The organism is Nonomuraea sp. NPDC050680, assembly GCF_040654555.1.
Classification (GTDB): Bacteria; Actinomycetota; Actinomycetes; order Streptosporangiales; family Streptosporangiaceae; genus Nonomuraea.
The window spans coordinates 253369-365951 of sequence record NZ_JBFAIF010000001.1 but is presented as its reverse complement, the minus strand read 5'-3'; the positions used below and the strand labels follow the sequence as shown (position 1 = coordinate 365951).

The window sequence follows — 112583 nt, the reverse complement described above, 5'->3', positions numbered from 1 at the left end:
CCCGCGTCGGTCAGCACGGCCAGCACGCCACGCTCGTCGGACGGGCAGGTGGTCCGCTCGACCAGGCCCGCCTTCTCCAGTTGCCCGATCTGGTAGGTCAGCGCGGACTTCGACACCACGACGCCCTTGGCCAGCTCCGTCATGCGCATCTGGCGGCCTGGGGCGTCGGCCAGGCGGGCCAGCACCTCGTACTGAGGGTGGGTCAGTCCGGCCGCGGCCTTGAGCTGCTCTTCGATGCGCCGCTCCAGCAGGTGGGAGGTGGACAGGAAGGCGCGCCAAGCCGCCATCTCCGTCTCGTTGAGCCACGCGGTGTCCGTCACGGCGTCCAGTGTACTTGTTGTTCAGATTTGAACTTCCGGGTAGAGTGCTGGTTCAAATCTGAACTACTGCCTTTTGGAGAGCGCATGCTTGACCAGTCACGTTCCGTAGCGATCCTGCTCGCCCGCGTGGTCGTCGGCGGGATCTTCCTGGTGCACGGCTACCAGAAGTTCGCCACGATGGGGATCGCCGGGACCACCAAGTTCTTCGAGTCGGCCGGAATCCCGCTGGCCGGGGCCGCCGCGCCGGCGGTGGCGGTGCTGGAGGTCGCGGGCGGCCTGGCGCTGATCCTCGGTGTGGCGCTGCCCGTCGTGGGGACGCTGCTGGCGCTCGACATGGCGGGCGCGATCCTGTTCGTTCACGGGGCCAACGGGTTCGGGGTGGACAAGGGCGGCTTCGAGTTCGTCCTGTCGCTGGCGGCGGGCGCGCTGGCCGTCGGCTTCAGCGGAGGCGGCGCGCTCGCCCTCGACCGCGTGCTGTCCAGCCGCCGCGCCCCTGAGAACGTCGCGGCCTGACCGCCGTCACCTGACCGCCGTCACTTGACCGCCGTCACTTGACCTCCTTGCCAGGCCCCGTTGCCGGGCCTCCGTGGCGCGGTGCTCAGGACACGTGGGCGCGGATCCGCTGGACGTGGCTCAGGACGGATGGGCGCGGATCCGCTGGACGTGACTCAGGACAGGTGGGCGCGGATCTGCTTGATGTGCTCGGGAGTGGTACGGCAGCAGCCGCCGATGAGCGAGGCGCCGGCCCGTTGCCACTCCTCGGCCGCCTGGCCGTACTCCACGGGCTCGGCGGTGCCGCGCCACCGGCCCTGCTCGGAGTCCCAGTATTCGCCGGAGTTCGGGTAGACGATCACCGGCAGGCCACCGGCCAGCGTGGCGATGAGACCGGGGATGTGCCGCGGCGCGGTGCAGTTGACGCCGACGGCCACCACCTGCGAGCTGCCGGCGAACAACGCGGCGGCCTCGGCGATCGGGGTGCCGTCGTTGAGGTGCGCGGCGTCGCGGCAGGAGAAGCTCACCCACGCCTTGACCGACGGAGTCTCGGCGAGCAATCTGGCCAGCGCCCGCGCCTCCGGGTAGGACGGGATGGTCTCGCAGGCGAGCAGGTCGGGCCCGCTCGAGGCGACGATCTCCCAGCGTGGCCGGTGCCACGAGAGCAGGCCCAGCTCGTCGAGGTCGTAGTCGCCGGTGTATTCGGCGCCGTTGGCCAGGTAGGCGCCGTAGGGACCGATCGAGGCGGCCACCAGCCCGCCCCCGGCCTCGTCACGGGCCTGGGCGGCCAGCTCGACCGAGAGCCTGATCAGCCGCTCGGCCTGCGCCTCGTCGAGCCCGCGCCGGACGAATCCCGGGATCGACGCCTGGTAGCTGGCGGTCGTGGCCACGTCGGCGCCGGCGGCGAAGTAGTCGGCGTGCACGCGCCGGATCAGCGCCGGATCCTCCACCAGCAGCCGCGCCGACCACAGCTCGTCGCTCAGGTCGGCGCCGAGCATTTCGAGGCGGGTGGCCAGGCCGCCGTCCAGGACAAGGGTGCTCACCCGTCCAGAGTAGGGTGCCGCGCGTACTCGACAGGACTTTCCGGCCCGGGTGAACGGGCCGAATAAGGCGGGTGAATTTCCGGGCGGGGCTATTGCGTTTGCCGGTTGTCATGGAAAGCGCGGATTATCTCGTCCAGCATGGCCGGGACGTCGGCCGGGCCGGCCACGGTGAAATCCGCCTGCCGGGCCAGTTCGTCGCCTGTTTCGCCGTTCGCCACCGCCACTCTGACCCCGACGAACTCCGGGTCTTCTTCCTCGCGCGTACGCAGGGCCTCGAAGGCGCGGGCGTCGGACAGGTCGTCGCCGAAGTACCAGGCCCTGGCCAGGGCGGCGCTCTCCGCTTCGACGACGGTGCCCTTGTCGCCGGGCACCGGCGGCTTCAGCTCGACCACCATGCGGCCCAGCTGCTCGGCCAGGCCCAGCTCGGCGGCCTTCGCCGACGACCATCTCTCCACCGCGCCACGCAGCGCCGGATCCGCTCTGTAGTGCAGCGCCACCATCAGCGCCTTGTCCTCCACCAGCACCTTGCCCGGCAGGTCGCGAGCGGCGTCGGCGACCAGGCGGCGGATGACCGGCGCCCATGGCTCCGCCTCACCGGCGGTCCTGATCTCGCCGTCGACCACCGTCTGCAGGCCGTACAGGCCGAAGAGCCGCACGCCGGGGGCGCGGGAGAAGCGGTCGCGCAGGAACGCGGCGGGGCGCGCGGAGACGACGGCGACGCGGGCGAACAGCTCCGCCAGCGCGCTCAGCCGCTCCACCGCCCCGGGGACGGGGAGCACCGCGTCCGGATCGTTCATGATGGGCACGACAGAGCCGTCGAAATCGAAGAAGAAACCCGATTCCCGGGCCGCGGAAACGGTGGCGGAGATCGTCTCGGCGAAGCGCAACGGTGCGCGAGAGGTCGCCATGTACGGTGACGATAGAACAGCCCGCCGGACTCCGATAGACGGCTATTCGTATTTCCGATGAACCTGTTTCTCGTGAACCTGTCTCCCGTGAACCTGTCTCCCGTGAACCTTCTTCCGGTCAACCTGACCGGAGTTCGCTCCGCCGCCGGTCGGAATGCCGGCCGGAGTGGTCTTCGCGATGAGGGCGAGCGCTTCGGCGTCCTTCACCGTCACCCCGGGTGATTCGGCGCCGGGCTGCCGCCCAGCGCCGGGTCACCCGACCCCGGCTCTCTGGGGTGTACTGAAATTTCCGGACACTCCACAGAGCCGGTCACGCGGGCGGTGCCGTCAGGTGCGCTTCCAGAACGGGCGGCGGGGCGTACCCGGCGCGGGTGGTCCGCTCGGGGCCGAGGGTGATCCGCTCGTGAGCACGGTGAGCACCTCGATGGCGTGCGCCCTCAGCGCTTCGGCGTCGATGCCCGGCTGCTCCGCCGTCTGCAGCTCGCGGCCCAGGGCGGCCAGCTCCGGATGCCCGCCCAGGAAGGCGGCCAGCGCCGAGAGCCGGGAGCCCAGGTCCGCCAGGTAGAGCGGGTCGGGACCGCCGAGCAGCGCCCGGAGCCGGTCGAGCTCGACGACCAGCTGCGCCCTGACCGACTCCAGGCCCGGCCCGGCCGGACGGGGAGCGGCGGGCGGCGCGAACCGCGGCGACGGGCTCATCCGCCCACCGGCCGAGCTGCCGCCGAAATCGCCGGCCGAGCTGCCGCCGCCGGGGCTGCGGGGCACGGCACCGCCGGGACCCGCTTCCGCCTCCCAGTCGACCCCCCTGGTGCCACGGGACCGGCGGGCCGCGTCTGGGGCGCCGCTCTCCTGGGTGCCCAAGAGGTCGTGACTCTGGCCGGGTGCGAAGCCCGGGTCGGGGATCGACATGGGGCGGGACGGCGCGGCCATCACCGCGGCCTGGGCCATGAAGGGCATCATCGGCGGGTTCTGCGGCATCTCCCAGCCGCTCGGCGGCTCCACGGGCTGGATGACGCGGTGCTCCGGCTCGCCATCGGCCACCTTCCTGGTGTCGACCGCCACGTAGGCGGTGAAGCGGCACAGGACGCCGTTCTCCAGCGAGACCCGGACGATCTCCGCCTCCAGCTCGTGCTCGCCCATGGCGTACCGGTCCTCCAGCTCACGCAGGTGCGCGCGGGCCCAGACGGCGCGGATCGCCGGGTTGTCCACCACGGTGCCCGTCACCTGCTGCTCCCATGGAGCGCCCGACGCCAGCCCGCGTACGGTCACCGAGGAGCCATCCCGATAGCGGCCGTGCACGCGCAGCGGGACGCCGGGGAAGATGGAGCCCAGGTGGGTGACCGTGCCGGGCTCCAGGTCGAGGCCCTTGAGGGACAGGTCGGTCACGAGGGGCGCGCCGATGCGGCGGTGGATCTGCTCCATGGCGGCGTCCAGGCGGTCCTCCGACTCGACCAGCTCGCAGCGGCCCGCGCCCAGACCGGCCAGCCGGCCCAGGAAACCGGCGTTCACCGCCCGGTCGATGCCGACGGTGTGCACCCGCATGGCCGACAGCGCGCCGCCGGTCTGCTCCAGAATCTGGTCCTCGTGTCCTACCTGCCCGTCGGTGACCAGTACCAGGACGCGTTCGCGCCCGTCCTGGTCGTGGAGCAGGGAGATCGCCTGGCGCAGCGGCTCCAGCAGCTCGGTGCCGCCGCGGGCGTCCACGCGCGCGAGATGTTCGACCGCGCGGTAGCGGTTGCGGTCCGAGGCGGTCACGAGCCCCTCGAACGCCTGCTCCACCACCGAGTCGAACGTCAGCACCGCGAACCGGTCCTGCTCCGTCAGCGTGTCGACGATCCGCGCCGCGGCCCGGCGCGCGGCGACCATCTTCCAGCCGCCCATGCTGCCCGACCTGTCCAGCAGCAGTACGAGGTCACGCGGCGTGCGCGGCGACTGCAGCGCAGGGGGCAGCACGGTCAGCGAGAACGCGCCCCGGCCGTCGAGCTGCAGCGCGGTCGAGGTCTCGAACGACAGCCGCAGGATGAAGTCGCGGTCCAGCCGCTCGCCCGGCCGCAGTCGTACGGTATGACCCTCCTCCTCGACGACGTGCAGGCTGGAGGACAGCTCCCGCAGGTCCAGCCCGGCGGGGTCGATCGTCGCCGTCAGCGACAGGCGTACCGGGTCGGGGAAGCCGGGCAGGAGTACAGGCGGCGTGATGCGCGAGGCGTCGGGCACCGCGTCGGTGTCGGGCGCGGTGCCGTCGCCGGAGCCGGGGCCGTCGAGCGGCGTGCCCGGAATGTAGCGGGGGGCGAGGACCAGCGGGAAGCGGAACGTGGCCGCGCCGTCCTCGTACGGCAGCGGCTGGCTCAGCGTGAGCCGGACCGTCACCCGCTCGCCCGGCAGCAGGTTGCCCACCGTGATCGTGAACACGTCGGGCCGGTCCTCCTCGGCGATCGCGGCCCGCTTCCCCTCGCGCAGCGCCCGGTCGTAGTCGGCCCTGGCCTGGCCGCGCTCCTTGAGCACGCCCTCGATCACCCGGTCGTCGGCCTCCATCCTGAACCCCGTCACCGCCGCCCTGTCGGGCAGCGGGAAGACGTAGGTGGCCTCCAGCGTGACGTCGTACGGGTTGCGGAAGCCCTGCGTCACCTCGACCTCGGCCATCAGGCCGGAAATGCCGGCGGACACGTCGACGCTCTCCAGGGGCAGATTCCCGCGCGCGGTCCGCAGCGCGCCGAACCCGGCGTCCGGCACCGGCAGGCACCGGGTGGGCTCGAGCGAAGTGATCTTCATGCTAGCTTCCTCTCTTCGAGCAGCGCCAGCAGCGGTGCCGCCGCGGTGAGTACCGCCTGGATGTCGTCTTCAGCCGGGGTACGGCCGGCGCCGTCGAGCACGAGCGTCACCCCGTCGGCCAGCCTGACCCCGCGCACCAGCGCCGCGTGCCGGCTGGGCAGGGGGACCCGTTCGGGCCGGTCGTCCTCGCCGGGCCAGGAAGGACCGCCGGGCGGGGGATACGAAAGGTCGGAATTGGGGCCGGTGCCATCCGCGGGGCGTTCAGCGCCATCCGCGGGGCGTTCACCGCCATCCGCGGGGCGTTCGGCCCAGAACCGTCCGCGGGAGCGCCCATGTCCGGCCCCCGAGCCGTCGTAGGGAGTCGTCGCCTCGGGTGTCTCGCCCTCCGGGAGGGCCGCCGCATCGTGAGCATCCTGGCTCAGGGGCGCGGTCGCGACGTCCTCGTCCAGGGGCGACCATCCGGGGTGGGCCGTCCGCTCCAAGGTCGTGTCCGTGGCGCCGGTCAGGGCGGTCTGGATCTCCGCGATCGACCGCCCGGCCGCCTGCAGCCGCTTGATGGCCACGAGCTGCAGCAGGTGCCGTCTGCCGTACTGGGCGATCCGGCCACGCCTGGTCAGTGGCGGGTCGACGAGGCCGATCGTGGTGTACCACCTGATCAATCGCTCGCCGGGCACGTCGCGGACCCGGCCGTTGAGCGGCTGCGCGTGCGGCTGGGCGGGCGCGCGCAACGCGTCGGCGGCGCGCTCGGCCAGCTCACGGATGGTCCAGGTCTCGCTCATACCTTCACAATTACACTGTCATTATTGCAGTGTCAACCATGAGAAAGCGGGCAATGGGGGTGGGTCGCATAGAGACCCTGATGTCGAACCACGGGGAGGAACACATCATGGCTACGATCACCGGTCCGCTCTCGGGCGATGCGAAGAAGACGGTCGCGACGGCCCTTCAGGGAGCCCTGGTCGATCTCCTCGATCTCTCGCTGCTCGCCAAGCAGATGCACTGGAACCTGACCGGCCCGCACTTCCGGCAGATCCACCTCCAGCTCGACGAGGTCACCGCCCTGGCCCGTGAGCACGCGGACACCATCGCCGAACGCGCCGTCGCCCTGGGCCTCAACCCGGACGGCCGCGCGGCCACCATCGCCAAGTCCACCAAGCTCTCCCAGCCGGAGAACGGCTGGATCGAGGACGGCAAGGTCGTGGCGACGATGACCGACATCCTGGAGGCCGTCGGCAAGCGGATGCGCGAGCGCGTCGCCGTGACCGACGAGCCGGATCCGGTCAGCCAGGACCTGCTCATCGCGGTGGCTCAGGACATCGACAAGCAGCACTGGATGTTCCAGGCCCAGCGTTGACGCCAGAGATTTCGCGCAGAGTTTGATCTCGGGCCTCCCCGTCATTCATGTCGGCGGGGTCGACTAGCGTGGCACCTAGAGGGAGGCCCCACGATGTCCAGCAAGACTCTCCTCCGCACGGGCCCGCTCTGGCAGGGCGGGATGAGCCCCTACGGCCCGCTGGAGCCGCCCGGCGGCGACGATCTGGCCCTGCCCGGAGGGTTCAGCGGCCGGATCGTGGCCCGCTCGGGCCAGAAGGTGGCCGGGCTGACGTGGCACGCGGCGCCCGACGGTGGCGCCTGCTTCCCTGACGGCACCGGCTGGATCTACGTGTCCAACTCCGAGCTGCCGCTGCTCGGCGGCGCGTCCGCGCTCCGGTTCCGCGCCGACGCTTCGATCGCCGACGCCTACCGCATCCTGTCCGGCACCGACCGCAACCGCGCGGGCGGCGCCACGCCCTGGCACAGCTGGCTCTCCTGCGAGTTCGGTTATCGCGGCCGGGTGTTCGAGTGCGATCCGTACGGCCTGCGGGCCGGGCGTCCCCGCCTGGCCATGGGCCGGTTCAAGCACGAGGCCGCCGCCTGCGACCCCGACCGTCAGGTCGTCTACCTGACGGAGGGGGAGCCTGACGGGTGCTTCTACCGGTTCCGGCCCGGCGACTGGGGCGATCTCACCGAGGGCATCCTGGAGGTGCTCTGCCTAGCCGGTGACTGGAAGCCGGTGCCGTCGCCCGCCGCCCTGCTCAAGGCCACGCGCCACCAGATAGACGACGCCCGCCACTTCGACGGCGGCGAGGGCTGTCACTACGCGGGCGGGGTCTGCTACTTCACCACCGAGGGTGACAGCGGTCTGTGGGCGTACGACGCCGAGACCTCCACGCTGGACCGGATCTGCGACGGCGTACGCGCCATCACCGCCGCTCCCTCCGGCGACCTCTACGTCGCCAGGCGGTCGACGGAGATCGACGTCATCACCCCCGATCGGGCGGTCACGCCGTTCCTCAAGCTCGATGGCCTCGACGGGGCCGAGCTCACGGGGCTGGCGTTCGCGCCCGACGGCGGACGCCTCTACTTCTCGGCCAGACGGGGCCGCGACGACGGCCGCACCTTCGAGGTGGCCGGCCCCTTCCGCGCCTGAGGGACCTCCTCTTCGAGGTGGCCGGCCCCTTCCGCGCCTGAGGGACCTCCTCTTCGCGGTGGTCGGCCTCTCCCGCGCCTGAGGGACCTCCTCGACCGGTGGCTTGTCAGAGGTCGCGGCTCCACTCCTGCTCGGTGACCTCGATCCCGTTCTCCGTCTCCTTGTGCTCCGACTCCAGCTCGAACCCGGCGGCCTGGTAAATGCGCCGCGCGCTCGCCAGGCAGTCGCGGGTCATCAGCGTGATCCGCTTGTAGCCCTCGGCCTTGGCGTGGCGCAGGCACTCGCCGACGAGCCGTCCGCCCAGACCCAGCCCGCGGGCGGACGGCTCGACCAGCAGGAGCCGCAGCCGCGCGGTGGCGTCGTCCTCGCGTACGCAGAACACGCACCCGGCGGGCTCCCCGCCGACCTCGGCGATCCACCCCATGTCGCGCGAGGGGTCATATTCGCCGATGATCCTGGCCACCAGCCGCTCGAAGTCCATGCCCCAGCCGTACTCCCGGCTGTAAAGGATGCCGTGCCGGTAGACGACCCAGCTCAGGTCGCCCGTGCGCAGGGGCCGGATCACGTACGGCTCGCGCTCGCCGACGCCCTCCAGCAGCGTCCTGATCGTGGCCATACTCGTGACCAGGCGTTCCTGCCCCGGCTCGGGCAGCGTGGCCAGCAGTCGCTCCGCCTCCGCGTCCGACCGCGTGTCCAGCAGCCCGAACGACTCGGTGCCCGCCGCGGTGAGCCGGACGACCTGCTTGCGGGCGTCGGTGGCCGCGCGCTCCTTCGAGATCAGTCCGTCGCCCTCGAGGCGGGTCAGGATCCTGCTCAGATAGCCCGCGTCGAGACCGATGAGGGCGCGCAGCTCGCCCGTCTCCAGCTTGCCCGCGTGCCCGAGCTCGAACAGCACCCTGCTCTCGGCCAGCGAATAGGGAGAGTCGAGCATGCCTGCCTGGAGGACGCCGATGACCTTCGTATAGAACCGGTTGAAGGCCCTGATTTCGGAGACCCTTGCTTTCGTCAACGAATTCATTGCTTCAGTCAAGCATGAGAAGATGCCTTCTGTGAAGCACCTGTATATAGGCGGATATGGGCCCGGCATCGTCACCCCCGGCGGAGAGCTGACCCGCCTCACCTCGTCCTCGTTCCTGGCGGCGCACCCGAAGCTGCCGGTGCTGTACGCGGTGGGCGAGCTGGCCCAGGGCTGGCTGAGCGCGTTCAGCACGGAGGCGGCCGTGCTCGCCCCGCTGGACGAGCGGCCCAGCATGGGTGACAGCCCCTGCCACGTGGCGGTCGATCCGGAGGGCGATCTGCTCGCCGTCGCCAACTACGGCGACGGCACGGTCAGCCTGCATCACCTCGACTCCCGCGGCGCCTTCGAGGGACGCCCGATCGTGCTGCGCCACGAGGGCTCCGGGCCGCATCCCGAGCGCCAGCAGGGCCCGCACGCCCACCAGACCGTCTTCCACGACGGCCTGCTGTACGTCTCCGACCTGGGCACCGACCAGATCCGCCGCTACAGCCCCGAGGGCGAGGTGCTGGAGCCGCTGCGCCTGACCCCGGGCACCGGGCCGCGCCACATGGTCTTCTCCGGCTCGCGCCTGTACGTCGTGGGCGAGCTCGACGGCATCGTCACCCTCATCGACGGCGAGAAGACGGCGGGCACCCTCGCCTCGCGCGCCGAGGGCGTCAACCAGCCCTCTCACCTCGACATGGACGGGGACTTCCTGTACGTGGCCAACCGCGGCCCCAACACGATCACCGTGCTGCGGGCCGAGGACCTGACGCCGGTGGCCGAGGTGCCGTCGGGCGGCGAATGGCCCAGGCACTTCGCCATCGACGGCGACCGCCTGTACGTGGCCAACCAGCACTCGGGAGTGGTCACCGAGTTCGCCCTGGAGGACGGCGTACCCGAGCCGACAGGTCAAGTGCTGGAAGTCGACAGCCCCTCTTGCGTACTGCCGGCGTAAGGACTTCCCCAAGTGGCCGGCCCGGTGGGCGGGGAGTCGTGACCATGGTGCGCTGTGCGCAAGTCCTTGATCGTCTTGATCCTGCTGCTGTCCGCGTGCGGCACCATCACCCCCGCCGCCCCAGCCCACCCCGCTCCGGCGCCTGAAGCCGCCGCGCCCGCCCCCGCCGAGGTGCCCGCCGCCCGGCCGGTGCGCTGGCGCATCACCGAGCGCGGCGCGGAGCACGAGATCGAGGGATACGCCGACCGCGTCAGCGTGCTGCCCGGCGAGCGGTTCCGGATGCGCGTCTCCACGACCGCGCCACGCTTCACCGCGCACGCCTTCCGCGTGGGTGCCCACCCGGCGCAGGTGTGGCACTCCGGCCCGCTCCCCGGGGTACGGCAGGCACCGCCCCAGACGGTGGAGGGCATGGTCACGGCCGCTCACTGGAAGCCCTCGCTCACCGTCGACACGACCGGCTGGCAGGAGGGCGCCTACCTGGTACGCCTGGACGCCTCCACCGGCGGCCAGCGCTACGTCCCGATCACCGTACGCTCGGCCTCGACACAGGGGCGGGTGGTGCTGGTCAACGCGGTGACCACCTGGCAGGCGTACAACCTGTGGGGCGGCCGCAGCCTCTATCAGGGTCCGGGTGGGTTCGACGACCGCTCCCGCAAGGTGACCTTCGACCGGCCCTACGACACCTCGGGCGCGCGGCTCTTCCTCGACTTCGAGCTGTCCGCGATCGAGCTGGCCGAGCGGAGCGGGGTGCCGCTGGCCTACCTGACCAGCCTGGACCTGCGGCCCGGCGTGCTCGACGGGGCCAGGGCCGTGGTGTCCCTGGGGCATGACGAGTACTGGTCGCCCGGCATGCGCGCCGCCGTCACCCAGGCCCGCGACGCCGGCACGAACCTGGCCTTCCTGGGCGCCAACGCCGTCTACTGGCGCATCGGGCTGTACGGGCGGATGGTCATGTGCGACAAGGAGAGCCAGTGCCCGCTCTGGCGCGCCTCCGCGCCGGAGAGCGCGCTGGTCGGGCAGGAGTACGACTGTTTCCCCGCCGAGGCGGCCTACGTGCTGCGCAGACCCGGCCACTGGATCTTCGAGGGCACCCGGGGCAGGCGCTTCCCCGGTCTGGCCGGCGTCGAGACCGACAAGGTGTCCGCCGGCTCGCCCGAGAACATCAAGGTGCTGGCCCATTCGCCGGTCGACTGCGGCGGCCGGGCGACATCCTCCGACAGCACCTACTACATCGCCCCGGGAGGGGCCGGGGTGTTCTCCTCCGGCACGATGCGCTGGGTGTGCGGGATGCGGGGAAGGCAGTGCGGCCACGGGGTCACCAAGGCCGCCGCCGCCTTCACCCGCCGCGCGACGCGCAACATCCTGACCAGGTTCGCCGAGGGCCCGGCAGGGGCGCCTTAAGCCTTCCCGCCGCGCCTGAGCAGGATCTCGGCGAGCATCCGCTGGATCTCGGGCTCGGCGCCCTCCTTGGTGACGCCGAGCCCGTCGAGCGCGGTCACGGCCGTCCCCTCGCCGAGTGACAGCACGCCGAGCAGGATGTGCTCGGTGCCGATGAAGTTGTGGCCGAGCCGCAGGGCCTCGCGCAGCGTCAGCTCCAGGGCCTTCTTGCTCTGCGGGGCGTAGGGCGGCTTGTCGGGCGCGCTCTTGCTCGGCGGGGCGAGCAGGGCCTTCATGACCTCCTCGACCCGCTCCAGCGGCGCGCCGAGCGTCACCATGGCCTTGGCCGCCAGCGCCTCCGGCTCGCTCAGCAGCCCGAGCACGAGATGTTCTGGCTCGATGTACTCGCTGCCCGCCCTGATGGCCGCCTGCTCGGACTGCACGATGACCGAGCGCGCCCGGTCGGTGTAGCGGGCGTAGGCGCGGAGCTCTTCGGCCAGCCCTCCCTCCTTGGGGACGAACCGTTTCTGGGCGGCCTGCTTGGTCACGCCCATGCTGCGGCCGATGTCGGTCCAGGAGGCGCCGGAGTGCCGGGCCCGGTCGACGAAGTGGCCGATGAGGTGGTCGGCCACCTCGCCCAGGTGCTCGCCCAGCGTCACAGCGTCGGAGAGCTGGCCCAGGGGGTCGCCGTCAGGGTGACGGCTTTTGATCGCGCTGATGAGGTCGTCGAGACGCACGGTCTGATTCATAGGTCAACCATAGGTTGACGATGGCTAATCGTCAACCTATGGTTGACGATGCGCGGCGGGCGATAAACCCGTGGCGAGGGCGGTGATCATCCCGCGATAATGGCCGACATGGAGGAGATCGAGGTCGTCGTCGCCCATAACGAGCGCGCGACCCTGCGTGCCGGCGACGTGTTCCTGAAGATCGACGCTGATCAGACGCGCATCGACGTCGAGGTCGAGGCGATGGCCATGGCGCCGATCCCGACTCCGGAGGTCCTGTGGCGCAAGCCGCCCGTGCTCGCGCTCGCCGCCCTCCCCGGGACTGCGCTCGGCCGCCTCGGCGAGCCGTCGACCGCGTCGCCGGCGGCGTGGGCCGCGGCGGGCGCCGCCGCACGGACGCTGCACGACGCGCCGCTGCCGCCATGGCCCGGCCAGAGCCTCGACGAGATCGCCTCGCGGCTCGACGGCGAATGCGAGCGGCTCGTCACGACCGGCGTCCTTCCCGCCGACCTGGTCACGCGTAACCGCCGGATTGCCGAGGCCGCGCTCCGGCCGTGGACACCGGTGTTCACGCACGGCGACCTGCAGATCACCCATGTGTTCGCCGACGGTGACGAGATCACCGGCGTGATCGACTGGTCCGAGGCGAGCCAGGGCGATGCCCTGCATGACTTGGCCATCTTGACATTCGGACACGAGGAACGCCTTGGCGACGTCGTCGCCGGCTACGGCACCGACGTCGACCTCGACGTGATCCGCGCGTGGTGGTCGTTGCGAAGCCTGCTGGCGACCCGCTGGCTGGTCGAGCACGGCTTCGACCCGTTCTTGCCAGGCTGCGAGGTCGACGTGCTGAGATCCCGGATGTGAGACCGCGCGAGCCCGAGGGACGCGAGTGCCGTTCTGCCGCATCGAGCGACCTCGCCGCCACCGGGGCCCGTCCAAGTGGACGGCGCCTACTCGCGGAAGGCATGCAAGTGGTCCTCGCCGGCGTCGAGGGCCTGGCGGTCGCGGGCGACCTGCGGCAGAAGAACTCCGCCGCACCGGTCGGCGGGTGTTACTTCTCGGCCGTGCCGGGTTTCCCGCTGATGGACTCCTGATAGATGTCCGCGTAGGTGCGCGAGTCCTTGATCAGGTCGTCGCAGAAGGCGGCGACGTCGTTGCCGATGAGCTCCAGGACTCCCTTGCCGGCCGCGACGCCCTCCTCGAAGAAATCGACGATCCCTGAGAGCAGGGACCCGTCAGGCAAGTCGATCGGTCCGACCGTGAAGAGGTACTTCTGCATCTCCTTGTAGACGATCCGGTAGTCCGGCGGGAGCGCCTTGACCCGCGCCATGTGCGCCCGCCACTGCTTCTTGCCCTCGATGATGTCCTGGATGCCCACGTCAGCCTCCTAGCCGGCCCAGTTTCCTGGCGACGTTCCTGTTCAACTGCTCGCGCCACCGGTTGCGATAGCCCCGGGCCCCTTCTCCGCCGGCCAGTGCCGCGCAGAAGCCCGCGATGTCGTCACCCAGCACCTCGTGAATGCTCTGCCCATCCGCCGCCGTCTCTTCGAGCAGCCCCAGGGCGCCGTCGAGGATCGGCATCAGGTTGCGACCGGTGAAGTCCCCGTAGGGGTAGAGGTGACCCTTGATCTCTTCCCACGCCGCCCGGTGGTCGGCCGGCAACGCCTGGGCCCGGAGTTCGAACGCCTTGAATTCCCTGGTGAGATCGCTGCCTGTCATGCTCTCCCAGAAGTTCATCTCCCGCCCTCCTTGAGCTTGTCGATCCGCGATGTGACGTACTCCCATTTCGCCCAGAACGTTGCGAGCTCTTCGCGACCCGCGTCGTTGAGCGCATAGAACTTGCGCGGTGGCCCCAGCCCGGACGGTCGTTTCGTCACCTGGACGAGCCCGTTCTTCTCCAGCCGCAACAGAATGGTGTAAACCGTCCCCTCGACGACGTCGGCGAAGCCGAGTTCGTTCAGCCGACGCGTGATGGCGTACCCGTAGGTCTCCTCGCTGCCGATGATTTCCAGCACGCAGCCCTCAAGCGTGCCCTTCAGCATCTCCGTCAGGTCGTCCATCGTGGTCCTCTTCGATCTCCTGGTACTTTGTAGCACCGAGTACCACTACACAGTAGCACAAGGTAGCGAACCAATGCCCAGCGAGCGCCGAAGCGATTCGAATCATCGGCCCGCGACTGGATGCTCGACATCGCCACCTGGCCCGGCGATCACATCCGGTTCGTGTGCGGCCGCGACGACGCCCTCGCCCGCGTCAAGCGGGTGGGCCGGTACGGCGGCTTTGAGGAGATGCTCGACGCCGAGGATCCGCGTCGATGGCCCGACACGCTCACGAAATCGCCTCCTGGAAAGGAGTTCCGCTCACTACGCTCGCGTTTGGTCTAGACCACTGCCCGCGTGGACGGGCAGAATTACTGTCCAGGTCGTGAAACCGTTCGGAGAATCTTAGTGATCCTCGTGCCGGCTCCATCGGCATGCGCCTCGATCGCCGGGGACATGCGCCGCCTCACGCTGCCTCGAAGGCGGCCCGGAGCGCGGCCCTGGCCCTGCGGGCGGCCGAGCGCCGGCCGTACAACCGGGCGCACAGCGAGGTGAGGACCTCCGCCATGTCACGCAGCAACTCGTCGTCGACCCGCGCGCCGGCTACGGCGCCGGACTCGGCGGCCTCCGTGTCGTCGGTGGCCACGATCCGGCGGCCGGTGGCCTCCAGCGCGGCCGACAGCTGCTCCAGCCCGAACCGGGCGAGCCGATCGCGGCGCTCGACCACGATCACGCCCACGGACGCGTCGCGCAGCAGGCGGGCCAGCTTCGGCCGGTCGCCGTCCATGCCCGAGCCGACCTCGCCGACGACCTCGGTGACCGTCAGGCCCATCGCGGTCGCCGCGCGGACCACGCGGGCGGCCTGCCGATCGAGCTCGGCCAGCTGGTCGGTGCCCGACACCCTGCAGTACGCGACCGTCCGGCCCGTGACCTCCGCCGTCCGATCGAGGACCATGTACCTACCGGTGGCGGTTTTGACCACCGGGACGGGCATCTTCCCGTCTCGTGCCCACTGCCAGGCGGTCTGGTAATGCACGCCGTTCCGCCGCGCCCACTCCGAGAGCTTCACATATCGACAATCTCAGACGAAGACTGAGAAGAGCTGATGTTTTCACTAACGGCAAGAAACCCATAGGAGGAACCCGTCATGCGAATCGGAGTGCTCACCGGAGGCGGCGACTGCCCCGGACTCAACGCGGTGATCAGGGCTGTTGTGCGGAAGGGGGTGAGCGTCTACGGCCACGAGTTCGTCGGGTTCCGTGACGGCTGGCGCGGCCCGCTCGAAGGCGACACGATGCCGTTGGACATCCAGGCCGTACGGGGCATCCTTCCGCGGGGTGGCACGATTCTCGGCTCCTCGCGTACCAACCCCATCAAGATCGAGGGGGGCGTCGACCGCATCAAGGAGAACCTGGCGGCCACCGGCGTCGACGCGCTGATCGCCATCGGCGGCGAGGACACCCTCGGTGTCGCCAGGCAGCTCTACGAGCGCGAGGTCAAGGTCGTCGGCGTGCCCAAGACGATCGACAACGACCTGTCGGGCACCGACTACACCTTCGGCTTCGACACCGCCGTCAACATCGCGACGGAGGCCATCGACCGCCTGCACACCACGGCCGAGTCCCACCACCGGGCGCTCATCTGCGAGGTCATGGGCCGGCACGCGGGCTGGATCGCGCTGCACGCGGGCATGGCGGGCGGTGCCAACGTCATCCTGATCCCCGAGCGGCCGTTCGACATCGACCGCGTCTGCGAGTACGTCGAGTCGCGCTTCCGCACCCGCTACTCGCCGATCCTCGTGGTCGCCGAGGGCGCGCACCCGATCGAGGGCCAGATCGCGCTGCAGGCCGGCGAACTCGACGCGTTCGGCCACGTACGGCTCGGCGGCATCGGCGAGGTGCTGGCCAAGGAGATCGAGAAGCGCACCGGCAAGGAGGCCCGAACCACCGTGCTCGGCCACATCCAGCGCGGTGGCACCCCGACGGCCTACGACCGGGTCCTGGCCACCAGGTTCGGGCTGCAGGCGATCGACGCGGCGCACGAGGGCGACTACGGCAAGATGGTGGCGCTGCGCGGCACCGACATCGTCCGCGTCGGACTCGACGTGGCGACGGCCGAGCTCAAGACGGTGCCGGTGTCGCGCTACGCGGAGGCCGAGGTGTTCTTCGGCTGATTGAAAGCGGCCTGCAAGCGGGCGGCCGTAGCTTCTGTATCAGCGGGGTTACCGCTACAACCCCCTCAGGGTACGGCTTGCGTCGCGGCGAGTCGGCGGCCCACCACGCGCCGCAAGCCGTACCTATGACATAGCTCAAGAGCGGGGCGTGCCGAAGAGATCCACATCCGGCGCGCCCCCGTTTTGTGCCACCCGAGCACCACCCTGGGGCTGCGGTGCGACGCGTCCCTGCAGCCGGGCGCGGAACTCCGCCTCCCGGTGCAGCTCCTTCTCCGAGGGCGAGAGCATGACGGTGAGCAGCAGGCCCATGGTGATCACGCTGAGTCCCACGATCAGCGGCAGCAGGAAGTCGATGGCCTTCGCGCCGACGACCGGCCCCGCCGGGTTGTGCGCGTACACCGACATCCCGTACATCCCCGTGTAGTGCATGCCGGTCACCGCGACGCCCATGACCAGCGCCGCGCCGCCGATCTTGAGCGCGCCGCGGACTCGCAGGGTGAACCAGAGCGCGACGGTGGCCGCGGCGATCGCGATGAGCACCGACAGCGCCACGAACAGCGGGTCGTAGGTGACATCCGCCGTCATGTTCATCGCGGACATGCCCAGGTAGTGCATGCCGGCCACGCCGATGCCCGTCAGGACGCCGCCGCCGAGCAGGTACGAGGCGCGCTCACCGCCGCGCCAGACCACGAACAGCCCGGCGCCGACCACCACGACCGCGAGCACCGCGGAGGCCGCGGTGCGCGGCATGTCGTAGCGGATCACCGTGCCCTGCACCGCGAAGCCCAGCATGGCGATGAAGTGCATCGTCCAGATGCCGGTGCCGCCGATGGCCACCGCCGCTCCCGCCAGCCAGTATCGGGCCTCCTTGGCGCTGACCAGCCGGGCCCGCGAGGTCAGCAGCAGGCCGAGCATGGACCCGATGCTGGACATGCCGTAGGCGACAAGGAGGGTCAGGGGCCCATGGGAGAAGTGGTCAATTGGCGACATACGCACACACGTCCCTTAGATGTGAATAAGGGAGTATGAGCAGGGCTCAGGTGAATTTGCAACTACCTCCGGCGGGGTGTTTTGGAACGTGGCGATTCTTGCGGGAACCCCTGCTGCTGCGGGGATGTAGGCGCGCCCAAGATCGGTTGCGGCTCGGGGACGGGGGCGCCGAAGACAGGTTGCGGCCGAGCGGGCTGCGGCTGAACGGGCCGTTGCTGGACGGGCTGCTGTTGGCCGTGTCGCGGTTGAACGGGCTGCTGCTGGGCCGGCCGCGGGTGGAGGGGAGTGGGAGCGGGGTAGGGCTGCGGCTGCTGGCTGGCGCGCCGGCGCAGCTCCAGCCGGGCGACCAGCTCGGCGTCCTCATGCAGCTCCTCCTCCGACGGCGACAGGATGACCATGAGCAGCATGGTCAGCGTGATCAGGCTGATCACGGTCATGAGGGGCACGAGGAAGTCGAGGGCGTCGGCGCCCGGCACGGCGCTGGGTTCGGCGTCAACTGTGACCAGCATCGCGTACATGCCGGTGTAGTGCATGCCCGAGACGGCCACGCCCATGACCAGCGCCGCGCCGGCGATCCAGATGGGGCGCTTGACCCGCATCGTGAACCACAGGGCCACGGTCGCGGCGATCACGGCGATCGCGACGGAGGCGGCCACCACCTTGCGGTCATAGGAGACGTGCGCGGACATGTTCATCGCGTACATGCCGAGGTAGTGCATGCTGGCCACGCCGAGACCGGTCAGCAGGCCGCCGCCGAGGAGGGCGAGCAGCCGGCCGCCGCCGTAGGAGACCAGGAAGAGGCCGGTGCCGACGACCACGATGGCCACGATGGCGGAGGCGACCGTCAGCGGCACGTCGTACTTGATCTGGGTGCCCTCGACCTGGAAGCCCATCATGCCGACGAAGTGCATGACCCAGATGCCGGTGCCGCCGATGGAGATGGCCGCCCCGATGAGCCATCGAATCCGCGAGGCGCCTCGCGAGGCGTGCGCTTGGGCGGTCAGCCGCAGTCCGAGCATCGACCCTATGCACGACATCACGTAAGCGAGGAGCGGCGTGAGCGGGCCGTAGGTGAAATGGTTAACAGCGGACATTAAGTCAGTTTCCTTGCATTAGGGGTCACCGGATTGTGCCAGCTGGCCTGTCCGATTCACATAGATACCTCGACTATCTGTCAACCTGTAATGTCGGAACATGAGAAGGGCTCATGGGTATCGAGAGGCCGTTCTGGCGTGCGATCGCGGTCTTCCGCGTCGCTTCGCTGCTCTACGCGGCGGTGTTGATGGCGCAGCACCGCGGCTACGCGGAGCCGCTCACGGGGTGGCTGGTGATCGGCGTCATGGGGCTGTGGACGGCCGCGGCGATCTTCGCGTACTCCGTCGAGGCGTTGCGCCGGTGGCCGCTGCTCGTGCTCGACCTCCTGGTGGCCGTGGCCTGCCTGCTCGCCTCGCCGTACGTGCAGGGCGCCCAGCAGCCCGGCGACGGCACCATGCCGGTCCCGGCCACCTGGATCGCGGGCCCGGTGCTGGCCTGGGCGGTGCACGGCGGACGGCGGCTCGGCACGGTGGCCGCGGCCGTCGTGGCGGCGGCGGACTTATGGCTGCGGATCCACGGGCCCGACGCGCCCGTCCTGATCAACGGCGCGGTGCTGCTGTTCATGACGGGCGTGGTGGTCGGCCACGTGGCGCGGCTGGCCAAGCAGGCGGAGGAACGCATGCAACGGGCCGTCGAGATGGAGGCGGCGCAGCGCGAACGCGATCGGCTGGCGCGGGACGTCCACGACTCGGTCCTGCAGGTCCTGGCGCTGGTCCGGCGCCGCGGCCAGGAGCTGGGCGGCGAGGCGGCGGAGCTGGGCCGGCTCGCCGGACAGCAGGAATCGGCCCTGCGCTCGCTGTTCATCCGGCCCGCGTCCCCGCCGCCCGCCGGGGTGGCGGATCTGCGGACGCTGCTCATGCGGTACGGGTCGGCGTACGTGACGATCTCTACCCCGGCGACGCCCCTGGCGCTGCCGGGGCCGGTGGCGGAGCAGACGGCGGCGGCCGTCGGGGCGGCCCTCGACAACGTGCGCGCGCACTGCGGGTCGTCGGCGCGGGCGTGGGTGTTCGCCGAGTCGGGGGACGGCACGGTGACGGTCAGCGTCCGCGACGAGGGGCCGGGGATTGCGGCCGGGCGTTTGGAGGAGGCGGTCGCGGCCGGCCGGCTGGGTGTCTCGCAGTCCATCCGCGGGCGCATCGAGGGTCTTGGCGGGCAGGTCTCGATCACCAGCGCCCCGGGGGAGGGCACCGAGATCGAGCTGACGGTCCCCGCCGTCATCGGGGAAGCGGAAGAGGACGGACGGACGTCGCGACCTTAGAGTGGCGGCCATGGTGCGGGTGATGGTGGTCGACGACCATCCGATGTGGCGGGACGGGGTCGCCAGGGATCTGGCCGAGGCGGGCTACGAGGTGGTCGCCGCCGTGGGCGAGGGGCGTCAGGCGCTTCGCGTGGCCGGGGCGGTGCTGCCCGAGGTGGTGGTGCTCGATCTGCGGCTGCCCGACATGTCGGGGGCGGAGGTGGCCGTAGGGCTGGCCGGGATGTCGGTGCCGCCGAAGGTGCTGGTGCTGTCGGCCAGTGCCGAGCAGGACGACGTGCTGGACGCGGTCAAGGCAGGCGCTTCCGGATATCTGGTGAAGTCGGCGAGCCGGGAGGAGTTCCTCGACGCCGTCCGGCGGACCGCGGACGGGGACGCGGTGTTCACACCCGGTCTGGCCGGGCTCGTGCTGGGGGAGTACCGGCGGCTCGCCGCCCAGTCCGCGCCAGCCGAGGGACCCCGGCTGACCGAGCGGGAGACCGAGGTGCTGCGGCTGGTCGCCAAGGGCCTGTCCTACCGGCAGATCGCCGACCGGCTCGTGCTCTCGCACCGGACCGTGCAGAACCACGTCCAGAACACGCTCCAGAAGCTCCAGCTCCACAACCGGGTGGAACTGGTGCGATATGCGATCGAGCGGGGGCTCGACGCGGACTAAACTCGGTGGGTCGGGGCGTTGGCCTCGGCGCGTCCCCATCACTCCCGGAGGTTCTGCCATGTCGATGTCCGCCCTGGGCGAGCCATGCGTTCTGCTCAAGCTGGGCGAGATCGTCCTCAAAGGTAAGAACCGCGACATTTTCGAACGCCGCTTGGTCGACAACATCCGCGAAGCCGTCAAGGAGCTCGGTCTCAAGCTCGACGTGCGCAAGCGGCACGGCGTCATCGCGATCTTCCTGCCCGACGGCGCCACGGCCGAGGAGGCGGAGACCGTGGCCAAGCGGGTCGCCGACGTGCCCGGTCTGGTCTGGATCCACTCGGCCTGGCGGGTCGCCAAGGACCCCGACTCCGTGCTCAAGGCGAGCCTGGAGCTGGTGTCCGAGCGCGAGGAGGTCAAACGCGGAGCCACGTTCGCGGTGCGCTCCCGCCGCCGCGACAAGCGCTTCCCGCTGCGCTCCAACGAGCTCGACCGGCTCGTCGGCGGCGCCATCAACGACGAGTACGGCCTGCCCGTCAACCTGAAGAACCCGGAGCTGACGATCTCCATCGAGGTCGACAAGGACGAGGTGTTCGTCTTCACCGGCGGCATCCCCGGCCAGGGCGGCCTGCCGGTCGGGAGCAGCGGCCGGGCACTGGTGCTCATGTCGGGCGGCATCGACTCGCCGGTGGCCGCCTACCGAATGATGCGCCGCGGCCTGCACGTCGACTTCCTGCACTTCTCGGGCATCCCGTTCAGCACGTCCGAGTCGATCTACAAGGCGTACGCGCTGGTCAGGAAGCTCGACCGGTTCCAGGGCCGGTCGCGGCTGTGGGTGGTGCCGTTCGGCAAGGCCCAGCAGTCGATCCGCACGTCCGGACAGGACCGGCTCGCGGTGATCACCCAGCGCCGGCTCATGCTCAAGACGGCCGAGGAGGTCGCGCACCGCATCCGCGCCGCCGCGCTGATCACCGGTGACGCCCTCGGCCAGGTCTCTTCCCAGACCCTGACCAACATCACGGCCCAGGACCACGCGGTCGAGCTGCCGATCCTGCGCCCGCTGGTGGGCTGGGACAAGACGGAGATCATGGCCGAGGCCCGGCGCATCGGCACGCTGGAGATCTCCGAGCTGCCCGACGAGGACTGTTGCACGCTGCTGGCCCCCAAGCGGGCCGAGACGCGCGCGAAGATCGAGGACCTCAAGCAGATCGAGAAGCGGCTGGACGCCGAAGAGCTGGCCGTCCAGCTGGCCGACTCGATCCAGGAATACAAGCTCTGAGCCCGAGCTGAGGCCGGGCCGCCCGTGGAGGACCATTCCGTTGGGCGGCCCGGCCTCAGGCTTGAGAGGGCCACCCAGCCCGCGAGGAAGCGCCGTCGTCTGGAGGAGGAGCCGGTGAGGGAGCGCCGTCGTCTGGAGGAGGAGCGCCGGGAGCGTAGCGACCAGAGCGACGGGGGAAGACGGCGGCATTGGGCGACCGAGCCCGCCGCACGGAGTGCGGCAGATAAGCACGGTGAGGGAGCGCCGTCGTCTGGAGGAGGAGCGCCGGGAGTGTAGCGACCAGAGCGACGGGGGAAGGCGGCGGCATTGGGCGACCGAGCCCGCCGCACGGAGTGCGGCAAATCAGCACACTCAGGACGCGTCCACCCTGAACGGGTCGTGCTCGGCGAGCAGTTTGTCCAGGCGGGCCTGGTCGACGCGGGTGCTGACTCCCGACATCTCCTGACGGTCGCGTATGACCTTGCTGAGCGTGATGGTCGAGGTGATGACGTACAGGACGCCCAGGGCGAGGAAGGCCCTGATCCACCCGGAGGCCGGGAGGTAGACCAGGGCGAGCACCACGGACGACACGGAGACGCCGAACGACAGGATGGCCTGGACGTAGTAGGCGGTGGTCTGAGTGGGTTGGATGGGCTTCGTCATGCCGACCATCCTCATGCTGGGCGACATGCCGGCACATGGGGTTACGTACTCAAGTTACTGATGAGTACGGCCGATCGGGCGCGTGGTGCCGGCCGTACTCATCCCAGGCGGATCAGACCGTCAGCGCGGCGGCGGCGGTCTTGCCGAGCAGCGGCGGGAAGTCCCGCATGACCTGGGCCAGCTCGCCCAGATCGGTGTCGACCAGCGCCTGCGGCCCGTCGACGATCGCCTGCTCGGGATGCGGGTGCACGTCGATGATGACGCCGTCGGCGCCCACGGCGATCGCCGCGCGCGTCAGCGGCAGCACCAGGTCGCGCCGGCCGCCCGAGTGCGACGGGTCGACGATCACCGGCAGGTGCGACAGCCGCTGCGCCACCGGCACGGCCGAGACGTCGAGGGTGTTGCGCGTGGCGGTCTCGAACGTCCTGACACCGCGCTCACACAGCACGATGTCGAGGTTGCCGCGCTGCGCGATGTACTCGGCGGCCATCAGCCACTCCTCGATCGTCGAGCTCATGCCGCGCTTGAGCATGACCGGCCGGCCCGCCGCGCCGACCGCCTGCAGCAGCGCGAAGTTCTGCGCGTTGCGGGTGCCGACCTGCAGCATGTCCGCGTACGAGGCGACCAGGGCGACATCCTGCGCGTCGACCACCTCGGTGACGATCGGCAACCCGGTCTCCTCGCGGACGTCGGCGAGGATGCGCAGGCCCTGCTCGCCCAGCCCCTGGAAGGCGTAGGGCGAGGTGCGGGGCTTGAAGGCGCCGCCGCGCAGCAGGGTCGCGCCCGCCGCCATGGCCATCCTGGCCGCCTCCAGCGTCTGCTGGGGCGTCTCCACCGCGCACGGCCCCGCGATCAGCGTCACGGTGCCGGGGCCGATCGGCACGCCGCCCACGTGGACCGTGGAGCGTTCGGGATGGTTCTCCCTGCTCACCAGCTTGTAGGGGGTGCTCACCCGCATCACCTCGCGCACCCCCGGCATGCCGCGCAGGCTCGCCTCGTCGAGCTGGGCCACATCGCCCACCAGCCCGACGATCGTGCGCCGTACGCCCCTGCTCACGAACGCCTCTACCCCGGCCGCCTGGACGACCGCGACGATCGACGCGATGTCGTCACCGGTTGCCTCCTGGCCCATCACGATCACCATCTGCTGCTCCTTTGATCAAGCGGGAAATAGCCCTGGAAACGCCGAAAGGCCCCGGGTCCATGTGGACCCGGGGCCTTTCGTTCGCCTGTCTGCTAGCGCAGCGTCAGGTGGCGAACGGACACGGGTCCGTCGCCATACCAAAACACGAACGCTTTACGCATAGTCGCCATCGTAGCGCACCGCACCCGCGCGCGAGGCGGACAAGGGCCGATGGCAGGATGGCCCAAGACCACGGAAACCGGCGAGGGGAGTGTACGTGGAGGAATCGCGGCTGCCTCCGGGCCAGTACGTCCCGCGCGGCCGGCCGGTGATCCACTACGGCAGGGTGCCGCAGTTCCGGCCCGAGAGCTGGGACTTCCGTGTCTTCGGAGCCACGGCCTCGGGTGAGGAACACCGCTTCACCTGGCCGGAGTTCGAGAGCCTGCCCCGCACCGGCGTCATCGCGGATTTCCACTGCGTCACCAAGTTCTCGATCATGGGCAACGAGTGGCGGGGCGTCAGCCCGGCGACCATCGTCGCGGCCGCCCCGCCCGACCCGGGCGTGCGGCACGTGATGATCTGGGCCGAGTACGGCTACAGCGCCAATCTCCGGATGTCCGACTTCACCGCCTCGGACACGCTGTTCGCCATGGAGCTGGACGACAAGCCGATCAGTGCCGACCGGGGCTTCCCCGTACGCGCCGTCGTGCCCCACCTGTACGCGTGGAAGAGCGTCAAATGGGTGCGGGCCATCGAGTATCTCCTCGAAGATCGCCGAGGCTTCTGGGAGGAACGCGGCTACCACAACGTGGCCGATCCCTGGCGCGAGCAACGCTACTCCTACCAGGAAGAACCCGGGGAGGGCCCTCCGTAGGGTTTCCGCCCGAACACGGTCCGTTGTTGGCTACGGTTGCCCGCATGTCGACCACCGCGTGCGTGGTGCTGTCCTGCCTGACCTTCGTCCTCGGCTACGCCGTCGCCCTGGTGCCGCGGGGACGTCGGGAGCCGCGCGAGCCGTCCGATCCGGCCGGGCCTCCCCCGGGTGATTGGAAGGACGAGGCGACGTACACGGCGCTGCACATCGCGGCCCTGGCGGCGCCCTCGCTGCGCGCCGGGCTGAACCGCGACTCGGCCCGCAAGGCCGTCCGCCATCTGCACGCCCTGCTCGGCACCTACGCCGTCGCGATCACCTCGACCGAGGCGGCGCTGGCCTGGGACGGTCCGTGCACCGACGAGGTGCTCACCTACGCCCGCACCGCGCTGGCCTCCGGGCGGCCGCAGGTGTTCGCCGGGGAGCCGTACGGCGCGGTCGTGGTGCCGCTGCTCGTCGACGGCAAGCTCGTCGGCACGCTGGCGGCCTTCGACCAGGAGGTGAGCGCGGCCCTGGTGCGTACCGTCACCGAGGTCGGCCGGTGGGTGTCGGGCCAGCTGGAGCTGGCCGAGCTTGACACCTCGCGGCGGCGCGCGCTGGAGGCGGAGATGCGTGCCCTGCGGGCGCAGATCTCGCCGCACTTCATCTACAACGCGCTGACCACGATCGCCTCCTTCGTCCGCACCGATCCGGCCCGGGCCCGGGAGTTGCTGCTGGACTTCGCCGACTTCGCCCGTTACGCGCTGCGCCGGGCGCACGACTTCACCACCCTGGCCGACGAGCTGACCTGCGTCGACCGCTACCTGCTGCTGGAGCGGGCGCGCTTCGGCGACAGGCTCCGCTTCAGCGTGCAGGTGGCGCCGGAGGTGCTGCCGGTGCCGGTGCCGTTCCTGTGCCTGCAACCGCTGGTGGAGAACGCGATCAAGCACGGCATGGGCAGCCGCGGCGGCATCGGCCAGGTCCGCGTCGTGGCCCGCGACGCCGGGCCGGAGGCGCACATCACGGTCGAGGACGACGGCACCGGCATGGATCCCGAGCACGTCAGGCGGGTGCTCGACGACGACCCGAGGCGCGAGGGCAACGGCATCGGCCTGGCCAACGTGGACGTGCGGATGCGCCAGATCTACGGCGACGGCTACGGGCTGGTGGTGGAGACGGCGCTGGGCTCGGGCACCACCGTGCGGCTCCGCGTGCCCAAGACGCGCCTCAGCTCTCTGTAGTCAATTATTCGCGCTGCGTGCTCAAGTGGCTTGTGACCTAGCCGTTATTAAGGCAGCGTGGTGGTCATGCTGCGTGTGCTGGCCGTCGACGATGAGCTGCCCGCTTTGGAAGAACTGGCCTACTTGCTCCGCAAGGACGCCAGAGTGGAGCGGGTCACGACCGCGAGCGACGGCGTCGCGGCCCTGCAGCGGATGGTCCAGATGATCGGGACCGGCGAGCGGCTCGACGGGGCGTTCCTCGACATCCGGATGCCCGGCATCGACGGGCTCGACCTGGCCAAGCTCGTCGGCGGTTTCCCGAGCCCGCCCAGGCTGGTGTTCGTCACGGCGCACGAGGACTGCGCGGTGCGGGCCTTCGAGCTGGAGGCCGTCGACTACCTGCTGAAACCGGTCCGGGCCGAGCGGCTGGCCGAGGCGGTGCGTCGGCTGGAGGTGGCCGTGGCGCCGGTCGCCGAGCCGACCCTCGACGACGTGATCCCGGTTGAGCTGAGCGGGATCACCAGGTTCGTCCCGCAGCAGGCGGTCTGGTACGCCGAGGCGAAGGGCGACTACGTGCGCCTGCACACGGTCGACGGCAGCTACCTCGTACGCATGTCCCTGGCGGCGCTGGAGCGGCGCTGGGCCGACGCCGGGTTCATCCGGGTGCACCGCAGCACCCTCGTCTCCGCCAGGCACGTGAGCGAGCTCAGGTTCGAGGGCGGCAGGGTGATGCTGACCGTCGGCACCCAGACGCTCCAGGTGAGCAGGCGGCACAGCCGCCAGGTGCGCGAACAACTGGTCCGCCAGCATCGCGGCGCCATCTCCTAGCCCGTCGCCGACCCGTTGTGCCGCCCGTTTCCCGAGTGGGGTGGGCGTGAATGCGGGGAGTGTGAACGGCCCCCTGTACGGTTCGCCGCGCCGGGCGTTTTCTCCGTGATGGTGGCGAGTCCCTGGTCACGCCGGGTCGGGTGTCTCTGTGGCGGCCCGGCGGCTGTCGTGTCCGGGGTCGCGGGGCGTTGGAAGCGACCGTTCGTCGTGCCGGAACCGCCGTTCGTCGTATCCGTACGCTCCGTATGGCGATGACTACAGACCGTTCGACGAGCTGTCCGTAAACGGGGGTTCGCCCGCAAGATCGCGACCGTAGTGTTTGCGCATCGGAAGCCACCCGGCGCATCGGGGGGGACGGGCCGAAAGGCTCGCTGATTAGTCTGATGCGTCGGATCCTCCGGTGACCACGCAGGTCACCACGGCTGTCGGGCCCTCTACCGGGGGGCAGGGCCCGCCTGCCGAGCACGTGTGGGACGCCCGCTGTGGCCGCGGAAAGGACCGCGATCCGGCTTACGGGGGTGGCCGGATCGCGAGAGCGGGCGTCCCGACACGTGCACTGAAGACCAGCGAGGCCGGCCTATGTGCACCAAGGCCCAACGGGGCCGGGCGGAGAGTTACGGCTCGTCGCGGAGCTTCTTGAGGGTGGCGATGTCCTCGCGGTGCTTGTCGGCCTTGCCCGGCGTCTCGATGCAGATCGGAACGCCCGCCACGGCCGGGTGCCGCATCAGGTCGGCGAACGGCTGGGCGCCGATGTGCCCCGCGCCGATGTTCTCGTGGCGGTCCTTCTTCGAGCCGCACAGGTCCTTGGAGTCGTTGGCGTGGATCAGCTTCAGCCGCCCGGGCGCGATCGCGTGCAGCGCGTCGAACGTCTCCTTGACCCCGCTCGCCGCGACCAGGTCGTGCCCGGCCGAGAACGCGTGGCAGGTGTCGAGGCAGATGTTGGCCCGCGGGTGCCAGTCGAGCGCCGCCAGGTAGGGCTCCAGATCCTGCACCGTGGCGCAGAGCATCGCCCCCTGGCCCGCCATCGGCTCCAGCAGCAGGTCGGGACCGCCTTCGGGGATCTCGTCGAGCAGCGGCAGCAGGTGCTCACGCAGCTGACGCATCGCGTCGTCGCGCGGCTGCGTCACCGCCGAGCCCGTGTGCACCACGACTCCCTTGGCGCCGACCTCGGCGCCGCGGCGCAGCGTGTAGCGGACGAGCGCGATGGTGCCGGCCACCGTCTCGGGGTTGGGCGAGCCGAAGTTGGCCAGGTAGGGGACGTGCACGAAGGTGTCGACACCCGACGCGGCCAGCGCGGCGTCCTCTTCGGGCTTGCCCGGCGTGAGCGTCCAGGCGCGCGGGTTGGTGACGAACACCTGGATCATCTCGGCGCCGATCTCGGCCATGTACGCGAGACCGCCCGTCGCCAGGCCGCCCGCGACGGAGACGTGCCCGCCGATGAGAGAGGTTGGGGTCATGATGCCTATCAGTTTAGGCGGGTGGCGGAGCGGGCCGACCGGGCGGGATATGCCGCGAACTTGGAGCATGACACGAAAAGTCCTAGCCAACCGCTGGACCACTTGAGAGTTCTTGCGGATGGACCGGGCACCACGCGGGTGTGTCTACTGCTGATATGCCCAACACGCTCACCGGTCTGGCCGGGTTCAACGCCCGGGACGACGCCGAGGCGGAGCTGCTCGCCTGCTGCGCCTCCCGCGCCTTCGCCAGGTCCGTCGCGGCCCGGCGCCCCTACCGTGACCCGGCCCAGCTCGCCGCCGCCGCCGACGCGGCCGTGCGCGGCCTGGCCTGGCCCGACGTCCTCGAAGCGCTCAGCGCCCACCCCAGGATCGGGGAGCGCGCCGAGAGCGCCTGGTCCAGGCAGGAGCAGTCGGGCGTCGAGGACGACACGCGCGCCGAGCTGGCCGAGGGCAACCGGGCGTACGAGGACCGTTTCGGCCACGTCTACCTGATCTGCGCCACCGGTCTGACGGGCGCCGAGATGCTGGCCAGGCTGCGCGAACGCCTGCGCCACGACGAGGAGAGCGAACGCGCCACCGTTCGCGACGAGCTGGCCAAGATCACCGGACTGCGGCTGGTCAAGCTGCTGGAGGGGTCCTGATGAGCTTCTCCACGCACGTCCTGAACGCCGTCACCGGCCGCCCCGCCGCGGGAGTGGCCGTACGGCTGGAGTACGAGGGCGAGGTCGTGGCCGATGGCCGCACCGACGCCGATGGCCGGATCAAGGGCTGGAACCCCGGCGCCGGCGTCCACCGGGTGGTCTTCGACACCGGCGCGTACCTGGCCGACACGTTCTACCCCGAGGTCGTCATCACCTTCACCGTGACGGACCCGGCCGCGCACTATCACGTGCCGCTGCTGCTCAGCCCGTTCGCCTACTCCACCTACCGAGGGAGCTAGAACGTGCCCGACGTCATCCTGGGCCCCAACCGCTATGGCAAGGCGGAGACCAGGCTCGTCCGCGTCGTCCGGGAGGGCGAGGTCCACCACCTCAAGGATCTGAGCGTCAGCTCCGCGCTCTCCGGCGACATGGCGGCCGTCCACCTGACCGGCGACAACGCCACCGTCCTGCCGACCGACTCGCAGAAGAACACCGTCTACGCCTTCGCCAAGAAGCACGGCGTCGACCAGATCGAGGACTTCGCGCTGCTGCTGGCCAGGCACTACGTCGCGGCGCAGCCGTCGATCCACCACGCCAGGGTGGAGATCGAGGAGTACGCCTGGGAGCGGATCGGCGGCGACCGGCCGCACTCCTTCGCGCGCAAGGGCGGCGAGGTGCGCACCTGCGTCGTCCACCACGACCGCGACGGCCGCACCACCGTGGTCTCCGGCCTGAAGGACCTGGTCGTGCTCAACTCGACGGGCTCGGAGTTCCACGGCTACATCCAGGACGAGTACACCACGCTGCCACCGACCACCGACCGCGTCCTCGCCACCGCCGTCGCCGCCCGGTGGCGCCACGCCGCCGAAGGGTCCGCGTACGGCAAGTCGTACGAGGAGGTGCGGCGGTGCCTGCTCGAGGCGTTCGCCGACACGCACAGCCTGTCGTTGCAGCAGACGCTGTACGCGATGGGAAAACGGGTACTGGACAGCCGTGGCGAGGTCTGCGAGATCAGGTTCGCGATGCCGAACAAGCACCACTTCCTGGTGGACCTCTCGCCGTTCGGCCTGGACAACGACAACGAGGTCTACTTCGCGGCCGACCGCCCCTATGGCCTGATCGAGGGCGGCGTGCTGCGCGAGGACGCCCCTGACGCCGCATTCGCCTGGGAGTAGAGCGATGGAATTCCTGCGCCCCACGACATGGGACGAGGCGCTGGCCGCCAAGGCGGACCGGCCCGGGGCCGTGCCCATCCAGGGCGGCACCGACGTGATGGTCGAGATCAACTTCGACGTACGACGGCCGGAGGCGCTGCTGGACCTGACCCGCGTGCCCGAGCTGCGTACCTGGTCCCTGGAGGACGGCCGCTACCGGGTGGGGGCCGCCGTGCCGTACACCACGATCATCGAGGAGCTCGGCGGCCCGCTGCCGGGACTGGCGCAGGCGTCGCGGACGGTCGGCTCGCCGCAGATCCGCAACCGCGGCTCGGTCGGCGGGAACCTCGGCGCGGCCTCGCCCGCCGGGGACAGCCACCCGCCGCTGCTCGCCGCCGGGGCGGTGATCGAGGTGGAGTCGCGCGACGGCGGCGTCAGGATGATCCCCGCGCACGAGTTCTACCTGGGGGTCAAGCGGTCCGCGCTGCGGCCGGACGAGCTGATCAGAGCCGTCCACCTCGAACCCGCCACCGGGCCCCAATACTTCTCCAAGGTCGGCACCCGCAACGCCATGGTCATCGCGGTGTGCTCGTTCGCGGTCGCGCTGCATCCGGGGGAGGGGCGGGTCGGCACCGGCCTCGGATCGGCCGCGCCCACGCCGCGCAGGGCGCTGGAGGCCGAGGAGTTCCTGCGCCGCGAGCTCGACTGGAACGCCCGGCTCGACCCCGCCGTGCTGAAGCGGTTCGGCGAGCTGTGCGCCCAGGCCGCCTCGCCGATCGACGACGTGCGCGGCACCGCCGACTACCGCAGGCACGCCATCGCCGTGATGGCCCGCCGCACGCTGACCTGGGCCTGGAACGACTACCGAGGAAGGAGGGCCGCCTGATGCGCGTCACCTTCACCGTCAACGGCCGCGAGGAGTGCGCCGACGACGTGTGGGAGGGCGAGAGCCTCCTGTACGTGCTGCGTGAGCGGGTCGGCCTGCCCGGCTCCAAGAACGCCTGCGAGCAGGGCGAATGCGGATCGTGCACGGTCTACCTCGACGGTACGCCGGTCTGCGCCTGCCTGGTCGCCGCCGGGCAGGCCGAGGGCCGTCAGGTGCGTACCGTCGAGGGCCTGGCCGACGGCGACCGGCTCGACCCCGTGCAGGAGGCGTTCGTCGAGAGCGGCGCCGTGCAGTGCGGTTTCTGCACGCCAGGTCTGCTCGTGCAGACACACGACCTGCTCGAACGCGTCGACCGGCCGTCCGACGCGGAGATCCGCGAGGCCCTCGCGGGCAACCTGTGCCGCTGCACCGGCTACGAGAAGATCCTGGACGCGGTACGGCTGGCGGCCGAGCGAAAGGCGGCCACCAGGTGACCTCTCCCACGCAACCCAGCCGTGACCGCGCGTCGTCCGGATCCGCGCAGTCGGATTCTGTGCGGGCGGGTTCTGTGCGGGCCGGTTCTGTGCGGGCGGGTTCTGTGCAGATCGACAACGTCTACATCGCGCCTGTTGCCGGGCCGGAGGTTGAGTCCGGATATATCCGTATCGAGGGTGATCTGATCACCGGCCTCGGCCCCATGGCCGGAGCGCCCGCCGCCCCGCCGGCCGCCCGGATCGACGGCACCGGCTGCCTGGCCACGCCCGGCCTGGTCAACACCCACCACCACCTCTACCAGTGGGCCTCGCAGGGCCTGGCCCAGGACGCGACGCTCTTCGAGTGGCTGGTGGCCCTCTACCCGGTGTGGGCCGCCATGGACGCCGAGGTCGTCAAGGGCGCGGCCGGCGCGGGGCTCGGCCACCTGGCCCTGTCCGGCTGCACCACCTCCAGCGACCACCACTATGTCTTCCCCAAGGGCCGCGGCGACCTGCTCGCCGCCGAGATCGAGGCGGCGCGCGAGCTGGGCCTCCGCTTCCACCCGGCGCGCGGCTCCATGGACAGGGGCGAGTCGCAGGGCGGCCTGCCCCCGGACGTCGTCGTCGAGCGGCTCGACGAGATCCTCGCCGCCACCGCCGAGGCCATCGACGTCCACCACGACCCGTCGTTCTCCTCGAAGCTGCGGATCGCGGTGGCGCCCTGTTCGCCGTTCTCGGTGAGCGGCGAGCTGATGACCGAGGCCGCCGCCCTCGCCAGGGACCGGGGAGTGCGCCTGCACACCCACCTGGCCGAGACACTGGAGGAGGAGGAGCACTGCCGCGCCCAGTTCGGCATGCGGCCCGTCGAGTACATGGACAAGCTCGGCTGGCTCGGCCCCGACGTCTGGTTCGCGCACGCGGTGCACCTCAGCGACTCCGACATCGGCAAGCTCGCCGCCACCGGCACCGGCTCCGCGCACTGCCCCTCGTCGAACGGGCGACTGGGAGCCGGGATCGCCAGGGTGTCGGAGATGCTGCGCCGCGGCGCCAACGTCGGCCTCGGCGTGGACGGCAGCGCCTCCTCGGAGCTGACCACGCTGTCCGGCGAGATGCGGCAGGCACTGCTGTTCCAGCGGGCCGTGTACGGTCCGGGCGCGCTGACCGCCCGGCAGGCGCTCGAACTCGCCACGCTCGGCGGGGCCCGCAACCTCGGCCGTGCGGACGAGATGGGCACGCTGGAGGCGGGCAAGCTCGCCGACATCGCGCTGTGGCGGGTGGACGAGCCGTTCGCCTCGGCGGTGACCGACCCGGTCTGCCGCCTGGTCTTCGCCACCCGCCAGCCGCCACTGGCCCGGCTGCTGGTCGGCGGCGAGACGGTCGTCGAGGACGACGAGCTCAGGACCGTCACCCATGACGCGCTCGGCCGCGCGGGCGCCGAGGCCCACCGCCGCCTGACCCGGCTGGCCGAGAAGCATGGCATCACCGCCACCAAGGAGATCCACCGGTGACCACGCCCTTCTGCCGTGAAGCACGCGGTGGGCGCGTCCCGGCCGCCGGCACCGGACGCCAGTTCGAGCCGCCGTCCGTCGAGATGTGATGATGAATCGTCGCGTCTCCCCGGAGGCGGGGCCGTTCGCCGTTCGTCATCGTGTGGGAGTTCGTAGTGGTTGAGCATGTGCTCGTTGCCCCCGACAAGTTCAAGGGGTCGCTGACCGCCGCCGAGGTGGCGGCTCATGTGTCGGCGGGGCTGGGCGTTCCGGCGATAGAGCTGCCGGTGGCCGACGGGGGAGACGGCACCGTGGACGCGGTCGTGGCCTGCGGCTTCACCCGCGTCTCCCACCAGGTCACCGGGCCCACGGGCGAGCCCGTCCAGGCTTCGTACGCGCGGCGCGGAGACACCGCCGTCGTCGAGCTCGCCGAGGCGTCCGGCCTGCGCCGTCTCCCCGGCGGGCTCGAGCCGCTCACCGCCACGAGCTACGGCACCGGCGAGCTCGTCGCCGACGCGATCCGCCAGGGCGCCAAGCGCATCGTGCTGGGCCTGGGCGGCAGCGCCTGCACCGACGGTGGCGCGGGCATGGCGCAGGCGCTCGGCGCCCGCTTCCTCGACGCTCAGGGCGACGAGCTTGAGTACGGCGGAGCCGCCCTGGGCAGGCTCGACCGCATCGACATCACCGGCTTCACGGACATGTCCGGCATCGAGGTGGTGGTGGCCAGCGACGTCGACAACCCGCTCCTCGGCCCGCACGGTGCCGCGGCGATCTACGGTCCGCAGAAGGGCGCGACCCTGGAGGACGTGCCGGTCCTGGACCGCGCGCTCGCCCGCCTCGCCGCCGTGGCCACCCGCACGCACGGTCTCGCGGGCGCCGTCGAGCACGACGACGTGCCCCGCCCGATGGGCGTCGCCGGGGCTCCGGGCGCGGGTGCCGCGGGTGGGGTGGGCTTCGCCGCGCTGGCGTTCCTGCACGCCGAGGTCCAGCCGGGTATCGACTACCTTCTCGACCTGCTGGGATTCGGTGAGCACGTCAAGGGGGCCCGCCTGGTGATCACCGGTGAGGGCTCGCTGGACGAGCAGTCGCTGCGCGGCAAGGCCCCTGTCGGCGTCGCCCAGGCGGCTGCCAGGGCCGGTGTGCCGGTGGTCGCCGTGTGCGGTCGCCGTACCCTGTCCGACTCCGCGCTCCGGGCGGCCGGCATCGAGGCCGCCTACGCCCTCACCGACCTGGAGCCCGACCCGGCCCGCTGCATGGCCGACGCCGCCGCGCTCCTCGAACGCCTGGCGGCCAAGCTCGCCGCCGACCGCCTTTGACCGGACGTACGGGCCACACCCTTTGACCGGACGTACGGGCCTCGGCGTATGGCAAGGAAGGAGTGGATATGACCGGCTATGACCTCGTGGTCCGATCGCGCAGGACCGTCACTCCCGACGGCGAGCGGGCCGCCTCAGTGGCCGTCCGCGATGGCCGGATCGCCGCGATCGGCGCGTACGGCGACGCGATCGAGGCGGCCGAGGACATCGACCTGCGCGACCTCGCGCTGCTGCCCGGCCTGGTCGACACCCACGTGCACGTCAACGAGCCGGGCCGCACCCACTGGGAGGGGTTCGCCTCGGCCACCAGGGCGGCCGCCGCGGGCGGAGTCACCACGATCGTGGACATGCCGCTCAACTCGCTCCCGCCCACCGTCACCGTGGACGCGCTCGACACCAAGCTGCGCGCCGCCGCCGGGCAGTGTCACGTGGACGTCGGCTTCTGGGGCGGCGCGATCCCCGGCAACGTCAAGGACCTGCGCCCGCTGCACGACCGCGGTGTCTACGGCTTCAAGTGCTTCCTGTCGCCGTCGGGCGTGGAGGAGTTCCCGCCGCTCAGCCCTTCGGAGGTAGGCCAGGCGCTCACGGAGCTCGCCGGGTTCGACGCTCTCATGGTCGTCCATGCCGAGGACCCGGCGCTGCTCGCCGAGCCGGCGGGTCCGACGTACCGCGAGTTCGTGGACTCCCGGCCGGGCGCGGCCGAGCGCAGCGCGGTCGAGCAGGTGATCCGGCTGGCCCGGGAGAGCGGCGCCCGGGTGCACATCCTGCACGTCTCCAGCGCCGACTGCCTGGAGCCGCTGGCCGCCGCCCAGGCCGAAGGGGTACGCATCACGGCCGAGACTTGTCCCCACTACCTGACCCTGGCCGCCGAACAGGTGCCCGAGGGCGAGACCGCCTACAAGTGCTGCCCGCCGATCCGTTCCGCCGCCAACCGCGACCGGCTCTGGGACGGGCTGACGAGCGGCGTGCTGAGCTGCGTCGTCTCCGACCACTCGCCCGCACCGGCCGACCTCAAGGTGCCCTCGTTCGCGGCGGCCTGGGGCGGCATCGCCTCGCTCCAGCTCGGCCTGTCCGCCGTGTGGACCGAGGCGTCGCGCCGCGGTCACGGGCTGGCCGACGTGGTGCGCTGGATGTCCACCCAACCAGCGGCAATAGCCCATATTTCCGGAAAAGGCGCAATAAAGGTTGGCAACGACGCTGATCTGGTGGCTTTCGATGCTACGGCCGTCAGCCCGGTCGACGCGGCCCACCTTCACCACAAGAACCCGGTGACGCCCTACCACGGCCACCTCCTCAAGGGCGCCGTCCTTACGACCTGGCTCCGCGGCCGGCCCACTGACGGCCTACCGCACGGAGCCTTCCTGTTGGGAGAGCAGTAGATGCCCGGCTTCACCGCCCTGCCCGATCTCGCGCTGCGTACCCTCGGCGGCTCCGTGGTCGCCGCCAGCGACGAGTCCTTCGCCGAGAAGGAGAGCCTGATCCGGCCGGGGCGACCGGGCTTCCAGGCGGAGACGTTCGGCAACAAGGGCCAGGTCTACGACGGCTGGGAGACCCGGCGCCGACGCGACCCCGGCCACGACTGGGCGATCGTCCGGCTCGGGCTGCCGGGCGTCGTACGCGGCGTGGTGATCGACACGGCCTGGTTCAAGGGCAACTACCCGCCCCACGCCTCGGTCGAGGCCGCGGCCGTGGACGGCTACCCGTCGCCCGCCGAGCTCGCCGACGCCGACTGGGTGGAGATCGTGCCGAGGAGCGACCTCAAGGGGGACGCCGAGCACGCTTTCGAGGTGACCGACGACTCCCGCTACACGCACGTGCGGCTGAACATGTATCCCGACGGCGGGATCGCCCGGCTGCGCGTACACGGCGAGGTCCGGCCGGATCTGTCCCTCTACGACGGGCTCGGCCTCGACCTGGCCGCCCTGGCGAACGGGGGGCGGGTCATCGCCTGCTCCAACGAGTTCTACTCGGCGCCCGACAACGTCCTGGCCCCCGGGCCGGCCCGCCACCAGGCGGAGGGCTGGGAGACCGCGCGGCGGCGCGAGGCCGGGAACGAGTGGCTGGTCATCCGGCTCGCCGCGCGCGGCGTCATCCGGCTGGCCGAGATCGACACCACGAACCTGCTGTTCAACGCGCCCGGATGGGTGTCAATGACCGGCTACGACGGTGACCGTGAGGTGGAACTGCTGGCCAGGACGCGGCTGCAGCCCGACACCCCGCACCGGTTCCGCCTGGAGCACGCCGGGCCGGTCACGCGGGTGCGTGTCGACATCTATCCCGACGGGGGACTTGCCAGGGTCCGGCTGCACGGCAACCTCGCCTGACGGCCGTCGCCCTGCGGCCGTCGCCCTGCGGCCGGGTCACTGCCAGAGGACCACCGTCGCGCCGGGCGGCCGCTCGCTGTTGCCCGCCGGGCGCTGGAACCGGACGACTCCATCGCCCGAGAGCTTGCGGATCTGCACCCTGAAGCCGAGACCCTGTAACTCGTTCCTGGCGTCGCCGGTGTTCTTGCCGACCACCGACGGGACGAGCTGGAACTCCTGGTCGTCACGCGCCTCGTTGTCCTCATTGTCACCGCTGAACCAGTCCCAGAAGTCGGTCTGGCACCGGGCCACCGTGATCATGGCCTGCGCGCCCTTGTCGACCTCGGCCTTGGCCTTGGGCGCCTGCGCGATCACCGTGCACGGCTCGGCCCTGTCGTCGACCTCGTTGACCTGCACCTGGAAGCCCTGGGTGCCGAGGTAGCTGGCCGCCTCGTCCTTGGGCATGCCGCTGACGTCGGGCATCACGAGCCCCGCGCTGACGTAGATGTTGACCTTCGAGTTCTCCTTGACCTTCTCGCCCACGTCGGGCGAGGTGCGGATCACCTTGCCGCGCGCGATCTCCTGGTTGGCCTGCCGGCTGACGCGGTTGACGTCGAGCCCGGCCTTGCCGATCGCGGTGCGGGCCTCGGGCTCGGACATGCCCTCGACGTTGGGCACCAGCACCCGCTTCGGGCCCAGCGAGGGCACCAGCGTGAGGGCCGCCCCCCGCTCGACCTCGACGTTGCGTCCAGGGTCGGTCCTCAGTACGAGGCCCTCGGCCACCTTCTCATCGTGCTGGCCGGGGGCCGTCTTCACCTGGAAGCCCTGGGCGGCGGCGGCCCGCTGGGCGACCGCCAGGTCCTTGCCGACCAGGTCGGGCACCGGCACGTACGTGGTCTGCGAGAAGTACCAGCCCGTCAGCGCCACCGCCACCACCATGACCACGGCGAGCCCGACCAGGAACCAGTTGGGCCGGAAACCGGCGCGCCGCGCGGGCATCTCCTCGCGCGGCTGGATCATCGTGTGGTTCGGCACCACCTGCGTCATCGCGTGCGGCGCGGTGGCGGGCCTGGAGTCAGGCATCGAGTACGGCATGGAGCGTGCCCCGGACGCTCCCGCGTGCAGGGGTGGCGTCGTCGTACGGGGCAGCATGCGGTGCGCGTCCACGGCCGCCACCAGCATCGCGGTCGCGTCGGCGGGCCGGTCGTCGGGGGAGCGGGCCGTGGCGTGTGTCACCAGCGTGTCGATCAGCGGCGGCACCTCCGGCGCCACGGAGGACGGCGGCGGCACGGTGTCGTGGACGTGCCGGTAGGCCACCGACATCGGCGTCTCGCCGTCGTAGGGCTGCTCGCCGGTCACCAGCTCGAACAGCATGATGCCCGCCGCGTAGACGTCGCTGCGCACGTCGGCGCCGCCGGTCATGACCTGCTCGGGTGACATGTAGCCGATCGTGCCGATCATCACGCCGGTGCGGGTCTGGTTGGTCGCCTCGATGGCCCGGGCCAGGCCGAAGTCCACCACCTTGACCCGGCCGTCGTCGGTGAGCAGGACGTTCTCGGGCTTGACGTCGCGGTGCACCATGCCGGCCTGATGGGCCGCGCCCAAGGCCGCGAGCACCGGGATCATGATCTCCAGCGCCTCGCGGGCGGGCAGCCTGCCCCGGTCGCGCAGGGTGTCGCGGAGCGTCCTGCCGGGGACGTACTCCATCGACAGGTAGACCACGTCACCGTCGGTGCCCTGGTCGAAGACGTGCACCACGTTGGGGTGCGAGAGGCTGGCCACAGACTTGGCCTCGCCGATGAACCGCCGCACGAACGCCGGGTCCTCGGCGAGCGAGCGATGCATGACTTTCAGCGCGACCGTGCGGTCAAGCCGCACGTCGAGCGCCAGGTAGACGGTCGCCATACCGCCCCGCGCGATCCGGGACTCGATGCGATAACGCCCATCGAGCAGCCGTCCGACGAGAGGGTCCGCTGTCGTCGTGTCCACCCCGCTGAGTTTACGGGCGTTTTGCCACTGGCAAGGCCTGACCATCCGAAACCGATGCTGAGCCGTGCTCGTTGGAACGCACCTATCTTGAACATATCCGGACATATCCCGTTTCGTCGGCTCCGCGTGGCGTCGGTGGCTACGGACCCGCCCGGGGCCTCCGCGTGGCCACGGGGCCGCCCGGGGCCTCCGCGTGGCTACGGGCCTGTCGGCGAGGAGGCCTCCGCGTAGCGGCGGCGGGGGATGCGGCCCGCCTGGTGCGCGAACCGGCCCGCCTGGACGGCCGCTCTCATGGCCGTCGCCATCAGCTCCGGCCGCTGCGCCCTGGTCACGGCCGTGGCCAGGAGTACGGCGTCGCAGCCCAGCTCCATCGCCAGGGCGGCGTCGCTGGCCGTACCGATGCCCGCGTCGAGGATCACCGGCACCGAGGCCGCCTCCACGATGAGCTCGATGTTGTGCGGGTTGCGGATGCCGAGGCCCGAGCCGATCGGCGCGCCGAGCGGCATCACCGCCGCACATCCGGCCAGCTCCAGGCGACGTGCCAGCGCCGGGTCGTCGCCGATGTACGGCAGCACCACGAACCCGTCGGCCACCAGCCGTTCGGCCGCGTCGAACGTCTCGATCGGGTCCGGCAGCAGCGTCCGCTCGTCGGCGATGACCTCAAGCTTGACCCAGTTCGTGCCGAGCGCCTCCCTGGCCAGCCGGGCGGTCAGCACGGCGTCGCCCGCGGTGAAGCAGCCGGCGGTGTTGGGCAGGACCTTGATGCCGCGTTCGCGCAGCACCTCGAGCACCGAGCCGGGCGCGCCGGGGTCGAGCCGCCGCATGGCGACGGTCGTCAGCTCGGTGCCGGACGCGACCAGCGCCTGGTCGAGCACCTCCAGAGACGGCGCGCCGCCGGTGCCCATGATGAGCCGGGAGGAGAACTTCTCTCCGGCTATGAGTAGATCATCCACCTTGCACCGCCGTCAGCACTTCCATCCGGTCGCTGTCGCCGAGCGCCGTCGTCTCCCAGGCGCTCCGCGTCACCACCTCGTCGTTCACGGCCACGGCCACGCCGGTCGTGGCCGTGGTGAGCGTGAGTACGGCCTGCGCCACGGTGGTGCCGTCGGGCACCTCGTGCGGGGCCCCATTGATGGTCACAATCATGAAATATCCCGATACCTCAGCGGCGAGCACAGCTCCGCGAGCTCGCTCTCCTCGCCCAGCAAGATGGCCGCCGTGAGCGGGGCCAGCAGCACCCCGCCCCGGTGATGCCCGGTGGCCAGCACCAGCCCCGGGGTCCCGCTGGGCCCGATGAGCGGGACGTTGTCCGGTGTGCCCGGACGCAGCCCCGCCACCACGTCGGCGATCTCCAGCTCGGTGACGCCCGGCACCAGTTCGTGGGCGTCCCGCAGCAGCTCGTACAGTCCGCCCGCCGTCACCCTCGTGTCGAACCCCAGCTCTTCCTGGGTCGCCCCGACCACCAGCTCACCGTCACCCCTCGGCACCAGGTACACGGATTTCCCGTGCACCGTTCCGCGTACGCACCTGCCGAGCAAGGGCTGAGGGGAGCTCAGCCGCATGATCTGCCCCTTGACCGGCCGTACCGGGACATCGGCCAGCCCGGCACTCCACGCCCCGGCCGCCAGCACGACACGCTCGCCCCGGATCTCGGCGGGGATGTCCGACTGCGGGAGGTCGTGGTCCGGGATGGCTGTCCCGTCCGGGGTGGCCGTCCGGTCCGGGGTGGCCGTCCGGTCCGGGGGTGCGAGGCGTACGCCCACGACCTGGTCGCCGTCCCGGAGCAGTTCGCTGGCGCGAGCCCGGACGAGTGGGACGCCCAGGCGGTCGAGTGCGGCCAGGAGCGCGGCGGTGACACGGCGCGGGTCCACCCAGGCGTCTCCACGGGCCAGCAGCCCACCGCGTACGGAGGGCGCCAGCATGGGCTCCAGCCGACGGCATTCGCGCCCGGTCAGCCGCTCGACCGGTAGCCCCAGCTTCTCCATGAACGCGGCCAGCTCACCGAGCGCCGCCAGATCGTCGGCCCCGAACGCCACGGCCAGCGTCCCGTCGACCCGGAAGTCCAGCCCGGCCCGCGCGGCCTCGCTGAGCCCGCTCCCGACCGCTTCAGATGCCCCGGCCTCGTCAAGGCGGTTGGCGGCGGGTCCCGCACCAGCATGGAGGCCGATGTCGGAGGCGGCGGGTTCCGCACCAGTATGGAGGCCGATGTCGGAGGCGGCGGGTCCCGCACCAGTATCGAGGCCGCCCCCGTGAGTGCGGTTGGCGGCGGGTCCCGCACCAGCATCGAGGGCGGCGTCGGCGGCGAGTTCGGTGGCGAAGGACGGCCAGCGGCGCAGTGCGGCGAGGCCCAGCCGGAGCAGCGGCTCCTCGGTGTAGGTGACCTCGCTCACCGGCGCCAGCATGCCCGCCGCCGCGTGCGAGGCCCCAGTGGCCGGAGCGGGGTCGACCACGGTGACCGGCCGCCCCGAGCGGGACAGGCGCCAGGCGATGGACAGCCCGACGATCCCGCCGCCTACGACGATGTCCACGTCCGCTCCCTTCGCCGGCATGATCCGGATCAGGTGTCTTGCGGTCGAAGGCCCGGTGCAGCCTTCCTCTCAGCCCGGTAACGGCCGGACTCCCGCGCGTCTTACGTCTCCACCCTACGGCCTCGGCGCGACGCCCAGGCACGGGCCCCGTTATGGTCTTGAACGTGAATCATGTGGTGGTGGCAGGCGCCGGTCTGGCCGGCGTACGGAGTGTCGAGGCGCTGCGCGCGAAAGGGTTCGACGGCAGGATCACGCTGATCGGGCAGGAGCGGCACCGGCCATACGACCGGCCACCCCTGTCGAAGGCGGTCCTGTCGGGCAGCAGTGACTCCAGCTTCGTCGACGCCGACCTCGCCGTGCTGGAGGTGGACTTCTGGCCGGGCGTCTCGGTCAAGGCACTGCGTCCCGGCGTCGTCGAGACCACCGAGGGCGAGCTCGGCTACGACGGCCTGGTGATCGCCACCGGAGCCGAGCCGATCACGCTGCCCGGCGACGGCCGCCAACACGTGCTGCGCACCCTCGACGACGCACTGGAGCTGCGTGCCCGGCTCGTCAAGGGTGCCCAGGTGGTGATCATCGGCGCCGGCTGGATCGGCGCCGAGGTGGCCACCGCCGCCCGCCGGGCCGGCTGCGAGGTGACCGTGATCGAGGCGGGCCCCACCCCGCTCGCCCAGGCGGTCGGTCCCGAGATCGGCGCCCGCACCCAGGGCTGGTACGAGGGCATCGACCTGCGGCTCAACACCCTGGTCGGCTCCGTGGACGACGGCGGCGTCACGCTCGCGGACGGAAGCCTCATCGAGGCGCATGTGGTCGTCACCGGTGTCGGAGTACGCCCGGCCGTCGGCTGGCTCGCGGGCTCCGGCATCGACCTGGACAACGGCGTCGTCACCGACGAGCACCTGCGCACCTCCCTGCCGAACGTCGTGGCCGTGGGCGACTGCGCGGCCTGGTGGTCGCGCCGGTTCGAGACCAGGCTGAGGGTCGAGCACTGGGACGCCGCGCTCAACTCGCCCGAGGTGGCCGCCGCCACGCTGCTGGGCGTGGAGGCCGCCTACGACCCGGTGCCTTATTTCTGGTCCGAGCAGTTCGGCCACATGGTCCAGTACGCGGGCCACCACCCGGCCGGAGACCGCCTCCTCTACCGAGGCGAACTCGGCGGAAAATGGTCGGCCTGCTGGCTCACCTCGGACGACACCCTGGCCGCCGTACTCGCCGTGGACCGGCCCCGAGACCTCGTCCAGGGCCGCAGAATCATCGAAGCCGGACACCGCGTAGACGCCGAACGCCTGGTAGATCCCGACGTCTCCCTACGGGATTGTGTTGTTTGAGCAAGCACGCCATGTGGTAGTTGTGGTTTCGTGACGCTTTCTGTTGCGCAGATCGACCGGGAGACCGACCAACTCGTCGCCGAGTGGCTCACTCTCCCCGAAGTGGCCGCGCGCCTCGACCTCTCGATAGGGCGGGCCAAGCAACTCCTCAAGGATCGGAAACTGCTCGGTGTGCGCCGGGGTGGTGGTGGGCCACAAGTGCCCGCGGTGTTCCTTGACGGAAAGGACGTGATGAAGGGTCTGCCCGGCACACTCTCCGTGCTGCGAGACTCCGGTTACGACGACATCGAGTCGCTTCGCTGGCTCTTCACCCCTGACGACTCCCTGCCCGGCTCGCCCGTCGACGCCATCAGGGCCGGTCGCCATACCGAGGTCAAGCGGCGTGCCCAAGCCCTCGCTTTCTGACGCCCGCCTCTACCTCTGTACGGACGGCCGTCGCGAACGCGGTGACCTGGCCGACTTCCTCGACGCGGTGCTGGCCGCGGGCGTGGACATCGTCCAGTTGCGGGAAAAGGGCCTGGAGGCGCGCGAAGAGCTCGCGCTCCTCGAGGTCTTCCGCGACGCCTGCGACCGGCATGGCCGGCTGCTGGCGGTCAACGACCGGGCCGACATCGCGTACGCCGCCCGGCCCGACGTGCTCCACCTGGGGCAAGATGATCTTCCGGTGAAGGTCGCGCGAGAGATACTCGGCGACGATGTCTTCATCGGACGGTCCACCCACTCCATCGCCGAGGCTTCCGCCGCGGCCGTGGAGGAGGGCGTCGACTACTTCTGCTGCGGTCCCGTCTGGCCGACGCCGACCAAGCCGGGCCGCCACGCGCCGGGGCCGTCGCTGCTCCGGCACGCGGCGTCGCTCGGCAGCGGGCGGCCGTGGTTCGGCATCGGCGGCATCGACCTGGGCAATCTCGACCAGGTGCGGTCGTATGGGGTCGAACGGGTCGTGGTGGTACGCGCCATCACGGACGCCGAGGACCCGGGCGCCGCGGCAGCGGAGTTCGCCAAGCGCCTGGCCCGCTGACGGACGCGCGCGGGCGCCGCCCGGCGCCCGCGCCCTACTCAGCTCGTACGTGCGGCCACTCACCGTGTACGTGCGGCCACTCACCGTGTGCGTGAGGTCGCTCAGGCGTGCGTGAGAGTGACCGGTAGTGCGTGTGGTGGCTCAGGTTGTGCGTGAGGTGGCTCAGGTTGTGCGTGAGGTGGCGGCCACCGCCAGGTCCGACAGGGCCGCGCGGGCGTCCGGTGTGATGGGCGCCTTGCCGAGGAACGTCAGCGCCTCGCCGAGGTAGTCACCGATCATGTCCTCGCACTGGCGCAGCGCCCCGGTGCCCTCGATGATGCCCCGCAGCGCGGCCACTCCGTCCTCGTCGAGTCCGGGGTCGCCGAGCAGCGCGCGCACCGTCTCGGCGTCGCCGGGTGAGGCCGCGGCCAGCGTCCGGGCGACGAGCATCGTCCGCTTGCCCTCGCGCAGATCGTCGCCTGCCGGCTTGCCGGTCTGCGCCGGGTCGCCGAACACGCCCAGGATGTCGTCGCGCAGCTGGAAGGCGATGCCGACCCGCCGGCCGTACTCCATGCAGAGCTCGTCCATCCACGGCTCCAGGCTGCCGGCGGCGAGCGCCAGGCCGAGGCGGAGCGGTTGTTCGACGGAGTATTTGCCGCTCTTGTAGAGGGCGACGCGCAGGGCGGACTCGAAGGTGTTCTCGCCGTGCGCCTGCTCCAGCAGGTCGAGATATTGACCACACATCAGCTCGGTACGCATGTGGTCGTGCACCGGCTGGGCCGCCGACAGGGACTCGGGCGGCAGGCCGCTGCTGCGCCACATCTCGCCGGACCAGATCAGCAGCAGGTTGCCCAGCAGGATCGCCGCGCCCTCCCCGAACTGCTCCGCCGAGCCGTGCCAGCCCGACTTCTCGTGGATGGCCTCGAAGCGGCGGTGCGCGGACGGCATGCCCCTGCGCAGGTCGCTCTTGTCCATCACGTCGTCGTGCACCAGCGCGCTGGCCTGGAGCAGCTCCAGCGAGGCGGCGGCGGTGAAGATCCCGGGCACGTCGGTGCCGCCCGCGCCCCGCCACCCCCAGTAGCAGAAGGCCGGGCGCAGCCGCTTACCGCCGGACAGCAGGTCTTCGGCGGCCGCGCGGAGCGGCTCGAGCTCGGTGTCGCCGAGGGCGGGCAGCTGCCGTTGGACGAACGCCCGCAGCGCGGCGTCCACCTTGGCACGCAGGGCGTCCAGGCTCGCGGCGTCAGTGGTCATGCATCTGAGACTAGTGGCCGGGCGGCCGAGTCGGATCTCCAGGGACGACTTGGCCGCCAAGCTGGATCTCCAGGGACGGGGCTTGTGGCGGTAGCCTGGGTCACATGGCGCTTGGTCGACCCTCCATCCTGCCCGATCGTGTTCCCACCGTCCGTGAGCTTCTCGCGTCCGGTGGCCGGTCGTTCTCCTTCGAATTCTTCCCGCCGAAGACGGACGAGGGGGAACGGCAGCTGTGGCGGGCGATCAGAGAGCTCGAGTCGCTGCGGCCGACGTTCGTGTCCGTGACCTACGGCGCGGGCGGCTCCAACCGCGACCGCACCGTGGACATCGTCGAACGGCTGGCCCACGACACCACGCTCACCCCTGTGGCGCATTTCACCGCGGTCAACCACTCGATCCGCGAGCTGCGTCACCTGATCGGCCGCTTCGCGGACGCGGGGGTGCGCAATATCCTCGCCGTGCGGGGCGACCCTCCCGGTGACCCGACGGGCGAGTGGGTCCAGCATCCGGAAGGCGTCCTCTACGCCGAGGAGCTCGTGCGGCTGATCCGGCAGGTGGGCGACTTCTGCGTGGGCGTGGCGGCGTTCCCGTACAAACACCCGCGCTCGCCGTCGATCGAGTCCGACACCGACTTCTTCGTCCAGAAGTGCCGGGCCGGCGCCGACTACGCGATCACCCAGATGTTCTTCGAGGCCGACGACTACCTGCGGCTGCGCGACCGGGTGGCGGAGCAGGGGTGTGACACGCCGATCATCCCGTGCATCATGCCGGTCACGCAGATGAGCACGATCGCCAGGTCGGAGCAGCTGTCGGGGGCGCCGTTCCCGGCGGAGCTGGCGGCCCGCTTCGAGGCGGTGGCCGACGACCCGGCGGCCGTGCGGCGGCTGGGCATCGACCACGGGGTGGAGCTCTGCCAGCGGCTGCTGAATGAGGGCGCACCGGGGATCCACTTCATCACCTTCAACCGGTCCAGCGCGACTCGCGAGGTGTTCGAGCGGCTTGCTCCGGTCGAGGCGCTGTCCGCGTGACCCGAAGCTCATCTGGCCGTTCGTGCGGGCGTCTGCGCTGATCTGGCCGTTCGTGCGAGTGACAAGCGGTCTTTTGTACGGCCGGCCCGGTGGGCCGCCAGTCGCCGACCGGGGCTGAGGTCTGTCCAGGGTTACGCTTACGGGTTCCCCGGCTTGCCGCCGTTACGACTCCTCCCTGGGCCGTCTAGGTCCTTTGGTGCGGTGACCACAAGGGTGCCCGGGTGGTTCGTCACACGACCGTCTCGATCCCTGTGACGTCCATGGTGGCTGAGGTCCTTAGAGAGGGATAGCCCCTTCGGGGGAGGGGAAGAAGAAGGTCCGTCGTGCTCGGGTCCCTGGAAAGGGATACCTCCATCGGGGGAGAGGAAGAACGGGCCCCCCGGCAAGAGGATCTCGTGCCGGTGCTCCGCCCGCAGGGGGATCGGGCGGATGGCCGGTTGCCCTACGTAGTGAAGATTGCCCAGAGTGACGGGCGGCAAACCGCGGGTCACGAGACGGCCATGACACGCCGGTTCACCTTCCGGCCTAGTCGAAGAACTGCCAGATGCTGAACCTGCGCACGTAGAGAGGCGTGGCATCCCGGCCCAGGACCCGGATGCGCCTGATGCGTGTCTTCTGGTTCATTTTGACCTTCACGCACTTCAGGTGCGCACCGTGGAATCCAGGCAGGGCGGAGTAGGAGATGGACACGGCGCGGTGTGCCAGACCTCGGCTGGAGAGTCCCAGCCCCACCTCCCGGTAGAGGCGCCTCGACCCCTTCAGGGCGAACGCGGTGGAGCCGATGAGCGCGTGATTCGCCTTCGGAGGGCAGTGCACGAAGATCCGGACGTGGCTGGCCTGGCGGGGATCCCAGGGGAGGACGCGGAGCGACGGGACGTTCTTCAGCGCAGGGGGGATGGCGGTCTTGGAGCCCTTTTTGCCGGCGCTCGCGGTCGAGGTGGGTGTGGGTGTGGGCGTAGGTGTGGGAGTGGCGGTCGGCTCGGGCGGGGTGCCCTGGCCAACCAGGAGAGTGGCGGCCACTCCGATTCGTGTGACGAGACGCATAAGTTCCTCCTGCCGGACGTCCGGTGGTGTGACATGGGCGTCGGTGCAGGGGGATGTGCCCGGGATTGACCCGGTTGGGGGCGCCAGGTTGATCGTCTACATTATGCCGGTGGTGCCGCGAACAGGGCGGAGCCGCGCTGGTACGAACCGAACCTGGAACCGACCGGGTCAGGGCCGGGAATCAGCCGTCGTGGTCACAGGGGGAGGGGCCTGCCCATGATCGCGTACTGCTCGTAGCCGCCCGGGAAGAGGAACGGGCTCAGCAGGTCGGTGAAGCCCATGCTGGCGTACAGGTGGCGGGCCGTGGTGGGGCGGTCGTGGGTGGACAGAACCGCCGAGCGCTCGCGGCGGCCCGCGCACAGGGTGGCGATCATCGCCCGGCCGATGCCCTTGCCCTGATAGTCGGGGTGCATGTGGATCTCGGCCAGTTCGAAGGCGTTGCCCAGCCAGGCGTCGGCGACCTCCCTGCCCGACTGGCTCTCCAGCGCGCGGAACACGACGTCGTGCCACCACTGGCCCGGCTCGCCCCGGAAGCCGTAGGCGAAGCCGACGATCTTCGAGGGGTACGCCCCCGGCTCCCCACGCAATTCAGCGAAATAGCACTGAAAATATGGGTATGTCCCGTGATTCCGCATGATGGCCTTGCGGCCGGTGATCTGGTCCGAGGGCGGGCGCATGGCGGCGGCGTAGATGCCGATCACCGTGTCCAGGTGTTCGGTGAACTCCGCCTGTCCCGCCCCACGAAACTCGATCACGCGTCGCACACTACTCGACGTCGACGGGGGTACCACCGGTGATCCGTACCAGCTCATCGAATGTGGTGGGAAAGACCGTGAGCGGATGCCCGCCGGCGGCCCATACGACCTCGTGCTTGCTCAGCCAGTTGTCCACCAGGGTCCGCACCGGGGCCGGATGCCCGACGGGCGCGACGCCGCCGATCGGCTGGCCCGTCGCCGCCCTGACGAACTCCGGTGTCGCCCGCCGTACCTTCTCGACTCCCGCCGTGCGGGCGATCAGCTCGACGTCGACGCGGTGCGCGCCGCTGGTCATGACGAGGAGCGGGGTGCCGTCCGCGTCGAAGATGAGGCTGTTGGCGATGGCGCCGACCTCACAGCCGACCTGCGCGGCGGCGGTGGCCGCAGTTGGGGCTTTTTCCGGCAATACGATGATTTCTCCCTCGGCGCCTAGCGCGCGAAGGGCTGTTTCCACCAGAACGGCGTTGGCAGGCAACTTCTCAGACATGTGGACACTCTAAACAGGTTGACCATTGCATTAACCTGACATGGTCCTTTGATCAGAATGTTCATGGTTTGAGAGGTGGTACGGGTGGGGGATCGACGGCTGCCCGGCGTGGCTGCTCTCTTGACGGCTGGCGCCCTAGTCCTGACAGGGTGCGGTACGACCGTCACCCATGCGCGGTCGGCGGCCGCGCCCGCGATCGTTTCCGTCACAACGACACCCACCCCGGCACCGCCGAGTGTGGCGGCCTCCGAGGCGGGGCCCACCACGACCGTGGCCGCGCCCAAGAAGACGCTCAAGCTGGGCGCCAAGGGCAAAGCGGTCACCTGGCTGCAGACGCGCCTCAAAGAGCTCGGCTACCGTCCGGGCCGGGCCGACGGCAGCTACGGCGGGTCCACGATGACGGCCGTGTGGGCCTTCCAGAAGGTGAACGGCATCCGGCCCACCAGCACGATCGCCAAGCGCACGTGGACCGCGCTGGAGAACCCCAGGACCCCCAAGGTCCTGGTCAAGAACGGCAAGCCGACCCGCGCCGAGGTCAACCTGACCAAGCAGATCATGGTCCTGTACGTCGACGGCCAGGTGAAGCTGATCACCCACATCTCGTCCGGCAGCGGCGTCCCGTACTGCGAGACGGCGAAGTGGCAGGGCAAGAGTCAGCGCTTCTGCGGCTCGGCCAGGACGCCCACGGGTGACTACAAGACGACGTGGCGGGCCAAGGGCTGGCACAGGTCGTACCTGGGGCAGCTGTACAACCCGATCTTCTTCAACGGCGGCATCGCCTTCCACGGAGCGCTGTCGGTGCCGCTGTACCCGGCGTCTCACGGGTGCGTGCGGATGCCGATGAACGTGGCGGTCGAGCTGCCCGGACTGCTCGGCAAGGGCGTGCCGGTGCACGTGCGGCGCTAGCCTCGCCGGTGACAGGGTCCGTGAGCTTCGGGAGGTCTTCGTCCGGAGTTCGCGGACCTTTCGGCATCCGGGTCCGGCGCTTACGACGGCCCTCGCGCGCTCCCTGGCGGCCGGTCGGCGGGGGAGCCGGGGGCGACCAAGCCCGTCTCGTACGCCAGCACGACCGCCTGAACCCGGTCCCTGAGGCCGAGCTTGGACAGGATGCGCGCGACGTGGGTCTTCACCGTCGTCGGGCTGAGGCTCAGCCGGTCGGCGAGTTCGGCGTTGCTCAGCCCGGTGGCGAGCAGGCGCAGCACCTCCAGCTCCCGGGGCGTCAGCTCCGACAGGTCACGGTGAACGGCCGCCCTGGCCTCGTCACGGCGGGCGAAGCGTTCGACCAGGCGGCGGGTGATCGACGGGGCGAGCAGGGCGTCACCCGCGCGGACCAGGCGCACCGCGGCCACCAGGTGCTCGGGTGTGACGTCCTTGAGCAGGAACGCGCTGGCCCCCATGGTGAGCGCCGCATAGACATAGTGATCGAGGTCGTAGGTGGTCAGGATGAGGACGCGGGTCTCGTCCGCGGCGCCTGCCATGATCTGCCGGGTGGCTTCGAGGCCGTCCATCTCCGGCATCCGGATGTCCATCAGCACGATGTCGGGCAAGGTGCGCCGGACGGCGGCGACGGCTTCGGCACCGTTGGCCGCTTCGGCGACAACCTCGATGCCCTCGGCGGCGAGGATCATCCCGAACCCGCTGCGTACCAGCGCCTGGTCGTCGGCGATGACCACGCGCAGCGGCCGGTTCACGTGAGAGTCCATGGAAGTCTCGCCTTGATCTGGTAGCCGCCGCCGCTCGTTGGTCCCGCCTCCAGGGTGCCGTCGTAGAGCGCGAGCCGTTCGCGTAGCCCGATCAAGCCCCTGCCCTGGCCGTCTCCGGCGCGCGTCGTCTGCCTGCCGCCGGTGTCGGTGACCTCGATCTCCAGCCAGTCGCCGCTGTGGCCGATCGTGACGGACGCCGCGGCGCCGGCCGCGTGCTTGATCGTGTTGGTCAAGGCCTCCTGTACGACGCGGTACGCGGCCAGGTCCACCCCCGGCGGCAGCGGGCCGGGCGGTGGAGAGACCTCGACGCTGACCGGTACGCCGGCTTCGCGAACCCGTTTGATCAAGGAGTTCAGCTGGTCGAGTCCCGGTTGTGGTTCGAGCCCGTCGGCGCTGTCTACCGCCCGCGCGCTTTCCGGACCGGCGAGCAGACCCATGACGTGGCGGAGTTCGGCCATGGCGGCCCGGCCGCCGGCTTCGACCGCCAGCATGGCCTGCTTCGACCGATCCGGGGCCGTGTCCATGACCTTGCGCGCCGCTCCGGCCTGGATGACCATCACGTTCACATTGTGGGTGACGACGTCGTGGAGTTCGGCGGCGATCCGCGAGCGCTCCACCTCGACGGCCCGGCGCATGTCCTCCTCCTGAGTCTGCCGCAGTGCGTCGATCTGTCGTCTCCAGAACCGGCCGAGGCTCGCGGCGACTCCAGCGCTGAGCACTACCACGAACGGGCCCAGCCAACTCGGCAACGGCGGTACGGAGTCCTGGAAGGCCGCGCCGGCCAGGACGGTCGCGAGGACGAGGCCGCCCATCGCCAGCGCCCGGTAACGACTGTGAGTCACGGCGCCATAGGCGGCGATGGCGAACGTCAGCACGGTGATCCAGGTCGCGTCGTCGGAGGTGGCCAATGCCGCGACCAGCACCACCCAGAAGGTGATCAGCGGATACAGCCGCCGCACCGCCAGCGGCAACGCTGTCAGAACCACCAGGAGGGGAAGCGGGCCCGGGTCGGCTGGGGGATTGACCTGCCGGACCAGACTGTCGGGCCGGACATCGCCGCTTCGTGGCTGAGGAGCGGGCCGCAGTCGCAAGGGCTCCATCAGGGAGTGTTGGCGCACGTCGAGGCGGCGGAGACCACCGTCGGTCGTGCTGACCGTTGTCGCGGCCACCGCGACAACGGTCAGAAGGATCGCGAGCAGCAGGTCTGCGAGGAGTGATCGGCGCGAGGGCCGGGCGGGTTCCTGCTCGGGGCGCAGCGCATCCAGCCCGAGCTGCCACCATCCACGTCGTTCGCTCACTGTCACTGATGCATTGTCCCGACTGCGCGGTAGGTCCGCGTCAGCCTCGGTGACCGGGCTCGACGTCCTCCAGGAGTACATCGCAGGGATGACACGGCTGGGCGTCATCCCCAAGAGGGGGTCGATATCGGCATGACAGCCGACGCGGGCGAATCTCCTGCGCGCATAGCTTGCTTGCTGCCATCGGCCGTCCGTGGAGATTTCATCGCGGCGGCCGCTCCGATCCGGAAGGACACCAGTTCATGGGTCATGTGATCAATCCGGCGCCGCGCCGCCGGATCCGCCGAGGCGTCACCGCCGTCGCGGCTCTGCTCGCCTTCGTGACCGTCACCTCCTGCGCTTCCGCGGCCGGGCCGGCCCGGTCCGACGGCCCCTCGCGCACGCCGTCACCGAACCCTGCCAGGCCCGCCTCCGCCGGGCTGGTGGGGCTCCGGAGCGGCACGCCGTACCTGCCCAAACCGACCGGGTCCCAGCCGGTCGGCACCACGTCCTTGTACCTCAGGGACACCTCCCGCGCCGACCCCTGGGTGCCCAGCGTGAAGGCGAGGGAACTCATGGTCTCCCTGTGGTACCCGGCGACATCTCGCGGCCGGAAGCCGGCTCCGTACATGACTGCCAAGGAATCAGAACTTCTCATGAAAGACGGGGAGATAATCGGTCTGCCGCTCGACCTGCTCAGCAAGACGCGGACCAACGCGACCACCGACGCGGAACCCGCCGGCCGTCGGCGCGGACTGCCGCTGGTGGTGCTCTCCACCGGCTTCACCGAGCCCCGGAGCTCGCTCACCGCGCTGGCCGAGGACCTGGCGAGCAGAGGGTACGCGGTGGTCTCCATCGGCCACACGTACGAGAGCGCGACGAGTTTCCCCGGCGGACGGATCACCACCTGTGTGGCATGCCAGGTCAAGGAGAAGGACCAGACATTCTGGGACAAGGTTGGCGCGACCAGGGCGGCCGACGTCTCCTTCGTGCTGGACGCGCTGACGCGCGCACGCCCCCAATGGAAGAGCGCCGCGCTGATCGACCCGTCCAGAATCGCGATGGCCGGTCACTCGGCGGGCGGCGCGAGCGCCGTGGGTGCCATGCTCAAGGACCCGAGGGTACGCGCCGGGATCGACATCGACGGCACCGCGTTCGTCCCGGTTCCGCAGAGCGGGTTGTCGCGGCCGTTCCTCTTCCTGGGCACGCAGGCGAAGCACAGCCCGGGCGGAAAGGACGTTTCGTGGGACGGCGTCTGGCAGAACCTGACGGGATGGAAGCGCTGGCTCGTGCTGGCGGGGGCGGAGCACGTCTCGTTCACCGACATCGCCGTGCTGGGCGAACAGATCGGCATCTACCGGAACACCGGCCTGCCCCCTGCCCGTTCCATGGCGATCACCCGCACATACGTGGCGGCGTTCTTCGACCTGCACCTGCGCGCGAGGCCGCAACCGCTGCTCGACGAGCGGTCACCTCGTTTCCCCGAAGTCAAGCTGTGTGACGTCGAGCAGAAGACGTGCGCCTAGCCACCCCTACCCAACCCCTACAGATGAAGTGCGGAGGGGGTTCAGGGGACTTTTCCGCCGCCTGGCCCCCTAAATATCCCGAATTCGCTGGCCGAAATCAGCGCAGGCGTCCTGTCATGGAAGTCGCCGAGGGGCCCGGACCCCACACCCCACCGAGAGGTGCTGTGCCATGCGGAGACGCCTGCGTGCCGGAGCGGCGCTGGCCGCCGTCCTTGTGCTGAGCCTGACCGCGCCGCCCGTCGCGGCGCGGTCGCGGCAGGCCACGGACCAGGTCGTCCCGGGGCTCAGGCAGCCGGTCGAGCTGATCGTGGACGAGTGGGGTGTGCCGCACATCTACGCCCGGAACACCGACGACCTCTTCCTGGCCCAGGGATTCAACGCCGCCAGGGACCGGCTGTTCCAGATCGACCTCTGGCGCCGCCGCGGCCTGGGGGAGCTCTCCTCGGTGTTCGGCCCGGCCTACGTGGAGCAGGACAAGGCGACGAGGATGTTCCTGTATCGCGGGGACATGGACCGGGAATGGGCGAGCTACGGCCCCGGAGCGAAGCAGGCGGCGACCCGTTTCACCGAGGGCGTCAATGCCTACGTGCGGTGGCTCCAGCGGAATCCGGACAGCATGCCGCCGGAGTTCCGGCAGCTCGGATACACGCCCGCGCTGTGGCGGCCGGAGGACGTGGTGCGGATCAGAAGCCACGGCATCTCCAAGAACGTCTTCAGCGAGGTGCTCCGCTCGCTCATCGTGTGCGCGGGAGGAATCGAGGCCGCCGGAGCCCTGTGGCGCCTGGAACCCGATCACACCACGACCCTGCCCAAGGGGCTCGATCCCTGCTCCGTGCCCGTGGACGTGCTGCGGACCTATGATCTGGCCACGCGGGGCGTGGTCGTCCAGAACGGCGCGCTACGCCTGGCCCCTCGCGACCCCGCGGCCAGTGAGGGCAGCAACAGCTGGGCGGTCTCGCCGGGCCGCTCCACGACGGGCCGTCCCATCCTGGCCAGCGACCCGCACCGGTCGCTGACGGCGCCCGCCCTGCGCTATATGGCCCATCTGTCGGCGCCCGGGATCGACGTCATCGGGGCCGGTGAACCCGCGCTTCCGGGGATCTCGATCGGGCACAACGGCACGGTCGCGTTCGGCCTGACCATCTTCGGCACCGACCAGGAAGACCTCTACGTCTACCAGCTCGATCCCGCCGACCCGGGCAGGTACCGGTACGGCGACGGCTGGGAGCCCTTCACGACGATCACCGAGAAGGTGCCGGTCGCGGGCGGCTCGCCGGTCGAGGTGGAGTTGCCCTTCACCAGGCACGGCCCCGTGCTCAAGATCGACAAGCAGCGCAACCTCGCGTACGCCCTGCGCACCACCTGGCTGGAGCCCGGCACCTCTCCCTACTTCGGCAGCCTGACCTACATGGGCGCCCGCGACTTCAAGCAGTTCGCCGCGGCCATGAGCACCTGGGGCGGCCCGCCCGAGAACCAGGTGTACGCCGACACCTCCGGCAACATCGGCTGGGTGCCCGGTGGCCTCACCCCCCGGCGCAACGGCTATGACGGCCTGTTGCCCGTGCCGGGCGACGGCCGCTACGAATGGAAGGGCTTCTACGACGGCGCCCGCCTGCCCCGCTCCTACAATCCGCCGCGGGGGCTGATCTCGTCGGCGAACGACTTCGACCTGCCCGCGAACCACCCGATCCAGGTGGGGTACGAGTGGGATCCTCCCTACCGCAAGCAGCGGATCGACGAGGTGCTCGCGGCGAGCCCGCGGAGTTCGGTCGAGGACTCCATCCGTCTGCAGGCCGACAAGGTGTCCAAGCCCGCGCAGCGGATCGTGCGCGTGCTCGCCGGCCTGACGAGCGCGGATCCGGACACTCAGCGGGCGCTGACGCTGCTCCGGTCCTGGGACGGGGCGACGGGCGCGGACTCGCCGGAGGCGGCCCTGTTCGAGCCGTGGTTCTCGCGTCATCTCGGGCCCGCCTTCCGCCGCGCGGTGCTGCCGCCGGCGGTGGCCGACTCCATCCCCGTCTTCGACGTCCGCGTGCTGATCGAGGCGCTGGAGAACCCGGACCGCTGGTTCGGGACCGGAGGTAAGGCCGTGCGGGACGACCTGCTGGCCACGACACTGGCCGCCGCCTACCGCGAGGTCGCCGGGCGGCTCGGTGCCGACCCGCGGCTGTGGACGTGGGGCGCGCTGCAGTACACCGAGTTCACGAGCCCGGTCGGCGCGAACGTCGGTCCCTTCCCCCGGGGCGGCTCGGCGTACACGGTGGACGCCTCCTCCAACAACGCCGCCACCTACCAGCAGACGTCCGGAGCGTCGTTCAAGATGGTGCTCGACGTCGGCAAGTGGGACGACTCGCGCGCGGTCAACGCTCCCGGCCAGTCCGGCGATCCCCGCAGCCCGCATTATCGGGATCTGGCGGAGCGCTGGCGGTCGAGCGACTACTTCCCGCTCCTGTACAGCCGGGCCCAGGTGGAGCGGCACGCCGAAAGCACGATCAAGCTCCTCCCGCAGCGATAGCTTTGCGTGCCATGTCGTTCAACCACAATGACCACTATCATCCGCTTCTGCTCAAGCAGGTTCCCGAGGGCGCCGGGACCGCCCTGGACGTGGGCTGCGGGACCGGGCGGTTCGCGCGGCGGCTGGCCGCGAGGGGGCTGGTGGTCGACGCGATCGACTCCTCCGCCGAGGCCGTCGAGGCGGCCCGCTCGATCCCGGGTCCCGTACGGTACGAGCAGGCCGACATCGCAGTGGCCGAGCTGCCGGGCGGAAAGTACGACTTCGTCTCGTGCCTGGCCAGCATCCACCATGTGCCCTTCGAGACGGTCAGCCGGTTACGCGGATCGCTCGCTCCCGGTGGGGTGCTCGCGATCCTCGGCTGCTATCGGGAGAGCACGCCCGCGGACTTCGCGGTCAGTCTGTGCGCGGTGCCGGTGAACGCGGTCGCGCGTCTCCTTTCGGCGGCCCGGCCGCAGGCGGAGGAGGCTCCCACCGAAATGGTGGTCGCCAAGGCCATGATGACGTTGCCGGAGATCACGGCCGAGGCGGCGACGCTGCTGCCCGGAGCCTCGATCCGCCGCCTGCTGTTCTGGCGCTACCTGCTCGTCTACAGGGGGCCGGGCCGGGGCTGATCAGCCAGACATTTCCAGAGGTCGTCGGGTACGGGGTGCCGCAGGGCGGCCAGGTTGGCGGTGATCTGGGCCGGCTCGTGGGCGCCGACGAGGATCGAGTGGACCGCGGGATGCTGGAAGGGGAACTGCAGGGCCGCGGCGGTGATCGGGACCTCGTGCTCCTGGCAGGCCGCCGCGATCCGCCGCACCTCCTCGGAGGCGTCGGCCGGCGGAACGGCCAGCTCGCCGCGGTGCAGGAGGCTGGCCGCGACGACGGGGATGGCGCGCTCCTGGCACAGGGGTAGCAGCTCCTCGAACGCCGACCGGCGCAGCAGCGTGCACTGGTTGGCGGCGAGCAGGAGGTCCGGGTCGGCGCGTTTGACGAAGTCGACGAGCATCCGCGACTGGTTCATGCCGACGCCGATCGCGCGCACCACACCCTGGGCGCGCAGGTCCGCCAAGGCGGGGTACGCCTCGTCCAAGGCCTGCGGCCAGTGGTGGTCGGGGTCGTGGATGAGCAGGATGTCGATCCGGTCCAGGCCGAGGCGCTCCAGGGAGTCCGAGACGCTGCGCAGGACGCCGTCGCGGGTGAAGTCCCACTCGACGTGCCGATCGTCGGGGACCGCGAAGATGCCCGCCCCGGGCGACCCGTTGGAGCCGGGCCGGACCAGGCGGCCGACCTTGGTCGACAGGAGGTACTCAGGCCGGGGACGGTCGCGCAGCGCCTCGCCCAGGCGCCGCTCGGCCAGGCCGAAGCCGTAGAAGGGGGCGGTGTCGAAGTAGCGGACTCCGGCCGCCCAGGCCGTGTCGATGACGGCCTGGGCCTGGGCGTCGGAGATGGGGTGGAGGTAGTTCCCCAGGGGTCCGCCGCCCAGGCCCACCCTGGGGAGGGTCAGAGGCGGGGTCACGCCGGCGCCACCGGTGTGCTGCTACGCATCGACCCCCGCTTCCTTGGCGGCCCGGTCGATCTGGGACAGTTCGTCGTCGGTGAAGTCGAGCCGGTCGACGGCCGCGACGTTCGCCGCCAGCTGCTCGGGGCTCGACGCGCCCACGAGGACCGAGGTGATGCGCGGGTCCCGCAGCGCCCAGGCCAGCGCCAGCTGGGCCACCGACTGCCCGCGGGCCGAGGCCACCTCGCCCAGCGCGCGGACGAAGGCCAGCACTTCGGGCGTGACCCGGTCGGTGGTGAGGAAGCGCCCCTCGGCCGCCCGCGAGTCCGCCGGGATGCCGTCCAGGTAGCGGTCGGTCAGCAGGCCCTGCGCCAGCGGCGAGTAGACGACGCAGCCGACGCCCTCCTGCTCCAGCACGCCCAGCAGTGACTCCTCGATACGCCGGTTGAGCAGGGAATAGGCGGGCTGGTGCACGAGCAGCGGGGTGCCGAGCTCGCGCAGCAGGCGGGCGGCCTCCGCCGTACGCTCGGGGGAGAAGTTGGAGACCCCGGCGTACAGGACGCGGCCGGTGCGCACCATGTGGTCGAGCGTGCTCACCTGCTCTTCCAGCGGCGTCTCGGCGTCGTCGCGGTGCAGGTAGAAGATGTCCACGAAGTCCAGGCCGAGCCGGTCCAGGGAGCGGTCGAGCGTGGCCAGCAGGTGCTTGCGGGAGTTGCCCTTGCCGTAGGGGCCGTCCCACATGGGGTTGCTGCCCTTGGTGGTGACCACGATCTCGTCACGGAGGCCGCGCAGGTCCTGGCGGAAGATCGTGCCGAACGTCGACTCGGCGGCGCCGAGCGGCGGACCGTACCTGTCGGCGATGTCGAAGTGGGTGATGCCAAGGTCGAGCGCCTTGTGCAGGATCGCGCGCTGGCCGTCCAGCGGCTTGCCGCCGCCGAAGTTGTGCCACAGGCCCAGCGAGACCGCGGGCAGTCGCAGCCCGCTGCGGCCACATCTCCTGTACGGCTGGCGTTCGTAGTTCAACAGCTCACCTTCCCGCTATTCCGGTCAGCGTCACGCCCCGGATGAACGTTTTCTGGGCAATGAAGAACAGTACGACAATCGGCATCATCGCGATGACTGAGACCGCCATCATCTGGTTGTACTGGGTGGCGTACTGGCCGGAGAACATCCCGAGCCCCAGCGGGATCGTGAACTTCTCGGTGGTCCGCAGGTAGATGACCGATTCCAGATACTGGTTCCAGTTGCCGACGAACGAGAACAGCATGATCGCCGCCAGCGCGGGCTTCGACAGCGGCAGCATGATCTTCCACAGGATCCGCCACTCCGACGCGCCGTCGATCCGGGCCGCGTCGATGAGCTCCTGCGGAATGGTGGTGAAGAACTGGCGCAGCAGGAAGATGTACAGCGCCACCCCGAAGAACTCCGGCACGATCAGCGGCAGGTACGTGTCCACCCAGCCGAGCTTGGCGAACAGGATGTACTTCGGCACCAGGGTGATCTCGCGCGGGATCATCATCGTGCCCAGCATGAGCGCGAACAGGAAGGCGCCCAGCCGCGCCCGCATCCTGGCGAAGGCGTAGGCGGGCAGGACGCACGAGATCAGGTTCCCCGCCATCGACAGGGCGGTGATCACGACGGTGTTGAGCAGGAACCGCGTGAAGGGCAGGCTCCCGCTCCAGCCTCGGGCGTAGTTCTCGAAGTGGAAGGCGCTGGGCAGGAAATCGGGCGGGAAGGCCAGGTTCTCCGCGTCCGACTTCAACGACGTCGTCACCATCCAGAGGAACGGCAGCAGGAACACCCCGGTGGCCGCGAAGAGCAGTACGTAGGCGCCCGCCCGCTGGCTGCGCCTGACGCGCTCGGCCTGACCGGCGGTCATGGGGGCGCGCCCCGGCCGCCGGATGTCGGGGGCGGCCTTCGTCTCGACGAGCATCCCGGCCCTCCTCTCGGCAAAGATCGGTTCGAAAAGATCAGTTGAACTCGTAGTGGACCCAGCGCCTGGCCAGGCCGAACTGGATCAGGGTGACGATGATGACGATCAGGAACATGGCCCAGGACAGCGCGGCGGCGTACCCCATGTCGAAGAAGACGAACGCCTGCCGGTAGATGTAGAGCCCGAGCACCATGGTGGAGTTGGCCGGGCCGCCCTCGGTCATGATGAGGATGAGCGTGTACGCCTGGATGCTCGCGATGAAGCCCGTCACGACGTTGAAGAAGATCACCGGCGACATCATCGGCACGGTGACGCTCCAGAACCTGCGCCACCAGCCGGCGCCGTCGATCTCGGCGGCCTCGTACAGCGTCTGCGGAATGCCCTGCAGGCCGGCCAGGTAGATGACGATGGTGTTGCCCGCGCCCCAGACGCTCATCAGGATGAGGGCCGGCATCGCCCACTCCGTCGAGCCCAGCCACGGCGGGCCCGAGATGCCCACCAGGGCCAGCAGCTTGTTGATCAGGCCGAAGTCGGGATGCAGGATGTTCAGCCACAGCAGTGCGGTCGCCACGCCCGAGACCACCGACGGCAGGTACATCACCGTGCGGAACAAGCCCTGGAAGCGCAGCGGCTGGTTGAGCAGCAGCGCCAGCGCGAAGGTGAAGACGACGCCCAGTGACACCGCACCCAGGCCGTAGTAGAAGGTGTTGCCGATGGAGTCCCAGAACTCCGGGTCGTTCACCATTTTCTGGTAGTTGGCCAGGCCGGCCCAGGTGGGGCTGCGCAGCAGGTTCCAGTCGGTGAAGCTGATCGCGATCGAGGCGAGGATCGGCCCGCCGGTGAACAGGACGAACCCGATCACCCACGGCGAGACGAACAGGTGGAAGCGCCGGGCCTCGCGGCGGGCCAGCGTCTGCTGGCCCCGCCGCGAGAGGACGGCGGCGACACCGCTCATGCGATCTTGTTCTCGGCCAGCAGTGGCGTGATCTTGTCGGTGATCTCCTTCAGACCGCTCGCCAGGTCGGTCTTGCCGATCATGACCCGCTCCCAGATGGGCTTGGCCGTCTCGACGACCTTCTTGTTGGCGGGCAGCTTCAGCACGCCGTCGCCGGTGCCGTACTCCTTCATGGCGCTCTTGACGGTCTCGACGACGTCCTTGGGGATGCCGAGGGCCTCGGCGTTCGGCTCCCAGGCAGACTGCCTGGCGGGGGCGCTGATCCGGCGGAACTGCTGCCCGGTCGAGGAGAGGTACTCGTTGAGGTAGATCCAGGCCGCGTCCTTCTGCGGCGACTTGGCGTACATGGCCAGGGCGCTGCCGATGACGGGCGTGAAGCGGCCCTTCGGGCCCTTGGGCGTGGGCGCGGCGCCCCACGTGAACGCCTTCTGCTTGGCCAGCTCGGTCAGGATCCACGCGCCGTTGATCGTCATCGCCGCGTGCCCGACCTTGAACGGCTCCACCTTCGCCAGCACCTGGTTGAGCTCGGCCAGGCTGGGCACGGCCTTGTCCTTGTTCAGCAGGTCGAGCCACATGCCGAAGACCTTCTGCGCCTCCGGTTGGGAGATCATGGAGACCGACTCGTCGGCGTTCAGGTAGCGCGCGCCGTACTGCGCCAGGGCGCGCGGCGTGATGTCGGGCTCGGGCAGCAGCATCGGGGTGAAACCGTAGATCTTCTCGGCGCCCGAGCCGCTGGTGAGCTTCTTGGCCACCTCCATCATCTTCTCGACGGTCCACGACTCGTCGGGGTACTTCTCGCCGGCCTTGTCGAAGATGTCCTTGTTGTAGAAGAGCAGCTTGGGCGCCATGTCGGTGGGCAGGCCGAACAGCTTGCCGTCACGCTCGTAGTAGCCGAGCGCGTTCACCGGCAGGTCCTGCTTGTCGAACTCGGGTGTCTTGGCGATGTACTCGTCCAGCGGCTGGAAGATGTCGTTGGCGATGAAGTTCTGGGCCCAGCTGTAGTGCGTGTAGATCACGTCGGGCATGGAGCCGCCCGCCGCCTGGGCCATGTACTTGGTGAGGTAGGAGTCGAACTGCGAGGTCTCCCGCTTGATCTCGATGTTCGGGTGGCGCTTGTGGAAGAAGAAGTCGAACTGCGCGTTGCGTACCTCGGCGATCACGTCCGCGGTGATCGCCACCGTCAGCGTCACCTTCGACGCCGGGTCGGCCACCTCGGTCTTCGGCCATGTCAGCGAGTTGTTGAGCTGCTCGGCCTCCGCGAACGGCCAAGTGTCGTTGCCGGGCCGGTTCGGGTCCAGTGTCGGCACGCCGGACTTCGTGGGTGCCGCGGCCTGCCGCTGCTGGCGGGTGTCGCCCGCGCAGGCGGACAGCGCGGGCGCGGTCGCCGCGGCGACCGCGAGGGCCAGCATCTGGCGCCGGTTCATCTCCATGGGGGTGGGCCTTTCAGAGGAAGAGCTCGATCATCGGAACGGCCACGTCCGGGCGTGCCCAGTGGATGAACAGCCCGAAGCGTGGCTCCCTGAACTCGGCCGACCGGGCGGGAGAGATCCGATGTGTCGATCCGTCGGCATCCGATGCGCGGGGCATGGCCCGTACCGTAGACCTGGTAATTAACTTCGTCAAGAATTGAATTGAAAGCGCTTGCAACCTAGGCTCAGGCACGTTGTGAGGAGCTCGGTGGGGTCGGCGTCGGCCGTCCTGCCCGAGCCGGCGGGCCCGAGTGGGTTGCCGATGAGTCCGGCTCACTCCTCCTATCTCTGCTTGGAGGGCCCAGTGTCGCAGTGGACGCTCAGTGACGAAGACCTGGAAGTCGAGATCGCGCTCTCGGCCGATGGCGAGCCGACCCTGGAGGTGCGGCGCGCCGGCCGGGTGCTGGTGCGGCCGTCCAGGCTGGGCCTGCGGGCCGCGCACGAGGACCTGAGCGCCGGCCTGGCCTTCGACGGGATGTCGTCCAGGCAGGTGGCGGAGTCCTATGAGACGGTGACCGGCAAGCGGCGCGAGCACCGGTACACGGCCAAGGAGTGGACGCTGTCGTTCACCAAGGGCGCGCACCGGCTCGACCTGGAGGTGCGGATCGGCGGCCACGGCGTGGCGTACCGGTACGTGGTGCCGTGGACCGGACCGGTGACCGTAATTGACGAAATTTCGGAATATGTGGTGCCGGGCGAGGCTCGTGCGGTGCTCCTGCCGTACGAGAACGGGCGCTGCGACTACGAGGAGATCCACCGGCACGGCCCGGTCGCCGACGCCGAGCCCATCCTGTACGGCTACCCGTCGCTCTTCCAGATCGGCGACACCTGGCTGCTGGTCACCGAGTCGAACCTGGACAGCGGCTACGCGGGTACCCGGCTGCGCTTCGACGGCCACGCCTTCCGCCTCGACCTGCCCGACCCGTACGTGACGGCGGCCAGCCCGCTCGTCACCCCGTGGCGCACGATGATCATCGGCGAGCTGGCCACGATCGTCGCCAGCGACCTGGTGACCAGCCTGGCCGCGCCCTCGGCGGTGGCGGACACCTCCTGGATCCGGCCCGGCGCGGCGGCCTGGTCGTGGTGGTCCGACGGCCCCTCCACGCGTGACCTGGACGAGCAGAAGCGCTGGGTGGACTTCGCCGCCGCGCACGGCTGGCCGTACGTGCTGGCCGACGCCGGATGGAACAAGCAGTGGATGCCCGAGCTGATCGCCTACGCCGCGGCCAGGAACGTCGGCGTCTGGCTCTGGTCGCACTGGCAGCACGTCGACACCGAACTGGAGCACCGCGAGAAGCTCGCGCTCTGGAAGGAGTGGGGCGCCGTCGGCGTCAAGATCGACTTCACCGAGTCCGACGGCCAGGACCGGATGCGCTGGTTCGACGCCATCCTGGCCGCCACCGCCCGGCTGCGGCTCATGGTCGTCTTCCACGGCGGCACGATCCCGCGCGGCACCGAGCGCACCTGGCCGCAGTTCATGACCGCGGAGGCGGTCAAGGGCGCCGAGTGGATCAAGCCGAAGCCCGGCAAGCTGCCGCTCTACCCGCCTGAGCACTACCTGTCGCTCGCGTTCACCCGCAACGTTCAAGGCCCGATGGACTTCACCCCGTGCACGTTCACCGCGGTCCGCACCATCTCCGCCGGATTCGAGCTCGCGCTATCCGTGATCTTCGAATCGGGCGTCCAGCACTTCGCCGACGGCATCGAGGCCTACGAGGCCAGGCCCGAGGCGCTGCGGCTGCTGTCCGGCGTCCCCACCGCATGGGACGACACGCGGCTGCTGTCCGGCGACCCCGCCGACCACATCCTGCTGGCCAGGAGGAGCGGCGGCGAATGGTACGTCGGCGCGGGCGTGTCGGGCGAGGCCCGCACGCTCACCGTGCCGCTCGACTTCCTGGAGGAAGGGGAGTGGGCGGCCGAGATCTACCGGGACGCCCCCGACGACGGCATCCTCGCCGAGACGGCGACGGTGTCGGCCGGGGGCAAGCTCGACCTCGCCGTATCCCCCAACGGCGGGTTCACCCTCCATCTGAGGAGAGAAACCTCATGATCAAGCGTCTGAGCGGCACCCTCGCCGCCCTCACCCTCGTGTCCTTATCGGCGGCGCCCGCCTCCGCCTCCACCCCCGCGGCCGTCTGGACGCAGCGCTGGAACCCGAACCCGGCCAGTCAGACGGTCGCCCAGGCCTTCGAGGGCATCGAGGACGACCGCTCCGACTCCCACCCCGGCGTCACCCACATCTACGTCTCCGGCGACGCCTACCGCTTCGACATGCACACCCAGGACCGCGACGGCGACGACCGGCAGCGCAACGAGGTCAAGGGCATGCGGACGAGCAGCAGCTCGTACCTCAAGATCCTCAAGAACCAGGTCTGGCGCATCTCCTACCAGCTGTACATCCCGACCTCGCTCGACGCGACCAGCTCCTTCACCCACATCGCGCAGATGAAGGTGCCCGGCTCCGGCGCGCCCCTCTACACGATGTCGCTGCCCATCTCGGGCGGCACTCCGAAGATCAACGTCCGCTACTGGGACGAGGACGAGCAGACGCACGAGGTCGGCAACACCAACCTGAACCCGATCCAGGGCAAGTGGCTCGACACCACCTTCGAGTTCAAGGCCGCCGACAACGGCTACCTGCGCTGGACGCTCAAGGACGGCTCGACGACGCTGGTCGACAAGCGCCTCGACAACACCGACCTCTGGCGCGCCGACACCGACTACCTCCGGCCCAAGTGGGGCATCTACCGCAGCATCAACAGCTCCGGCCTGCAGAACACGTACCTGCTGGTCAGAAACCTGCGCGCCGAACAGCAGACCGCCAGTGCGGCCGACACCGACGAGGTACCCAACCCGTGAAGAAGTACGGCGCCCGCCTCGCGGGCGCGCTCGCCACGCTCGCCCTGATCGCGACCGCCACCCCCGCGATGGCGGCTCGCACCCCCACCCCGTCGGAAGGGCCGTCGCAGACCCAGACGGCCCGGCCGCCGCGCTGGGAGCTTCGCTGGGACCCGAGCGTCAAGAAGGACGGTGTCAAGGCGTTCGAGGCGCTGGAGGACGACCGGCGCGGCTCCCACCCCGAGGGCCTGCCGCACGTCTCCACCGACAAGGACGCCTGGCGCTTCACCGCCCACGTGGAGGACCGCGACGGCTCCGACCGCATGCGCAACGAGGTACGCGGCATGCGCGGCGACGAGGGCGCCCCGCTGGAGATCCGCAAGGACGAGACCTGGCGGATCAGCTACCGCATGTACATCCCGGACACCCTCGACGCGACCACCTCCTTCACCCACATCTGGCAGCTCAAGAACTCCGACGTCGGCACCCCGATCGCGCAGATCTCGCTGCCGGTCATCGGGGGCGTGCAGAAGATCGCGGCCCGCTACTGGACGCTCCCGGACAACGCCTCGCACGACTTCGCCACCGCCGACCTGGAACCCATCCAGAACAAGTGGGTGACCAGCACGCTGGAGTTCAAGTCGAGTGACGACGGCTACATGCGCTGGACCCTGGCGGACGGCCGGCGGACGATCGCCGACCAGAAGATCGAGCACATCGACCTGTGGTGGACCCAGGAGCAGTACAACCGGCCCAAGTGGGGCATCTACCGCAGCATCAAGAGCGCCGGGCTGCAGGAGACGTACCTGCTGGTCAAGGACCTCAAGGCGTGGCAGCTCGGCCCGGCGACGCCGCCGGTCAAGCTCCCGGCGCCGGACCGGAGCCCGGGCGCCTACGAGGCCGAGCGGGTGGGCAACGTGTGGGAGGGCGCGGCCGAGCCCGCCTACTGCGCGGTCTGCTCGGGCGGCCGGAAGGTGATCCTCATCGGCGGCAACGTCTACGACTACGCCGTGGTCAAGGGTGTGCTGTCGGAGACCACCGGCACCCGGCAGATGACCGTGCACGCGCTGGTGGACGGCGCGCAGAGGTTCGCGGTCAGCGTCAACGGGGCCGACTCCATCCAGGTGCCGATGACCGGGACCAAGGACACCGTGACGACCACGACCGTGCCGGTGGATCTGGTGGCCGGGGTCAACACGGTCCGGTTCTTCGGCCTGACGGCCAGGGGTCCCGAGCTGGACAAGATCGTCATCAGCTGAGCCCGTACGACCGCGCCTACAAGTCGCGGCACGCCTTCGTCTCCAACGGGCACAGCACGGTCTCGGGCGTGGTGTTCCTGCGCGGCACGGCCGAGTACGCGCTGAACTCCAGCGAGGGCCACCGCCGCTGGTCCCAGGGCCTGCTGTACGACGGGCACCGCGACATCGACCCGCACTACGACTACACGCTGGGCCTGTACAACCGGGGCCGCTACGGCACCTCGCACGGCTGGTCGGCGGCGCACTCGGTGGCCTGGCGGTGCGACGTGTCGACCAGCCGGCTCATCGTCCAGAAGCCGCCGACGGCCCAGAACTACGCGATCGGCTGCCTGGGGACGGTCACCGGAGACGGCCCCTTCCAGCAGCCCGCCGGGTACATCGAGGGCACCGGCCAAGCGGGTCTCCTGCCGCCCTCGCTGTACGAGGCGCAGTTCTTCGACCGGCTACGCGGCATAACCCCCGGATAACCATTTCTGGTGACAGAGGGGTTATCGGGATTCTGGTGAGCTCCTGATCCGACGCCGGGACCGCCCCGGCGCGGGATCAGGGGGAGTCCATGGCCATCGCGCCCGCAGTCCGCGCCCGCGCGCACCCACCCGCCGCCCGGGCCCGGCCCGCGTCTGGCCGCCGATGGCTGTCCTGGTTGTTGGCCGGCGGGTGGATCGCGCAGGTGGCGATCCGGCTGTGGCTGTTCAGGTATCACGCGGGACCGGTGGCGAACCCGGACGAGACGGGCTACCTCATCGCGGCACGGTGGCTGGCGGGCGGGCCGGGGGCTGATTTCAGCGGGTCCACGTTCTACCAGGGCGGCTACGCGTTGCTGCTGGTGCCGGTGTACTGGGTGACCTCCGATCCGGCGGTGGTCTACCGGCTCGTGGTCGCGGTCGGGTCCATGGCGGCGGCCGGGGCGTTTCCCCTGGCGTACCTGCTGCTGCGGCGCTTGGAGATGGGCAGGCGCGCGGCGCTGGCCGTCGCGTTCTCGGCGGGGCTCGCCCCGGCGTTGCTGCTGTTCTCGGGGCTGGCGCTGGTCGACGCGATCCTGCCCACGCTGGTGCTCGGCTGGCTGCTCGCCGTGCACGACCTGGCCGGGAAGGGCTCGGCGTGGGCGGGGGCGGCCGGGGGCGGGCTGTCGGCGTTCGCGATGGCGGCGCACCTGCGGGGCGTGGTCATCCTGGCGGTGTTCGTCCTGCTGGTGGCGGCCCTGCTGGTCGCCAAACGGCTGCCGTGGCGGGCCGGGCTGGCGGCGCTGGCCGCCGCGGGCGCGGTGGCTCTGGCGGGCATGTCGCTCAACGGCGCGGTCTCCGCGGAGCTGTACCCCAGCGGGCCGCGCGATCTCGCGGGCCTGCTGATCTCCCGCCTCGCCGGCCTCGAAGGGCAGGCACGGGCCGTCTCAGGGGCGATCGGCCAGCTCTGGTACCTCATCGCGGGCACGTGGGGCCTGGCCGGCGTCGGCCTGGCGAGCGCGGCGGTGGCCGTCGCACGGCGGAGCACCCCGCACGCCCAGCGGGTCGTGGCCGCCACACTGCTGCTGGCGACCCTCGGCATCGCCTACGCCTCCTCTGCGGCCCTGCCGGACGAGCACCGGGTCGGCAACTACGTCTACGGCCGCTACCTCGCGTGCGTCGCGGTGGCCTGGATCCTGGCCGGGGTGATCGCGCTGGCCCGCGCCCGCCGCGTCACGGTGCTGCGTTACGGCCTGACGGCGGCGACCCTGCTCGCCGCGACCGGCGGCCTGGCCGCCTGGTACGCCGGTGACAGGCTGCGTACCTACGCCTTCATCGCCTTCGACTTCCCCGAGGTGTCGTTCCTGAGCGGAGTCCGCGACGCGCTGGACATGACGGCGACCTCGACGGCGGCGCTGATCCTGCTCACCTGCCTGACGGCCGTGGCACTCCTGCCGCGCCGTCACCGCCTCCCGGCCCTGGCGGCGGTGCTCGCGGCGATCAACATCGCCTTCGCCGCGGACCTGGCGCCCAAAACGGCTCCCGCGCCGGGCAAGGACTGGCTTCCCTACCCGCCGCCCGGCCGCGTGGCGGTCGACCGCCACGTGAAGTGGAACGTCAGGGTGCCCCTCACCTACCGCGTCGGCTGGACCCGGCTGGAGATGTATGACGGCACGCCGCCCTCGGGCGCCTGCACCGCCATCGTGCCGCCCGAGGCGGGGCCGCCGCCCGCGCCGTGGATCCCCACCGGCGAGGGCGGGGCGCGGATGGGCTGGGTGAGCTGGTCCAACCCGTCCTGCCGCTCATGAGGCTCGGCGCAGGTGGAGCAGGCCGCCGGTGGGGATGGTGATCGCGTGCGGGCCGGGGGCGAGGTCCAGGGCGGCCGAGGACACCGTGCGGCCCCGGCAGTCGGTGACCGTGGCGTGGGCCATGCCGGGATCGGCGACCTGGAGGAGGACGTCGGGAGAGGCGTCGGCGTTGGCCAGCCACAGCGTGCCGGTGGCGGGCACCGCGACCGGCAGCGGCGCGTAGCGGGCGGTGATCACCGTTTCTTCCCCGCGCGCGGTCACCTGCGGGTAGACCAGGTCGGGGCGGGCCGGCTCGAACGCGCCGCGCTGCAGCACATCGGCGTGCTCCTTGACGAAGCCCAGCCAGAACCCGTCCATGCCCCACTCCCGGACCGCGCGGGTCAGGTGACCGGCGAGCAGCTCGCGGATGTGGGGGTAACGCGGGTCGACGATGACCGCGTTCATGTGCTCCTTGTAGGCCAGCGAGTAGGGCTGTACGCGGTCCCAGAGCGCGGTGTGGCGGCCGACGAAGGGCAGGGCGTACCAGAGCAGGTAGGCGAGCCCCGCCTGCTTGACCGCCGCCACGTGTCCCGAAATATCGGGAAAAGATGTGGCGGACGGCTCCCACTCGCCGACGTGTCCGTAACCGCGCCCGCGGTCGTCGCTGTGCCAGCCGTCGTCCACGATGATCGCCTCGCAGCCCAGCTCGGCCGCCGGACCCGCCTGCCGCTCCACGCTCGCGGCGTCGACGTGCTGCTGCATGGCGTACCAGGTCGAGTACGCGGGCATCCGCGCCACCTCGGGCACCTCTTCCGCCGGGCCGCGCCACCCCTCGGCCACGTCCGTGCGCTCGCGGGCGTTGCCGCGCCACCCCTCGGCCACGTCCGTGCGCTCGCGGGCGTTGCCGCGCCACCCCTCGGCCACGTCCGTACGCTCGCGGGCGTTGCCGCGCCACCACGCGGCCACGTCCGCGAGCGTACGGGCGAACGGCCGTCCGGTGAGGTCGAGGCGCAGCACCAGGCCGGTGCCGGGCTCGGCGTCGTGCTCGGCCCAGAAGCCGAAGTCCCCGCTCTCCTCCACCACCCCGGTGCGGATGTGCACCGGCCGGACCACTTCGCCGACGGCGTACGTGCACAGCGACACGTCACCGGCGCCCACCAGGCAGCCCACGGGAGCGTTCTTCTCCAGGGCGGCCACCCGGGGCTTGCGCCAGAACGGTGGCAGCCCTCTGTGCTCGCCGCCGTCGGGCGCCCAGAAGGCCGTGGCGGCCAGGCACGGCACCCGCCACGCCACGCGGACGGAGGCAGGCCGGTCCGGGGTGATCCGCACCTCGTGGACGCCCTCGGCGTCCTCGGTGACGGTCCACGTCAGCTCGGCCGCCGCCGTCGCGGTCAGCTCCGTCGCGCCCGCGTGGAGGCGCAGATCGCGGGTCTCGCCCGGGGCCCGGTCGTGCGGCTGCCAGATCCCGGTCGTCGCGGTCACCGCCACTCCTGAATCACTGTCGCTCCTGGAGGGTGAAAAAGGTCTGGATGGCGACCGAGGCCGCGCCGCGCGCCCACTGCTCGAAGGGCCGGGGGCGCAGGAAGATCCGGCAGTCGGCCGCCGCCCCGAACGCCTGGCTCGCGAACGACCGGCTGATCTGCTCCTCGAACAGGTCGTAGGCCGCCAGCCCCTGTACGTCGCCCGTCACGATGATCCGCTCGGGCCCGATCAGGTTCGCCATGGCCGCCATGGCCAGCCCGATCGCGTGCCCCGCCCTGGCGAACACCTCGCGCGCCGCCACGTCGCCCGCGTGGGCGGCGTCGATGGCCGCGTCGATGGTCAGCGACGCGTCGCCGGTGGCCTCGCGGATCGCGGCCACGATGGGCGCGGTCCCGGCGATCGCCTCGACGCAGCCGCGTCCCCCGCAGTGGCACTCGGGCTCCTCGCCGCCGACCGGGACGTGCCCGATCTCCCCGGCGACGCCGTGCGAGCCGGCCACGATCCGGTCGTTCACCACCAGCCCGCAGCCGATCCCCACCCCCACCGTGACCACCGCGAACGACGACGCGCCGATGCCCTCGCCGAACCACTGCTCGGCCACGGTGAGGGACTTGACGTCGTTCTCGAGGGTGACCCGCAGGCCCGTCGCCTCGGCGGCCAGCCGGGCCAGCGGCACCTGCCGCCAGTTGAGGAAGGGGGAGTAGCGCACCACGCCGTGCGCCTTGTCCACGTCGCCCGACACGGCCAGGCCCAGCGCGTGGCAGCGCTCCCGGTAGGCCGGGTCGGCGGCGAGCAGCTCGGCCACGAGGTCGGCCAGCGTCGCCACCACGTCCTCGGGCGACGAGGCCGTCAGGGGGCGGTGCGCGGCGACGAGCACCTGGGCGCGCAGGTCGGTGACGACACCGATGAGCTCGTCGTCGGTGATCTTCACGCCGGTGAAGAACTCCCGGTCCGGCTTGATGGCCAGCGGGCTGGCCGGACGGCCCGCGCCGGGGCCCGGCCGGTCCGTGGCCTCCAGCTCTTCCAGATAGCCCGCCTCGATGAACGGGCGCGCCGCCTTGGTGACGGCGGCGGACGACAGCCCCGTCCGCCTGGCGATCTCCACCCGGGAGACCGGCCCCTGCGTCAGGACCATGGTGAACACGGTGGCCGCCGCGGGAGTGGTGAGCGGTGCAGGCATGATGGGCATCGTAACACTAATTAACTTCGTTAAGAATTGATTCGAAGGGCCCATCGATCTAGGCTCCGGGACATGCCTTCGGTGACCTTCGACGCGGCCAGCCGTACGTATCTGCTGCCCACCTCAACCACCAGCTACGTCCTCGGGCTCGACGCCGACGATACCCCCGTCCACCTGCACTGGGGGCCCCTGCTGACCCCGGAGCAGGCGGCGTCGCTGCCTCTCCCGGCGGCACCCGCCGCGAGCAGTTTCGACGGCGCCGGACCGGCCGAGGAACTCGGCACCGAGGCGGGCGCGCGCTTCGGCACTCCGTCGCTGCAGATCGCCTTTCCCGGCGGGGCCCGGGGCGTCGACTGGCGCCATCTCGGCCACACGATCGACGGGGGACACCTGACGGTCCGCTTCCGGGACGCCGTCCAGCCGTTCGAGGTGGACCTGCACTACCGGGTGCGTGGCGACGTCGTGGAACGGTGGACCGCGCTGCGCTCCGAGGTGCCCGTGACGATCCTGCGGTGCGACTCGGCCGCGTGGAGCGTTCCGCCGCTGCCCGGCTACCGGCTCAGCCACGCCGTCGGCGGGTGGAGCGCCGAGCACGGGCTGCGCCGTACCGACCTCACCGTGGGCGAGACGACGCTGACCAGCAGGAGGGGGCTGAGCAGCCACCACGCGAACCCGTGGCTCACCGTCGACGGCGGCGACGCGGGCGAACGCCACGGTGAGGTGTGGAGCTGCGCGCTCGCCTGGAGCGGCAGCTGGCGCATCACGCTCACCCGCGACCCCTCGGGGAGCGCGGGGTGGACGGGCGGGTTCGGCCACGAGGGCCTCACCTGGCGGCTGGAGCCGGGGGAGGAGTGGGTGACGCCGGTGTTCGCCGGCGTGTACGCGCCCGACGGGTTCGGCGGGGCCAGCCGCCGCTGGCACGAGCACGTCACCGGGTACGTGCTGCCCGAGCCGGACGAGCTGCGCCCGGTGGTCTACAACGCCTGGGAGGCCGTCGGGTTCGACGTGGCCGAGTCGAACCAGAAGGAGCTGGCCGCGCTCGCCGCCCGCGCCGGGGTGGAGCTGTTCGTCATGGACGACGCCTGGTTCGGCGGGCGCACCGGCGACAGCGCCGGGCTCGGCGACTGGTGGCCGAACCCGGACCGCTTCCCCGCCGGGCTGACACCGCTCATCGACGAGGTGCACCGGCTGGGCATGCGATTCGGCCTCTGGGTCGAGCCCGAGATGGTCAACCCCGACAGCGACCTCTACCGCGCCCACCCCGACTGGGTGCTGCACATGCCCGGCCGCCCGCGCACGCTGCTGCGCAACCAGCTGGTCCTCAACTTCGCCCGGCCCGACGTCGCGGACTGGGCGCACAAGTGGCTGCACCGTCTGGTCGGCGAGCACAGCGTGGACTTCCTGAAGTGGGACTTCAACCGGGCCTTCACCGAGGCGGGCTGGCCCGGCGCCGCCGACCAGGACCGGCTCTGGATCGACCACGTGCGAGCCGTCTACTCGATCATGGACCGGCTCCGCGCCGACCATCCGCACCTGCGCATCGAGGCGTGCGCGGGCGGCGGCGGCCGTACCGACCTGGGCATGCTCGCCCGTACCGACCAGGTGTGGACCTCCGACAACACCGACGCCCACGACCGCATCGCCATCCAGCACGGCTTCAGCCAGATCTACCCGGCCCGCGTGATGGCCGCCTGGGTGACCGACAGCCCGAACCCGCTCACCCGCCGCCCCACCCCGCTCAGCTTCCGCTTCCACGTCGCCATGGCCGGCGCGCTCGGCCTCGGCGGCGACCTGCTGAAGTGGAGCCCGGCCGAGCTGGCAGAGGCCGCCGCGCTGGTCGCCGTCTACAAGGACATCAGGCCCGTCGTCCAGCTCGGGCGGCAGGACAGGCTCGAGTACGGCGTGCAGTACACCTACGGCGACCGGACGGTCGTACTCGCCTGGCGGGGACCCGTCGCGCACGGGACGCCGCTCGTGCCGCTCCGCCTGGCCGGGCTCGACCCGCTGGGCCGCTACCGTGACGAGGACACCGGGCAGTCGCACCATGGAGCCCTGCTGATGTCGGCGGGCCTGCGGCTGGACCTGCCCCCGGGCGACTACGCCAGCGCACTGATCCGCCTGCGCTCGGTGTAGCCGGTCATCCGATCGATGAAAGGCCGCGCAGGGCGAGCTCGGCGGCGCGCACGGCCGACTTCTCCGCCTGCTCCAGCGACCCGCCCCGGTTGATGGTGGAGATGACCGCGAGCTTGACGGCGCCGATCAGCGCGCCCACGGCCGCGGCCGCGTCCACGTGGTCGAGCTCGCCGGGAAAGGCGTCCTCCAGCGCCCGCGCCAGCTGGAGCTGGTTGTCGAACAGCAGATGCAGCGCCCGTGCCTGCAAGGAGGGGACGGTCATGATGAGCCGCATCCGCAGGGGCACTTCCATGATGGAGAGGTCGTCGTCGCTCGCCCACCGCAGGCTCGCCCGTACGAGCCGCAGCAGCAGGTCGGCGACGCGCTCGCCGGGCTTCCTGGACGAGATCATCTCGACGGCCCGCGCCATGCGCGACGCGCCGTCGAAGAACAGCACGTCCTCCTTACTGGCGAAGTAGCTGAAGAACGTCCGCGTCGACACCTCGGCCTCGGCCGCGATCTCGGCCAGCGTGGTCTCCTCGAAGCCCTTCTCGTCGAACAGCCGGAGCGCGGCCTCGATCAGCGCCCGGCGTGTGCGCTGCTTCTTGCGCTCCCGTAGTCCCACCATGTCGGGAACTGTACCGCCGAACTTAGGGATTTTCATCCATTGAAGTTTTGCAGCGAATGAGGTTTTCTGGTGGAGTTGACCACGCGAAAGGAGTCACACCATGTCGGATCTGACCCTCACCACCACCCGCCAGCGCCCCTTCGATCCGCCCGACGAAATCGCCGAGCTACGAGAACAAACGCCGATCCACCGCATGACCTACGCCGACGGGCACCTCGGCTGGATCGTGACCGGCTACGCCGCCGCCCGCGCCGTGCTCGCCGACGCGCGCTTCAGCAACCGGCCCGAGCTCATCCACCCGCCGATCCCGGCCCGGATGCAGCTCGCGAAGGAACAGGGTTTCCGGGTGCCGCCCGGGTTCTTCCTGCGCATGGACGCCCCCGAGCACACCCGCTACCGCAAGCTCCTCACCGGCCAGTTCACCGTGCGCAGGATGAAGGAGCTGGAGCCGAGGATCGCCGAGATCACCGAGGCCTGCCTGGACGCCATGGAGGCCGCGGCCAAGCCGGTTGACCTGGTGCAGGAGTTCGCGCTGCCCATCCCGTCGCTGGTGATCTGCGAGCTGCTCGGGGTGCCGTACGAGGACCGGGCGCAGTTCCAGGAAGACACCAAGGTGCTCGTCAACCTGGAGACCAAGGCCGAGGACGCCGTCGGCGCGATGACCCGCATCTCCGCGTACCTGTACGGGCTGATCCAGCGCAAGCGCGCGAAGCCGGAGGGCGACCTGCTCAGCGGGCTGATCGAGAACGGCGAGCTGAACGACGAGGAGCTCACGGGCGTCGCGTTCCTGCTGCTGGTGGCCGGCCACGAGACGACCGCGAACATGCTCGGCCTCGGCACCTACGCGCTGCTCACCAACCCCGCCCAGCTCGCCCTCATGCGCGACGACCCGGCCGCGGTCGAGAACGGCGTCGAGGAGCTCCTGCGCTACCTCACGATCATCCACCTCGGTCCGGTCAGGAGCGCGCTGGAGGACGTCGAGATCGAGGGCCGGCTCGTCAAGGCCGGCGAATCGGTCACGATCCACCTCCCGGTGGCCAACCGCGATCCGTCCCGCTTTCCGGACGGCGACGCCCTCGACCTGGCCAGGCCCGCCACGGGCCACCTCACGTTCGGCCACGGCATCCACCAGTGTCTCGGCCAGCAGCTGGCCCGGGCCGAGATGCGCATCGCCTACCCGGCGCTCCTACGGCGCTTCCCCGGCCTACGCTTGGCCATATCACCGGAGGAGGTGCCGATGCGCTCGGATATGAGCATCTATGGTGTGCACCGCCTCCCTGTCACCTGGTAGGTCAATGATGGAGATCAAGGCAGACACGACGGTGTGCATCGGTGCGGGCATGTGCGCGCTGACGGTGCCGGCGATATTCGACCAGAGCGAGGAGGAGGGGACCGTGGTGGTCCTTGACTCCACCCCACCGGCCGAACTGGAAGACGCCGTCCGCCGCGCTGTGACGCTGTGCCCGTCAGGCGCCATCTCGGTGGTCTGAGGCAGCCGCCCGCACGGGTTTTCGATTTGCTGGGTTCTCTGCGTCGACGGCGGGTGCCTTCTTGCCGTACGGACTGGACGGCCGTCTTACGGCTTGCCCGGCCCGAACCGCCCCCGCCGTCGCCGCGACCGTCTTCTGGCGCGATCGTCTATCGGCCCTCGGTTGCCGATACCCAGCGCGGACGCGCCACTTTCGCGGACCAGCTGGGCCCGGACCGCTGACTGCGGACCTCTGGGTGCCCCCGAGCTTGCTACCCGCTTCTGTGCTGCCCGCTGCTACGCCCTCTCACGTGTCCCTGCGTGTCTTCTGCGCATCCCCTCACCCCGTCCCAGCCCGTCCCGCTGCACGTCAATCGGCGTATCGTCCTCCCTCCCTCACACTGATCGAATCTGTGTTCGTAGAACAGGTTGACACCGAGCGTGATCGAAATTATGTTCGACCTAGTGACGTGAGGCTCGCGGCTCACGTCGTAGGACCTGGTCGCGGGCCGTTCGCTTCCCCCAAGCGAGACCCGCGATCAGGCTCCAGGGCGAAGGGCGTGTCCTCGTCGTCGGCGGAGACGAGTGGGCGCGTCCTGGCCGGACGGGGTGCGGGGAAGCTCCTCGTCCGGCCAGCCCGGCGGAATTGTCGGTGGGGTCTGCGAACCTTGGCTTCACCGGCGGAGACGCCGGGAGCCGCCATGACTCCAAGGAGGCGCGCAAGATGGCACCAAGGCTCAGCGACACGCAGGGGCCCCGGCTGTCGCCCGCGGTTAGGGCGCACCTGACGGATTCACATTCCTGCCTGGCGGAGGCGACAGCAGCTCGCACCCCGGCATCCCGATACGTGGCAGCGCACCTGGCAGCCCTGCGAGCGGCGGCGGCGATCCTGGCCGCCCGCCCGCGCCCGATGGAAGGCCGCAGGCGCCGCCTGCGCAGCGCCTGGGAGCTGCTCCCGGAGGCGGAGCCCAAGCTCGCGGAATGGGCCGCCTACTTCTCGGTGAGCGCCGCCAAGCGCGCCGCCGCCGAGGCCGGCATGGTCCGTGGCGTCAGCGCCGCTGACGCGGACGAGCTCCTGGCCGAAGCCGACACCTTCGTCGCCGTAGTCCAGGACATCCTGGGCGTCCCTGCTCAACCCCAACTCCCGGTCGAGGTCCCCCTGGCCGGCTGACCACACCGCTCGCGCCGCCGCCATCGGCGGCGAGTGGGCAGCCGGACAACCCGAACACGAGCGAACACACCGACCCAGGCGAGGGCCAGCAGACCATCCCGACCATGGACGACCACGCCAACCCGGTGGAAGCAGAGCACGACGCCTGAAGCATGCGCAAAAACGCGGGTGCAGCGAGGACGCACCGGACGCAACCGCGCGGCGACGAAGGCGAGTTGTGTTCCGCCTTCGTCGCCGCGTCGATCTGCTCTGCCCCGAGTGCTCCTGTCCGCTCTACGCGCCTCAACCTGCTCGCTCGGTGTCGCACCACGCCCGATGTACGTGTCCCGCCATGCTCGGTGCGCGGGTCTCCTGACCTGCTCGCTCCGCGGGGCCCGGCCTGCTCGCTCCGCGGGGCCCGGCCTGCTCGGCGTACGAGTCCCGGCCGGGCTGCGCGTACGTCCTCAGCGGCGCGTCAGGGGGTGGTTCACATCGGATCGCACAGCGGTACGGTGCTGTAATCCTCGCCGTTCACCGGCCGGATGTCCTGCCAGCGCACCCACTGGGCCTGGCCCATGTGCTCGGTGCCGTCGTCGGTGTTCAGCGTCTGCGGGGGCCATAGCAGGAATCCCCACCGCTCTCCTTCCGTATCGCCCCACGCCAGCAGATAACGCGCTTCGCCGCCGTCGCCGGTGGTCGAGAACGTCGTCGCGGCATGTTCGACGATCGGCGGCCGCCACAACCCTGGTAGGCCTTTCGTGTCGAGATGCATTGATCCATTATACGAACTGGCGTTCGATATTGCTAGGAAAAGTGCCGTCTCCCTGGCTCTGTCTGGGCGAACGCGGTGGGCCTCTGGGCGGCCGGACTCCGCTGGACCTGCGCGACTGGACCTGCGTGTGTGGTCGTGTGGACGCGGTGGAGGTGCGGATACGCGCGAGGGTGTGCGGCTGGGCCCGCGCTGTGAATGTGCCCCGGGATGGGCGTGGGCGTGCGGAGGACCGTGTTCGGCAGGCTTGGGCGGGGGTGTGCCGCTGGGCTCGCGCCGGTGAACTCGCGCGGCGGGACCTACGGAATCGCGAAGAGGCTTCGGGGCCGCGAAGAGCCGGCAGGCACGGCGATTGGCAGCGTGCGTCGCGAAGGGCCTACGGGGTCGCGTAGGGCCTGCGAGGGCCCCAGGTGTGTCCTCATGCTCCCGTACGGAGGTTCACCGTGCCGCCGTACGGGAGTGCGAAGAAGAAAAACAGGGACGCGCCCGTCACATGGCGCGCCCCGAAAACAGGAGTGGTCAGAAGGACTCGACGGCGCGGCGGGCCTCCGCGTCGAGGACGCCCCAGCTGATGAGCTCCTCTGTCAGCTCACTCGGCGACTTGTCGTAGATCACGGCCAGGGAACGCAGGTCCTCCTGGCGGATCGACAGGACCTTCCCGTTGTAGTCGCCACGCTGGCTCTGGATGGTGGCCGCGTAACGGGCGAGTGCCCCGGCCTTCTCCTTCGGCAGCGTCGCAAGACGTTCCAGGTCGATGACAAGCTTCGGTGTCGGGCCGAGCGGGCTCGGCGCGGCACCGCCGGGCAGCAGCTCGGAGACGGGCACCCCGTAGAAGTCGGCAAGCTCGGCAAGTTTCTGAACCGTTACAGCACGGTCGCCCCGCTCGTACGAGCCCACGACCACGGCTTTCCACCTGCCACGCGACTTCTCTTCGACTCCATGCAGGGACAGGCCCTGCTGGGTGCGGATGGCGCGGAGTCGTGCACCCAGCGACTTTGCGTACTCAGACGGCATCGTGTGGCCCCCCGGCTCTCGTATGTAGCGCTCTCAGTAGATTGTGCTCCCTTGCGGCGAATGCCCCGGCCACCGGGGGGTGTGTGCCTTGTTGGGCACCATCGGTAGCCATGGCTCTGGGTTTACCCCATAACGCCGCGCAGTGTGGTTACGCACAGTGACGGTAAAGGGGCGGACGCCGAAGGTCAAGCTGATTGGAAAAAAGATGCCGAATCCGATCCGGGATGGAACGACTTAATAGCCCCTCTTGTCCCATGAGTAACAATACTTCGTCACTGTTTGTCCGGTGACAGGCATGGTGGAAATCACCTCTAAACCATGTCAGTGATCGCGTGGAGACCGAGGTGAGAGGCCTTGAGAAGGCCGGTGAGGGCCGCCCAAGAGCACTGCCGAGAGCGCGGCGACGAGCGATGGGGCGGCTGAAGTGGCGGGCGGTGGGGCCGGCGGTGGGGCGGCTGGTGTGGCGCCGGGGTCAGTGTTGACGGGTTAGGATCATGACTGGACACGTGGCCGCACGGACGATTTTGAGCGAGGTGTCCCCGAGGAACACCCGCCGCAACGGCCCCGCGTTGCTGGATGCGCAGATGAGCAGTTCGCCCGGCGACCACGACGTCTGGCCCATGGCCTGTGCCACGTCGCGGCCCTCCAGGATCTCGAACTCCGCCCGGATGTGCCGCCGCTGCCCGGTGGCCGCCTCTTGCAGGTCGTCCGCCACCTGGTCGCGCAGCCGCGTGAGCATGTCCTCCTCGATCTTGGCGCGGCGGGCGCCGCGGACCAGCAGGGTGACCAGCCGCAGCGGCACGTCAAGGATGACCGCGGCCTCTGCGGCGTCGCGCACCGCAGCGTCGGCGCAGGGGCCGCGGCGGTAGGCGACCGTGATCCGCTCGAGGGCCGCGGGCAGCGCGTCCGCGTAACCGCGCGGGACCAGCATGACCGGCACCGTCGAGGAGTGCAGCAGCTGGTCGGCGGTGCTGCCGACGGAGATCCGGCCCCTGCCGCCGCCCGGCGCGGAGCCGATCACGACGACGTCGGCCGCGCGTTTGCGGGCCAGGTCAACCAGGCCGCGTCCACTGCCTCTATTGGTGTGGACGACGTAGTCCGCCTTGCCCCCGGTGAGCGCCCGGGCCTGCCCGAGCGTGGCCTGCGCCTGTTCTTGCAGGTACTTGCGCCACTCGGTCAGGTCGGCGCGCGCGGGCCCCGGCGTGGTCCACACGGGCGGCTGCACGTACGCCACCGTCAGCTGCCCCTTGACCTGTCCGGCCAGGAGCACGGCCAGCGCCAGCGCGTCACGTCCTCTCGGCTCGGGGATGAATCCGGCCAGCACGCTTTCGAGCTTCATCTGGGCACCTCGGTGTTCAACCGCGAGTGGCGATAGCCGTACAGGAAGTAGCAGATCAGGCCCGCCAGCATCCAGAGGCCGAACGCCTGCCAGGTGACGCCCGCGAGACCGGCCATCACGATGACGCAAAAGATCGTGCCGAGGATCGGCGTGGCGGGGAAGAGCGGCGTGCGGAAGCTGCGCGGCAGCTCGGGGCTGCGGTAGCGGAGCACGAGCACGCCGATGTTGACGATGGCGAAGGCGAACAGCGTCCCGATGCTCGTGGCCTCGGCGAGCTGGCCCAGCGGCACCAGTCCGGCCAGTACGGAGATGAACGCCGCCACGATGAGCGTGTTGGCGACGGGGACCTGGTGGCGCGGGTTCACCTTCTGGAAGATGTGCGGGATGAGCCCGTCGCGGGACATGGCGAACAGGATGCGGGTCTGGCCGTAGATGACGGTCAGGACGACGCTGGCGATGGCCACGACGGCGCCGAAGGAGACGATCAGGCCCGGCCAGGTGGCGCCGGTGGCGAGGTTCACGATGTAGGAGAGGCTGGCTTCGGTGCGCTCGGGGTCGAAGTCGGTCCACGGCATGGCGCCGATCGCGGCCACGGCCACCAGGACATAGACGACCGTGACGATGGCCAGCGACAGGATGATCGCCAGGGGCAGGTCGCGCTTGGGGTTCTTGGCCTCCTCGCCGGCGGTGGAGGCGGCGTCGAAGCCGATGTAGGAGAAGAACACCTGCGAGGCGGCGGCCGTGACGCCCGCCACGCCCATGGGCGCGAACGGCGAGAAGTGCCCGGCCCTGAACGCGGTGAAGGCCACCACACAGAAGAAGACCAGCACGGCGACCTTGATGAGCACGAACACGGCGTTGGCCGTGGCGCTCTCCGACGCCCCGCGCAGCAGCAGCCAGGTGGCCAGCAGCACGATGAGGATCGCGGTGACGTTGACCACACCGCCGTCCTGGCCGGGGGAGTGGGTGATCGAGGCGGGCAGCGTCCAGCCGAACAGGCTGTGCAGGAAGGAGTTGAGGTATTCGCCCCAGCCGACCGACACCGCCGCGACCGACACCGCGTACTCCAGCATGAGGCACCAGCCGCAGATCCAGGCGACGATCTCGCCCAGCGTCGCGTACGCGTAGGAGTAGGACGAGCCGGACACCGGGATCGTGCCGGCCAGCTCCGCGTACGACAGCGCGGAGAACAGCGCCGTGATCGCGGCCAGCACGAAGGCCAGCACGACGGCGGGACCCGCCTTCGGCACGGCCTGCCCGAGGATGACGAAGATGCCGGTGCCGAGCGTGGCGCCGACGCTGAACAGCGTGAGCTGCCACAGCGACATCGTGCGGCGCAGCTCACCGCCCTCGCCGTGGCCGCCTTCGGCCACGATCTGGTCGGTGGGCTTGATGCGGAAGAGCCGTTGGGCGAGTGCCATCGAAACCTCCTGGAGCCCTAAAGCGTGCTGGTCAGCGGCCAGCGGGCGTTCGGCGTGACGATCGTGCCCGCGGTGCCTTCCAGGATCTGCTCCGCCTGCCCGAGCTCGCCGATGGCCGCCATGTCGCCGGTGGTCTCCACGAAACGGCAGACCGCTTCCACTTTCGGCCCCATGGAGCCCGCTGGGAAGTCGAGGGCGCGTAGTTCGTGCGGGGTGGTGTTCGCGAGCTCGCTCTGGTGGGCCGTGCCGAAGTCCTTCAGTACGCGCGGCACGTCGGTCAGGATGAGGAAGGCGTCACATTCGAGCGCCTCGGCCAGCATCGACGCCGTGGAGTCCTTGTCGATGACCGCCTCGACACCGGACAGGCGGCCGTGCTCGTCGCGGATGACCGGGATGCCGCCGCCGCCCGCGCAGATCACCACGACCCCCTCGCGGACCATCTTGCTGATCAGCCGCGTCTCCACCACGCGCTGCGGGGTGGGGGAGGGGACGACGCGCCGCCAGTCGTGGCCGTCGGCGGCGACCGTCCAGCCGTACTCCTTGGCCAGCTTCATGGCCTCGTCCTGGTCGTAGACCGGGCCGACGAACTTGGTCGGGTTCTCGAAGGCCGGATCGACCGCCGACACGAGCGTCTGGGTGACCATGGCCAGGACCTGCCGGCCGGGCAGCGCGTTCTGCAGGGCCTGCAGCATCCAGTAGCCGATCATGCCCTGCGTCTCGGCGCCGAGCGTGTCGAACGGGTAGGGCCTGGTCAGGCGGGGGTCGTTGGCGCTCTCCAGCGCCAGCAGGCCCACCTGCGGCCCGTTGCCGTGGGTGATGATCAGCTCGTGCTTCTCCGCGAGCTTGGCCAGCGTCTTGGCCGCGTTGGTGACGTTGGCGATCTGCGGCTCCACGTCCGCCCGCTGGCTGCGCCGGAGCACCGCGTTGCCCCCCAGGGCGACGATGACCCTCATCGCTCAGATGCCGTCTCGCTCGAGCGGGCAGCTCATGCAGCGCGGCCCGCCGCGCCCCCTGCCGAGCTCGCTGCCCCGGATCGTGATGACCTCGACGCCGTTGTCGCGCAGGAAGTTGTTGGTCGTGGTGTTGCGCTCGTAGGCGACGACCACGCCCGGCTCGATGGCCAGCGCGTTGCAGCCGTCGTCCCACTGCTCCCGTTCGGCGGCGTAGACGTCCTGCGTCGGGATGAGGACCTTGATGTCGTCCAGGTCCAGGGCGCGCGCCATGGCCCGGTGCATGTCCTCCGGCGGGTGGTCGGTGACCTTGAGCTCCTTCTCGGTGTCGCCCGGCTCGATTGTGTACGAGGGCAGCATGCCCAGCCCCGCGTACTTGGTGAACACGCCCACGTCCACCATCGTCATCACGGTGTCGAGGTGCATGAACGCGCGGGCCTTCGGCATGTTCAGAGCGACGATCTTCCGCGCGGAGCCGGCCTGGAACAGCCGCTGCGCGAGCATCTCGATGGCCTGCGGCTGGGTGCGCTCGCTCATCCCGATCAGCACCACGCCGCGCCCGAGGACCAGCACGTCGCCGCCCTCCAGCGTGGCCGGCGCGATCGACTGGCCGGGCAGCCACACGTTGTAGCCGCCCTTCTGCGGCCGGCCGAACCCGTCGGCGAAGGTCGGATGGAACTCGTAGACGGCCTCCATGTTCACCGTCTCGCGCATGCGCGCCTTCTTCTTCATCGCGTTGATCGAGACGCCGTCGAACACCCAGCAGGAGGTGTCACGGGTGAACAGGTGGTTCGGCAGGGGCGGCAGGATGAAGTCGTCGTCGCCGGCCGCGTGGTAGGACATCGACTTCGGGTCGCAGCCCGCCGCGACCATCTCGCGTTTGGTGATGCCCCCCGTCAGGTACACCTGCAGGGTCTTGGAGTCCATGGAGTCGAGGGTGTTGCGGATGTCGTCGACGGCCAGCGGGCCCATGAAGCGCTCGTCGAGAATCCCGTCGAGGATGTGCTTGCGCGCCTCGGGGATCTCGACCGTCTCTTGAAGCAGGTCCGCCAGCAGGTGGACCTTGATGCCCCGCTCCCGCAGCACCTGCTGGAACTCCTCGTGCTCCTCCATCGCGCGCTGCACCCACAGCACGTCGTCGAAGAGGAAGGCGTCCTTGTTGGTCGGGGTGAGCCGCTTGAGCGCCAGGTCGGGCTTGTGCAGCAGCACCTGGTAGAGCTTGCCCACCTCGGAGTCGACATGGAAGGTCATTGTCCCTGTATCCCCTCGAAGCAGGCGGACGTCAACGCGCTGGCACCGCCCGCGGTGCCCGTCACGTGCCCCGCGTGGACGGTTCCGACACGGAAAGGGCGGGGAAATTACCCAACCGTGGGCGGCCATGGGGAGTAGGTGGCAAGAGTTCTGGCTGGTAGCCCCTGGTACTGTGTGTCACGACCAACACCCTTTTAAGACCCGTCCCGTGAGGCGGGAAAGGTGGTGAGCTCTGCCATGTCCGACACTCCGACCGACCAGACGCCCCTGTCAAGGGCCGTCCTGGAGGGCCCGGACATCCACCGGGCGCTGACTCGGATCGCGCACGAGATCCTCGAACGAACCAAGGGCGCCGACGGTGTCGTCCTGCTCGGCATCCCGACCCGCGGCGCCACGCTGGCCCGCCGGCTGGGTGACCGCATCGAGCGCTTCGAAGGCGTCAAGATCCCCGTCGGCTCGGTCGACATCACGATGTACCGCGACGACCTCCGGCTCCGGCCCGCCCGGCCGCTCGGCCACACCGAGCTGCCGCCCGACGGCATCGACGGCAGGATCGTGGTGCTGGTGGACGACGTCCTGTACTCCGGCCGCACCGTCCGCGCGGCACTCGACGCGCTCAACGACCTGGGCCGCCCGACCGCCGTACAGCTGGCCACGCTGGTCGACCGGGGCCATCGCGAGCTGCCCATCCGCGCCGACTACGTCGGCAAGAACCTGCCGACCGCCAAGAGCGAGAAGGTGAAGGTCTACCTGGAGGAGACCGACGGGCGCGACGCCGTGCTCCTGATGAAGGAGGAGGCCAAATGAACCGCCATCTCATCTCCGCGGGCGACCTCGGCAAGGACGACGCCCTGCTCATCCTCGACACGGCCGAGGAGCTGGCGAGAGTCTCGGAACGTTCCATCAAGAAGCTGCCGACGCTGCGCGGCCGTACGGTGGTCAACCTGTTCTTCGAGGACTCCACCCGCACCCGCATCTCCTTCGAGGCGGCGGCCAAGCGGCTGTCGGCCGACGTCATCAACTTCTCCGCCAAGGGCTCCAGCGTCTCCAAGGGCGAGTCGCTGAAGGACACGGCGCTGACGCTGGAGGCGATGGGCGCCGACGCGGTCGTCATCCGCCACGGCGCCTCCGGCGCGCCGCACCGCCTGGCCAACTGGGTGCACGGCAGCGTCGTCAACGCCGGCGACGGCACCCACGAGCACCCCACGCAGGCGCTGCTCGACGCCTTCTCCATGCGCCGCCGTCTGGGCGGCCTGGACGGCCGCAAGGTCACGATCGTCGGCGACGTCCTGCACAGCCGGGTCGCCCGCTCCAACGTGCTGCTCCTGGCCACGCTCGGCGCCGACGTCACGCTGGTGGCGCCGCCCACGCTGCTGCCGGTCTCGATCGACACCTGGCCGTGCGCGGTCTCCTACGACCTCGACGCGGTGCTGCCCAAGTCCGACGTGGTGATGATGCTGCGGGTGCAGAAGGAGCGGATGAACGCCGCCTACTTCCCGAGCGAGCGCGAATACTCCCGCCGCTACGGCCTCGACCGCGACCGGTTCGCCAAGATGCCCGATGAGGCCATCGTGATGCACCCCGGGCCGATGAACCGGGGCATGGAGATCGCCGCCGAGGTGGCCGACTCGCCGCGCTCGACCATCGTCGAGCAGGTCGCCAACGGTGTGACCATCCGCATGGCCGTCCTGTACCTGCTGCTCGGGGGAGAGACTTCGTGATCATTCGCAACGTACGGATCGTCGGCGGCGAGCCCGTCGACATCCGCATCGAGGACGGGGTGATCGCCGAGATCGCCCCGCGGATCGAGGGGGAGGCGGCGATCGACGGCGGCGGCGCGATCGTGCTGCCCGGCCTCGTCGACCTGCACACCCACCTGCGCGAGCCTGGCCGCGAGGACGCCGAGACCGTGCAGACCGGCACCCAGTCGGCCGCCCGCGGCGGCTACACCGCCGTGCACGCCATGGCCAATACCTCGCCCGTCGCCGACACCGCGGGCGTGGTCGAGCAGGTCTGGCGGCTGGGCCGGGAGTTCGCCCACTGCGACGTCCAGCCGGTCGGCGCGGTCACCGTCGGCCTGGAGGGCAGGCAGCTGGCCGAGCTCGGCGCGATGGCCGACTCCGCCGCCCGGGTCCGCGTCTTCTCCGACGACGGCAGGTGCGTCGACGACGCCGTGCTGATGCGCCGCGCCCTGGAGTACGTCAAGGCCTTCGACGGCGTGATCGCCCAGCACGCCCAGGAGCCCAGGCTGACCGGCGGCGCCCAGATGAACGAGGGCGTCGTCTCCGGCCGGCTCGGCCTGACCGGCTGGCCGGCGGTCGCCGAGGAGGCGATCATCGCCCGCGACTGCCTGCTGGCCGCGCACGTCGGCTCCCGGCTGCACGTCTGCCACGTCTCCACGGCCGGCTCGGTGGAGATCCTGCGCTGGGCCAAGTCCAAGGGCTGGAACATCACGGCCGAGGTCACCCCGCACCACCTGCTGCTCACCGACGACCTCGTCGAGGACTCGCCGGTCGGCGCCTACAACCCCATCTACAAGGTCAACCCGCCGCTGCGCACCCGCGCCGACGTCGAGGCGCTGCGCGCCGCGCTGGCCGACGGCACGATCGACATCGTCGCCACCGACCACGCGCCCCACCCGGTCGAGGACAAGGAGACCGAGTGGTCGGCCGCGGCCATGGGCATGGTCGGCCTGGAGACCGCGCTCAGCGTGGTGCAGGAGGCCATGGTGGACACCGGGCTGCTCGACTGGGCCGGCGTCGCCGAGCGCATGTCGGTCGTGCCCGCGCGTATCGGCCGCCTGTCGGGGCACGGGCAACCGATCGAGGTGGGCGTGCCGGCCAACCTCACGTTGTACGACCCGTCCGTCCGTACACAGGTGGATCCGTCCGCCTTCGCGTCGAAGAGCCGCAACACGCCGTACGAGGGCATGACGCTCCCCGGCCGGGTCGTGGCGACCTTCCTGCGCGGCAAGCCGACAGTACTTGAAGGGAAGCTGGTGTGACTTCTGCGCTGCTCGTTCTGGAGGACGGTCGCGTCTTCCACGGAACCCCGTATGGCGCCGCGGGCGAGACGTTCGGCGAGATGGTCTTCAACACCGGCATGACCGGCTACCAGGAGACCCTCACCGACCCGTCCTACCACCGGCAGATCGTCGCGATGACGGCTCCCCACATCGGCAACACCGGCGTCAACGACGAGGACCCCGAGTCGGGCCGCGTCTGGGTCGCCGGCTACGTCGTACGTGAGCCGTCCCGTGTGGTCTCCAACTGGCGGGCCAACCGCTCGCTGGAGGACTACCTCAAGGAACAGGGCGTCGTCGGCATCGCCATGCCCGGCACCCGCGCGCTCACCCGCCACCTGCGCGAGCGCGGCGCCATGCGCGCCGGGATCTTCACCGATCCGTCCGCGCCGGTCGAGGAGCTCGTCAAGCGCGTACAGCGAGTGCCGGCCATGGCGGGCGCGAGCCTGGCCGCCGAGGTGGCCACGGCCGAGCCGTACGTCGTGCCGGCCATCGGCGCGAAGCGGTTCACGGTCGCGGCCGTGGACCTGGGCATCAAGGGCATGACCCCGCACCGGATGGCCGAGCGCGGCTGCGAGGTGCACGTGCTGCCGGCCACCGCCACGTTCGAGCAGATCATGGAGGTGGGCCCGGACGGGGTGTTCTTCTCCAACGGCCCCGGTGACCCGGCCACCGCGGACGTCTCCGCGCTGCGCGGGGTGCTGGAGGCGAAGGTGCCGTTCTTCGGGATCTGCTTCGGCAACCAGCTGTTCGGCCGGGCCCTGGGCCTGTCCACGTACAAGCTGCGCTACGGCCACCGGGGGGTGAACCAGCCGGTCCAGGACGTACGGACCGGCAAGGTGGAGATTTCGGCCCACAACCACGGCTTCGCGGTCGAGGCGCCGCTCGGCGAGCCGTTCGAGACCCCCTACGGCCGGGCCGAGGTCAGCCACGTCAACCTCAACGACCGCTGCGTGGAAGGGCTGCGCCTGCTCGACGGGCGCGCCTTCAGCGTGCAGTACCACCCTGAGGCCGCCGCCGGGCCGCACGACGCCGCCTATCTTTTCGACGAGTTCTGTGAGGTCATGAGCCGTGCCCAAGCGTGATGACATCGGGTCCGTCCTGGTGATCGGCTCGGGGCCGATCGTGATCGGTCAGGCGTGCGAGTTCGACTACTCCGGCACCCAGGCCTGCCGCGTGCTGCGCGACGAGGGGTTCCGCGTGATCCTCGTCAACAGCAACCCGGCGACGATCATGACCGACCCCGAGTTCGCCGACGCCACCTACGTCGAGCCGATCACCCCCGAGTACGTCGAGAAGATCATCGCCAAGGAGCGCCCCGACGCGCTGCTGCCGACCCTGGGCGGCCAGACCGCCCTCAACACCGCCGTCGCGCTGCATGAGTCGGGCGCGCTGGAGCGCTACGACGTCGAGCTGATCGGCGCCGACTTCGACGCGATCCAGGCGGGGGAGAACCGCGAGAAGTTCAAGGAGATCGTCGCCAAGGTCGCCCGCGAGCACGGCCTGAACGCGGAGTCGGCCAATTCGGTCGTCTGCCACACGATGGACGAGTGCCTGGCCGCCGTCCCCGAGCTGGGCTACCCGCTGGTCGTGCGGCCCTCCTTCACGATGGGCGGCGTCGGGTCCGGGTTCGCCTACGACGAGTCCGACCTGCGGCGCATCGCCGGGGCCGGGCTGGACGCCTCGCCGACCACCGAGGTGCTCCTGGAAGAGTCGATCATCGGCTGGAAGGAGTACGAGCTCGAGGTCATGCGCGACAAGCGCGACAACGTGGTCATCGTCTGCTCCATCGAGAACATCGACCCGATGGGCGTCCACACCGGCGACAGCGTCACCGTCGCCCCCGCCCTGACGCTGACCGACCGCGAATACCAGAACATGCGCGACGTCGCGATCGCGGTCATCCGTGAGGTCGGCGTCGACACCGGCGGCTGCAACATCCAGTTCGCGGTCAACCCGGCCACCGGCCGCATGATCGTCATCGAGATGAACCCGCGCGTGTCCCGGTCCAGCGCCCTGGCCTCGAAGGCCACCGGCTTCCCGATCGCCAAGATCGCCGCCAAGCTGGCCATCGGCTACACCCTCGACGAGATCCCCAACGACATCACCAAGGAGACCCCGGCGTCGTTCGAGCCCACGCTCGACTACATCGTGGTCAAGGTGCCGCGGTTCGCCTTCGAGAAGTTCAGGGGCGCCGACCAGACCCTCACCACGCACATGAAGTCGGTGGGCGAGGCCATGGCCATCGGCCGCTCCTTCCCCGAGGCGCTGCAGAAGGCGCTGCGCTCGCTGGAGAAGAAGGACTCCTCCTTCACCTGGGCCGGCCCCCAGCGGCCGAAGGCCGAGCTCATCGAGGAGTCCCGGATCCCGCACGACGGCCGGCTGCGCACCGTGCAGCAGGCCATCCGGGCGGGCGCCACCGCCGAGGAGCTCTTCGAGGCCACCAACATCGACCCCTGGTTCCTCGACCAGCTGTTCCTGCTGGACGAGGAGGCGCGGACCGTCGGCGAGGCCACCGAGCTGACCGCCGAGGTGCTGGAGCGGGCCAAGCGCCACGGCTTCAGCGACGCGCAGATCGGCGAGATCCGCGGCATCGACGAGGCCCGCGTACGCGACCTGCGCCACGCGCTCGGCCTGCGGCCGGTCTACAACACGGTCGACACCTGCGCCGCGGAGTTCGCGGCCAGGACTCCTTACCTCTACTCGGCCTACGACGAGGAGAGCGAGGTCCCGTACGGCGAGCGGGAGAAGGTCATCATCCTCGGCTCCGGGCCGAACCGCATCGGCCAGGGCATCGAGTTCGACTACGCCTGCGTGCACGCCTCCTTCGAGCTGTCGCGGGCCGGGTTCGAGACCGTCATGGTCAACTGCAACCCGGAGACGGTCTCGACCGACTACGACACCTCCGACCGGCTCTACTTCGAGCCGCTCACCCTGGAGGACGTGCTGGAGGTCGTCCACGCCGAGCAGCAGACCGGCCCGGTCGCGGGCGTGATCGTGCAGCTCGGCGGGCAGACGCCGCTCGGCCTGGCGCAGGCGCTCAAGGACGCGGGCGTGCCCGTGGTCGGCACCTCGCCCGAGTCGATCCACCTGGCGGAGGAGCGCGGCGCGTTCGGCCGGGTGCTCGCCGAGGCGCAGCTGCCCGCGCCCAAGCACGGCACCGCGACGACCGTCGCCGAGGCGCTGGCCGTGGCCGAGGAGATCGGCTACCCCGTGCTCGTGCGGCCCTCGTACGTGCTCGGCGGGGCCGGCATGGCCATCGTCTACGACGACGCGACGCTGAGCACCTACATGGCGGCCCAGGAGGGCGGCCATCCGGTGCTGGTCGACAAGTTCCTCGACGAGGCCATCGAGATCGACGTGGACGCCCTGTTCGACGGCGAGGAGCTCTACCTGGGCGGCGTCATGGAGCACATCGAGGAGGCCGGCATCCACTCCGGCGACTCGGCGTGCGCGCTGCCGCCGATCACGCTCGGCAGCAACGACATCAAGCGCATCCGCGCCGCCACCGAGGGCATCGCCCGCGGCGTCGGGGTCCGCGGGCTGCTGAACGTCCAGTACGCCATGTCGGCCGGCGTCCTGTACGTCCTGGAGGCGAACCCGCGCGCCAGCCGTACCGTGCCGTTCGTCTCCAAGGCCACGGCGGTGCCGTTGGCCAAGGCGGCGGCCCGGGTGATGCTGGGCTCCTCGATCGCCTCGCTGCGCGCGGAGGGCATGCTGCCCGCCACGGGCGACGGGGGCACGCTGCCGCTGGAGGCGTCGATCGCGGTGAAGGAGGCGGTGCTGCCGTTCAACCGCTTCCGCGGCGTCGACATCGTGCTCGGGCCCGAGATGCGCTCCACGGGCGAGGTCATGGGCATCGACGAGTCCTTCGGCGTCGCCTACGCCAAGTCGCAGGCGGCCGCGTACGGGGAACTGCCCGTCAAGGGCCGGGCCTTCGTGTCCGTGGCAAACCGGGACAAGCGTGCGATGATCTTCCCGGTGCGGGCGCTCGCCGACCTCGGGTTCGAGATCCTGGCCACCGAGGGGACCGCTGAGGTGCTGCGCCGCAACGGTGTCCATGCCAAGATCGTGCGAAAGCAGAGCGAGGGGCCCGGAGCCGGAGGTGAGCCCACGAGTGTCCAGTACATCCTCGACGGCGAGATCGACCTGATCGTCAACACGCCGTTCGGCAGTCCGGGCCAGTCCGGCCCGCGACTCGACGGCTACGACATCCGCACCGCCGCCGTGCTGCGCGGCATCCCGTGCATCACCACGGTCGCCGGCCTCGCCGCCGCGGCCGCGGGCATCCAGGCCATCGTGCGGGGCGACGTCGGCGTACGGTCCCTCCAGGAGCACGGGCGGGCGCTGCGGGCGGCAGGGGCGTAGGGCTCGATCGGCGGCAGGCTCCCGCGGGAGGTGAAGAGGACTGGCCGGCACTCCGGTGCAGGTGACGGGCACGGTGCTGACCACGCGCCGGGTCGACGCCTACCATGCCCTCACCGTGGTGGCGCCCGGCATCGCCGAGCGCTACCGGCCCGGCCACTTCGTGTCCGTCGCCGTCGGCGGGGCCCACACGTCCATGGTGACGCGGCGGGCCTTCTCCATCCATGACGTCAAGCCCGACTACGGCGGCACGGTGGAGCTCGTCTTCACCGTGCGCGGGCCCGGCACCGCGTGGCTGGCCGAGCGCCGCGCGCGTGACACGATCGACCTCGTCGGGCCGCTCGGCCGGCCCTTCCCGCTGCCCCGCGACCCGGTCCACTGCGTGCTGGTCGGTTCCGAGTACGGCTCGGCGGTGCTGTTCCCGGTGGCCGACCAGCTCATCGAACGCGGCTGCCGGGTCGACTTCGTGCTGGGCGGCGCCAGCGCGGACCGGGTGTTCGGCGCCATGCGGGCCAGGCGGATGGCCCAGACCACCACGCTCACCACCGAGGACGGCTCGCTCGGGCTGCGCGGCCGGGTGACCGACGCGCTGCCCGCCGTGATCGCCGACACGCGGGCGGACGTGGTGTACGCGTGCGCGCCCATGGAGACGCTGCGGGCCGTCACCGCGGTGGCGATGGAGTTCGACATCCCGGTTCAGGTGGCGGTGGAAGAGGCGATGGCCTGCGGGATCGGGGTCTGCATGACGTGCGTGCTGCCGGTCATCGGCGACGACGGCGTCACCCGGATGGTGCGGGCCTGCGCCGAGGGGCCGGTGTTCCGGGGGGAACGGGTGCGGTTCGAGGACGTGGGGACGATCCCGTTCGACGCGCTGGGGGCGCCTGGGGGCGCGGGCGGTGCTCGCCATGCGGGCTGACACTCCCTGCCCGCGTCTCGCGCGATCTGGTGGCTGTTTCTGTGCGGCGCCCGCGTCCCGCTTCTGTGCGGCGCCCGCGTCCCGCTTCTGTGCGGCGCCCGCGTCCCGCTTCTGTGCGGCGCCCGCGTCCCGCGCGATCTGGTGGCTGTTTTTCTGCGGCTTTTCTGCGGCGGGTGAGCTGACGTGTCGGTAGATATGCGGACTTTTCTGGCGCATGTGGAGCTCGCCAACCCCATCACCACCGCCGCCGGCTGCGCCGCCTCGGGCCGCGAGCTGGCCCAGTTCTTCGACCTGCACCGCCTGGGCGCCCTGACCACCAGTTCGATCACCATGGCCCCGCGCGCCGGCCGCCCCACCCCCCGGATGGCCGAGACGCCCTCGGGGATGCTCAACGCCGTCGGCCTCCAGGGCCCGGGCATCGACGCCTTCCTCGAACGCGAGCTGCCCTGGCTGGCCCAGCGCGGCATCAGGACCATCGTGTCGATCGGCGGCGGCACCGTGGCCGAGTACTCGGCGTTGGCCCGCAGGCTGGCCGACGCGCCCGGCGTCACCGCCCTGGAGGTGAACCTGTCGTGCCCGAACATCGAGGACCGCGGCCGGGTCTTCGCCCGCGAGGGCAGCGCCGCCGCCGAGGTGATCGCCTCGGTGCGGTCCATCATGCGGTACGACGTCCCGGTGGTCGCCAAGCTGGCGCCCGACGTGGCCGACATCGTGGCGGTCGCCCGCGCCTGCGTGGACGCCGGGGCCGACGCGCTGTCCATGATCAACAATCCGCTCGGCATGGCCATCGACACCGAGGCGCTGCGGCCCTCGCTCGCGGCCGTGACCGGCGGGCTGTCGGGACCGGCCATCCTGCCCCTTGCCGTACGGTGCGTGTGGCAGGTGCACGCCGCCCTGCCCGGGGTGCCGCTGATCGGCGTCGGCGGCGTGACGACCGGCAGGGACGCCTTCCAGCTCATCCTGGCGGGCGCCTGCGCGGTCGGAGTGGGGACGGCGCTGTTCCACGACCCCTACGCGTGCCTGCGCATCGAGCGAGAGCTTGAGGACCTGCTGCGGGCACGTGGCTTCCAGCGCCTGGCCGACGCGGTCGGCCTGGCCCACCGTCCGCCGGGGAGCGCCCCCCGGCACCTGCTCGTCGACTCCGAGGAGAGCTCCCTTTGACGCCCGCACCCATCGCCGTCGCCCTCGACGCCCCCGACCTGGAGACCGCCGCCAGGTGGGCCGCCCTGGTGACCCCGCACGTCACCACGGTGAAGATCGGGCTGGAGCTCTATCTGCGCTACGGCCCCGACGTGATCGCCTCGATCCGGGGCGCGAGCGGCGTACAGGTCTTCCTGGACCTCAAGCTGCACGACATCCCCAACACGGTCGCGGCGGCGGCCAGAGCGGTCTCCCGGCTGCGCCCGGCCATCCTCACCGTCCACGCGGCCGGTGGCCCCGCGATGATCCGCGCGGCCGTCGAGGCGGCCCCGGACACTCAGATCGCGGCGGTCACGGTGCTGACCTCGCTGTCGGAGGCCGACCTGAGCCGCATCGGGCTCGCCGGCCCCGCCTCGGACGCGGTCCGCCGCCTGGCCGTCCTGTCGGTCGAGTCGGGCGCCACGGCCCTGGTGTGCTCGCCGCACGAGGTCGTCGACCTGCGCTCGGAGGTCGGGCCGGAGATCACCCTCATCACGCCCGGCGTACGCCCGGCCGGGGCGGACAGCCAGGACCAGGCACGGGTGGCCACGCCGGAGCAGGCACTGGCGGACGGCGCCGACCTCCTGGTCATCGGCCGCCCGATCACCGCCTCCCCGGACCCGGGCGCCACGGCCGCCGCCATCGCGTCCTCCTTGCGGCGCACGACCCCCTTCTGAGGGGTACGCGCCCCTTGGGAGGTTCGTGCTCCTGACGGGCCTTCGCGCGTGCCCATCGCGCCCCTTGGGAGGCGTTTGTACTCTGACAGGCCTTCGCGCGTGGCCCATCGCTCCCGTGTGTGGTTCGTACCCGGGCGGGTCCGTGAGTCCAGCCGTCGTCACCCGGCCGTGGTGGAACCGCTCCCATGGGTACACGTCACGGCGGGTGGCCGTGTACGCACGGTGAGCGCTTCCCCGGAGGGACGCCGACCCCAGAACGGCGTCCCGCGACGACCCGCGCACGGTCGTGAGAACACCCCCGCAGGGCATACGGATGCCCACCTCGGGCGGGGTTTCGGACACAAACCCGTGCACGTTTCGGACACCGCTCCCTGACGGGTGGGTGATCATCATCGTACCCCCACGGCGCTTCCTGTGTGTAAGGAAGAAGAGGGAAGTGAGGGGGATTTGATCAGCACTCTGTAGTTTTACATACACGGAGAGTGATGAAGTGGATTTTGTGAGGAGAGAAACCGCCATTGACGTTGCTTAGGGGGCGATGACCAGCTAGTTTCCCTTCCCGTCCGAGTACATCGACAGAAATTCGAGGTGACCCGGCGTGGCTCTTCCTCCCCTGACCCCTGAGCAGCGCGCCGCAGCCCTGCAAAAGGCTGCCAAGGCCCGTAAAGAGCGTGCCGAGGTCAAGAACCGGCTCAAGCATGGCGCGGTTTCTCTGGCTGAGGTGCTCAAGGATGGGCAGACCGACGACGTCATCGGCAAGATGAAGGTGTCGGCTCTGTTGGAATCGCTCCCAGGCGTGGGCAAAGTCCGCGCCAAGCAGCTCATGGAGCGGCTTGCCATCGCCGAGTCCCGCCGCGTGCGGGGTCTCGGTGCGAACCAGAGGGCCTCCCTCGAGCGCGAGTTCGGTGGCAACGAGAGCTAATCTCGGTTCCACACGAAAGCGCAGGTTCAACGGGGGGTAGGAAGTGACCGACAGGTCCAGGTCCGGCAGTGTTTGGGCCCATGAGGCAGTCGGATCTGGAACGAGGGTCGGCGACTTCCTCCCCTCGAGCGAGCGGCGCCTGACGGTCCTGTCCGGACCGTCGGGCGTCGGTAAGTCAACGGTCGTCGCCGAGCTCCGGCGGGCACACCCCGAGGTGTGGCTGTCGGTCTCGGTGACAACCAGGAAGCCCCGGCCCGGCGAGGCGCACGGGCTGCACTACTTCTTCGCCGACGACGCGGAGTTCGACCGGCTCGTGGAGTCGGGTGAGCTGCTGGAGTGGGCGGAGTTCGCGGGCAACAGGTACGGCACGCCGCGCGCCCCGGTGCTCGACCGGCTCGCCGCGGGCATGCCCACGCTGCTCGAGATCGACCTGGAAGGCGCCAGGCAGGTACGGCAGAGCATGCCGGAGGCCCTGCTGGTGTTCCTGGCCCCGCCCTCCTGGGAGGAGCTGGAGAAGCGGCTGCGCGGCCGCGGCACCGAGCCGGAGGACGTCATCGCCCGCCGGCTGGAGGCCGGGCACGTCGAGATGGCGGCCGAGAAGGAATTCGACCTCACGCTGGTGAACACGAGTGTCAAAGAGGTGTGCCGCCGGCTGATAGCCTTGATGACTGACCCTCAGGGGGTCATCGAAACCACCAACCGAGAGGTCTGACAATCGTGGCAGGAATTGCCCCGGTCGCAGAGGGCATCACCAACCCGCCGATCGACGCGCTGCTCGACATCGTCGACAGCAAGTATTCCCTGGTGATCATGGGTGCCAAGCGCGCCCGCCAGATCAACGCCTACTACTCCCAGCTCGGCGAGGGCCTGCTCGAATACGTCGGGCCGCTGGTCGAGACGCACGCGCAGGAGAAGCCGCTGTCCATCGCGCTGCGCGAGGTGGCCGAGGGCCTGCTCAACGCCGAGCCCATCGAAGGCGCGGTCTGACCTGTTAGATGAAGAAAGTCGTCCTGGGCGTCAGTGGGGGCATCGCCGCGTACAAGGCGTGTGAGCTGCTGCGCCTGTTCACCGAGTCCGGGCACGAGGTGCGGGTCGTCCCGACCCGCGACGCCCTGCGGTTCGTGGGCGAGCCCACCTGGGCGGCGCTGTCCGGCCACCCGGTGACGACCGACGTGTGGGAAGACGTTCACGAGGTGCCCCACGTACGGATCGGCCAGCGGGCCGACCTCGTCGTGGTGGCGCCCGCGACCGCCGACGTGCTCGCCAAGGCCGCTCACGGCCTGGCCGGCGACCTGCTCACCAACACGCTGCTGACCGCGCGCTGCCCGGTGGTGTTCGCGCCCGCGATGCACACCGAGATGTGGCAGCACCCCGCCACCCGGGCCAACGTCTCGACGCTGCGCGAGCGGGGCTCTGTGGTGATCGATCCCGCGGTCGGGCGCCTCACCGGCGCCGACACCGGGCCAGGGCGCCTGCCCGATCCCGCCGAGATCTTCCAGATCTGCCTGCGCGTACTGGCCGATCGCCCACGCGACCTGACCGGGCGTCGGGTCGTCGTCTCGGCCGGCGGCACCCGCGAAGCCATCGATCCGGTCCGTTATCTGGGCAACCGGTCCTCCGGGCTGCAGGGCTACGCCCTGGCCCGCACGGCCGTCGCCCGCGGGGCCCAGGTGACGCTGGTGGCCGCCAACGTGTCCCTGCCCGATCCGGCCGGGGCCGACGTGGTGCGGGTGGAGTCGGCGGCCGAGTTGCGCGAGGCGGTGCTGACCGCCTCGGCCGCCGCCGACGTGGTGGTGATGGCGGCGGCCGTGGCCGACTTCCGGCCCGCCGCGCGGCAGGACTCCAAGATCAAGAAGTCCGATGGCGACCCCGAACCTCTCCATTTGGTGAAAAATCCAGACATCCTGGCCGAGCTGGGGGAGCGCCGACACGCCGCGGGGCCGCACCCCGGGGTGGCCGCCTGGCCGCACCCCGAGGTGATCGCCGGGTTCGCGGCCGAGACCGACGACGTACTCGCCAACGGGCAGGCCAAGCTCGCCCGCAAGGGCTGCGACCTGCTCGTCGTCAACCAGGTCGGCCCCGGCCTGGCCTTCGGCACGCCCGACAACGCGGCGACCGTGCTGGTCGCGGGCGGCGAGCCGGTGGAGATCCCGCGCGGTCCCAAGGACGACGTCGCCGACGCGGTCTGGGATCAGGTCGCCAAGCTGTTGCGGCATCCCCGAACGCCTGCCGATACTTAAGACATAAGGGGGCAAAAGGGGGCGGGGAATGCCGGTGAGTTCCACTGTCAGAGATCGATGCAGAACGTTGCTCGGCGATCAGGGGGAGATCCGCTACGTCTTCCCCGCGCTGTCCCTGGGCCCGCCGGGCACGGCCAACTTCCTGATCGTGGTCACCGACACGGCCATCTCCGTCCTCGCCACCAGGATGCTCCGGAGCGACCGCCCGGTCTCCGTACACGCGACGTTCCCCCGCCACACGAGGCTCGGTCCGATCATGCAGGCTTCCGGTCCGGTGATCGAACTGGGCGTGATGGCGTTCGAGTTCGAGGAGGAGTACGCCGCCGTGGTCGCCGCCGCCGACGCGGAGATCTTCGCGCCGGAGACGCTGCCCCCCGACCCCCTGCCCGACCTGTGAACGACCCGTTTCGCGACATGCCCGTGGGTGGGGCTAGACTTCGGCGAGGCACTGGCCGGGGTGTACAGTCGCCGGAGCCCGCACGTCCGTCAGCAGCCGCTGCATGAGGAGCCACTGAGTTGTCACGTCGCCTGTTCACCTCCGAGTCGGTCACCGAAGGCCACCCGGACAAGATCGCCGACCAGATCAGTGACGCGATTCTCGACACCATGCTCAAGGACGACCCCAAGAGCCGGGTCGCCGTCGAGACGATGATCACTACCGGCCAGGTCCATGTCGCAGGCGAGGTCACGACCGAGACCTACGTCGACATTCCCGGCGTCATCCGGGAGAAGATCCTGGAAATCGGCTACGACGCCTCCCACAAGGGCTTCGACGGCGCCTCCTGTGGCGTGTCGGTGTCCATCGGGGCGCAGTCGCCCGACATCGCGCAGGGCGTCGACGACGCCTACGAGCACCGGGTCGACGGCGACATCGACGAGCTCGACCGCCAGGGCGCGGGCGACCAGGGCCTGATGTTCGGCTACGCGTGCCGCGAGACGCCCGAGCTGATGCCGCTGCCGATCACGCTCGCGCACCGGCTGGCCCAGCGCCTGTCCGAGGTGCGCAAGTCCGGCACCGTCCCCTACCTGCGGCCTGACGGCAAGACCCAGGTCACCATCGAGTACGACGGCGACCAGCCGGTCCGTCTCGACACCGTGGTCGTCTCCACGCAGCACGCTGCCGAGATCGACCTCAAGGAGATGCTGACGCCCGACATCAAGGAGCACGTGGTCGACCCCGTGCTGGCGGGCCTCGACATCGACATCGAGGGCTACCGCCTGCTGGTCAACCCGACCGGCCGGTTCGAGATCGGCGGTCCGATGGGCGACGCCGGCCTCACCGGTCGCAAGATCATCATCGACACCTACGGCGGCATGGCCCGCCACGGTGGCGGCGCCTTCTCCGGCAAGGACCCGTCCAAGGTCGACCGCTCGGCCGCCTACGCGATGCGCTGGGTCGCCAAGAACGTCGTGGCCGCCGGCCTCGCCGACCGCTGCGAGGTCCAGGTCGCCTACGCCATCGGCAAGGCCCAGCCGGTCGGCCTGTTCGTCGAGTGCTTCGGCACCGAGAAGCTGCCGGTCGAGAAGATCCAGGCCGCCGTGCTCCAGGTGTTCGACCTGCGCCCGGCCGCGATCATTCGCGACCTCGACCTGCTGCGCCCGATCTACTCGGAGACCGCCGCTTACGGGCACTTCGGCCGTGAGGGCTTCTCCTGGGAGTCGACCGACCGCGCCGAGACGCTGAGGTCCGCCGCCGGTCTGTGACCGTTCCCGCCAGATGCCGCACCCCCGCCGTGGGGTGCGGCATCCGCGTTTTCACGGCCGGTCGGGCGGGGGCCGTTCCCTGAGGGGGGACGTGGAGACGTAACGTGGTCTCCTTGGATCTTCCGGAAACTGGGGAATGGATCATGTCATGGCGTGCCACGGCGACCAGCTTCGTGGGTCGCCGTCAGGAGGTCGCTGACGTCCGGCGGATGCTCCAGCGCAGCCGCCTCGTCACCGTCACCGGCATCGCCGGAGTGGGCAAGACCCGCGTGGCCGTACGGGCGGCGCAGCTCATGCGGCGGGCCTTCACCGACGGCGGCCGCTTCGTCGAGCTGGCCGGGCACACCGACCCCGAGTCCCTCGAAGAGGTCATCGCCCAGACCCTCGACGTCACCGGTGACCTGACCGCGCAGCTGTCGCGCCGCCGCCTGCTCCTGGTGCTCGACACCTGCGAACACCTGACCGACGCCTGCTCCACCCTCGTACAGTCGCTGCTGCGCGCGGCGCCCGGCCTGCACGTGCTGGCCACGAGCCGGCAGGCGCTGCGCGTCCCCGGTGGGCACGCGGTCATCGTCCGGCCGCTGGCCGTACCAGGTGGGGAGTCGGCGCCCGCCGACGTGGCGCGCGTCGAGTCGGTGTCGCTCCTCCTCGACCGGGTCGCGGCCGTAAATCCCGGCTCCGATCCCGGCTTCGAGCTCACCGATCGGAACGCGGCGTCCGTCGCCGAGCTCTGCCGCCGTCTGGAGGGCATCCCGCTGGCCATCGAACTGGCCGCCGTCCATGTCCGCCGGTCGCCCGTGGCCGAGCTGCTCGCGCAGATGGACGCGTACGGTGGCCCGGACCCGCTCGGTGGCCCGAACCCGCTCGGCCGCCTGGCTCTGGACGGGCACCTGGCCCCGGACGGTCGCCCGGCTCTGGACGGGCACCCGGTGGCGCCGGACGACAACGGGCGGTGGGCCGCGTATCCAGCGGACGCGGGCGGCCCTCGGGGGAGGCGTTCGCGGGATGCGGGTGCGCAGCGGAGCGGGGACGCGACCACGCAGGCCGTGATCGCGTGGAGCTACGGGCTCTGCTCGCCTGAGGAGCGCCTGCTGTGGGAGCGGCTGACCGTGTTCGCGGGGACGTTCGAGCCGGCGGCGGCCGAGGCGGTCTGCGCCGGTGGCCCCCTGCCCGCCGCGCGCGTGCGTCCCACACTGGCGGCGCTGGTCGAGAAGTCGATCCTGGCCATGGAGCAGGACGCGGGGCAGACGGCCTACCGCATGCCCGACAGCGTGCGCGAGTTCGCCGCCGCCCGCCTGGCGGGCACCGTCGAGCGGGGACGGCTGCGGGCACGCCACCGTACGCACTACTCCGCGCTCGCTGAGGCAGCAGGCCATGACCGGGGTCACTCGGCGGGTCGTGACCGTGGCGAGGAGATGGCCCGGGTCAGAGCCGAGCCGGCGGGCAGTGACCGAGGTGCGGAGACCGTCTGGGGCAGGGCCGAGTGGTCCGACCTGCGGGCCGCGCTCGAGTCCTTCGCCGCCGATCCGGCCGCCCGCGAGCGCGGGCTGCGGATGGGCCTGCGGCTGGGGCGGCTGTGGAGGTTCGGGGGCATGGCCCGGTACGGGCGCCGCTACCTGGAACGCCTGCTGCCCATCACCTCCTGCCCCGACCCGGTACGGCTCGACGCCCTGCTGCTGCTCGCCCACCTGGCGGCCGGCGGAGGCGACCTGGGCGCGGCCGGTAAGGCGATCGAGGAGGCCGAGGCACCTGCGGCCCGGCTGGGCCCGCGCGGCGCTCTCCACCTCGCCAAGGCGCGCGGCACGGTGAGCCTCTGCGCGGGCGACCTGCCCGCCGCCGAACGCCACCTGACCCGGAGCATCGACGGCCTGCCGCCCGGGGAAGGCGCCCATCGGCTCGACGCCACCGTCGAACTGGGCCTCACGCTGCTGCTCGCCGGCCGTACCGGCGAGGCGGAGGAGGTTCTCGTCCGGGGCCGCGCGCTCGGCCGGGAAGCGGGCGACGGCGCCACCGCCGCCTGGACGGAGCTGGCGCTCGCCCTGGCACGGCGAACGGCGGGGCAGTACGCGGAGGCGGACACCCTGGCCAGAACGGCCCTGCGGACGCAGGTGTCGCTGCACATGACGTTCGGGCGGGCGCTCTGCGTCGAGCTCCTCGGCCGGCTCGCCGCCGACCAGGACCGGCCCGCCCGCGCCGCCCGGTTACTGAGCGCGGCGCAACGGTTGTGGGGGTACGAGGTAAGCCCTCTGCTCGGCGCGCCGATCCTCGCCGCCGAGCGCGACAGCCACCACAGGGAACTACGCGAGAGCCTCGGCCGGCAACACGGCAAGGCCATCGCCGAGGGCCGCGCCATGTCGGAGGAGGAGACGATCGCCGACGTGCTCGCGCCGGGCGTCACGCCTCCCGCCCCGGCCGTGCCGTTCTGGGCGCCGCTCACCCCGCGCGAGGCGGATGTCGCCGAGCTGGTCGCCGCCGGGCTGACCAACCGGCTGATCGCGCAGCGGCTGGTCGTCGCCCGGCGCACGGTGGACTCTCACATGGAGAACATCCTCGCCAAACTCGGATTCTCCGGGCGGAGCCAGGTCGCCGCCTGGGTGATCGGGCGGCGGCAGCGCGAGCAAGGTTGAGCCCTGTCTGCGGCTTGGGGGCCGGGCACGCGTGGGGCTCAGGGGCCGGGTAGGCGTGCAGCTTGGGTCTGAGAGGGCGTGGGGCTCGGGGACCGGGTAGGCATGGCTTGGGGCCGGGTAGGCATGGGCTTGGGTGCGAGAGGCGCGCGGGCGTTGCCGGTGGTCCGGGTCTGGTAGACGTAATGCGTGACCGACTCCGATGCCCTCCTGCCGCTCGACGCCGTGCGGAGGGTGGAGCCGTCCAAGCCCGGTAAGGGGGCGCCGGTTCCCGCTCCTTCGCGGCCGGTGGCCCGGGTGGCGGTCGACAATCCGCTGCCGCATCTCGACCGGCCGTTCGACTACCTGGTGCCGGCGACGATGCATGAGACGGCCGAGCCGGGGGTGCGGGTGCGGGTGCGGTTCGCCGGTCAGCTGGTGGACGGGTTCGTGCTCGAACGGGTCGAGGAGAGCGACCACACGGGCAAGCTCACCGCCCTCGAACGGGTCGTGTCGAGCGAGCGGGTGCTGACCGGGGAGATCGCGGGCCTGGCCAGGGCGGTCGCCGACCGCTACGCGGGCACGCTCGCCGACGTCCTGCGCCTGGCCATCCCACTCCGCCACGCCAGGGCCGAAGCGAGCCCCCCAAGACCCGTCGAAACGGCCGCCGCGCCAACCGATCCGGTTCCCAGTACGTCCGGAGATGCGGCACCTGGTAAGCCAACGGGTCCGGTTTCCGGTATGTCCGGAGATGCGGCGCCTGACAGGTCAACCGGTCTGGTTTCCGGTATGTCCGGAGATGCGGCGCCTGGCACGTCAACCGGTCTGGTTTCCGGTACGCCCGGTGGCGCGGCGATCGGTACGCCCACCCCTCCGGTCACCGACACGACCGTAGGCGCTCCCGCCCCGGCGGACGACGCGTCCGCGGGGGCCTGGGACGACTACCCGATGGGGCCGTCGTTCCTCGACGCGCTGCGCAACGGCCGGGCGCCCCGGGCCGTATGGTCGGCCCTGCCGGGGGCCAAGGGCTGGGCCGGGGCGGTGGCCGAGGCGGTCCGCGCGACGCTCGACGGCGGGCGGGGCGCGGTCGTCGTGGTGCCCGACGGCAAGGACGTGGCACTGGCCGACGCCGAGCTCACCCGGGTGCTCGGTGACGGGCGGCATGTGGCGCTCACCGCGGACCTGGGTCCGGCCGAACGGTACCGGCGCTGGCTGCGCGTCCTGAGAGGGCAGGTGCGGGCGGTCGTGGGCACCCGGGCCGCCGTGTTCGCCCCCGTGGCCGCGCTCGGTCTGGTGGCCATCTGGGACGACGGTGACGACCTTCACGCCGAACGGCTGGCCCCCTACCCGCACGCCCGCGAGGTTCTCGCGCTGAGGGCCCATCGCACGGGCGCGGCCATGCTGATCGGTGGCTACACGCGTACCGCCGAGGCCACGCAGCTCATCGCCAGCCGCTGGGCCAGGCCGATCGTCGCCGCCCGCACCACGATCAGAAGCCTCGCGCCCCGCGTACATCCCGCCGGAGAGGACGCCGAGCTCGCCAAGGACCAGGCCGCCCGCCAGGCGAGGCTGCCCAGCCTGGCCTGGCGGGCGCTGCGCCAGGGGTTGGAGTCCGGTCCGGTGCTGGTCCAGGTGCCCAGGCGCGGCTACCTGCCCGCACTGGCCTGCCAGAACTGCCGCGCCCCCGCCCGCTGCGCGCTCCCGCCCACCCGTCTCAGCGCCCTCGCGGCTCCCGGAGCCGAGGCGAACGAGCCCAACGCCGACATACCCGGCCTGGCCATGGCGGCGACGGCCGGCCGCGCGTCCGGCGGCGGGACGAAGCAGGGCGGGACGAAGCAGGGCGGGACGAAGCAGGGCGGGACGAAGCAGGGCGGGCTGAGGCTCGACGGTGACCCCACTGCCATGGGGCACCCGTCGTGTCATGGCCCGCTCGCCCTGCGAGGCGGTCACGCCGCCCCCTACTGCCGCTGGTGCGGCCGGGTGGACGCCGGCTGGCGCTGCCCGAACTGCGGTGGCCACCGCCTGCGAGCCGTCGTCGTGGGCGCCCGCCGTACCGCCGAGGAGCTGGGCCGGGCCTTCCCCTCGGTCCCGGTACGCACCTCGGGGCGCGACGGCGTCCTGGCCACCGTGCCCGCCGCCCGGGCCCTGGTCGTCGCCACGCCCGGCGCCGAGCCGGTGGCCGAGGGCGGCTACACGGCGGCCGTGCTGCTGGACGCGTGGGCGCTGCTCGGCCGGCCGGACCTGCGCGCCTCCGAGGAGGCGCTGCGCCGCTGGACGAACGCCGCCGCCCTGCTCCGGCCCGGTGCCGAGGTGGTGGTGCTCGGTGACGCCGCGCTGCCGGTCGTACAGGCGCTGCTGCGCTGGGACCCGATCACCCACGCCGAGCGTGAGCTGGCCGAACGCGCCGAGCTGGGCTTCCCGCCCGCGGTACGGATGGCGACGCTCACGGGTAGCGCCGCCGCGGTCCGGCAGATGCTCGACGAGACGCGCCTGCCCGACGGCGCCCAGGTGCTCGGCCCCGTGCCGGTGGACGAGGCGGGCAGGGAACGCGCCATGATCCGCGTTCCGCGCGGCGGCGGCGCCGCGCTGTCCGCCGCGCTCAAAGGGGCCAGTGGGGTACGTGCGGCCCGTAAGGCACCTGATGTCGTCCGGGTGAGTGTCGACCCTCTCGACCTGATTTAAGCGGTTTCCCCGATTCGCTCATCTGTAAGCCAGCCATTAGCGTGCCCCTGTGTCGATCGAATGGGTGAACCAGGCCATCGACGACCTCCGTGCCTGGGGGCGCGCGCGGGGCGTCGTGGTGGACGCGGACGAAATCCGCTTGCTCTGCGACTACGCCAGCGACTATCTCAACGTCAACGAGCTGGGCGACTTCACTCCCGCGACCTTCGACGAGCTGCTGCTGTCCATCTACCCTCGCAAGGTCATCGCACCGCCGGAGAGCGCGCCGGAGACCGTGGCCGCCGCCCGTACCCTCGTTGATTTCCTGCAGCAGGCGGGCGCGGTCGGCGAGGAGATCGCGGCGGCGATGCGCGAGGAGCTCACCGGCATCGAGCCGAAGCTGCCCGAGGCGCTCGCCGACACGGCCAACTTCGGCATGGCCAAGAGCCTGTTCAGCTCCATCGGTCCCGAGTCGCTGGAGCAGTCGGTCGCGATCCCCTCGGGCGAGCTGCCCGACCTGGGGGAGGCGCCCTGCGACTGTCCGGGGTGCGCGCCGCTGCCGGCCGTACGACTGGCGGAGCCCGACGCGCTCGTGGCTGAGCTGGCGAACGTACCGCTCCTGGCTGGGAAACCCGGAAAGGCCGGAAAGTACCGAGATCTGGAAAAGGAGCTGCGGCGCGACGTCGGCGACGACCCGCTCCAGATGTGGGCCGAGATCGTCGCCCACATCGTCGAACGCGACACCCGCGGCACCGTCACCGGCTCGGCCGAGCTCGACGAGGAGCTCTACGACCTGTTCGACATGCTCTACCGGCTGCGGGCGCCCGTGCCCGTCAGCGTGATCGGCGACTACCTGGAGGAGGTCGCGGACGCGGGCGGCGCCGATCTGGGCGCGGTGCTCGACCGGCTGGCCTGGTGCGGCATGGTCGCGGTCGAGGGCGAGGCCGCCGGGCTCACCCCGCTGGCCGTGTGGGGGCTGCGCGAGCACTACCTGGCGCTCGGCCTCGACGCCCCGCAGGCCGCTGACCTGGCCGCGGCCGACGCGACCGGGCTGATCGAGGGGCTGCTCGACGGCATGCCCACCGAGCTGGCCGAAGAGGACATCAGCCGGTGGCTGGCCGGCCGCACCCCGGTCACGGCGGCGGCCGAACTGCTGGCCGCCGCGTCCGGCGCCCCCGCCGTGGCGCGCGGCATCGCGGTGACCATCGTCGACCGGCTGGGCGCCGAGGCGGAGCCCGAGGTACGCGCCTGCCTGGAGGACCAGGAGCTGCGCCCGCACGCCATCCACTGGCTGACCGCCCGAGGGCTGGCCGCCCCGCACCTCAGCCAGGAGGAGCTGCTGTGGGTCAGCATCGACATGCTCGCCCTGGCGCTGCCGGCCGCCGAAGAGGCCCCGGAGATCTTCGCCGAGAACATGGCCGCCTCCGGCCCGCCCGCCCACCTCATCGAAGAGATGTGGCGCGTGGACCACCCCGACGTCGTAGACGTGCTGGAGCTGCTCGGACGCTCGCTGCCCGACGGTACGGTGGCCAAGGCGGCGCGCAAGGCCGCCTTCAAGGCACGCTCCCGAGCCATCCGTTGAGTACGCTCATGTGACTCGTGTGCAGTAAGTTTCGTGGGGTGGCAAACAACGTCTTCGACCTCGCCGAGCTGCGCAAGCTGATCGATGAGCAGTCCGCCGTGCCCCCACGGCCACCCGAGGAGACTCCCGTGGCGGAGCAAGAGGCGCTGACGTTCCCGCCTGTCCCGCTGGCTTCCGACGCCGAGCTGGCCGCGATCGTGCCCACGGTGCCGCTCGTCGCCGACGCCATCCGGCTCATGAGCTGGACCGGCACCCGCGAGGTCACCCCGGAAGGGCTGCCGGTCGAGGCCGACGCCCACGCCGCCGCCGCCGAGCTGGACCTCGACGCCGCCCGGCTCCGCCTCGTCTGGATCGTCGCCGTCAACACCGGGCTGCTCCAGATCTCCGGCGGACGCGCTTCTCGCGGGCCGCTGCCGGCCCAGCTCTCGGTCGAGGCGACGCTGGAGTTCTGGGACGGCGTGGTCATGGACGTGCTCGACCGCGCCGACGAGGGCCTGACCGGCTCGGCCGTCGTCGACGAGCACCTGGCGGAGATGCTGGCCACCGTCTACTCCGTACGTTCCGGCGTCGCGATCGCCAACCTCGCCCGGGGCATCCTGCAGTCGCACGAGGTCGCCTGCGAGCCCGGCGCCATCGAGATGCGCAGACTGGCCGCCTCGCTGCCGGCCGAGTTGCTCGACGCACTGTCGCTGCTGGCCTACTGCGGCCTGGTCGAGCAGACCGCGGCCGGCCGCACCGCGCTCACCTCGCTCGGCGTCTGGGCCGTACGCAGGGATCTGCTGCGCGAGGGGCACGACGCGCCGACGACGGCCGAGGTCGAGGTGTTCGCCGACCTGTCCGCAGCCGAGCTGGTCGAGGCCCTGGTCAAGGGCGCCGCGACGCAGAGCGCCGTCGCCGGCTGGCTGGAGCGTAGGCCGCCCGCGCAGGCCGCGCACGACCTCATCGAGATCGCGGCGGAGGGCACCGCGGGGCAGCGCGGCGCCGTCGGCGCCATCCTGGAGGAGCTGGGGCCCGAGGCCGAGGCCCCCGTACGCGATGCGCTCGACCTGCCGCTGATGCGCCGCTACGCCGCGTCCTGGCTGCACATCCGCGACCTCGAAGCCCCCACGCTCAGCCCCGACGACCACACCTGGATCGCGGTCGACTCGCTGGCCGCCCTCATGCACCTGTCCGGCCCCGTCACGGGCCGGCTGGACCCCGAGCCGGGCGAGGACCTGATCCGGCTCATCGGCCAGATGCCCGCCGTAGGCCACCCGGACACGATCGCGGTGCTCGACATGCTCGCCACCGCGCACGACGACAAGGCCGTCGTCAAGGCAGCCCGCAAAGCCGCGATGAAAGCCCGATCGCTGGCGCACACTAAACTGGGCTGACCCACCTGACGAAACGGAGTGACCCTTTGGCGATCCAGTCGATCCGCCTGTTCGGAGACCCGGTGCTGACCACCGCGGCGGCACCGGTCGTCGACTTCGACAAGGAGCTCCGCAAGCTGGTCAAAGACCTCACCGACACGATGATGGACGCTCCCGGCGCCGGGCTCGCGGCCCCGCAGATCGGCGTCGGGCTGCGGGTGTTCACCTACTACATCGACGAACAGCTCGGCCATCTGATCAACCCCGATCTCGACCTGTCCGCCGAGATCGACGAGGAGGGCGAGGAGGGCTGCCTGTCCTTCCCCGGCCTGTCGTTCCCGACGCCACGGGCCATCCGCGCCGTCGCCAAGGGCTACGACATGCACGGCGAGCCGGTCACGCTGGAGGGCACCGACCTGATGGCCCGCTGCTTCCAGCACGAGACCGACCACCTCGACGGCATCCTGTTCATCGACCGGATGGACGCCAAGCAGCGCAAGCTGGCGATGAAGGCCGTCCGCGAGGCGGAGTGGAGCGGGCTGTCCGTCCCCATGGTCAAGTTCTCCCCGCACACCACGGGCGGGAGGGCACTCTGACGATGCGCCTGGTCTTCGCGGGCACGCCCGAGACGGCGCTGCCGTCACTACGCGCACTGATCGACTCGCCGCGGCACGAGGTCGTCGCGGTCGTCACCCGGCCCGACGCCCAGTCGGGGCGCGGTCGCAAGGTGCACCCGTCGCCGGTGGCCGAGCTGGCCGAGGAGGCGGGCATCGAGGTGCTGCGCCCGGCCAAGGCCGGCGACCCGGAGTTCCTCGACCGGCTGCGCGGGCTGGAGCCCGACTGCTGCCCCGTGGTCGCCTACGGGGCGCTGCTGCCGCAGTCCGCGCTCGACGTGCCGCCGCTCGGCTGGATCAACCTGCACTTCTCGATCCTGCCCGCCTGGCGGGGCGCCGCGCCCGTCCAGCACTCGATCCTGCACGGTGACGAGATCACCGGCGCCTCGACGTTCCAGATCGTCAAGGAGCTCGACGCCGGGGCGGTCTTCGGCGTCGTCACCGAGGAGATCCGTCCTGACGACACCAGCGGCGCCCTGCTCGAACGCCTGTCGGTCTCGGGCGCCGAGCTGCTGTCGGCCACGCTCGACGGGGTGGCCGACGGCAAGCTGCGGGCGGTTCCCCAGCCGGCCGACGGGGTCAGCATCGCGCCCAAGATCAACGTGACCGACGCGCGGGTCGACTGGTCCGCGCCCGCCATGCGCGTCGACCGCCTGATCCGCGCCTGCACGCCCAACCCGGGCGCCTGGAGCGAGTTCCGCGGCCACCGGCTGAAGCTCGGCCCGGTCCGGCTCGCCCCCTCGGCAGAGCCACTGGCCCCCGGCGCCATCGCCGCCACCAAGAACACCGTGCTGGTCGGCACCGCGACCCACCCGGTCGAGCTGGGCGAGCTCCAGCCACAGGGCAAGCGGCTGATGAGCGCGGGGGAGTGGGCGCGCGGTGTGCGTCCTGAGAGCGACGACAGGTTCGAGTGAGACCAGGTTTCGAGTGAGAAACGACATGGGACAGGGCCCACGCCGCCAGAACGACGGACGGCCGACCGGGACCGGGCACGGCAGCGGCGGCCGAGCGGGCCAGGGCGGTCAAGCCGGCGGCCGGGGCGGTCAGAGCGGTGGCCAGGCCGGGCGTGGTGGTGGCCGGAGCGGTCAGGCCGGGCACGGTGATGGTCGCGCGGGTGAGGGCGGCGGGCAGGCCGGTCAAGGTAGTGGCCGGGGCGGTCAGGGCGGGGGTCGTGGCGGTGGCCGGGGCCGGCCGCGGGGTCCCGCGCGTGACCACGCGCGCAATGCCGCCTTCGACGTCATGCGGGCCGTAGACGAGCGTGACGCGTACGCCAACCTCCTGATGCCGCGCCTGCTGCGCGAGCGCGGGGTGAAGGGGCGTGACGCGGCGCTGGCGACCGAGCTGGCCTACGGGACGCTGCGCGGGCTCGGGACCTACGACGCGATCATCGAGATGTGCGTCGACCGGGCGCCCGACTCCGACGTGCGCGACGCCCTGCGGCTCGGCGCCCACCAGCTGCTCAAGATGCGCGTTCCGCCGCACGCCGCGGTCGGCACGACGGTCGATCTCGTACGGTTGCGCATCGGGGCGGGCGCCGCCAAGTTCGTCAACGCCGTGCTGCGCAAGATCGGGTCACGGACCATCGAGGAGTGGATCCCGATCGTGGCCCCCGACGAGGCCCACGACCCGGCCGGGCATCTGTCGGTGGCCTACAGCCATCCGCGGTGGATCGTCAGCGCGTTCCGCGACGCCCTGGGCAGCCGGGCCGACGAGGTCGCCGACCTGCTGGCCGCCGACAACGCGCGGCCGCTGGTGACGCTGGTCGCCCGGCCCGGCCGCAGCTCGGTCGAGGAGCTGGCCGACAGCGGCGCCGACCCGGGCCGCTACTCGCCCTACGCCGCCTATCTGCCGGAGGGCGACCCTGGCAGGATCCCGGCCGTCGCCGAGACCCGCGCGGCCGTCCAGGACGAGGCCAGCCAGCTCGTGGCGCTCGCCCTCACCCGCGTGCCGCTCGACGGGCGCGACGAGCTGTGGCTCGACATGTGCGCCGGACCGGGCGGCAAGGCGGGCCTCCTCGACGCCATCGCCACCTACGGCGACCTCGCGGCGTCCGACGACCGTTACCTTGGCGGTGGCGGTGGCGGTGGCGGTGGCGGTGGCGTCGCGGCCGCTGACGACCGTTATCCCGCCGATCCTGTGGGGCTCGGGGTTCGGGCGGTGGCCTATCCGGGTGGGGCCCGGTTGCTGGCCGCCGACGTGCAGTACCACCGGGCCCGGCTGGTCTGGCAGACCACCCGGGACGCCGCCGTGGTCGCCGCCGATGGGACAGAGCCGGCCTGGCGGCCGGGTGCGTTCGACCGGATCATGCTGGACGCGCCCTGCACCGGGCTCGGAGCGCTGCGCCGTCGCCCCGAGGCGAGGTGGCGGCGCGATCCCGCGGACATCGCCGAACTGGGCCGGTTGCAGCGGCGCCTGCTCGACGCCGCCCTCGACGCCGTACGGCCCGGCGGGGTGGTCGCGTACGTCACCTGTTCGCCGCACCTGGCCGAGACCCGGGTCGTCGTCGGCGACGTCGCCGGTCGGCGCGGCGACGTGGAGCAGCTCGACGCGCGCGACTACCTGCCGGAGATCGACGGGCTGGGTGACGGCCCGCACGCGCAGTTCTGGCCGCACCGCCACGGCACCGACGCGATGTTCCTCGCCCTGCTCCGCAAGCGCCCGATCTGAGTGGATCATGTTCGCGTTTCCCGGCGTGATGGGCGCTGGGAATCAGGCCCGCTCGTCCTTCGACGGGAAGCTCGAACTGGTCACCTCATCGAGAAGGGCGTCGAGGAGCGGGACTCGGCGTTCGGTGTGGTCGTTGATCGCCAGGAGAGCCACGCTCAGGTCCAGGTCGGGTACTCGGGCGTGCAGGGCACGCAGGCCCGTCCAGCCTCCTCCGTGCCGATAGACGCGGTGCCCGGCGTGTGATCGGACGCCGACGCCCCAGGCGTAGTCGATCGGCCTCCCGTCATCGAGGCGTCCAGGAGTCTGCAGGAGCCCCGAGATGCCGAGTTCATCGGCGTTGAGCGCCTGGCCCCAGCGCAGCAGATCGCTGACAGTAGTCCATACCCCTCCGTCACCCAGGGACAGCGGGGCGGGATGAAGACGGGCGAGCGGCGCGGCGCCCGGGGGCGTTGGGTCAGGCCCGGGCCAGTAGCGGGTGTCCGCCATCGCGAGCGGGACGAAGAGGTTGTGCTGGGCGAAGTCGGGCAGCGGCATGTCTGCCGCCCGTTCCACCACCGCGGCCAGGCAGACGTATCCGGCGTTGGAATAGACGTGTTCGGTGCCCGGCCGACGGTCCAGGTCCGGGAACTGGCCGAGTGCTCGGATGATGCCTGGGGTGGTCCGGTCGGCGTCGCCGGTGATGAGGGCATCGATCTCGGCGTCTATGGGAAGGGCGGCCGTGTGATGGACGAGGTGCCGGAGCCGGATGGTGCCGGCCCACGCCGGTAGGTGGGGAAGCCAGCGCGACAGGGTCGATTCCATGTCCAGGGCGCCATCTTGGGCAAGCAGCGCCGCGCAGGCCGCGGTCATCTGTTTCGACAGCGATGCCGCGTAGGCGAGCGTCGCGGCGGTCACTGACAGCCCTTGGGCGAGGAGTACGGGTGGCGCGCCGCCTTGCCGCATCCCGACCACGATCGGTTCGTCGCTGCGGTAGCCGGCTTCGGAGACGAGGGTTGTTAGGCGTTGGTGTATCTGGGACACGAAATGATCCTTCGGGCTGCCCCGCACCCCCGCTAGCGGCCTGGATTGGGGAGTAGGGCGTCGACGAGCAGGTCGAGGAGGCGGCTGGTCTGCTCGGGTGCATCGAGGGCCGTCGTGGCGAGAAAGATGCCAAGGAGCATCGCCGCGACGTCGTCGGGGTCGACGTCCGCACGGAGTGAGCCCGTGTCGGCGCCCTTGGCGAGGATCGTCGCGATCGCGCTGGTGATGCGTTCCCTGGTGGTGGCTGTCGGGATGCGGCCTGAGGCCTGGCCGGCGCGCAGTGCGTCGGCCATGCCGCGTTTCATCGCGGCGAACGCCCCGTAGCTGTCCAGCCAGGCGCGCAGCGCGAGCTGCGGCGGGAGCTGGTCGAGCAGGGCCGGGACGCTCGTGGTGATGTTGTCGAGTTCGGCGGCGTAGACCGCCTCCACGAGCGCTTCGCGGGTGGGGAAATGGCGATAGAGGGTGCCGATCCCGACGCCCGCCTCACGGGCGATGCCTTCGAGCGGGACGGTGTCGTCGGCGGCCGCGAAGGCGGTCCGGGCGACGGCGATGAGCTTGTCCCGGTTGCGCTGTGCGTGGGCGCGGAGCGGACGCTGTGTCATGGCCGGCTGTTCCGCGGAAGTGCCGGCGGACGCCGGTTCGGGCGAAGCCAAAGTGGAGGTACCTCCGATATTGCTCTATAGTCGGTCAGAGATACCGGAGGCTCCTCCGATATCTCCCGAATCTTACCTGGACGGATTCTCATGACCTCCAGCAACACCCTTTCCGACGAGTCGATCAATGCTCCTCGGCCCGGCGGCACCGCTCAGTTCGCCGGGCGTACCGTGTCCCGCATCGGATATGGCGCCATGCAGCTCGGACGCCTGCACGACGATCGTGACGCGGCCCTGGCGGTCCTGCGCCGGGCGATCGACTTCGGCGTCGACCACATCGACACCGCCCAGTTCTACGGCAACGGCTTCGTCAACGGGCTCCTCCGCGAGGCGATCCGGCCGGAGGACGATGTCATGGTCGTCAGCAAGGTCGGCGCCACCCCCGACCCCGACGGTCCGATCCCGCTGCGGCTCGCACAGCGGCCCGAAGAACTCCGCGCCAGCGTCGAGGACAACCTCATCAGCCTCGGCCTGGAGCAGATCCCGGTCGTGAACCTGCGCCGTACCGACTCCGGTCCCGGAGTGCGGGCCACGGGCGATCAGGTGGTCGACATCGACGACCAGCTCGCCGTGATGACGGCGATGCGTGACGAGGGCAAGATCGGCGCGCTCGGGCTGGGCAGCGTCACCCTCGACGGGCTGCGCCGAGCGATCCCCGCCGGCATCGTCTGCGTGCAGAACGCCTACAGCCTCGTCACCCGCGACGACGAAGCCGTGCTCGAACTCTGCCGGACCGAGAACATCGCCTGGGTGCCGTTCTTCCCCCTCGGCGGCGCCTTCCCCCAGATGCCGAAGGTGACCGACGAAGCGGCCGTCCTCGCCGCGGCGGCGTCCCTCGGCCGCACGCCCGCACAGGTCGGCCTCGCCTGGCTGCTGCACCACGCGCCGCACGTCCTGCTCATCCCCGGCACCGCCGGCATCGAGCACCTCGAAGAGAACATCGCCGCCGGTGCGATCACCTTCGACCGCGCCATGCTCGCCACGCTCGACGCCATTCCCTCCCGCTCGGCAGAGGTCCCGCTCGGCTGATTCCTGCTGATGGAGAGTTCGTGGGGCAAGCCGCCGCGTGCGCATCTGTGCGCTCGCGGGCGGTGTGTGGACCGATGCGGCCCTCGCTCTTCAGCCGGTCGAGCCCCTGATCGTCTCAGCCAGAGCTCAGCGCGACGGCGTTTGCGCCAGAGCCACCAGGATTTGGTCCAGTTTGGCGTTAACCTGACCGAAGCGCTCATCCATCTGCTCGAAGCGCTCACCAACCTGACCGAAGCGCCCATCGGTCAGGTCCTTCAGGTCATTTAGGCGATCACTGAGGCGCTGCTCAAGCTGGTCCAGGTGCTCCTTCGTGGCCAGCGAAGCGTTGCCCGCCATGATTTCCCCGAAGACAGGATCGAGCGGCTGCTCGGTGACAGGGTGATCGGCGCGGTCAGTCAGCCGGGCGGGTTATCCGAGGGCTTGGCCGCGCGCGTGCGTCTGGCCGGTGGCGGGGGTGCATTCGTGAAGGCAGCGAGTACGTTGACGGCGCCGGCGGTGGCGGCCTTCCACCGCAGGGAGATCGCGATCTCGCGGCGGCTTCCCCGGACGGTGCCGGCACCGCGATTGCTGGACGCCTATGACACGCGCTCGGCCTGGCCTCGCTGCGCCGGCTACGGGACCGCCGGTGAAACCCGCTCACTGGCGAAGGCCCCGCACCGCCACGGGCGGCGCCGTTCAATAGACTCTGACCATCATGGCCCTACAGATCTCGCCCAGCATCCTTGCCGCCGACTTCGCCAGGCTCGCCGACGAAGCCGCGGCCGTCACCAATGCCGACTGGCTGCACGTGGATGTCATGGACAACCACTTCGTGCCCAACCTGACCCTCGGGCTGCCCGTGGTCGAGGCGCTGCGTAAGGCGACCTCGATGCCGCTCGACTGCCACCTCATGATCGAGGACCCCGACCGCTGGGCCCCGCCCTACGCCGAGGCGGGCGCGGGCAGCGTCACGATCCACGTGGAGGCGGCGAAGTCGCCGGTGCGCACGCTGCGCGAGATCCGGTCGCTGGGCGCGCGGGCGGCCATCGCGTTCAACCCGGCCACGGCGATCGAACCCTACGAGGATCTGCTGGGTGAGATCGACATGCTCCTGCTGATGACGGTCGAGCCGGGGTTCGGGGGGCAGAAGTTCCTCGACATGGTGCTGCCCAAGGTTCGCCGGGCCCGCGCCCTGATCGAGCGGCACGGCGGGCAGATCTGGCTCCAGGTGGACGGGGGAGTGGACGCGGACACCATCGAGCGCTGCGTGGTGGCCGGGGCGGACGTCTTCGTGGCGGGGAGCGCCGTCTATGGCGCCTCGGACCCGGCGGCGGCGGTCGACGCCCTCCGGTCCCAGGCCGAACAAGCTCAGGCCGAACGGTCTCAGGCCGAACAGGCTGCCGACCGGTTGTGAAAGACGTCCGGCCCGCCGTGAGAGCACGGCGGGCCGGACGGTCGGACTACAGCGATCAGGCCAGCGCCGGGTCCAGCACCACGTCCTCGCCCTGAGTGGTGGGCGCCTCGGGGAAGTGGCAGGCGGTCAGGTGGCCGTCGCGGTTGCCGGACAGCCGCGTCAGCGGCGGCTCCTCCACCTCGCACTTCTCCTGCGCCTTCCAGCACCGCGTACGGAAGCGGCACCCCGACGGCGGGTTGAGCGGCGACGGTACGTCCCCCGCCAGCCGGATCCGCTGCCGCGCCGGCCCCTCCACGTCCGCGTCCGGCACCGCCGACAGCAGGGCGTGTGTGTACGGATGGCGCGGCCGCTCATAGAGCGAGTCCCGGTCCGCGATCTCGACGATCTTCCCCAGGTACATGACCGCGACCCGCTGCGAGAAGTGCCGGACCACCGCCAGGTCGTGCGCGATGAACAGGAACGCGATCCCCATGTCCCGCTGCAACTGCTGCAGCAGGTTGATCACCTGAGCCTGGATCGACACGTCCAGCGCGGACACCGGCTCGTCGGCCACGATCAGCCGGGGCTCCAGGGCCAGGGCCCTGGCGACACCGATGCGCTGCCGCTGCCCGCCGGAGAACTCGTGCGGGAAGCGGTTGTAGTGCTCCGGGTTCAGGCCGACGATCTCCAGCAGCTCCCTGGCACGCGCCTCCCGGCCGCCGGGCGGGTTGATGTCGTTGATGTCCATCGGGCCGCGGATGATCGAG

109 protein-coding genes and 1 riboswitch (2 of these 110 only partly in view) are annotated in these 112583 nt (G+C 70.8%); of the genes, 63 read left to right on the top strand and 46 right to left on the bottom strand.

Annotated elements, in window-relative coordinates; all coding sequences use genetic code 11:
* Positions 1–320, bottom strand: the 5' portion of a protein-coding gene (locus AB0H88_RS01760) for a MarR family transcriptional regulator (protein ID WP_357639915.1). 136 nt of this gene lie to the left of the window's left edge; only the first 320 of its 456 coding nucleotides appear in the window; it begins with the start codon at positions 318–320; the stop codon falls past the left edge of the window.
* 84 nt (positions 321–404) lie between these two features.
* Between AB0H88_RS01760 and AB0H88_RS01755 the strand changes: the two genes are divergently transcribed.
* Positions 405–833, top strand: a complete 429-nt coding sequence (locus tag AB0H88_RS01755) for a DoxX family protein (RefSeq protein ID WP_357639912.1) — start codon at positions 405–407, stop codon at positions 831–833.
* Between the two features lie 155 nt (positions 834–988).
* Here the strand turns inward: AB0H88_RS01755 and mmuM are convergent, their stop codons facing one another.
* From mmuM to AB0H88_RS01735, 4 genes are all read right to left on the bottom strand, one after another.
* The gene (gene mmuM / locus AB0H88_RS01750) at positions 989–1855 is read right to left on the bottom strand and encodes a homocysteine S-methyltransferase (protein ID WP_357639911.1); all 867 of its coding nucleotides are present in this window, start codon (positions 1853–1855) and stop codon (positions 989–991) included.
* A gap of 89 nt (positions 1856–1944) precedes the next feature.
* Positions 1945–2763: a trehalose-phosphatase gene (gene otsB / locus AB0H88_RS01745; protein WP_357639908.1), complete on the bottom strand. Its 819-nt coding sequence runs from the start codon at positions 2761–2763 to the stop codon at positions 1945–1947.
* A 327-nt stretch (positions 2764–3090) separates the two neighbouring features.
* Positions 3091–5529, bottom strand: coding sequence for a VIT domain-containing protein (locus AB0H88_RS01740; protein ID WP_357639905.1), 2439 nt, complete (start codon positions 5527–5529; stop codon positions 3091–3093).
* Positions 5526–6308: a helix-turn-helix domain-containing protein gene (locus AB0H88_RS01735; RefSeq protein ID WP_357639902.1), complete on the bottom strand. Its 783-nt coding sequence runs from the start codon at positions 6306–6308 to the stop codon at positions 5526–5528. The genes AB0H88_RS01740 and AB0H88_RS01735 overlap by 4 nt, the downstream gene beginning before the upstream one ends.
* A 107-nt stretch (positions 6309–6415) precedes the next feature.
* Here AB0H88_RS01735 and AB0H88_RS01730 point away from each other — a divergent pair, with 107 nt between their 5' ends.
* Positions 6416–6883: a DNA starvation/stationary phase protection protein gene (locus AB0H88_RS01730; protein ID WP_357639899.1), complete on the top strand. Its 468-nt coding sequence runs from the start codon at positions 6416–6418 to the stop codon at positions 6881–6883.
* A 93-nt stretch (positions 6884–6976) separates the two neighbouring features.
* Positions 6977–7999 carry an alkaline phosphatase PhoX gene (locus tag AB0H88_RS01725; RefSeq protein ID WP_357639897.1) on the top strand — a complete coding sequence of 341 codons (1023 nt, stop codon included), beginning with the start codon at positions 6977–6979 and terminating at the stop codon, positions 7997–7999.
* Positions 8000–8105: 106 nt separating this feature from the next.
* Here AB0H88_RS01725 and AB0H88_RS01720 read toward each other — a convergent pair whose 3' ends face one another.
* Positions 8106–9017, bottom strand: a complete 912-nt coding sequence (locus AB0H88_RS01720; protein WP_357639894.1) for a MarR family winged helix-turn-helix transcriptional regulator — start codon at positions 9015–9017, stop codon at positions 8106–8108.
* A 22-nt stretch (positions 9018–9039) separates the two neighbouring features.
* On the opposite strand from AB0H88_RS01720, the gene AB0H88_RS01715 reads away from it, so the two are divergent.
* Positions 9040–9954, top strand: a complete 915-nt coding sequence (locus AB0H88_RS01715; RefSeq protein WP_357639892.1) for a lactonase family protein — start codon at positions 9040–9042, stop codon at positions 9952–9954.
* A gap of 54 nt (positions 9955–10008) precedes the next feature.
* The gene (locus AB0H88_RS01710) at positions 10009–11355 is read left to right on the top strand and encodes a N,N-dimethylformamidase beta subunit family domain-containing protein (RefSeq protein ID WP_357639889.1); all 1347 of its coding nucleotides are present in this window, start codon (positions 10009–10011) and stop codon (positions 11353–11355) included.
* Here the strand turns inward: AB0H88_RS01710 and AB0H88_RS01705 are convergent.
* Complete coding sequence (locus AB0H88_RS01705; protein ID WP_357639887.1) at positions 11352–12080, bottom strand: Clp protease N-terminal domain-containing protein; 729 nt, start codon at positions 12078–12080, stop codon at positions 11352–11354. The two genes, AB0H88_RS01710 and AB0H88_RS01705, sit on opposite strands and share 4 nt — an antisense overlap.
* Positions 12081–12188: 108 nt before the next feature.
* Here AB0H88_RS01705 and AB0H88_RS01700 point away from each other — a divergent pair, with 108 nt between their 5' ends.
* Entirely contained in the window at positions 12189–12926 is a 738-nt protein-coding gene (locus tag AB0H88_RS01700) for a phosphotransferase (protein WP_357639884.1), read from the top strand.
* 187 nt (positions 12927–13113) lie between these two features.
* On the opposite strand, the gene AB0H88_RS01695 is transcribed toward AB0H88_RS01700, so the two are convergent.
* From AB0H88_RS01695 to AB0H88_RS01685, 3 genes are read right to left on the bottom strand one after another with little or no spacing between them, the layout of a single operon-like run.
* Complete coding sequence (locus tag AB0H88_RS01695) at positions 13114–13440, bottom strand: DUF1048 domain-containing protein (protein ID WP_357639881.1); 327 nt, start codon at positions 13438–13440, stop codon at positions 13114–13116.
* Position 13441: 1 nt separating this feature from the next.
* Positions 13442–13798, bottom strand: a complete 357-nt coding sequence (locus AB0H88_RS01690) for a DUF1048 domain-containing protein (RefSeq protein WP_357639878.1) — start codon at positions 13796–13798, stop codon at positions 13442–13444.
* Positions 13795–14121 carry a PadR family transcriptional regulator gene (locus AB0H88_RS01685; protein ID WP_184758742.1) on the bottom strand — a complete coding sequence of 109 codons (327 nt, stop codon included), beginning with the start codon at positions 14119–14121 and terminating at the stop codon, positions 13795–13797. Before AB0H88_RS01685 ends, AB0H88_RS01690 begins: the two co-directional genes overlap by 4 nt.
* A gap of 120 nt (positions 14122–14241) precedes the next feature.
* Here AB0H88_RS01685 and AB0H88_RS01680 point away from each other — a divergent pair, with 120 nt between their 5' ends.
* Positions 14242–14445 carry a hypothetical protein gene (locus tag AB0H88_RS01680; protein WP_357639875.1) on the top strand — a complete coding sequence of 68 codons (204 nt, stop codon included), beginning with the start codon at positions 14242–14244 and terminating at the stop codon, positions 14443–14445.
* Positions 14446–14566: 121 nt separating this feature from the next.
* On the opposite strand, the gene AB0H88_RS01675 is transcribed toward AB0H88_RS01680, so the two are convergent.
* Positions 14567–15169 carry an IS607 family transposase gene (locus tag AB0H88_RS01675; RefSeq protein WP_357639874.1) on the bottom strand — a complete coding sequence of 201 codons (603 nt, stop codon included), beginning with the start codon at positions 15167–15169 and terminating at the stop codon, positions 14567–14569.
* A 78-nt stretch (positions 15170–15247) separates the two neighbouring features.
* Here AB0H88_RS01675 and AB0H88_RS01670 point away from each other — a divergent pair, with 78 nt between their 5' ends.
* Positions 15248–16273 carry a 6-phosphofructokinase gene (locus AB0H88_RS01670; RefSeq protein WP_357639871.1) on the top strand — a complete coding sequence of 342 codons (1026 nt, stop codon included), beginning with the start codon at positions 15248–15250 and terminating at the stop codon, positions 16271–16273.
* Positions 16274–16408: 135 nt separating this feature from the next.
* Here the strand turns inward: AB0H88_RS01670 and AB0H88_RS01665 are convergent, their stop codons facing one another.
* Positions 16409–17263 (bottom strand): MHYT domain-containing protein, encoded by an 855-nt coding sequence (locus tag AB0H88_RS01665; RefSeq protein WP_357639869.1) that lies wholly within the window; start codon positions 17261–17263, stop codon positions 16409–16411.
* 62 nt (positions 17264–17325) lie between these two features.
* Positions 17326–18357: an MHYT domain-containing protein gene (locus AB0H88_RS01660; protein ID WP_357639867.1), complete on the bottom strand. Its 1032-nt coding sequence runs from the start codon at positions 18355–18357 to the stop codon at positions 17326–17328.
* Between the two features lie 113 nt (positions 18358–18470).
* Here AB0H88_RS01660 and AB0H88_RS01655 point away from each other — a divergent pair, with 113 nt between their 5' ends.
* The 3 genes from AB0H88_RS01655 to thiI are packed head-to-tail and all read left to right on the top strand — an operon-like array spanning position 18471 to position 21523.
* Entirely contained in the window at positions 18471–19616 is a 1146-nt protein-coding gene (locus AB0H88_RS01655; protein WP_357639864.1) for a DUF5931 domain-containing protein, read from the top strand.
* A 10-nt stretch (positions 19617–19626) separates the two neighbouring features.
* A complete protein-coding gene (locus tag AB0H88_RS01650; RefSeq protein WP_357639862.1) occupies positions 19627–20268 on the top strand; it encodes a response regulator transcription factor in 642 nt (213 codons plus the stop codon).
* Positions 20269–20326: 58 nt separating this feature from the next.
* The gene (gene thiI / locus AB0H88_RS01645; RefSeq protein WP_357639860.1) at positions 20327–21523 is read left to right on the top strand and encodes a tRNA uracil 4-sulfurtransferase ThiI; all 1197 of its coding nucleotides are present in this window, start codon (positions 20327–20329) and stop codon (positions 21521–21523) included.
* A 351-nt stretch (positions 21524–21874) separates the two neighbouring features.
* On the opposite strand, the gene AB0H88_RS01640 is transcribed toward thiI, so the two are convergent.
* Together AB0H88_RS01640 and aroF are read right to left on the bottom strand one after the other, a co-directional pair.
* Entirely contained in the window at positions 21875–22165 is a 291-nt protein-coding gene (locus AB0H88_RS01640) for a YiaA/YiaB family inner membrane protein (RefSeq protein ID WP_357639857.1), read from the bottom strand.
* A 112-nt stretch (positions 22166–22277) separates the two neighbouring features.
* On the bottom strand, positions 22278–23309 hold the full coding sequence (gene aroF, locus AB0H88_RS01635) for a 3-deoxy-7-phosphoheptulonate synthase (protein ID WP_357639854.1): 1032 nt from the start codon (positions 23307–23309) through the stop codon (positions 22278–22280).
* Positions 23310–23565: 256 nt separating this feature from the next.
* Here aroF and AB0H88_RS01630 point away from each other — a divergent pair, with 256 nt between their 5' ends.
* The 3 genes from AB0H88_RS01630 (at position 23566) to AB0H88_RS01620 (ending at position 26186) form a co-directional block, all read left to right on the top strand.
* A complete protein-coding gene (locus AB0H88_RS01630; protein WP_357639851.1) occupies positions 23566–24162 on the top strand; it encodes a sulfite oxidase-like oxidoreductase in 597 nt (198 codons plus the stop codon).
* A gap of 44 nt (positions 24163–24206) precedes the next feature.
* Complete coding sequence (locus AB0H88_RS01625; protein WP_357639848.1) at positions 24207–25379, top strand: histidine kinase; 1173 nt, start codon at positions 24207–24209, stop codon at positions 25377–25379.
* 66 nt (positions 25380–25445) lie between these two features.
* Positions 25446–26186 carry a LytTR family DNA-binding domain-containing protein gene (locus AB0H88_RS01620; protein WP_357639844.1) on the top strand — a complete coding sequence of 247 codons (741 nt, stop codon included), beginning with the start codon at positions 25446–25448 and terminating at the stop codon, positions 26184–26186.
* A gap of 614 nt (positions 26187–26800) precedes the next feature.
* Here AB0H88_RS01620 and AB0H88_RS01615 read toward each other — a convergent pair.
* Positions 26801–27643 (bottom strand): deoxyribonuclease IV, encoded by an 843-nt coding sequence (locus AB0H88_RS01615; RefSeq protein WP_357639841.1) that lies wholly within the window; start codon positions 27641–27643, stop codon positions 26801–26803.
* A gap of 155 nt (positions 27644–27798) precedes the next feature.
* Here AB0H88_RS01615 and uraD point away from each other — a divergent pair, with 155 nt between their 5' ends.
* The 9 genes from uraD to alc all read left to right on the top strand — a co-directional run bounded on the left by uraD (position 27799) and on the right by alc (position 35903).
* Positions 27799–28284 (top strand): 2-oxo-4-hydroxy-4-carboxy-5-ureidoimidazoline decarboxylase, encoded by a 486-nt coding sequence (gene uraD / locus AB0H88_RS01610; RefSeq protein ID WP_357639838.1) that lies wholly within the window; start codon positions 27799–27801, stop codon positions 28282–28284.
* The gene (gene uraH, locus AB0H88_RS01605) at positions 28281–28583 is read left to right on the top strand and encodes a hydroxyisourate hydrolase (protein ID WP_357641973.1); all 303 of its coding nucleotides are present in this window, start codon (positions 28281–28283) and stop codon (positions 28581–28583) included. The genes uraD and uraH overlap by 4 nt, the downstream gene beginning before the upstream one ends.
* A 3-nt stretch (positions 28584–28586) precedes the next feature.
* Complete coding sequence (gene pucL, locus AB0H88_RS01600) at positions 28587–29459, top strand: factor-independent urate hydroxylase (RefSeq protein WP_357639835.1); 873 nt, start codon at positions 28587–28589, stop codon at positions 29457–29459.
* Positions 29460–29463: 4 nt separating this feature from the next.
* On the top strand, positions 29464–30324 hold the full coding sequence (locus AB0H88_RS01595; RefSeq protein ID WP_357639833.1) for a xanthine dehydrogenase family protein subunit M: 861 nt from the start codon (positions 29464–29466) through the stop codon (positions 30322–30324).
* Positions 30324–30797 carry a (2Fe-2S)-binding protein gene (locus AB0H88_RS01590; RefSeq protein WP_357639831.1) on the top strand — a complete coding sequence of 158 codons (474 nt, stop codon included), beginning with the start codon at positions 30324–30326 and terminating at the stop codon, positions 30795–30797. Before AB0H88_RS01595 ends, AB0H88_RS01590 begins: the two co-directional genes overlap by 1 nt.
* A 110-nt stretch (positions 30798–30907) precedes the next feature.
* A complete protein-coding gene (locus AB0H88_RS01585) occupies positions 30908–32284 on the top strand; it encodes an 8-oxoguanine deaminase (RefSeq protein WP_357641971.1) in 1377 nt (458 codons plus the stop codon).
* Positions 32285–32439: 155 nt separating this feature from the next.
* A complete protein-coding gene (locus AB0H88_RS01580) occupies positions 32440–33579 on the top strand; it encodes a glycerate kinase (RefSeq protein WP_357639829.1) in 1140 nt (379 codons plus the stop codon).
* A 68-nt stretch (positions 33580–33647) separates the two neighbouring features.
* A complete protein-coding gene (gene allB, locus AB0H88_RS01575) occupies positions 33648–34958 on the top strand; it encodes an allantoinase AllB (protein ID WP_357639828.1) in 1311 nt (436 codons plus the stop codon).
* Positions 34959–35903 carry an allantoicase gene (gene alc / locus AB0H88_RS01570; protein ID WP_357639826.1) on the top strand — a complete coding sequence of 315 codons (945 nt, stop codon included), beginning with the start codon at positions 34959–34961 and terminating at the stop codon, positions 35901–35903. It begins immediately after the preceding gene.
* Positions 35904–35939: 36 nt separating this feature from the next.
* Here the strand turns inward: alc and pknB are convergent, their stop codons facing one another.
* The 4 genes from pknB to AB0H88_RS01550 form a co-directional block, all read right to left on the bottom strand.
* A complete protein-coding gene (gene pknB / locus AB0H88_RS01565; RefSeq protein ID WP_357639822.1) occupies positions 35940–37871 on the bottom strand; it encodes a Stk1 family PASTA domain-containing Ser/Thr kinase in 1932 nt (643 codons plus the stop codon).
* 197 nt (positions 37872–38068) lie between these two features.
* On the bottom strand, positions 38069–38824 hold the full coding sequence (locus AB0H88_RS01560; RefSeq protein ID WP_357639820.1) for a thiazole synthase: 756 nt from the start codon (positions 38822–38824) through the stop codon (positions 38069–38071).
* On the bottom strand, positions 38817–39017 hold the full coding sequence (gene thiS, locus AB0H88_RS01555; protein WP_357639817.1) for a sulfur carrier protein ThiS: 201 nt from the start codon (positions 39015–39017) through the stop codon (positions 38817–38819). Before thiS ends, AB0H88_RS01560 begins: the two co-directional genes overlap by 8 nt.
* Entirely contained in the window at positions 39014–40399 is a 1386-nt protein-coding gene (locus tag AB0H88_RS01550) for an FAD-dependent oxidoreductase (RefSeq protein WP_357639814.1), read from the bottom strand. Before AB0H88_RS01550 ends, thiS begins: the two co-directional genes overlap by 4 nt.
* Positions 40389–40505, bottom strand: a riboswitch (TPP riboswitch). It overlaps the preceding gene by 11 nt.
* Before the next feature lie 58 nt (positions 40506–40563).
* Here AB0H88_RS01550 and AB0H88_RS01545 point away from each other — a divergent pair.
* From AB0H88_RS01545 to thiE, 3 genes are read left to right on the top strand one after another with little or no spacing between them, the layout of a single operon-like run.
* Positions 40564–41727 (top strand): FAD-dependent oxidoreductase, encoded by a 1164-nt coding sequence (locus AB0H88_RS01545; RefSeq protein WP_357639813.1) that lies wholly within the window; start codon positions 40564–40566, stop codon positions 41725–41727.
* Positions 41728–41757: 30 nt separating this feature from the next.
* On the top strand, positions 41758–42132 hold the full coding sequence (locus AB0H88_RS01540; protein ID WP_225298599.1) for an Rv2175c family DNA-binding protein: 375 nt from the start codon (positions 41758–41760) through the stop codon (positions 42130–42132).
* Positions 42110–42745, top strand: coding sequence for a thiamine phosphate synthase (gene thiE, locus AB0H88_RS01535; protein WP_357639808.1), 636 nt, complete (start codon positions 42110–42112; stop codon positions 42743–42745). The genes AB0H88_RS01540 and thiE overlap by 23 nt, the downstream gene beginning before the upstream one ends.
* Before the next feature lie 162 nt (positions 42746–42907).
* On the opposite strand, the gene AB0H88_RS01530 is transcribed toward thiE, so the two are convergent.
* The gene (locus tag AB0H88_RS01530) at positions 42908–43975 is read right to left on the bottom strand and encodes a polyprenyl synthetase family protein (RefSeq protein WP_357639807.1); all 1068 of its coding nucleotides are present in this window, start codon (positions 43973–43975) and stop codon (positions 42908–42910) included.
* Between the two features lie 104 nt (positions 43976–44079).
* Here AB0H88_RS01530 and metF point away from each other — a divergent pair, with 104 nt between their 5' ends.
* The gene (gene metF, locus AB0H88_RS01525) at positions 44080–45003 is read left to right on the top strand and encodes a methylenetetrahydrofolate reductase [NAD(P)H] (protein WP_357639805.1); all 924 of its coding nucleotides are present in this window, start codon (positions 44080–44082) and stop codon (positions 45001–45003) included.
* 525 nt (positions 45004–45528) lie between these two features.
* Here the strand turns inward: metF and AB0H88_RS01520 are convergent.
* The 3 genes from AB0H88_RS01520 to AB0H88_RS01510 all read right to left on the bottom strand — a co-directional run bounded on the left by AB0H88_RS01520 (position 45529) and on the right by AB0H88_RS01510 (position 47289).
* The gene (locus tag AB0H88_RS01520; protein WP_357639802.1) at positions 45529–46047 is read right to left on the bottom strand and encodes a hypothetical protein; all 519 of its coding nucleotides are present in this window, start codon (positions 46045–46047) and stop codon (positions 45529–45531) included.
* 194 nt (positions 46048–46241) lie between these two features.
* Positions 46242–46802, bottom strand: coding sequence for a GNAT family N-acetyltransferase (locus AB0H88_RS01515; protein WP_357639800.1), 561 nt, complete (start codon positions 46800–46802; stop codon positions 46242–46244).
* Between the two features lie 10 nt (positions 46803–46812).
* Positions 46813–47289, bottom strand: coding sequence for a YbaK/EbsC family protein (locus tag AB0H88_RS01510; protein ID WP_357639798.1), 477 nt, complete (start codon positions 47287–47289; stop codon positions 46813–46815).
* Between the two features lie 237 nt (positions 47290–47526).
* On the opposite strand from AB0H88_RS01510, the gene AB0H88_RS01505 reads away from it, so the two are divergent.
* The gene (locus AB0H88_RS01505; protein ID WP_357639797.1) at positions 47527–48195 is read left to right on the top strand and encodes a L,D-transpeptidase family protein; all 669 of its coding nucleotides are present in this window, start codon (positions 47527–47529) and stop codon (positions 48193–48195) included.
* A gap of 80 nt (positions 48196–48275) precedes the next feature.
* On the opposite strand, the gene AB0H88_RS01500 is transcribed toward AB0H88_RS01505, so the two are convergent.
* The 3 genes from AB0H88_RS01500 to AB0H88_RS01490 form a co-directional block, all read right to left on the bottom strand.
* Entirely contained in the window at positions 48276–48992 is a 717-nt protein-coding gene (locus tag AB0H88_RS01500) for a response regulator transcription factor (RefSeq protein ID WP_357639794.1), read from the bottom strand.
* The gene (locus AB0H88_RS01495) at positions 48977–50296 is read right to left on the bottom strand and encodes a histidine kinase (RefSeq protein ID WP_357639792.1); all 1320 of its coding nucleotides are present in this window, start codon (positions 50294–50296) and stop codon (positions 48977–48979) included. The genes AB0H88_RS01500 and AB0H88_RS01495 overlap by 16 nt, the downstream gene beginning before the upstream one ends.
* Before the next feature lie 241 nt (positions 50297–50537).
* A complete protein-coding gene (locus AB0H88_RS01490; protein WP_357642024.1) occupies positions 50538–50846 on the bottom strand; it encodes a hypothetical protein in 309 nt (102 codons plus the stop codon).
* Here AB0H88_RS01490 and AB0H88_RS01485 point away from each other — a divergent pair.
* The 3 genes from AB0H88_RS01485 to AB0H88_RS01475 all read left to right on the top strand — a co-directional run bounded on the left by AB0H88_RS01485 (position 50782) and on the right by AB0H88_RS01475 (position 54921).
* Positions 50782–51795, top strand: coding sequence for an alpha/beta hydrolase (locus AB0H88_RS01485; RefSeq protein WP_357641969.1), 1014 nt, complete (start codon positions 50782–50784; stop codon positions 51793–51795). The genes AB0H88_RS01490 and AB0H88_RS01485 overlap by 65 nt on opposite strands.
* 169 nt (positions 51796–51964) lie before the next feature.
* On the top strand, positions 51965–54310 hold the full coding sequence (locus AB0H88_RS01480; RefSeq protein ID WP_357639789.1) for a penicillin acylase family protein: 2346 nt from the start codon (positions 51965–51967) through the stop codon (positions 54308–54310).
* Positions 54311–54321: 11 nt separating this feature from the next.
* A complete protein-coding gene (locus AB0H88_RS01475; protein ID WP_357639786.1) occupies positions 54322–54921 on the top strand; it encodes a methyltransferase domain-containing protein in 600 nt (199 codons plus the stop codon).
* On the opposite strand, the gene AB0H88_RS01470 is transcribed toward AB0H88_RS01475, so the two are convergent.
* Genes AB0H88_RS01470 through AB0H88_RS01445 form a run of 6 tightly spaced genes read right to left on the bottom strand, consistent with a single transcriptional unit; the run spans position 54897 to position 60265 of the window.
* Positions 54897–55808, bottom strand: coding sequence for an aldo/keto reductase (locus AB0H88_RS01470; RefSeq protein ID WP_357639783.1), 912 nt, complete (start codon positions 55806–55808; stop codon positions 54897–54899). The genes AB0H88_RS01475 and AB0H88_RS01470 overlap by 25 nt on opposite strands.
* 21 nt (positions 55809–55829) lie before the next feature.
* Entirely contained in the window at positions 55830–56813 is a 984-nt protein-coding gene (locus tag AB0H88_RS01465) for an aldo/keto reductase (protein ID WP_357639780.1), read from the bottom strand.
* A 4-nt stretch (positions 56814–56817) separates the two neighbouring features.
* On the bottom strand, positions 56818–57723 hold the full coding sequence (locus AB0H88_RS01460; RefSeq protein WP_357639778.1) for a carbohydrate ABC transporter permease: 906 nt from the start codon (positions 57721–57723) through the stop codon (positions 56818–56820).
* Positions 57724–57760: 37 nt separating this feature from the next.
* Positions 57761–58678, bottom strand: coding sequence for a sugar ABC transporter permease (locus tag AB0H88_RS01455; RefSeq protein ID WP_357639776.1), 918 nt, complete (start codon positions 58676–58678; stop codon positions 57761–57763).
* Positions 58675–60108: a sugar ABC transporter substrate-binding protein gene (locus AB0H88_RS01450; protein WP_357639773.1), complete on the bottom strand. Its 1434-nt coding sequence runs from the start codon at positions 60106–60108 to the stop codon at positions 58675–58677. Before AB0H88_RS01450 ends, AB0H88_RS01455 begins: the two co-directional genes overlap by 4 nt.
* A gap of 13 nt (positions 60109–60121) precedes the next feature.
* Complete coding sequence (locus AB0H88_RS01445) at positions 60122–60265, bottom strand: hypothetical protein (protein WP_357639772.1); 144 nt, start codon at positions 60263–60265, stop codon at positions 60122–60124.
* A 186-nt stretch (positions 60266–60451) separates the two neighbouring features.
* On the opposite strand from AB0H88_RS01445, the gene AB0H88_RS01440 reads away from it, so the two are divergent.
* The 5 genes from AB0H88_RS01440 (at position 60452) to AB0H88_RS01420 (ending at position 66495) form a co-directional block, all read left to right on the top strand.
* Entirely contained in the window at positions 60452–62197 is a 1746-nt protein-coding gene (locus tag AB0H88_RS01440) for a glycoside hydrolase family 97 catalytic domain-containing protein (RefSeq protein WP_357639770.1), read from the top strand.
* Positions 62194–63006 (top strand): hypothetical protein, encoded by an 813-nt coding sequence (locus tag AB0H88_RS01435; RefSeq protein WP_357639768.1) that lies wholly within the window; start codon positions 62194–62196, stop codon positions 63004–63006. The genes AB0H88_RS01440 and AB0H88_RS01435 overlap by 4 nt, the downstream gene beginning before the upstream one ends.
* The gene (locus AB0H88_RS01430) at positions 63003–64244 is read left to right on the top strand and encodes a hypothetical protein (protein ID WP_357639765.1); all 1242 of its coding nucleotides are present in this window, start codon (positions 63003–63005) and stop codon (positions 64242–64244) included. Before AB0H88_RS01435 ends, AB0H88_RS01430 begins: the two co-directional genes overlap by 4 nt.
* A 68-nt stretch (positions 64245–64312) precedes the next feature.
* Positions 64313–64711, top strand: a complete 399-nt coding sequence (locus AB0H88_RS01425; RefSeq protein WP_357639762.1) for a hypothetical protein — start codon at positions 64313–64315, stop codon at positions 64709–64711.
* A gap of 89 nt (positions 64712–64800) precedes the next feature.
* Positions 64801–66495 carry a hypothetical protein gene (locus AB0H88_RS01420; RefSeq protein ID WP_357639758.1) on the top strand — a complete coding sequence of 565 codons (1695 nt, stop codon included), beginning with the start codon at positions 64801–64803 and terminating at the stop codon, positions 66493–66495.
* Here the strand turns inward: AB0H88_RS01420 and AB0H88_RS01415 are convergent.
* Together AB0H88_RS01415 and AB0H88_RS01410 are read right to left on the bottom strand one after the other, a co-directional pair.
* Positions 66490–67956 carry an alpha-galactosidase gene (locus tag AB0H88_RS01415; RefSeq protein ID WP_357639755.1) on the bottom strand — a complete coding sequence of 489 codons (1467 nt, stop codon included), beginning with the start codon at positions 67954–67956 and terminating at the stop codon, positions 66490–66492. The two genes, AB0H88_RS01420 and AB0H88_RS01415, sit on opposite strands and share 6 nt — an antisense overlap.
* Positions 67957–67969: 13 nt before the next feature.
* Positions 67970–69136 carry an ROK family transcriptional regulator gene (locus AB0H88_RS01410; protein WP_357639752.1) on the bottom strand — a complete coding sequence of 389 codons (1167 nt, stop codon included), beginning with the start codon at positions 69134–69136 and terminating at the stop codon, positions 67970–67972.
* Between the two features lie 72 nt (positions 69137–69208).
* Between AB0H88_RS01410 and AB0H88_RS01405 the strand changes: the two genes are divergently transcribed.
* Positions 69209–71269: an alpha-galactosidase gene (locus AB0H88_RS01405; RefSeq protein ID WP_357639749.1), complete on the top strand. Its 2061-nt coding sequence runs from the start codon at positions 69209–69211 to the stop codon at positions 71267–71269.
* A gap of 4 nt (positions 71270–71273) precedes the next feature.
* On the opposite strand, the gene AB0H88_RS01400 is transcribed toward AB0H88_RS01405, so the two are convergent.
* Positions 71274–71876 (bottom strand): helix-turn-helix domain-containing protein, encoded by a 603-nt coding sequence (locus AB0H88_RS01400; RefSeq protein WP_357639747.1) that lies wholly within the window; start codon positions 71874–71876, stop codon positions 71274–71276.
* A gap of 100 nt (positions 71877–71976) precedes the next feature.
* Between AB0H88_RS01400 and AB0H88_RS01395 the strand changes: the two genes are divergently transcribed.
* The 3 genes from AB0H88_RS01395 (at position 71977) to AB0H88_RS01385 (ending at position 74515) form a co-directional block, all read left to right on the top strand.
* Positions 71977–73167, top strand: a complete 1191-nt coding sequence (locus tag AB0H88_RS01395; protein ID WP_357639744.1) for a cytochrome P450 — start codon at positions 71977–71979, stop codon at positions 73165–73167.
* A gap of 7 nt (positions 73168–73174) precedes the next feature.
* Positions 73175–73366 (top strand): ferredoxin, encoded by a 192-nt coding sequence (locus AB0H88_RS01390; protein ID WP_225298721.1) that lies wholly within the window; start codon positions 73175–73177, stop codon positions 73364–73366.
* A 702-nt stretch (positions 73367–74068) separates the two neighbouring features.
* Positions 74069–74515: an SAV_6107 family HEPN domain-containing protein gene (locus AB0H88_RS01385; RefSeq protein WP_225298648.1), complete on the top strand. Its 447-nt coding sequence runs from the start codon at positions 74069–74071 to the stop codon at positions 74513–74515.
* Positions 74516–74981: 466 nt separating this feature from the next.
* Here AB0H88_RS01385 and AB0H88_RS01380 read toward each other — a convergent pair whose 3' ends face one another.
* The 6 genes from AB0H88_RS01380 to AB0H88_RS01355 form a co-directional block, all read right to left on the bottom strand.
* Positions 74982–75266: a hypothetical protein gene (locus AB0H88_RS01380; protein WP_357639741.1), complete on the bottom strand. Its 285-nt coding sequence runs from the start codon at positions 75264–75266 to the stop codon at positions 74982–74984.
* Positions 75267–75782: 516 nt separating this feature from the next.
* Positions 75783–76277, bottom strand: a complete 495-nt coding sequence (locus tag AB0H88_RS01375; RefSeq protein ID WP_026214021.1) for a transcriptional regulator — start codon at positions 76275–76277, stop codon at positions 75783–75785.
* Between the two features lie 472 nt (positions 76278–76749).
* Positions 76750–77616 (bottom strand): universal stress protein, encoded by an 867-nt coding sequence (locus AB0H88_RS01370; RefSeq protein ID WP_357639739.1) that lies wholly within the window; start codon positions 77614–77616, stop codon positions 76750–76752.
* A complete protein-coding gene (locus AB0H88_RS01365) occupies positions 77613–79037 on the bottom strand; it encodes an amino acid permease (protein WP_357639736.1) in 1425 nt (474 codons plus the stop codon). Before AB0H88_RS01365 ends, AB0H88_RS01370 begins: the two co-directional genes overlap by 4 nt.
* 17 nt (positions 79038–79054) lie before the next feature.
* Positions 79055–79990, bottom strand: a complete 936-nt coding sequence (gene arcC / locus AB0H88_RS01360) for a carbamate kinase (RefSeq protein ID WP_357639734.1) — start codon at positions 79988–79990, stop codon at positions 79055–79057.
* 3 nt (positions 79991–79993) lie between these two features.
* Positions 79994–81238 (bottom strand): arginine deiminase, encoded by a 1245-nt coding sequence (locus AB0H88_RS01355; RefSeq protein ID WP_357639733.1) that lies wholly within the window; start codon positions 81236–81238, stop codon positions 79994–79996.
* Positions 81239–81475: 237 nt separating this feature from the next.
* On the opposite strand from AB0H88_RS01355, the gene pyrR reads away from it, so the two are divergent.
* From pyrR to AB0H88_RS01250, 21 genes are all read left to right on the top strand, one after another.
* Complete coding sequence (gene pyrR, locus AB0H88_RS01350) at positions 81476–82045, top strand: bifunctional pyr operon transcriptional regulator/uracil phosphoribosyltransferase PyrR (protein ID WP_357639731.1); 570 nt, start codon at positions 81476–81478, stop codon at positions 82043–82045.
* Entirely contained in the window at positions 82042–82959 is a 918-nt protein-coding gene (locus AB0H88_RS01345; RefSeq protein ID WP_225298664.1) for an aspartate carbamoyltransferase catalytic subunit, read from the top strand. Before pyrR ends, AB0H88_RS01345 begins: the two co-directional genes overlap by 4 nt.
* Entirely contained in the window at positions 82956–84242 is a 1287-nt protein-coding gene (locus tag AB0H88_RS01340; protein ID WP_357639728.1) for a dihydroorotase, read from the top strand. Before AB0H88_RS01345 ends, AB0H88_RS01340 begins: the two co-directional genes overlap by 4 nt.
* Positions 84239–85345: a glutamine-hydrolyzing carbamoyl-phosphate synthase small subunit gene (carA, locus tag AB0H88_RS01335; RefSeq protein ID WP_357639726.1), complete on the top strand. Its 1107-nt coding sequence runs from the start codon at positions 84239–84241 to the stop codon at positions 85343–85345. Before AB0H88_RS01340 ends, carA begins: the two co-directional genes overlap by 4 nt.
* A complete protein-coding gene (carB, locus tag AB0H88_RS01330) occupies positions 85332–88628 on the top strand; it encodes a carbamoyl-phosphate synthase large subunit (protein WP_357639725.1) in 3297 nt (1098 codons plus the stop codon). The genes carA and carB overlap by 14 nt, the downstream gene beginning before the upstream one ends.
* Positions 88629–88683: 55 nt before the next feature.
* Positions 88684–89541, top strand: coding sequence for a dihydroorotate dehydrogenase electron transfer subunit (locus tag AB0H88_RS01325; protein ID WP_357639722.1), 858 nt, complete (start codon positions 88684–88686; stop codon positions 89539–89541).
* Positions 89542–89736: 195 nt separating this feature from the next.
* Positions 89737–90702: a dihydroorotate dehydrogenase gene (locus tag AB0H88_RS01320; RefSeq protein ID WP_357639719.1), complete on the top strand. Its 966-nt coding sequence runs from the start codon at positions 89737–89739 to the stop codon at positions 90700–90702.
* Positions 90699–91397, top strand: coding sequence for an orotidine-5'-phosphate decarboxylase (gene pyrF / locus AB0H88_RS01315; RefSeq protein ID WP_357639717.1), 699 nt, complete (start codon positions 90699–90701; stop codon positions 91395–91397). The genes AB0H88_RS01320 and pyrF overlap by 4 nt, the downstream gene beginning before the upstream one ends.
* 598 nt (positions 91398–91995) lie before the next feature.
* Complete coding sequence (mihF, locus tag AB0H88_RS01310) at positions 91996–92319, top strand: integration host factor, actinobacterial type (RefSeq protein WP_214637712.1); 324 nt, start codon at positions 91996–91998, stop codon at positions 92317–92319.
* Positions 92320–92458: 139 nt separating this feature from the next.
* Entirely contained in the window at positions 92459–93031 is a 573-nt protein-coding gene (gene gmk / locus AB0H88_RS01305; RefSeq protein WP_357641967.1) for a guanylate kinase, read from the top strand.
* 5 nt (positions 93032–93036) lie between these two features.
* On the top strand, positions 93037–93306 hold the full coding sequence (gene rpoZ / locus AB0H88_RS01300) for a DNA-directed RNA polymerase subunit omega (RefSeq protein ID WP_214637710.1): 270 nt from the start codon (positions 93037–93039) through the stop codon (positions 93304–93306).
* A gap of 8 nt (positions 93307–93314) precedes the next feature.
* The gene (gene coaBC, locus AB0H88_RS01295; protein WP_357639714.1) at positions 93315–94559 is read left to right on the top strand and encodes a bifunctional phosphopantothenoylcysteine decarboxylase/phosphopantothenate--cysteine ligase CoaBC; all 1245 of its coding nucleotides are present in this window, start codon (positions 93315–93317) and stop codon (positions 94557–94559) included.
* A 28-nt stretch (positions 94560–94587) separates the two neighbouring features.
* Positions 94588–94956, top strand: coding sequence for a hypothetical protein (locus AB0H88_RS01290; protein ID WP_357639711.1), 369 nt, complete (start codon positions 94588–94590; stop codon positions 94954–94956).
* Positions 94957–95075: 119 nt separating this feature from the next.
* Positions 95076–96263 (top strand): methionine adenosyltransferase, encoded by a 1188-nt coding sequence (metK, locus tag AB0H88_RS01285; protein WP_219532887.1) that lies wholly within the window; start codon positions 95076–95078, stop codon positions 96261–96263.
* 143 nt (positions 96264–96406) lie between these two features.
* Entirely contained in the window at positions 96407–98890 is a 2484-nt protein-coding gene (locus AB0H88_RS01280; protein ID WP_357639708.1) for a LuxR C-terminal-related transcriptional regulator, read from the top strand.
* Between the two features lie 186 nt (positions 98891–99076).
* The gene (locus AB0H88_RS01275; RefSeq protein WP_357639705.1) at positions 99077–101548 is read left to right on the top strand and encodes a primosomal protein N'; all 2472 of its coding nucleotides are present in this window, start codon (positions 99077–99079) and stop codon (positions 101546–101548) included.
* Positions 101549–101597: 49 nt separating this feature from the next.
* A complete protein-coding gene (locus AB0H88_RS01270) occupies positions 101598–103109 on the top strand; it encodes a hypothetical protein (RefSeq protein WP_357639702.1) in 1512 nt (503 codons plus the stop codon).
* 38 nt (positions 103110–103147) lie between these two features.
* Entirely contained in the window at positions 103148–104482 is a 1335-nt protein-coding gene (locus AB0H88_RS01265; RefSeq protein ID WP_357639700.1) for a hypothetical protein, read from the top strand.
* Between the two features lie 26 nt (positions 104483–104508).
* Positions 104509–105057, top strand: a complete 549-nt coding sequence (gene def / locus AB0H88_RS01260) for a peptide deformylase (RefSeq protein WP_357639698.1) — start codon at positions 104509–104511, stop codon at positions 105055–105057.
* 2 nt (positions 105058–105059) lie between these two features.
* Positions 105060–105989 (top strand): methionyl-tRNA formyltransferase, encoded by a 930-nt coding sequence (gene fmt / locus AB0H88_RS01255; RefSeq protein WP_357639695.1) that lies wholly within the window; start codon positions 105060–105062, stop codon positions 105987–105989.
* 25 nt (positions 105990–106014) lie between these two features.
* The gene (locus tag AB0H88_RS01250; protein WP_357639694.1) at positions 106015–107742 is read left to right on the top strand and encodes a transcription antitermination factor NusB; all 1728 of its coding nucleotides are present in this window, start codon (positions 106015–106017) and stop codon (positions 107740–107742) included.
* Positions 107743–107784: 42 nt separating this feature from the next.
* On the opposite strand, the gene AB0H88_RS01245 is transcribed toward AB0H88_RS01250, so the two are convergent.
* Together AB0H88_RS01245 and AB0H88_RS01240 are read right to left on the bottom strand one after the other, a co-directional pair.
* Positions 107785–108762: a serine hydrolase domain-containing protein gene (locus AB0H88_RS01245; RefSeq protein WP_357639692.1), complete on the bottom strand. Its 978-nt coding sequence runs from the start codon at positions 108760–108762 to the stop codon at positions 107785–107787.
* 32 nt (positions 108763–108794) lie between these two features.
* Positions 108795–109364: a TetR/AcrR family transcriptional regulator gene (locus AB0H88_RS01240; RefSeq protein WP_357639690.1), complete on the bottom strand. Its 570-nt coding sequence runs from the start codon at positions 109362–109364 to the stop codon at positions 108795–108797.
* Between the two features lie 141 nt (positions 109365–109505).
* On the opposite strand from AB0H88_RS01240, the gene AB0H88_RS01235 reads away from it, so the two are divergent.
* Positions 109506–110444, top strand: a complete 939-nt coding sequence (locus tag AB0H88_RS01235) for an aldo/keto reductase (protein ID WP_357639687.1) — start codon at positions 109506–109508, stop codon at positions 110442–110444.
* A 126-nt stretch (positions 110445–110570) separates the two neighbouring features.
* On the opposite strand, the gene AB0H88_RS01230 is transcribed toward AB0H88_RS01235, so the two are convergent.
* On the bottom strand, positions 110571–110780 hold the full coding sequence (locus AB0H88_RS01230) for a hypothetical protein (protein ID WP_357639685.1): 210 nt from the start codon (positions 110778–110780) through the stop codon (positions 110571–110573).
* A gap of 358 nt (positions 110781–111138) precedes the next feature.
* On the opposite strand from AB0H88_RS01230, the gene rpe reads away from it, so the two are divergent.
* Entirely contained in the window at positions 111139–111837 is a 699-nt protein-coding gene (gene rpe, locus AB0H88_RS01225) for a ribulose-phosphate 3-epimerase (RefSeq protein ID WP_357639683.1), read from the top strand.
* A gap of 55 nt (positions 111838–111892) precedes the next feature.
* Here rpe and AB0H88_RS01220 read toward each other — a convergent pair whose 3' ends face one another.
* Positions 111893–112583: the 3' portion of a dipeptide ABC transporter ATP-binding protein gene (locus AB0H88_RS01220; protein ID WP_357639680.1), read on the bottom strand. 341 nt of this gene lie beyond the right edge of the window; only the last 691 of its 1032 coding nucleotides appear in the window; its start codon lies off the right edge, out of view; the stop codon is at positions 111893–111895.

Coding starts and splice junctions, on each gene's coding strand:
- AB0H88_RS01755 (WP_357639912.1), top strand. CDS start 405: ATGCTTGACCAGTCACGTTCCGTAGCGATCCTGCTCGCCCGCGTGGTC.
- otsB (WP_357639908.1), bottom strand. CDS start 2,763: ATGGCGACCTCTCGCGCACCGTTGCGCTTCGCCGAGACGATCTCCGCC.
- AB0H88_RS01740 (WP_357639905.1), bottom strand. CDS start 5,529: ATGAAGATCACTTCGCTCGAGCCCACCCGGTGCCTGCCGGTGCCGGAC.
- AB0H88_RS01735 (WP_357639902.1), bottom strand. CDS start 6,308: ATGAGCGAGACCTGGACCATCCGTGAGCTGGCCGAGCGCGCCGCCGAC.
- AB0H88_RS01730 (WP_357639899.1), top strand. CDS start 6,416: ATGGCTACGATCACCGGTCCGCTCTCGGGCGATGCGAAGAAGACGGTC.
- AB0H88_RS01725 (WP_357639897.1), top strand. CDS start 6,977: ATGTCCAGCAAGACTCTCCTCCGCACGGGCCCGCTCTGGCAGGGCGGG.
- AB0H88_RS01720 (WP_357639894.1), bottom strand. CDS start 9,017: ATGAATTCGTTGACGAAAGCAAGGGTCTCCGAAATCAGGGCCTTCAAC.
- AB0H88_RS01715 (WP_357639892.1), top strand. CDS start 9,040: ATGCCTTCTGTGAAGCACCTGTATATAGGCGGATATGGGCCCGGCATC.
- AB0H88_RS01705 (WP_357639887.1), bottom strand. CDS start 12,080: ATGAATCAGACCGTGCGTCTCGACGACCTCATCAGCGCGATCAAAAGC.
- AB0H88_RS01700 (WP_357639884.1), top strand. CDS start 12,189: ATGGAGGAGATCGAGGTCGTCGTCGCCCATAACGAGCGCGCGACCCTG.
- AB0H88_RS01690 (WP_357639878.1), bottom strand. CDS start 13,798: ATGAACTTCTGGGAGAGCATGACAGGCAGCGATCTCACCAGGGAATTC.
- AB0H88_RS01685 (WP_184758742.1), bottom strand. CDS start 14,121: ATGGACGACCTGACGGAGATGCTGAAGGGCACGCTTGAGGGCTGCGTG.
- AB0H88_RS01680 (WP_357639875.1), top strand. CDS start 14,242: ATGCTCGACATCGCCACCTGGCCCGGCGATCACATCCGGTTCGTGTGC.
- AB0H88_RS01670 (WP_357639871.1), top strand. CDS start 15,248: ATGCGAATCGGAGTGCTCACCGGAGGCGGCGACTGCCCCGGACTCAAC.
- AB0H88_RS01665 (WP_357639869.1), bottom strand. CDS start 17,263: ATGTCGCCAATTGACCACTTCTCCCATGGGCCCCTGACCCTCCTTGTC.
- AB0H88_RS01660 (WP_357639867.1), bottom strand. CDS start 18,357: ATGTCCGCTGTTAACCATTTCACCTACGGCCCGCTCACGCCGCTCCTC.
- AB0H88_RS01655 (WP_357639864.1), top strand. CDS start 18,471: ATGGGTATCGAGAGGCCGTTCTGGCGTGCGATCGCGGTCTTCCGCGTC.
- AB0H88_RS01650 (WP_357639862.1), top strand. CDS start 19,627: ATGGTGCGGGTGATGGTGGTCGACGACCATCCGATGTGGCGGGACGGG.
- thiI (WP_357639860.1), top strand. CDS start 20,327: ATGTCGATGTCCGCCCTGGGCGAGCCATGCGTTCTGCTCAAGCTGGGC.
- AB0H88_RS01640 (WP_357639857.1), bottom strand. CDS start 22,165: ATGACGAAGCCCATCCAACCCACTCAGACCACCGCCTACTACGTCCAG.
- aroF (WP_357639854.1), bottom strand. CDS start 23,309: ATGGTGATCGTGATGGGCCAGGAGGCAACCGGTGACGACATCGCGTCG.
- AB0H88_RS01625 (WP_357639848.1), top strand. CDS start 24,207: ATGTCGACCACCGCGTGCGTGGTGCTGTCCTGCCTGACCTTCGTCCTC.
- AB0H88_RS01620 (WP_357639844.1), top strand. CDS start 25,446: ATGCTGCGTGTGCTGGCCGTCGACGATGAGCTGCCCGCTTTGGAAGAA.
- AB0H88_RS01615 (WP_357639841.1), bottom strand. CDS start 27,643: ATGACCCCAACCTCTCTCATCGGCGGGCACGTCTCCGTCGCGGGCGGC.
- uraD (WP_357639838.1), top strand. CDS start 27,799: ATGCCCAACACGCTCACCGGTCTGGCCGGGTTCAACGCCCGGGACGAC.
- AB0H88_RS01595 (WP_357639833.1), top strand. CDS start 29,464: ATGGAATTCCTGCGCCCCACGACATGGGACGAGGCGCTGGCCGCCAAG.
- AB0H88_RS01590 (WP_357639831.1), top strand. CDS start 30,324: ATGCGCGTCACCTTCACCGTCAACGGCCGCGAGGAGTGCGCCGACGAC.
- allB (WP_357639828.1), top strand. CDS start 33,648: ATGACCGGCTATGACCTCGTGGTCCGATCGCGCAGGACCGTCACTCCC.
- alc (WP_357639826.1), top strand. CDS start 34,959: ATGCCCGGCTTCACCGCCCTGCCCGATCTCGCGCTGCGTACCCTCGGC.
- thiS (WP_357639817.1), bottom strand. CDS start 39,017: ATGATTGTGACCATCAATGGGGCCCCGCACGAGGTGCCCGACGGCACC.
- AB0H88_RS01530 (WP_357639807.1), bottom strand. CDS start 43,975: ATGACCACTGACGCCGCGAGCCTGGACGCCCTGCGTGCCAAGGTGGAC.
- metF (WP_357639805.1), top strand. CDS start 44,080: ATGGCGCTTGGTCGACCCTCCATCCTGCCCGATCGTGTTCCCACCGTC.
- AB0H88_RS01520 (WP_357639802.1), bottom strand. CDS start 46,047: ATGCGTCTCGTCACACGAATCGGAGTGGCCGCCACTCTCCTGGTTGGC.
- AB0H88_RS01510 (WP_357639798.1), bottom strand. CDS start 47,289: ATGTCTGAGAAGTTGCCTGCCAACGCCGTTCTGGTGGAAACAGCCCTT.
- AB0H88_RS01500 (WP_357639794.1), bottom strand. CDS start 48,992: ATGGACTCTCACGTGAACCGGCCGCTGCGCGTGGTCATCGCCGACGAC.
- AB0H88_RS01490 (WP_357642024.1), bottom strand. CDS start 50,846: ATGAGTTCCCTCGCCTTCACGCTGGGCACCCAGGGGTCGGCGCGGGAG.
- AB0H88_RS01480 (WP_357639789.1), top strand. CDS start 51,965: ATGCGGAGACGCCTGCGTGCCGGAGCGGCGCTGGCCGCCGTCCTTGTG.
- AB0H88_RS01475 (WP_357639786.1), top strand. CDS start 54,322: ATGTCGTTCAACCACAATGACCACTATCATCCGCTTCTGCTCAAGCAG.
- AB0H88_RS01460 (WP_357639778.1), bottom strand. CDS start 57,723: ATGCTCGTCGAGACGAAGGCCGCCCCCGACATCCGGCGGCCGGGGCGC.
- AB0H88_RS01455 (WP_357639776.1), bottom strand. CDS start 58,678: ATGAGCGGTGTCGCCGCCGTCCTCTCGCGGCGGGGCCAGCAGACGCTG.
- AB0H88_RS01450 (WP_357639773.1), bottom strand. CDS start 60,108: ATGGAGATGAACCGGCGCCAGATGCTGGCCCTCGCGGTCGCCGCGGCG.
- AB0H88_RS01445 (WP_357639772.1), bottom strand. CDS start 60,265: ATGCCCCGCGCATCGGATGCCGACGGATCGACACATCGGATCTCTCCC.
- AB0H88_RS01435 (WP_357639768.1), top strand. CDS start 62,194: ATGATCAAGCGTCTGAGCGGCACCCTCGCCGCCCTCACCCTCGTGTCC.
- AB0H88_RS01420 (WP_357639758.1), top strand. CDS start 64,801: ATGGCCATCGCGCCCGCAGTCCGCGCCCGCGCGCACCCACCCGCCGCC.
- AB0H88_RS01410 (WP_357639752.1), bottom strand. CDS start 69,136: ATGCCTGCACCGCTCACCACTCCCGCGGCGGCCACCGTGTTCACCATG.
- AB0H88_RS01405 (WP_357639749.1), top strand. CDS start 69,209: ATGCCTTCGGTGACCTTCGACGCGGCCAGCCGTACGTATCTGCTGCCC.
- AB0H88_RS01400 (WP_357639747.1), bottom strand. CDS start 71,876: ATGGTGGGACTACGGGAGCGCAAGAAGCAGCGCACACGCCGGGCGCTG.
- AB0H88_RS01395 (WP_357639744.1), top strand. CDS start 71,977: ATGTCGGATCTGACCCTCACCACCACCCGCCAGCGCCCCTTCGATCCG.
- AB0H88_RS01390 (WP_225298721.1), top strand. CDS start 73,175: ATGGAGATCAAGGCAGACACGACGGTGTGCATCGGTGCGGGCATGTGC.
- AB0H88_RS01385 (WP_225298648.1), top strand. CDS start 74,069: ATGGCACCAAGGCTCAGCGACACGCAGGGGCCCCGGCTGTCGCCCGCG.
- AB0H88_RS01380 (WP_357639741.1), bottom strand. CDS start 75,266: ATGCATCTCGACACGAAAGGCCTACCAGGGTTGTGGCGGCCGCCGATC.
- AB0H88_RS01375 (WP_026214021.1), bottom strand. CDS start 76,277: ATGCCGTCTGAGTACGCAAAGTCGCTGGGTGCACGACTCCGCGCCATC.
- AB0H88_RS01370 (WP_357639739.1), bottom strand. CDS start 77,616: ATGAAGCTCGAAAGCGTGCTGGCCGGATTCATCCCCGAGCCGAGAGGA.
- AB0H88_RS01365 (WP_357639736.1), bottom strand. CDS start 79,037: ATGGCACTCGCCCAACGGCTCTTCCGCATCAAGCCCACCGACCAGATC.
- arcC (WP_357639734.1), bottom strand. CDS start 79,990: ATGAGGGTCATCGTCGCCCTGGGGGGCAACGCGGTGCTCCGGCGCAGC.
- AB0H88_RS01355 (WP_357639733.1), bottom strand. CDS start 81,238: ATGACCTTCCATGTCGACTCCGAGGTGGGCAAGCTCTACCAGGTGCTG.
- pyrR (WP_357639731.1), top strand. CDS start 81,476: ATGTCCGACACTCCGACCGACCAGACGCCCCTGTCAAGGGCCGTCCTG.
- AB0H88_RS01345 (WP_225298664.1), top strand. CDS start 82,042: ATGAACCGCCATCTCATCTCCGCGGGCGACCTCGGCAAGGACGACGCC.
- AB0H88_RS01320 (WP_357639719.1), top strand. CDS start 89,737: ATGCGGACTTTTCTGGCGCATGTGGAGCTCGCCAACCCCATCACCACC.
- coaBC (WP_357639714.1), top strand. CDS start 93,315: ATGAAGAAAGTCGTCCTGGGCGTCAGTGGGGGCATCGCCGCGTACAAG.
- AB0H88_RS01290 (WP_357639711.1), top strand. CDS start 94,588: ATGCCGGTGAGTTCCACTGTCAGAGATCGATGCAGAACGTTGCTCGGC.
- AB0H88_RS01280 (WP_357639708.1), top strand. CDS start 96,407: ATGTCATGGCGTGCCACGGCGACCAGCTTCGTGGGTCGCCGTCAGGAG.
- fmt (WP_357639695.1), top strand. CDS start 105,060: ATGCGCCTGGTCTTCGCGGGCACGCCCGAGACGGCGCTGCCGTCACTA.
- AB0H88_RS01250 (WP_357639694.1), top strand. CDS start 106,015: ATGGGACAGGGCCCACGCCGCCAGAACGACGGACGGCCGACCGGGACC.
- AB0H88_RS01240 (WP_357639690.1), bottom strand. CDS start 109,364: ATGACACAGCGTCCGCTCCGCGCCCACGCACAGCGCAACCGGGACAAG.
- AB0H88_RS01235 (WP_357639687.1), top strand. CDS start 109,506: ATGACCTCCAGCAACACCCTTTCCGACGAGTCGATCAATGCTCCTCGG.
- AB0H88_RS01230 (WP_357639685.1), bottom strand. CDS start 110,780: ATGGCGGGCAACGCTTCGCTGGCCACGAAGGAGCACCTGGACCAGCTT.
- rpe (WP_357639683.1), top strand. CDS start 111,139: ATGGCCCTACAGATCTCGCCCAGCATCCTTGCCGCCGACTTCGCCAGG.